General features: G+C 36.4%; 90 protein-coding genes and 1 tRNA gene (1 of these 91 running past the window's edge). 61 read left to right on the top strand and 30 right to left on the bottom strand.

Going from position 1 to position 115,343, the window contains the following annotated elements; all coding sequences use genetic code 11:
• From AC13DP_RS14375 to tsaB, 16 genes are all read left to right on the top strand, one after another.
• On the top strand, window positions 1-1,145 hold the 3' portion of the coding sequence (locus AC13DP_RS14375; RefSeq protein WP_273300180.1) for a gliding motility protein RemB. 973 nt of this gene lie to the left of the window's left edge; the window shows 1,145 of its 2,118 coding nt (coding positions 974-2,118); its start codon lies beyond the left edge, outside the window; it ends in the stop codon at window positions 1,143-1,145.
• Between the two features lie 88 nt (window positions 1,146-1,233).
• Complete coding sequence (cyoE, locus tag AC13DP_RS14370) at window positions 1,234-2,136, top strand: heme o synthase (protein WP_041578620.1); 903 nt, start codon at window positions 1,234-1,236, stop codon at window positions 2,134-2,136.
• Complete coding sequence (locus AC13DP_RS14365; RefSeq protein ID WP_013070106.1) at window positions 2,127-2,708, top strand: cytochrome c oxidase subunit 3; 582 nt, start codon at window positions 2,127-2,129, stop codon at window positions 2,706-2,708. Before cyoE ends, AC13DP_RS14365 begins: the two co-directional genes overlap by 10 nt.
• 48 nt (window positions 2,709-2,756) lie before the next feature.
• Window positions 2,757-3,737: a cytochrome c oxidase subunit 3 gene (locus AC13DP_RS14360; RefSeq protein WP_041579537.1), complete on the top strand. Its 981-nt coding sequence runs from the start codon at window positions 2,757-2,759 to the stop codon at window positions 3,735-3,737.
• Between the two features lie 19 nt (window positions 3,738-3,756).
• Entirely contained in the window at window positions 3,757-4,122 is a 366-nt protein-coding gene (locus tag AC13DP_RS14355; RefSeq protein WP_013070108.1) for a cytochrome C oxidase subunit IV family protein, read from the top strand.
• Between the two features lie 84 nt (window positions 4,123-4,206).
• A complete protein-coding gene (locus AC13DP_RS14350; protein ID WP_347406903.1) occupies window positions 4,207-4,851 on the top strand; it encodes a hypothetical protein in 645 nt (214 codons plus the stop codon).
• A 16-nt stretch (window positions 4,852-4,867) separates the two neighbouring features.
• On the top strand, window positions 4,868-5,608 hold the full coding sequence (locus AC13DP_RS14345) for an SCO family protein (protein WP_013070110.1): 741 nt from the start codon (window positions 4,868-4,870) through the stop codon (window positions 5,606-5,608).
• Entirely contained in the window at window positions 5,605-6,144 is a 540-nt protein-coding gene (locus AC13DP_RS14340) for a DUF420 domain-containing protein (protein WP_041578621.1), read from the top strand. The genes AC13DP_RS14345 and AC13DP_RS14340 overlap by 4 nt, the downstream gene beginning before the upstream one ends.
• A gap of 11 nt (window positions 6,145-6,155) precedes the next feature.
• Window positions 6,156-6,395, top strand: coding sequence for a hypothetical protein (locus tag AC13DP_RS14335; protein ID WP_272957010.1), 240 nt, complete (start codon window positions 6,156-6,158; stop codon window positions 6,393-6,395).
• A 101-nt stretch (window positions 6,396-6,496) separates the two neighbouring features.
• Complete coding sequence (locus tag AC13DP_RS14330) at window positions 6,497-7,198, top strand: ABC transporter ATP-binding protein (RefSeq protein ID WP_013070113.1); 702 nt, start codon at window positions 6,497-6,499, stop codon at window positions 7,196-7,198.
• A complete protein-coding gene (locus AC13DP_RS14325) occupies window positions 7,191-8,438 on the top strand; it encodes an ABC transporter permease (protein ID WP_013070114.1) in 1,248 nt (415 codons plus the stop codon). Before AC13DP_RS14330 ends, AC13DP_RS14325 begins: the two co-directional genes overlap by 8 nt.
• Window positions 8,439-8,450: 12 nt before the next feature.
• Window positions 8,451-9,716, top strand: coding sequence for an ABC transporter permease (locus tag AC13DP_RS14320; RefSeq protein ID WP_013070115.1), 1,266 nt, complete (start codon window positions 8,451-8,453; stop codon window positions 9,714-9,716).
• Window positions 9,717-9,749: 33 nt separating this feature from the next.
• On the top strand, window positions 9,750-10,868 hold the full coding sequence (locus AC13DP_RS14315) for an efflux RND transporter periplasmic adaptor subunit (RefSeq protein WP_013070116.1): 1,119 nt from the start codon (window positions 9,750-9,752) through the stop codon (window positions 10,866-10,868).
• A 61-nt stretch (window positions 10,869-10,929) separates the two neighbouring features.
• Window positions 10,930-12,372 (top strand): TolC family protein, encoded by a 1,443-nt coding sequence (locus tag AC13DP_RS14310; protein WP_272957011.1) that lies wholly within the window; start codon window positions 10,930-10,932, stop codon window positions 12,370-12,372.
• 79 nt (window positions 12,373-12,451) lie between these two features.
• On the top strand, window positions 12,452-13,732 hold the full coding sequence (locus AC13DP_RS14305; protein WP_272957012.1) for an efflux RND transporter periplasmic adaptor subunit: 1,281 nt from the start codon (window positions 12,452-12,454) through the stop codon (window positions 13,730-13,732).
• Between the two features lie 18 nt (window positions 13,733-13,750).
• Window positions 13,751-14,413: a tRNA (adenosine(37)-N6)-threonylcarbamoyltransferase complex dimerization subunit type 1 TsaB gene (gene tsaB, locus AC13DP_RS14300; RefSeq protein ID WP_272957013.1), complete on the top strand. Its 663-nt coding sequence runs from the start codon at window positions 13,751-13,753 to the stop codon at window positions 14,411-14,413.
• A 13-nt stretch (window positions 14,414-14,426) separates the two neighbouring features.
• On the opposite strand, the gene AC13DP_RS14295 is transcribed toward tsaB, so the two are convergent.
• Both AC13DP_RS14295 and AC13DP_RS14290 read right to left on the bottom strand, forming a co-directional pair.
• Entirely contained in the window at window positions 14,427-15,317 is an 891-nt protein-coding gene (locus tag AC13DP_RS14295; protein WP_013070120.1) for a mechanosensitive ion channel family protein, read from the bottom strand.
• Between the two features lie 71 nt (window positions 15,318-15,388).
• The gene (locus AC13DP_RS14290; protein WP_483067990.1) at window positions 15,389-17,425 is read right to left on the bottom strand and encodes a thioredoxin domain-containing protein; all 2,037 of its coding nucleotides are present in this window, start codon (window positions 17,423-17,425) and stop codon (window positions 15,389-15,391) included.
• A 371-nt stretch (window positions 17,426-17,796) separates the two neighbouring features.
• Between AC13DP_RS14290 and AC13DP_RS14285 the strand changes: the two genes are divergently transcribed.
• Window positions 17,797-20,061, top strand: coding sequence for an inorganic phosphate transporter (locus tag AC13DP_RS14285; RefSeq protein WP_041579538.1), 2,265 nt, complete (start codon window positions 17,797-17,799; stop codon window positions 20,059-20,061).
• Window positions 20,062-20,131: 70 nt separating this feature from the next.
• Here the strand turns inward: AC13DP_RS14285 and AC13DP_RS14280 are convergent, their stop codons facing one another.
• A complete protein-coding gene (locus tag AC13DP_RS14280) occupies window positions 20,132-21,061 on the bottom strand; it encodes a NifU family protein (protein WP_483067989.1) in 930 nt (309 codons plus the stop codon).
• Between the two features lie 109 nt (window positions 21,062-21,170).
• On the opposite strand from AC13DP_RS14280, the gene AC13DP_RS14275 reads away from it, so the two are divergent.
• The gene (locus AC13DP_RS14275) at window positions 21,171-22,193 is read left to right on the top strand and encodes a PorP/SprF family type IX secretion system membrane protein (RefSeq protein WP_483068038.1); all 1,023 of its coding nucleotides are present in this window, start codon (window positions 21,171-21,173) and stop codon (window positions 22,191-22,193) included.
• Here the strand turns inward: AC13DP_RS14275 and murI are convergent.
• From murI to AC13DP_RS14235, 8 genes are all read right to left on the bottom strand, one after another.
• Window positions 22,190-22,981: a glutamate racemase gene (murI, locus tag AC13DP_RS14270; protein WP_272957017.1), complete on the bottom strand. Its 792-nt coding sequence runs from the start codon at window positions 22,979-22,981 to the stop codon at window positions 22,190-22,192. The two genes, AC13DP_RS14275 and murI, sit on opposite strands and share 4 nt — an antisense overlap.
• A 69-nt stretch (window positions 22,982-23,050) precedes the next feature.
• Window positions 23,051-23,563 carry an OmpH/Skp family outer membrane protein gene (locus AC13DP_RS14265; RefSeq protein ID WP_013070126.1) on the bottom strand — a complete coding sequence of 171 codons (513 nt, stop codon included), beginning with the start codon at window positions 23,561-23,563 and terminating at the stop codon, window positions 23,051-23,053.
• Window positions 23,564-23,597: 34 nt separating this feature from the next.
• Window positions 23,598-24,413, bottom strand: coding sequence for an OmpH/Skp family outer membrane protein (locus AC13DP_RS14260; RefSeq protein WP_272957018.1), 816 nt, complete (start codon window positions 24,411-24,413; stop codon window positions 23,598-23,600).
• Window positions 24,414-24,443: 30 nt separating this feature from the next.
• Window positions 24,444-27,152: an outer membrane protein assembly factor BamA gene (gene bamA, locus AC13DP_RS14255; protein WP_272957019.1), complete on the bottom strand. Its 2,709-nt coding sequence runs from the start codon at window positions 27,150-27,152 to the stop codon at window positions 24,444-24,446.
• Entirely contained in the window at window positions 27,085-27,825 is a 741-nt protein-coding gene (locus AC13DP_RS14250; RefSeq protein WP_013070129.1) for an isoprenyl transferase, read from the bottom strand. The genes bamA and AC13DP_RS14250 overlap by 68 nt, the downstream gene beginning before the upstream one ends.
• 3 nt (window positions 27,826-27,828) lie before the next feature.
• A complete protein-coding gene (porG, locus tag AC13DP_RS14245; protein WP_041578626.1) occupies window positions 27,829-28,530 on the bottom strand; it encodes a type IX secretion system protein PorG in 702 nt (233 codons plus the stop codon).
• 97 nt (window positions 28,531-28,627) lie between these two features.
• A complete protein-coding gene (locus tag AC13DP_RS14240) occupies window positions 28,628-29,512 on the bottom strand; it encodes an NAD kinase (protein ID WP_013070131.1) in 885 nt (294 codons plus the stop codon).
• Window positions 29,513-29,779: 267 nt separating this feature from the next.
• Window positions 29,780-30,436, bottom strand: a complete 657-nt coding sequence (locus AC13DP_RS14235; RefSeq protein ID WP_013070132.1) for a CBS domain-containing protein — start codon at window positions 30,434-30,436, stop codon at window positions 29,780-29,782.
• A 193-nt stretch (window positions 30,437-30,629) separates the two neighbouring features.
• On the opposite strand from AC13DP_RS14235, the gene AC13DP_RS14230 reads away from it, so the two are divergent.
• From AC13DP_RS14230 to AC13DP_RS14170, 13 genes are all read left to right on the top strand, one after another.
• Window positions 30,630-31,346, top strand: a complete 717-nt coding sequence (locus AC13DP_RS14230) for a pyridoxine 5'-phosphate synthase (protein ID WP_272957020.1) — start codon at window positions 30,630-30,632, stop codon at window positions 31,344-31,346.
• Between the two features lie 42 nt (window positions 31,347-31,388).
• Entirely contained in the window at window positions 31,389-32,153 is a 765-nt protein-coding gene (locus tag AC13DP_RS14225) for an alpha/beta fold hydrolase (protein ID WP_272957021.1), read from the top strand.
• 121 nt (window positions 32,154-32,274) lie between these two features.
• Window positions 32,275-33,525, top strand: coding sequence for an OmpP1/FadL family transporter (locus tag AC13DP_RS14220; RefSeq protein ID WP_228249575.1), 1,251 nt, complete (start codon window positions 32,275-32,277; stop codon window positions 33,523-33,525).
• Window positions 33,526-33,539: 14 nt separating this feature from the next.
• Window positions 33,540-35,117, top strand: coding sequence for an SGNH/GDSL hydrolase family protein (locus AC13DP_RS14215; protein WP_272957022.1), 1,578 nt, complete (start codon window positions 33,540-33,542; stop codon window positions 35,115-35,117).
• Window positions 35,118-35,208: 91 nt separating this feature from the next.
• On the top strand, window positions 35,209-35,550 hold the full coding sequence (locus AC13DP_RS14210; RefSeq protein WP_041578627.1) for a phage holin family protein: 342 nt from the start codon (window positions 35,209-35,211) through the stop codon (window positions 35,548-35,550).
• Between the two features lie 87 nt (window positions 35,551-35,637).
• Entirely contained in the window at window positions 35,638-36,960 is a 1,323-nt protein-coding gene (gene tig, locus AC13DP_RS14205) for a trigger factor (RefSeq protein ID WP_013070138.1), read from the top strand.
• Window positions 36,961-37,138: 178 nt separating this feature from the next.
• Window positions 37,139-37,813 carry an ATP-dependent Clp endopeptidase proteolytic subunit ClpP gene (gene clpP, locus AC13DP_RS14200; RefSeq protein ID WP_013070139.1) on the top strand — a complete coding sequence of 225 codons (675 nt, stop codon included), beginning with the start codon at window positions 37,139-37,141 and terminating at the stop codon, window positions 37,811-37,813.
• Window positions 37,814-37,885: 72 nt separating this feature from the next.
• A complete protein-coding gene (clpX, locus tag AC13DP_RS14195; RefSeq protein WP_228249572.1) occupies window positions 37,886-39,118 on the top strand; it encodes an ATP-dependent Clp protease ATP-binding subunit ClpX in 1,233 nt (410 codons plus the stop codon).
• A 247-nt stretch (window positions 39,119-39,365) separates the two neighbouring features.
• Window positions 39,366-42,029 (top strand): pyruvate dehydrogenase (acetyl-transferring), homodimeric type, encoded by a 2,664-nt coding sequence (aceE, locus tag AC13DP_RS14190; RefSeq protein WP_273300147.1) that lies wholly within the window; start codon window positions 39,366-39,368, stop codon window positions 42,027-42,029.
• 18 nt (window positions 42,030-42,047) lie between these two features.
• Window positions 42,048-43,478 carry a 2-oxo acid dehydrogenase subunit E2 gene (locus AC13DP_RS14185; RefSeq protein WP_272957025.1) on the top strand — a complete coding sequence of 477 codons (1,431 nt, stop codon included), beginning with the start codon at window positions 42,048-42,050 and terminating at the stop codon, window positions 43,476-43,478.
• A gap of 101 nt (window positions 43,479-43,579) precedes the next feature.
• Window positions 43,580-44,995, top strand: a complete 1,416-nt coding sequence (gene lpdA, locus AC13DP_RS14180) for a dihydrolipoyl dehydrogenase (RefSeq protein WP_272957026.1) — start codon at window positions 43,580-43,582, stop codon at window positions 44,993-44,995.
• 135 nt (window positions 44,996-45,130) lie between these two features.
• Window positions 45,131-46,348, top strand: coding sequence for a DNA polymerase IV (gene dinB, locus AC13DP_RS14175; RefSeq protein ID WP_272957027.1), 1,218 nt, complete (start codon window positions 45,131-45,133; stop codon window positions 46,346-46,348).
• Between the two features lie 235 nt (window positions 46,349-46,583).
• Window positions 46,584-49,553, top strand: a complete 2,970-nt coding sequence (locus tag AC13DP_RS14170) for a DNA polymerase III subunit alpha (protein ID WP_272957028.1) — start codon at window positions 46,584-46,586, stop codon at window positions 49,551-49,553.
• A gap of 115 nt (window positions 49,554-49,668) precedes the next feature.
• On the opposite strand, the gene AC13DP_RS14165 is transcribed toward AC13DP_RS14170, so the two are convergent.
• Window positions 49,669-49,741: transfer RNA gene (locus AC13DP_RS14165), tRNA-Phe, on the bottom strand.
• Between the two features lie 105 nt (window positions 49,742-49,846).
• On the opposite strand from AC13DP_RS14165, the gene AC13DP_RS14160 reads away from it, so the two are divergent.
• The 7 genes from AC13DP_RS14160 (at window position 49,847) to AC13DP_RS14130 (ending at window position 57,457) form a co-directional block, all read left to right on the top strand.
• On the top strand, window positions 49,847-50,581 hold the full coding sequence (locus AC13DP_RS14160) for a type III pantothenate kinase (RefSeq protein WP_228249567.1): 735 nt from the start codon (window positions 49,847-49,849) through the stop codon (window positions 50,579-50,581).
• On the top strand, window positions 50,578-51,819 hold the full coding sequence (bamG, locus tag AC13DP_RS14155) for a BamG family beta-barrel-assembly machinery protein (protein ID WP_272956799.1): 1,242 nt from the start codon (window positions 50,578-50,580) through the stop codon (window positions 51,817-51,819). The genes AC13DP_RS14160 and bamG overlap by 4 nt, the downstream gene beginning before the upstream one ends.
• A 17-nt stretch (window positions 51,820-51,836) precedes the next feature.
• Complete coding sequence (locus tag AC13DP_RS14150; RefSeq protein WP_228249565.1) at window positions 51,837-53,198, top strand: hypothetical protein; 1,362 nt, start codon at window positions 51,837-51,839, stop codon at window positions 53,196-53,198.
• 1 nt (window position 53,199) lies between these two features.
• Entirely contained in the window at window positions 53,200-53,766 is a 567-nt protein-coding gene (gene lptC / locus AC13DP_RS14145) for an LPS export ABC transporter periplasmic protein LptC (RefSeq protein WP_041578628.1), read from the top strand.
• Window positions 53,763-53,963 carry a hypothetical protein gene (locus AC13DP_RS14140; RefSeq protein WP_041578629.1) on the top strand — a complete coding sequence of 67 codons (201 nt, stop codon included), beginning with the start codon at window positions 53,763-53,765 and terminating at the stop codon, window positions 53,961-53,963. The genes lptC and AC13DP_RS14140 overlap by 4 nt, the downstream gene beginning before the upstream one ends.
• A complete protein-coding gene (locus AC13DP_RS14135) occupies window positions 53,963-55,252 on the top strand; it encodes a hemolysin family protein (protein WP_228249564.1) in 1,290 nt (429 codons plus the stop codon). The genes AC13DP_RS14140 and AC13DP_RS14135 overlap by 1 nt, the downstream gene beginning before the upstream one ends.
• A gap of 96 nt (window positions 55,253-55,348) precedes the next feature.
• Window positions 55,349-57,457, top strand: coding sequence for a peptidylprolyl isomerase (locus AC13DP_RS14130; protein ID WP_483067988.1), 2,109 nt, complete (start codon window positions 55,349-55,351; stop codon window positions 57,455-57,457).
• Between the two features lie 157 nt (window positions 57,458-57,614).
• Here the strand turns inward: AC13DP_RS14130 and AC13DP_RS14125 are convergent, their stop codons facing one another.
• A complete protein-coding gene (locus tag AC13DP_RS14125) occupies window positions 57,615-58,538 on the bottom strand; it encodes a GYDIA family GHMP kinase (RefSeq protein ID WP_483067987.1) in 924 nt (307 codons plus the stop codon).
• Window positions 58,535-59,851: a hydroxymethylglutaryl-CoA reductase, degradative gene (locus AC13DP_RS14120; RefSeq protein WP_013070154.1), complete on the bottom strand. Its 1,317-nt coding sequence runs from the start codon at window positions 59,849-59,851 to the stop codon at window positions 58,535-58,537. The genes AC13DP_RS14125 and AC13DP_RS14120 overlap by 4 nt, the downstream gene beginning before the upstream one ends.
• A gap of 189 nt (window positions 59,852-60,040) precedes the next feature.
• Between AC13DP_RS14120 and AC13DP_RS14115 the strand changes: the two genes are divergently transcribed.
• From AC13DP_RS14115 to AC13DP_RS14105, 3 genes are all read left to right on the top strand, one after another.
• Window positions 60,041-62,212 (top strand): S9 family peptidase, encoded by a 2,172-nt coding sequence (locus tag AC13DP_RS14115; RefSeq protein ID WP_228249561.1) that lies wholly within the window; start codon window positions 60,041-60,043, stop codon window positions 62,210-62,212.
• Window positions 62,213-62,236: 24 nt separating this feature from the next.
• Entirely contained in the window at window positions 62,237-63,613 is a 1,377-nt protein-coding gene (locus AC13DP_RS14110; protein WP_013070156.1) for a peptide MFS transporter, read from the top strand.
• Window positions 63,614-63,689: 76 nt separating this feature from the next.
• Window positions 63,690-64,244 (top strand): thioredoxin family protein, encoded by a 555-nt coding sequence (locus AC13DP_RS14105; RefSeq protein WP_228249560.1) that lies wholly within the window; start codon window positions 63,690-63,692, stop codon window positions 64,242-64,244.
• 32 nt (window positions 64,245-64,276) lie between these two features.
• Here the strand turns inward: AC13DP_RS14105 and AC13DP_RS14100 are convergent, their stop codons facing one another.
• The 5 genes from AC13DP_RS14100 to surE all read right to left on the bottom strand — a co-directional run bounded on the left by AC13DP_RS14100 (window position 64,277) and on the right by surE (window position 69,525).
• Window positions 64,277-66,286: a ComEC/Rec2 family competence protein gene (locus AC13DP_RS14100; RefSeq protein ID WP_272956805.1), complete on the bottom strand. Its 2,010-nt coding sequence runs from the start codon at window positions 66,284-66,286 to the stop codon at window positions 64,277-64,279.
• 276 nt (window positions 66,287-66,562) lie between these two features.
• A complete protein-coding gene (locus AC13DP_RS14095; protein ID WP_272958958.1) occupies window positions 66,563-67,117 on the bottom strand; it encodes a C40 family peptidase in 555 nt (184 codons plus the stop codon).
• A 63-nt stretch (window positions 67,118-67,180) separates the two neighbouring features.
• Window positions 67,181-68,293, bottom strand: a complete 1,113-nt coding sequence (gene lpxB / locus AC13DP_RS14090; protein ID WP_272956807.1) for a lipid-A-disaccharide synthase — start codon at window positions 68,291-68,293, stop codon at window positions 67,181-67,183.
• 169 nt (window positions 68,294-68,462) lie between these two features.
• Window positions 68,463-68,750 (bottom strand): hypothetical protein, encoded by a 288-nt coding sequence (locus tag AC13DP_RS14085; RefSeq protein WP_272956808.1) that lies wholly within the window; start codon window positions 68,748-68,750, stop codon window positions 68,463-68,465.
• Entirely contained in the window at window positions 68,743-69,525 is a 783-nt protein-coding gene (gene surE, locus AC13DP_RS14080) for a 5'/3'-nucleotidase SurE (protein WP_013070163.1), read from the bottom strand. Before surE ends, AC13DP_RS14085 begins: the two co-directional genes overlap by 8 nt.
• Window positions 69,526-69,671: 146 nt before the next feature.
• Between surE and AC13DP_RS14075 the strand changes: the two genes are divergently transcribed.
• Complete coding sequence (locus tag AC13DP_RS14075; protein ID WP_272956809.1) at window positions 69,672-71,813, top strand: carboxy terminal-processing peptidase; 2,142 nt, start codon at window positions 69,672-69,674, stop codon at window positions 71,811-71,813.
• A gap of 698 nt (window positions 71,814-72,511) precedes the next feature.
• Here AC13DP_RS14075 and rodA read toward each other — a convergent pair.
• The 6 genes from rodA to purH are packed head-to-tail and all read right to left on the bottom strand — an operon-like array spanning window position 72,512 to window position 79,568.
• A complete protein-coding gene (gene rodA / locus AC13DP_RS14070; RefSeq protein ID WP_013070165.1) occupies window positions 72,512-73,762 on the bottom strand; it encodes a rod shape-determining protein RodA in 1,251 nt (416 codons plus the stop codon).
• Window positions 73,737-75,632, bottom strand: coding sequence for a penicillin-binding protein 2 (gene mrdA / locus AC13DP_RS14065; RefSeq protein ID WP_228249554.1), 1,896 nt, complete (start codon window positions 75,630-75,632; stop codon window positions 73,737-73,739). The genes rodA and mrdA overlap by 26 nt, the downstream gene beginning before the upstream one ends.
• Window positions 75,629-76,135, bottom strand: coding sequence for a rod shape-determining protein MreD (locus AC13DP_RS14060; protein ID WP_228249553.1), 507 nt, complete (start codon window positions 76,133-76,135; stop codon window positions 75,629-75,631). The genes mrdA and AC13DP_RS14060 overlap by 4 nt, the downstream gene beginning before the upstream one ends.
• Window positions 76,128-76,952, bottom strand: a complete 825-nt coding sequence (gene mreC / locus AC13DP_RS14055; protein ID WP_013070168.1) for a rod shape-determining protein MreC — start codon at window positions 76,950-76,952, stop codon at window positions 76,128-76,130. The genes AC13DP_RS14060 and mreC overlap by 8 nt, the downstream gene beginning before the upstream one ends.
• 15 nt (window positions 76,953-76,967) lie before the next feature.
• Entirely contained in the window at window positions 76,968-77,996 is a 1,029-nt protein-coding gene (locus AC13DP_RS14050; protein WP_013070169.1) for a rod shape-determining protein, read from the bottom strand.
• A 39-nt stretch (window positions 77,997-78,035) separates the two neighbouring features.
• A complete protein-coding gene (gene purH, locus AC13DP_RS14045) occupies window positions 78,036-79,568 on the bottom strand; it encodes a bifunctional phosphoribosylaminoimidazolecarboxamide formyltransferase/IMP cyclohydrolase (protein WP_483067986.1) in 1,533 nt (510 codons plus the stop codon).
• 146 nt (window positions 79,569-79,714) lie between these two features.
• Between purH and AC13DP_RS14040 the strand changes: the two genes are divergently transcribed.
• Window positions 79,715-80,968, top strand: coding sequence for an ABC transporter permease (locus tag AC13DP_RS14040; protein ID WP_483067985.1), 1,254 nt, complete (start codon window positions 79,715-79,717; stop codon window positions 80,966-80,968).
• Between the two features lie 231 nt (window positions 80,969-81,199).
• On the opposite strand, the gene AC13DP_RS14035 is transcribed toward AC13DP_RS14040, so the two are convergent.
• A complete protein-coding gene (locus tag AC13DP_RS14035; RefSeq protein ID WP_013070172.1) occupies window positions 81,200-81,658 on the bottom strand; it encodes a GAF domain-containing protein in 459 nt (152 codons plus the stop codon).
• Between the two features lie 82 nt (window positions 81,659-81,740).
• Here AC13DP_RS14035 and xrtF point away from each other — a divergent pair, with 82 nt between their 5' ends.
• The 11 genes from xrtF (at window position 81,741) to AC13DP_RS13980 (ending at window position 96,669) form a co-directional block, all read left to right on the top strand.
• Window positions 81,741-82,301, top strand: a complete 561-nt coding sequence (gene xrtF, locus AC13DP_RS14030) for an exosortase family protein XrtF (protein ID WP_272956815.1) — start codon at window positions 81,741-81,743, stop codon at window positions 82,299-82,301.
• Window positions 82,285-82,737, top strand: a complete 453-nt coding sequence (locus tag AC13DP_RS14025) for an exosortase F system-associated membrane protein (RefSeq protein WP_228249550.1) — start codon at window positions 82,285-82,287, stop codon at window positions 82,735-82,737. The genes xrtF and AC13DP_RS14025 overlap by 17 nt, the downstream gene beginning before the upstream one ends.
• 206 nt (window positions 82,738-82,943) lie before the next feature.
• The gene (locus AC13DP_RS14020) at window positions 82,944-83,357 is read left to right on the top strand and encodes an HYC_CC_PP family protein (RefSeq protein WP_483067984.1); all 414 of its coding nucleotides are present in this window, start codon (window positions 82,944-82,946) and stop codon (window positions 83,355-83,357) included.
• 104 nt (window positions 83,358-83,461) lie between these two features.
• The gene (locus tag AC13DP_RS14015) at window positions 83,462-87,196 is read left to right on the top strand and encodes an efflux RND transporter permease subunit (protein ID WP_483067983.1); all 3,735 of its coding nucleotides are present in this window, start codon (window positions 83,462-83,464) and stop codon (window positions 87,194-87,196) included.
• Between the two features lie 267 nt (window positions 87,197-87,463).
• Entirely contained in the window at window positions 87,464-88,750 is a 1,287-nt protein-coding gene (locus tag AC13DP_RS14010; RefSeq protein ID WP_483067982.1) for a TolC family protein, read from the top strand.
• A gap of 454 nt (window positions 88,751-89,204) precedes the next feature.
• Window positions 89,205-90,896, top strand: coding sequence for an efflux RND transporter periplasmic adaptor subunit (locus tag AC13DP_RS14005; RefSeq protein WP_483067981.1), 1,692 nt, complete (start codon window positions 89,205-89,207; stop codon window positions 90,894-90,896).
• A 119-nt stretch (window positions 90,897-91,015) separates the two neighbouring features.
• Window positions 91,016-91,570 carry a DUF3347 domain-containing protein gene (locus tag AC13DP_RS14000; protein ID WP_272957477.1) on the top strand — a complete coding sequence of 185 codons (555 nt, stop codon included), beginning with the start codon at window positions 91,016-91,018 and terminating at the stop codon, window positions 91,568-91,570.
• Window positions 91,571-91,628: 58 nt separating this feature from the next.
• Window positions 91,629-92,192 carry a helix-turn-helix domain-containing protein gene (locus tag AC13DP_RS13995; RefSeq protein ID WP_272957478.1) on the top strand — a complete coding sequence of 188 codons (564 nt, stop codon included), beginning with the start codon at window positions 91,629-91,631 and terminating at the stop codon, window positions 92,190-92,192.
• 90 nt (window positions 92,193-92,282) lie between these two features.
• Window positions 92,283-92,606, top strand: a complete 324-nt coding sequence (locus AC13DP_RS13990) for a four-helix bundle copper-binding protein (protein WP_337957959.1) — start codon at window positions 92,283-92,285, stop codon at window positions 92,604-92,606.
• A gap of 61 nt (window positions 92,607-92,667) precedes the next feature.
• Window positions 92,668-95,403: a heavy metal translocating P-type ATPase gene (locus AC13DP_RS13985; protein ID WP_483068037.1), complete on the top strand. Its 2,736-nt coding sequence runs from the start codon at window positions 92,668-92,670 to the stop codon at window positions 95,401-95,403.
• Between the two features lie 42 nt (window positions 95,404-95,445).
• Window positions 95,446-96,669 carry a permease gene (locus AC13DP_RS13980; protein ID WP_483067980.1) on the top strand — a complete coding sequence of 408 codons (1,224 nt, stop codon included), beginning with the start codon at window positions 95,446-95,448 and terminating at the stop codon, window positions 96,667-96,669.
• A 64-nt stretch (window positions 96,670-96,733) separates the two neighbouring features.
• On the opposite strand, the gene AC13DP_RS13975 is transcribed toward AC13DP_RS13980, so the two are convergent.
• The 3 genes from AC13DP_RS13975 to lysS all read right to left on the bottom strand — a co-directional run bounded on the left by AC13DP_RS13975 (window position 96,734) and on the right by lysS (window position 101,742).
• Window positions 96,734-97,198: a hypothetical protein gene (locus AC13DP_RS13975; RefSeq protein ID WP_483067979.1), complete on the bottom strand. Its 465-nt coding sequence runs from the start codon at window positions 97,196-97,198 to the stop codon at window positions 96,734-96,736.
• Window positions 97,199-97,354: 156 nt separating this feature from the next.
• Window positions 97,355-99,793 (bottom strand): zinc-dependent metalloprotease, encoded by a 2,439-nt coding sequence (locus tag AC13DP_RS13970; RefSeq protein WP_483068036.1) that lies wholly within the window; start codon window positions 99,791-99,793, stop codon window positions 97,355-97,357.
• 257 nt (window positions 99,794-100,050) lie between these two features.
• On the bottom strand, window positions 100,051-101,742 hold the full coding sequence (gene lysS, locus AC13DP_RS13965) for a lysine--tRNA ligase (RefSeq protein ID WP_483067978.1): 1,692 nt from the start codon (window positions 101,740-101,742) through the stop codon (window positions 100,051-100,053).
• Between the two features lie 151 nt (window positions 101,743-101,893).
• Between lysS and AC13DP_RS13960 the strand changes: the two genes are divergently transcribed.
• From AC13DP_RS13960 to AC13DP_RS13945, 4 genes are all read left to right on the top strand, one after another.
• Window positions 101,894-102,052 (top strand): YqaE/Pmp3 family membrane protein, encoded by a 159-nt coding sequence (locus AC13DP_RS13960; RefSeq protein ID WP_083759806.1) that lies wholly within the window; start codon window positions 101,894-101,896, stop codon window positions 102,050-102,052.
• Window positions 102,049-102,759, top strand: coding sequence for a lipoyl(octanoyl) transferase LipB (gene lipB / locus AC13DP_RS13955; RefSeq protein ID WP_013070188.1), 711 nt, complete (start codon window positions 102,049-102,051; stop codon window positions 102,757-102,759). Before AC13DP_RS13960 ends, lipB begins: the two co-directional genes overlap by 4 nt.
• Before the next feature lie 195 nt (window positions 102,760-102,954).
• A complete protein-coding gene (locus AC13DP_RS13950) occupies window positions 102,955-105,948 on the top strand; it encodes a SusC/RagA family TonB-linked outer membrane protein (RefSeq protein ID WP_347406928.1) in 2,994 nt (997 codons plus the stop codon).
• Between the two features lie 6 nt (window positions 105,949-105,954).
• Entirely contained in the window at window positions 105,955-107,310 is a 1,356-nt protein-coding gene (locus AC13DP_RS13945) for a RagB/SusD family nutrient uptake outer membrane protein (protein ID WP_347406929.1), read from the top strand.
• 46 nt (window positions 107,311-107,356) lie between these two features.
• Here the strand turns inward: AC13DP_RS13945 and AC13DP_RS13940 are convergent, their stop codons facing one another.
• Window positions 107,357-107,956, bottom strand: a complete 600-nt coding sequence (locus AC13DP_RS13940; RefSeq protein WP_483067977.1) for a ribonuclease HII — start codon at window positions 107,954-107,956, stop codon at window positions 107,357-107,359.
• Between the two features lie 298 nt (window positions 107,957-108,254).
• Between AC13DP_RS13940 and AC13DP_RS13935 the strand changes: the two genes are divergently transcribed.
• The 3 genes from AC13DP_RS13935 (at window position 108,255) to AC13DP_RS13925 (ending at window position 114,829) form a co-directional block, all read left to right on the top strand.
• Window positions 108,255-111,371, top strand: a complete 3,117-nt coding sequence (locus AC13DP_RS13935; protein ID WP_483067976.1) for a SusC/RagA family TonB-linked outer membrane protein — start codon at window positions 108,255-108,257, stop codon at window positions 111,369-111,371.
• Between the two features lie 11 nt (window positions 111,372-111,382).
• The gene (locus tag AC13DP_RS13930) at window positions 111,383-112,810 is read left to right on the top strand and encodes a RagB/SusD family nutrient uptake outer membrane protein (RefSeq protein WP_483067975.1); all 1,428 of its coding nucleotides are present in this window, start codon (window positions 111,383-111,385) and stop codon (window positions 112,808-112,810) included.
• Window positions 112,811-112,918: 108 nt separating this feature from the next.
• Window positions 112,919-114,829, top strand: coding sequence for a putative porin (locus AC13DP_RS13925; protein ID WP_483067974.1), 1,911 nt, complete (start codon window positions 112,919-112,921; stop codon window positions 114,827-114,829).
• Window positions 114,830-115,343: the final 514 nt, after the last annotated feature.

Below are 115,343 nucleotides of genomic sequence, written 5' to 3'. Positions count from 1 at the left end.
CAGATGGTGGAGACCCAGCTATTATTCCAGGACGAGGTATAGCCAAGCCATTTGGAGACGATGCCTACGATTACCCTGTGGCCGAGGGATATCTATCTTATAGTCCTTCAAAATATTTTAATGTTCAGTTTGGACATGGAAAGAACTTTATAGGGGATGGTTATCGTTCCTTATTGGTGAGTGATGTGACCTCGCCATATCCCTATTTTAAGCTAAATACTACATTTTGGAAATTAAAATATACCAATACCTGGATGTCTATGCGTGATGTGAGGCCTGCCGTCACACAAGATGGTAGTTATCGTACAAAGTATATGGCAAATCATTATTTAAGTTTAAATGTGACTAAACGACTTAATATAGGTCTTTTTGAATCTGTAATCTGGGAGAATGATAATAATAGAGGTTTTGATATTAATTATTTAAATCCGGTGATTTTTTACCGGGCCATCGAATTTTCAACGGGTGCACGTGGGGGAAATGCTCTAATTGGACTAAGTGGTAAGTATAAGTTGAGTAATTATTTAAACGCTTATACTCAGGTTATTATTGATGAGTTTTCATCGAGCGATATTTTTGGGGGTAAAAAAAGTTGGAAAAACAAATTAGGTTATCAATTAGGTTTAAAATATTTTGATGCTTTTAAAGTTCCCAATCTTTTCCTTCAGTTAGAATATAATCAGGTGCGTCCCTATACCTATTCTCATAATACAGAAGTATTGAATTATGGACATAATAACCAGTCCCTGGCACATTTATGGGGAGCAAATTTTAGAGAACTAATTGCTATTGCCAGATATAAAAAAGATCGCTGGTATGGGATGGCTAAAGTTATTTACGGAAAACGAGGTTTTGATTATGACAATGACTTCTATTCTTATGGAGGAGATATTTATCGTAATTATGAAGACCGACCGTTTGATAACGGCGTGAAAATAGGGCAGGGCAATACTGGGATCTCTTTCTTTGGGCAGTTAGAAACAGGTTATATTATAAATCCGGAAACTAATCTTAAGCTCTATGGTAGTTTTATTTATCGTAACATGAATACCGATATAAATACTAGGAATAATTTTGATATTTCCACCTCCTGGTTAAACTTTGGTATTCGTACAGATATTTTTAATTGGTACTACGATTACTAAGCATATACATAGATTTAAAATTAACAATTGTGCGGCCTTGCCAAAACCTAATTAAGGAGTATCTTTGCGCCAATTATAAAAAATAATTTTGAGTAGCGCGCGCGTACATAGTTCTTCACCTTCGTTATTATCAGATTTTAAGGAAATAACCAAGATGCGATTGGCCATAAGTGTGGTTTTTTCGTCTGTTGCAGGTTACTTTTTGGGAGCAGAAACCGTAGATTTTGTGGTTGTTCTTCTTTTGGCAATTGGAGGATATTTTATGGTAGGAGCGTCTAATGCCTACAATCAAATTATCGAAAAAGACTTGGATGCGCTGATGGATAGAACCAAAAACCGTCCCGTTCCATCAGGCAGAATGTCGGTCACCACAGCTTTTATTATTGCAAGTGTATTTACGATTTTAGGGTTAGTGGTGCTTTATATTATTAATCCCAAAACAGCAATGTTTGGGGCGATTAGTATTTTTCTTTACGTGAGTATCTATACTCCGTTAAAAACAAAAACTCCGTTATCTGTATTTGTAGGGGCTTTTCCAGGAGCTATTCCTTTTATGTTGGGGTGGGTAGCAGCATCAGGAGAATTTAGTATTGAGCCGGGAACCTTGTTTATGATCCAGTTCTTTTGGCAATTCCCTCATTTTTGGGCTATTGGTTGGTGGTTGTATGATGATTATAAGAAAGGAGGCTTTTTTATGTTGCCTACAGGGAAGAGAGATAAAGGAACAGCCATACAAATTGTATTATATGTGGTCTGGACAATATTAGTTTCTTTAATACCTGTATTTGGGGTTACGGGAAGATTGTTTTTAACTCCGGTTTCAGGAATCATTATCCTACTATTGGGCTTGGGAATGCTTTACTATGCGATCCGTCTTTTTAAGCTAAAAACAGCAGATGCAGCCAAAAAATTGATGTTAGCCAGTGTGTCATATATTACTTTATTACAAATAGTTTACGTATTGGATAAATTTATTAGAGAATGGATTTAACAAAAGGAAGCGAGCAGGAAAGAAGAAATCGAGCTAAAAAAATGATGCTCTGGTTTGCGATTATTAGTATGGGGATGATGTTTGCCGGTCTAACCAGTGCTTATGTGGTAAGTAAAACACGGCCCGACTGGCTTACTGAATTTGAATTACCACAATCATTTATGTGGAGTACTATAGTGATTTTTTGCAGTAGTATTACGATGTTCTTTGCAAAAAAGAATATTATATCTGGTAATAGAAAAAATGGTACTGCCTTTTTATTGGGGACTTTAATACTGGCACTTTTGTTTGTGCTTTTTCAATTTCAGGGATTTGCAGCTATTGTAAATGAGGGTTATTATTTTACAGGAAGTGAAAGTACAATTACTACAAGTTTCATTTATGTACTGGTTTTAACTCACTTAGCCCACCTGGCGGCGGGTTTGATAGTACTTTTAGTATTAATTTATAATCATTTTAAACAACGTTACTATAAGGGGCAAACACTTGGATTAGAGCTTGGTGCGACTTTTTGGCACTTCCTTGATGTACTGTGGGTTTACCTGTTTTTCTTTTTATATTTCTTTAGATAATAAAATTGCGTATTTTTGCGCTGCACTTTAAATTAAATGACTTCTTCTATGGACGCTACTGTTGTTAGAACAGGCACCGAAGGTAAAACTTGGGGCGGTGGTAACCAGCCACTTGGAGCCAGCTATGGTAAGTTGATGATGTGGTTTTTCATCCTTTCCGATGCACTTACATTTACAGGATTTTTATCAGCTTATGGATTTTCAAGGTTCAAATTTATGGATTCTTGGCCAATCGCTGATGAAGTTTTTAATCACTTTCCATTTCTTCATGGGGTAGACGCACCAATGTATTATGTAGCATTGATGACGTTTATTCTTATTTTCTCTTCCGTTACAATGGTATTGGCTGTTGATGCCGGTCACCAGATGAAGCAGGGGAAAGTAACTACTTATATGTTTTTAACGATTATTGGTGGTTTGATTTTCTTAGGTTCTCAGGCCTGGGAGTGGAGTAACTTTATCTCTGGGGAGTACGGTGCATTAAAAACAAAAGGAGGAAACATTCTTCAGTTTGTAGATGGTGAGGGTCATCGGGTAGCCCTAAAAGATATCGCTATTACAGAGGGGACTGAACGTACTACGCATACAGAAAACACAGGTATTTGGTTTGAAAGCGGCTCGACAGTATCAGAATATACCTTAGAAGGTATTAAACAAGGATTTGCGGCAAACGATGATCTTTTTATAAGAACATTAGATTTTGATGAAGTAGGAGCTAAAAAAATACTTTCTAGAGAGGAATCACAAAAATGGTTGGACAATAATGCTATTGGCGTAGTAGAAGGAGCAAACCTTACTGAGAATGAATATGGGCCACCACTATTTGCAGATTTCTTTTTCTTTATTACCGGTTTCCACGGTTTCCACGTTTTTTCGGGAATTCTAATTAATATTATTATTTTCTTCAACGTTATTTTAGGAACCTATGAGAGAAGAGGAAGCTATGAAATGGTTGAAAAAGTTGGTTTATACTGGCACTTTGTAGATTTAGTTTGGGTATTTGTATTTACCTTCTTTTACCTTGTTTAAATTTTGAATCGAAGAAATTATGGCACACGATAGTACAGCACATCACCACGAATCAAATACAAAAAGAATCTGGCAGGTTTTTGCAATTCTTTCTGTAGTTACCATTGTAGAAGTAGTTTTAGGAATTATAAGACCTACTTTTCTTACAAATACTTCTTTGGTAGGAATGCACCTGTTAAACTGGATATTTATAATTCTTACCTTATATAAAGCATATTATATTGCATGGGCATTTATGCACATGGAGCAGGAAACAAAAGGACTTCGAAGAGCAGTCGTATGGTCTGGAGTTTTTCTTGCAATTTATCTAATCTTCATCTTATTAACAGAAGGAGATTATATTTATGAGGTTTATAAAAATGGCTATATCGCCTGGGATTTTTAAATCTTACAAAAGTTAAAACATTAAGAAAAGGCGGTTTTGTTAAACCGTCTTTTTATTTTTGTACTCCTTTTCTGAAACGGTGTTATGAAGAAATTTTTTGTGCTCACAGTACTATTTGCATTGCCGATCGTTGCTTACCTTTTTTTTGCATCGGGGAAAAATAATTTCGCCAGGCTACCAATTTTAACAGAAGATGTTTCTGAAATTTCTGGTCTTACCACTTATAAAGACGAACCTGTATTTCTTGAGGATCATATTAGTGTAGTCGCTTTTTTTGGAGAGAAAATAGAAGATTTAAAGGGAAATACTTTTAATCTCGATAAAAAAATTCTTGAAAAATATTATGCATTTGATGATTTTCAGTTTGTTATTATTCTTCCTGAAAATGCCAAAGCGAGCGCTGCTGATTTTATAAAAGAGTTTGAAGGGATTACCAATGCTCAAGAATGGAAATTCATATTTGGCTCTCCAGAACAAATTCAAAAGGTATTTAATAGTTTTAGTAGTCCCTATCAGCTTTCAGAAGATAGTTACTCTCCGTATGTTTTTATAGTGGATAAGTCCCGAAACCTTCGAGGTAGGGATGATGACGATGAAGGTAGTCTTTATGGGTATGATTCCAGAGATATAGCAGAATTGACCAATAAGATGAACGATGACGTAAAAGTTATATTGGCTGAATATCGCCTGGCTTTGAAAAAGAATAATGCTGAAAGAAAAAATAATTGATTAGAAATTCATAATAATGAAGAAGAAATATTCATATATAGGTCTAGCTATTATCATCCTTATTTTTGGAATTATTGTAATTCCGAAAATTGTAGATAAAATGAATAATGGAGAAATAGTAGAAGGAGATCGTCTAAATAAAGAAGGCACAAAGCGTCCTACTAAGGAATCTCCGGAAGTTGGTTATCTTGAATTTAATGGTGAAAAAAGAAAAGCACCAAGTTTCGAATTTATAGATCAACATGGGGATACTATTAGTAATGAAGATTATCTGGGTAAGGTGTATGTGGTAGAATTCTTTTTCACTACTTGTCCGACAATTTGCCCTGTAATGAGTGAAAACTTGGTTGAAGTTCAGGACGAATTAAAGGATTACGAAAATGAATTTGGCGTGGCTTCTTTTTCTATTGATCCAGAGCACGATACTCCACAGGTGCTTTCAGAATATGCCGACCAATACGGCATAACAAATCCTAACTGGCATTTGCTAACCGGAGAAAAGGAAAAAATTTATCAATTGGCAAATGCAGGATTTCAAACGTACGCAGGAGAAGACCCTGATGTGAAGGGCGGTTTTGTTCATTCTGGTATGTTTGCTTTAATTGATAAGGAGGGATATATTCGTTCACGAAAGGATAATTTCGGAAATCCATTGATTTACTATAGAGGGTTTGTAAAAAGAAATGCATCGATAGCTGAGGGAGAAGAGGAGCCGCAAATTGATATGTTGATTGAGGATATTAAAACATTGTTGTGAAAAAAACATTGACAAAAACAGACAAAATCGCCATTCCGGTGATTATAGCGCTTTCGGTATTAGTACCGATTGTAGTTTTAATTTTAATGAATTTACCAGAACGCTACAATCTATTAGGAGCAGAAGCGGGTACTTTTCCTTTATTCCATGCTGTGCTTAATGGTTCTACAGCGGTGTTGCTTTTAATGGGATTTTTCTTTATGAGAATAAAGGAATATAAATTACATAGAAATGTAATGATTACGGCTTTTGTGCTTTCTTCAATATTTTTAGTAAGCTATGTAATTTCAAAAATAAGTAATGAGCCAGTACATTATGAAGGTATAGGATTGCTTAAATATGTTTACTTTTTTATTTTAATCTCACATATCGCCCTTTCAGCAATCATCATTCCATTAGTCTTATTTACGATGTATCGTGGGTTAACTGGTGAGTATGCGAAACATGCTAAAGTGGCCAGATGGACTTTTCCAATATGGTTGTACGTGGCGATAACTGGGGTTTTGGTGTATATTTTTATGTATCCTTATTATTAAAATTGAATAAAATGAAGAGGATTTTTAATGCAAAAACCATATTGGTTATTTTGGTATTTCTTTTTATACCCTTGTTTGCAGACGCTCAATGTGCCATGTGTAGAGCCGTTTTAGAAAGTGAATCTTCGCAAAACGCTGCTGAAGGTATTAATGATGGAATTCTTTATTTAATGATTTTTCCCTACCTGCTTGTAGGAGGTCTTGGATATTATATTTACCGTTCTTACCGTAAAAAGAAATACGAGGCTTAGAATTTTTTAAGTATTTTTTAATTTTTTTGTAACATTTTAAGTTTTTGGAAGTCTTATGGATATGAGCACATTGTTTGCTTTTAACCATCAGTCAAAATGTTATGATTACAATTAAAGATTTACACAAATCTTACAAAACAGGGAATAATTCACTTCATGTTTTAAAAGGAATAAACTTTAATGTTGCTGAAGGTGAACTTGTCTCCATAATGGGATCTTCAGGTTCAGGTAAATCTACGCTTCTTAACATTTTAGGGATGTTGGACGAAGCTGATACGGGCTCTTATACCCTGGATGGCGTAGCAATAAAGAATCTTAATGAAAAAATAGCTGCCCGTTACCGCAACAAATTTCTTGGCTTCATATTTCAATCTTTTAATCTTATTAATTATAAAACGGCACTCGATAATGTAGCCCTGCCTTTATATTATCAGGGGATGAAACGCAGCGAACGTATGGATAGGGCTCAGGCTTATCTAGAAAAAGTAGGTCTTGCGCAGTGGATGGATCATTTACCAAACCAGCTTTCAGGAGGGCAAAAACAGCGGGTAGCCATAGCCAGGGCTTTAGCTTCAGACCCAAAAGTATTACTTGCCGATGAACCCACCGGGGCATTAGATACTAAAACCTCATACGAAGTAATGGACTTAATTCAACAAATTAACGATGAGGGTAGGACCATACTCATTGTTACGCATGAGCATGATATTGCACAAATGACCAAGCGAATAGTAAACCTTAAAGATGGTTTAATTATCGACGATACTCAAGTTAATCAGGTAAGAGCACTACAACATGTTTGATCTTGAACGTTGGCAGGAAATTTTTGAGACCATTAGCAAAAATAAACTGCGTACTTTTTTAACAGGACTTTCAGTGGCATCCGGCATCTTTATCCTCGTCATTCTTCTTGGAATAGGTGAAGGTATGAAACATGGGATTGAAAGAGAATTTCAGGGAGATGCAGCAAATATCATTTATGTTTTTCCCGGAGTAACTTCGAAAGAATACAAAGGCTTAAATCCAGGCCGAATGATTCAGATGAAAAATGAAGATTATCAATTTACCACTTTAGAAAATAAAGAGGATCTAGAATATAAATCTTCGGTATATAGAATTTGGGGCGGTATGGTAAGCTTCGGGAAGGAATCTGGCTCCTATAGGGTAGAAGGTGTGTATCCAGATTATCAATTTCTTGAAAATAGCAGCATGCTTTTAGGTCGTTTTATAAATTATAATGATGTAGAAGCGTCTGGAAAAGTCGTAATTATAGGAAATCGCGTAAAAAATGATCTATTTAAAGACCAAGAAAACATTTTAGGAGAGTACGTAGAAATTTCGGGAATTAAGTTTAAGGTAGTTGGAGTATATACAGATCCCGGAGGAGAACGTGAGGAAACTAGGGTTTTTGTTCCTATTACTACGGCTCAAAAAGTTTTTGGTGGAGGTAATGATATTAACTACATGTCTTACACATTACAACCCGAAGATACTTATGAAGAAGCTTTGGCATCAGCTAACGCTTTTACTAATAAAGTAGAAACCTATTTAAAAGGGAAGCACACTATTGCTCCAGATGATAATAGCGCAATTAGGGTGAACAATATGCTGGAAAACACCAAGCGATTTTATGATCTAATGGCCATGATAAAGATGTTTTTTTGGGGAGTAGGGATTTGTACTATTATAGCAGGTGTTGTTGGGGTTAGTAATATTATGCTAATTATAGTAAAAGAACGAACCAGAGAAATTGGAGTACGTAAAGCCCTTGGTGCAGAGCCGCTTTCCATTATTGGGATGGTGCTTCACGAGTCAATTTTTGTGACTTCGTTTGCTGGATTTACAGGTTTGATTTCTGGGTTGATTTTGCTGGATGTAGTTGCCCCTATGATACAGACTGATTTTATCTATAACCCTACAGTAAATTTTAATGTGGCTTTGTCTACTGTATTTATACTGATAATAGCAGGAGCGGTCGCTGGATTTTTTCCGGCTTACCGGGCGGCAAAGATAAAACCAATCGTAGCATTAAGGGACGAGTAAAAATTTTAAATCATGTTTAGTAGAGATCGCTGGGACGAAATTATAGAAGCGTTAACCGCAAACTGGTTTAGAACGCTCTTAACTGCTTTTGGAGTGTTGTGGGGAATATTTATACTGGTTATCCTTTTGGCTGCCGGTAAAGGATTAGAGAACGGTGTTAAGCAAGGATTTAGTGGGATGGCTACAAATTCTATGTTTATGTGGTCCCAAACGGTGTCTAAACCCTATAAAGGTTTGCCCAAAGGCCGAAATTATAATTTTAAATTAGGTGATGTTCAAGCTATAAAACAAACGGTAACCGGTTTAGAGATTGTTTCTCCCCGTAATCAATTAGGAGGTTTTGGTGGAGCTAACAATGTAGTGCGCGGTTTAAATAGTGGGGCTTATAACGTATATGGCGATTATCCTGAAATTATAAGACAGCAGCCTATGGATATTACTTCCGGCCGATTTATAAATTATTCGGATATTAAAGATAACCGAAAAGTTGCGGTAATTGGTGAAGGGGTAAGGGCTGGTTTGTATGATATTAACGAAGAAGCTTTGGGAACCTATATTAAAATTAACGGCGTTAGTTTTATGGTGATAGGAACTTATAAGAAAAAAGGTAGCGGTGGTGGAAATGTAGAAGAAATGCAAAAAGAGATTTTTGTGCCTTTTACAGCATTTTCGCAAGCTTTTAATATGGGAAATGTGGTAGGCTGGATGGCGATCACGGCAGATGATGATCATTCGATAACCAATCTTAAAAATAGTGTGTTTGATGTTATCAAGTCCCGTCACAGTATAGCTCCAGATGATGATCGGGCCGTAGGAAATTTTGACTTGTATGAAGAATACAGTCGTATTAACGGTTTATTTATTGCACTGCGCCTGGTGGCTTATTTTGTAGGGACACTTGTTTTGTTATCAGGAATTATAGGGATAAGTAATATTATGCTTATCGTGGTGAAAGAGCGTACGAACGAAATAGGAATTAGGCGTGCTTTGGGAGCAAGTCCCTGGAACATTAGAGGGCAAATACTTTTAGAGTCGATATTTCTTACCATCATTTCAGGCATGGCAGGAATCATTCTCTCTACCTTCGTCATCTTTATAATTAATATGATTTTAGATGGAATGGATACCTCAGAAATGATGTTTATTAATCCATCTGTTAATATTGGGGTTGTTTTAATCGCACTGGCGATCCTGGTGATATCAGGACTACTGGCAGGGTTAATTCCTGCACAAAATGCGATAAAGATCAAGCCTGTAGATGCGTTAAGAACAGAATAACAATTTTAGAAAATAGAATAAACACAATCAAAAATGAAAAGAACAGTTACCATCGTTATTTTAGCCGTAATCTTTATTGGCTTTTTGGGTTCGCTGTATTATTACTTTCAAAAGGGACAGCAAGATCCGGTGGTTTATCAAACCGAACAGGCTTCTGTGCAAACCATCACTAAAAATACAGTAGCAACCGGGAATATTGTTCCTTTAGAAGAGATTCTAATTAAACCTAATATTAGTGGAATTATAGATGAAATTTATGTGGAAGCCGGTGAGTCTGTAGCGGCAGGAGATCTAATCGCAAGAATTCGGGTTATTCCCAATGTTAACTCGCTTCAGAGTGCGAAAGATGCTGTGGCTACGGCTAAAATCAATCTTGATAATCAAAAGAAAATATTTGAGCGTCAAAAATCTTTATTCGATAAGGGAGTTATTTCTGCTAATGATTATGATAATGCTGAAGTAGCTTATCAAAGAGCAGAACAGAATTATAAATCGGCCGAGCAAAATTTTGAGATCGTAAAAACCGGAACAACCAGAGGAATTGGTAGCGCAGCAAATACATTAATTAGAAGTACCGTTACCGGAATGGTGCTAGATGTACCTGTAAAAACCGGTAATCAGGTGATCGAATCCAATAACTTTAACGACGGAACTACCCTGGCTACGCTTGCCGATGTGAATAAGATGATTTTTGAAGGTAAAGTAGACGAAAGCGAAGTAGGCAAGATTAAAGAAGGTTTGCCACTAGAAGTCACTGTGGGTGCTATAGAAAATAAAACTTTCGATGCGGTTTTGGATTATATCGCACCAAAGGGAGTGGAAGAAAACGGAGCGATTCAATTTGAAATTAAAGGAACTTTAGATAAAGCAGATACCACTTTTATTAGAGCTGGGTTAAGTGCGAATGCTTCTATAATCTTAGCAAAAGCTGAGGATGTCCTGGCCATTAAAGAAGCATTGGTTCAATTTGATAATGATACGCAACAGCCTTTTGTAGAAATTGAAACCGGAAATCAACAATTTGAGCGTAAAGACGTGGAGCTTGGGGTGAGTGATGGTATTAATGTGGAAATTAAAAGCGGAGTCGGTAAAGACGATAAAATTAAAGTGTGGAACCAACTAAAACCAGCTCAAAATTTTGCTGCAAATTAATTTTATGCATTTTTTGTAACAACTCAACTTTTTGTTAGACCTATCTTTTACAATATACATTATGAAGAAATTTAGACTTTTTACCATTTTACTTTTCATTGGGTTCATCGCCAATGCGCAGGAGAAAAAATGGACCTTGCAGGAATGTGTGGAGTATGCTTTAGAGCATAACATCTCTGTAAAACAATCTGAACTTGATGTAGAAGCAGCTGAAATCGATAAACTTGATGCCATAGGTAATTTATTGCCTGGTTTAAATGGTAATGCCAGCAATTCCTGGAATACAGGTTTAACCCAAAATGTAACTACCGGGGTGCTACAAAATCAAACTACCAGAAACTTTTCTGCAGGAGTAACGGCTAGTATTACGTTATTCGACGGTCTGAGGAATTACAAGCAGCTACAAAGAGCCAAGATGTCTAAACTTGCTGCCCAGTATTCTCTAGATAAGATGGAAGATGATATTACATTATCGGTAGCGAACTCTTATTTGCAAGTATTGTTTGCTAAGCAGGACCTTGAAGTTTTAAAATCTCAAAATGAAGTAACCCTAGAGCAGTTAGATCGTACCAAACAACTGGTAGATGCCGGTTCTTTGCCAAGGGGCGATCTCTTGGAAATACAGGCTACAAATGCCGATGAAAAACAACGAATTATAATCGCACAAAACAATATCAGGATTTCATTGATTAGTCTGGCCCAGACTTTACTGATCAAGGATTATGAAAATTTTGATATCGTAGAGGATGACTATGATATCTTTGGTACCGAAATTTTAGATAATTCAGTATATGATATTATCGAGCGAGCTAAAGAAGAACGTTCAGAAATTAGAATTGCGGAAGCCAACAAGGAAATCGCTGAGCAAAATGTTGAAATAGCCCGTGGGGCCTATTTACCTACATTAGGTGCTTTTGTTAACTATAATACCAGGGAGACCGGTGCAAACAGGATAGATTATATTAATCCACCGGGCACTACAATTACTGAAATTGGTTATGTAGAGTCCACAGGGGAAACAGTAGTGACCGAATCTCAGAACCCTGCCGTTCCCATTTCGTTACCTCCTAGGCCATTTATAGACCAGTTATGGTTAAATGATGGTATTTCTTATGGGTTTCAACTAAGCGTTCCGATTTTTAACGGTTTTGCGACCAGGAATCAAGTTAAAAGAAGCAAAGTAAACGTACGTAGGGCTGAATATCAGTTAGAACAGGCAGAATTGGATCTTGAGGCAAATGTTTATCAGGCTTATGTAGATGCAACCGGGGCTTTTGAAGCTTATGAGGCCGCTTTGGTGGCAGAAGAATCTCAGGAACAGGCTTACGAATACGCGACAGAGCGTTTTGATGTTGGGTTAACTAATGCTTTTGATTTTAGTCAGTCTAAAGTGCGTTACGAAAATGCGCAGCGAGAAGTGATTCGTACCAAGTATGATTACATCTTTAAACTAAAAGTGCTGGAATTATATTTTGGGGTTCCGGTGGCTAATTTAAGATTCTAAATTTCTTGTAAATGCTGATTAATATTCTGCTTTTTATCAAAACAGGATATTTAAAGTATAGCTTTTAAAAATTTTATAAATGAAGAAGAAAACTCTTTTTATCATTCTGGGAATTGTTGTGGTTTTAGCCATATTACTCGTTGTGGGTAAAAAGTCTGGAATGTTTGGTAAAAGCGGTAATTTTAAACAAGTAGAAATTACTGAAATTAAACCATTGGATATCGTTGAAACCGTATCGGCAACCGGAAAAATTCAACCTGAAGTAGAAGTGAAGTTATCTTCCGAGGTTTCTGGAGAGATTATCGAACTTCCGATCATTGAAGGGCAGCAGGTAGAAAAAGGAGACTTATTAGTGAGGATTAACCCCGATATTTATCAGTCTAGTGTACAACGTTCAAAGGCCAGTATGGAGAATGCCCGTGCCAATTATACGCAATCTCAGGCTAGTTTAAAACAAGCGAAGGCAAATTATGAACGTAATAAAACACTTTTTGAGAAAGGAGTGATTTCTAAAGCAGAATGGGATGGTATCGTTTCTAATTACGAAGTTGCTGAAGCTAATAAAGAATCGGCTTATTATAGCATGCAAAGTGCGGCTGCAACGGTAACTGAAGCTCAGGATAATCTTGGAAGAACAAATATTTATGCTCCTATGAGCGGTACCATTTCTAAACTGGATGCTGAATTAGGGGAGCGAGTAGTGGGAACGCAACAAATGGCGGGGACCGAAATTTTACGGGTCGCTAATCTCTCTAATATGGAAGTAGAAGTAGATGTAAATGAAAATGATATTGTAAAAGTTGAAGTTGGAGATTCTACTGTTGTTGAGGTCGATGCTTATCTAAGAAAAGAATTTAAAGGTGTAGTGACTGAAATATCTAACTCTGCCGACAGTGAATTAACTACAGATCAGGTTACCAATTTTAAAGTGAAAGTTCGCATTTTAGAGGATTCTTATAAAGATCTTTTAGAAGGGAAACCAGAAAATTACTCACCGTTTAGACCGGGAATGACGGCTACCGTAGATATCATTACTAATAAAAAGACGGCAGTTATTGGTGTGCCTATTAGTGCGATCGTTGTAAAATCTGATACTACTACGGCAGCGATAGGAACTGCACCTGCCGTGAATGTAGAGACCGATCCTTCTAAACTTTTTGAATGTGTCTTTGTTAAGAACGGGGAAGAAGCTAAATTGCGCGTTGTAAAAACCGGAATACAGGATGATTCTAATATTCAGATTACAGAAGGTCTGAAGGAAGGGGAAACTGTAATTATCGGTCCTTATAATGTAGTAACAAAAACTCTAAAATCCGGAGATAAAGTTGAGGTAGCCGGGAGTACCAACAGCGAAGGATAGAGTCTAAAATTATATAAATTGGCAGTAATTCTTTGTTTGGAAACAGCAACCACCAATTGCTCGGTTGCTTTGAGTAAAGATGGTGATGTAATCGCATTGAAAGAAGATAATAGTAAAGGTTATTCTCATGCTGAAAAGTTGCATGTTTTTATCGATGAAATTTTAAAAGAAAACAATTTTAAAATCGATGACCTTGATGCTGTTGCGATTAGCAAGGGACCGGGTTCTTATACCGGTCTTAGGATAGGTGTTTCTGCCGCAAAAGGATTATGTTTTGCTAAGGATATTCCGCTTATTTCAGTACCAACATTAACCGCTTTAGCAAAGCAAGTAACTCCTAATAAAGGAGATCAAATTATCCCTATGCTCGATGCCAGAAGGATGGAAGTTTATTCCGCAGTATTTGATTCAGCATTTAATCAAATAAGAGAAACTAAAGCTCAAGTACTTTCCGAAGATTCTTTTCAGGAGGAATTGGCAAAAGGAAAGGTTTATTTTATTGGGAATGGAGTAGAAAAGTTTAGAGAAATTTGCTCGCAGCAAAATGCCGAGTTTATAGAAGGACGATTGCCATCAGCAAAAGAAATGGGACAAATCGCTTATGATAAATACAAAATAAGCGACATAGAGGATGTCGCTTATTTTGAACCTTATTATTTAAAGGATTTTGTAGCAGGTTAATCTATCTGCTATTTTATTCAGTTTTATCTGTACTGTCTTTCTCTTTTTTAGACTCCTTTAAAACCGTACCACTCATTTTAGTTTGATCATAAAGATAAACATCACGTTGTGGGTAAGGAATCGTCATTCCAGCTTCTTCTAGCCTTATTTTTCCTTCTTCCAGCATAAACCAGTGGATATCCCAAAAAACTGGATTTTTTGCAAAGTATCTTACGTAAAAGTTAACCGAGTTGTCACCTAATTCACCAACTAGTACTTGTGGCGCTGGTTCAGCTTCAATACCTTCCTGCTCTTTTATAAGATTCATAAGCACCTCTTTTGCTTTCTTAATATCATCATCATAAGAAATTCCAAAGGTCATATTTTCACGACGTACCCCATTTACAGTATAGTTTATAATATTATCGTTAGCTAAACTTCCGTTAGGAATAACGGCTTCCTGATTTCCAAAGGTATCTAGTTTAGTATAAAATAAGCTTACACTTTTCACACTACCAGAAACACCCTGTGCTTCAATCCAGTCACCAACTTTAAATGGTTTTAAAACAATAATTAAAACACCACCGGCAAAATTGGCCAGAGATCCCTGTAATGCCAAACCTATGGCTAAACCTGCCGCACCTAGAATAGCAACTAAAGATGTGGTTTCTATACCCACCTGGGAGATGGCAACAATAATTACTAATATTTTTAAGGCCCAGCTTACCAGTGTGGTTAAAAAGCCTTTTAATGCAACATCGTAATCTCTTTTGTCTAGAGCCTTTTGCATAAATTTTACCGCGCGTTTTGCAATCCAAAAGCCTATGATTAGAATTAAAATTGCCGCAATTAAGTCCGGTAAAAAGTCAATAAGTTTTTTAGCATATTCCTGTGCTAACTCAGAAAAGTCGTTGAATTTATCCATAGTTTCAAGTAGTTTTTCACAAAGAGAATAATTTTTTGTACTAAATGCGAGAAATTCTCGTTTAAGTTTTGTTAAACAAGAGCGATATTCTTTAAAACATGCGTTAATTCTTCTTTAGGAAGTTGACATTTTCCCTGTTCACACAAATAGTAGCGTGTTTTTCCTTTTACAAAACGACCTTTAAGAATGGATAATTCACTTTCGGTATTACTACCGGAAATAATAAGATTTGGGAGGTATTTTTTCTGAATTTCTTTTTGTTCTCTATCTATCTGTTCTCCAAGGATTGCCAATTCGTAAAAAGGATTACTGATGTTGAGGTACAAATGAAGCCAATTGGAATGTCCCATGGGATGAGAACCTATTTTTCCTGAAATTACCTGAAGCATTTTTTCTGACACTTCTAAATATCTAGATGTTCCCGTTAAACGACCTAATCTGAATAGATTATTGGCCATTACCGAGTTGGAGGCAGGGATCACATTATCGGTAAGCTCAATGGGAGTACTAATTAAAGCATCGTCTTTTTTAGAGGTAAAATTAAAAAGTGTATTTTCCTGATTATAAAAATTCTCAAAACAATACTCGGTAAGATGAGAAGAAATATCAATCCATTTTTTATCAAAGGTCACCTCGTATAATTTTAGAAAAGCTTCGATCGTGAAGGCATAATCTTCAAGATAAGCATTGATTTTACTTTGCTTGTTTTTATAAGAATGGAAAAGGCTGTAATCGGGGTTTAGTTGATTTTGAATAATAAATTCGGCATTTTTAAGTGCAATATTCAGGTAATGATTTTTTCCTGTGGCCGTATAAGCTTCAGCAAAACCGGTAAGGCTAAGGGCGTTCCATGAAGTAAGTGTTTTATCATCCAAACCTGGTTTTTTTCTTTTTTTTCTCGCTTCACTAAGAATTTTAGTCCAATTTGACTTTCTTTGATAAAGTTCTTCTAAAGAGATATTATGCTTTTTAGTAAAATCATCGTCTTTTTCAGTTTTATAAAGGATATAGTTTCCATTTTCCCAATACCCCCTGGCGTTGATATTAAAATAGGCTGAAAAAAGATCAAATTCTGATGCCAATAGTTCCTCCAGTTCTTCTTTTTTCCAGGTATAAAAAGCACCTTCTTCCTGATTGCCTTTTGCATTCTCAGAATCTGCATCCAATGCGGAATAAAAAGCACCAGTGCTATCGGTAAGTTCAGTTTCGATAAAATGGGCTGTTTTTTCAATAACTTCTTTATACCAGTGGTACTGAGTGAGTTTATAAGCTTTACTATATAAACTTAAAAGTTGGGCGTTGTCATAAAGCATTTTCTCAAAGTGTGGTACGTGCCAGCGATCATCTACAGAGTATCTTGCAAATCCACCGCCAATATGGTCAAAAGTGCCGCCAAAAGATATTTTATCTAAGCTATGGAGTACGTATTCCTGTAGTTTTTTGTCTTTAAACTGATAAGCGTAACGTAATAAGAAATCCAGATTGGTTGGCATCATAAATTTAGGAGCATTTTTAGTTCCTCCCAGCTTCATATCTAAATAGGGTTTCCAGATTTCTATAAACTCACCAAGTCTTTTTTGTGAAAATTCGTATGAATTATTGCCAATGTCGATTAGATTAAGTTGTTGTAAGCCTTCTTCTAGCTTATTAGCATAGTTGGTAAGTTGTGTAGGTTCTTTTTTATAAATCTGCTGGATTTGTAATAAAGCGCTTTTCCATTGTTCCTTTCTAAAATAAGTCCCTCCCCAGACCGGGCGGCCATCAGGTAAAGCTACGATATTCATAGGCCAGCCGCCACTACCGGTCATTAGTTGTACTGCCTGCATATACACCTGGTCAATATCGGGGCGTTCTTCACGATCTACTTTTATAGAAATATAATGGGCATTCATTATATCGGCCACTTCCGGATCTTCAAAACTCTCATGTTCCATTACATGGCACCAGTGACAAGCCGAATATCCTACACTAATCAATAATAATTTATTAGTTTTTTTTGCGTCTTCTAAAACAGTTTTATGCCATGCTTTCCAATCTACCGGGTTGTGAGCATGCTGTAAAAGGTAAGGGCTGGTTTCATAAATAAGATCGTTGGTAGCGCTTTTCATAAAAATCTATGGTTTGGGATAAGTTGATCATACTTTTTTACTCGACAATCGATATTAAATGCCTTGAAATAAAAATAATTTTCTAACTACTACCTCATGGTTTTGTTGAGGTAATTTAATCAAAAGTAATTATAGGGTTTAATAACCTAATTATAATAGAAGGTAGGAAAATTTAAAAATTTTGCAACAATGATATGTAGATTACTTTATCTTCTGATAGATGATGCAAACTTAAGATTAGTATATTTGTGTCTCAAAATCAGCATGAAGACAGTGATTTAAAAGCTAAATAACTTAAAGTTTTCATAACCTTAGACCGCTTTAATTTTCAAAAAAAAGAAAGACTTTTGCTGGTTGAAAATATTGGATTTATGGAAGATGTTTACATTGTAATGCTTGTCGCCCTTTTGGCACTTGCGATTACAGATTTGGTGGTAGGAGTAAGTAATGATGCCATCAATTTTTTAAATTCGGCTATAGGGTCTAAGGCGGTCTCGATGCGAACCATCTTAATTGTAGCGAGTATTGGTGTGGCTATTGGTGCGATTTTTTCCAGTGGTTTGATGGAAGTGGCCCGAAAAGGAATTTTTCTTCCGCAGCAATTCTATTTTGAAGAGATCATGATCATTTTTATGGCTGTCATGATTACAGATGTTTTACTTCTGGATTTCTTCAATTCTATTGGTTTGCCCACCTCTACTACGGTATCTATAGTTTTTGAATTACTGGGAGCTGCAGTAAGTATTGCAGTTATTAAAATTTATAAAGACGGAAATGATTTAAGTCTTTTGGCCAGTTATATTAATACCAGTAAAGCTACAGAGATTATTATAGGTATTCTTATGGCAGTGGTCATTGCTTTTATTGTGGGATTAGTGGTGCAATATATCTCCAGATTAATTTTTTCCTTTCAGTTTGAAAGGAAAATGAAATATGTTGGAAGTATTTTTGGAGGAGCTTCACTAACCGCAATCCTTTATTTTATTTTGATAAAAGGTCTTAAAAGTGTTCCTTATCTTTCTGAAGATACCCTAACGTATATTAACGAAAATACCCTTATTATTATTCTTATTGGCTTTGTTTTCTTTTCTATCATAAGCCAGTTACTAATGAGTATGTTTAAATTAAACATTTTAAGAGTAATTATTGTTATAGGAACCTTTGCCCTGGCATTAGCCTTTGCCGGGAATGATCTGGTAAACTTTATAGGGGTGCCTATTGCTGCCTGGCAATCATATAATTTATGGGAAACTGCTTATCAATCATCTGGGACTTTACCTTCTGAAATGTTAATGAGTGGATTAAGCGGAAGTGTACCTACGCCAGAATTCTTATTGATTATTGCCGGTGGTGTAATGGTAGTAACACTTTGGTTTAGTAGTAAAGCTAAGGCTGTGGTAGAAACCGGGGTGAATCTGGCCAGGCAGGGTGATGGTGTAGAACGTTTTGAACCCAATTGGCTTTCCAGAAGCATTGTGCGTTATTCTGTAATGTTTAGTGGTGCAGTTTCTACAGTTATGCCAAAAGCTATAAAAAATAAGATTGATAAGAAGTTTGAAAAACCAGAGCATCATACTCGTAGTAAACGCCTGGACGCTCCTGCCTTCGATATGGTTAGGGCTTCTGTAAATCTTGTTGTGGCCAGTATTTTAATATCTATTGGTACGAACTTAAAATTACCATTATCAACCACATATGTTACTTTTATGGTAGCTATGGGTTCTTCGTTAGCAGATAGGGCTTGGGACCGTGAAAGTGCGGTATATCGTGTGGCTGGCGTATTAAATGTAATTGGTGGTTGGTTTGTAACTGCTTTGGTTGCTTTTACGGCCGCTGCAATTTTTGCCTGTATCATTTATTACGGCGGGACTATTGCTTTGGCAATACTTATTATTCTGGCTGTAGTTTTAGTGGTGCGTAGCGGTATTATACATAGTAGAAAGTCCAAAGAAGAAAAGAAAAATAAGCGTTATAATCGTACAGATATCATTACGATTAATGAGATAACGACGGAAACTTCAGAAAATATTTCAAGTGTAATTCATGGAATTAATCGAATGTATACCAAGACTGTCGATAATCTTGGTTACCATGATCTTGGTAAATTGAAGAAGAATAATAAAGCGATAGGGAAACTTGAAGAAGAGGTTGATGAACTTAAGGGGAACATCTTCTATTTTATTAAATCCCTGGATGATGATTCGGTTGAAGCGAGTAAATTTTATATTTTGATTCTTGATTACCTTCAGGATATGACGCAGTCTATCGCATTTATTACACGTAATAGCTATAATCACGTACACAATAACCATAAGAATCTTAAGTTTAATCAGATTCGTGATTTAAAAAAGGTAGATGAAAGAATGCAGGTGCTTTTTGATGATATTGAATATGCTTTTAATAACCATGAATTTGCAAAAATAGACCAGATATTAAAAGACAAGCAGGAATTACTAGATTACGTTTCAGATTTAATTCAGAAGCAAATTAACCGTATTCGAACTTCAGAAACGAGTCCGCGTAACACCAAGCTTTACTTTGGATTGCTTTTGGAAACAAGGGATTTGATCACCTCTACCATGAGTTTACTGCAGTTGTTCCAGGAATTTTACAGAGAAGCAAAAAGTACTTTTTAAGCTGAGTGAAATAAAAATTAGATAGGAAATAAAAAGCCGCTTATTTAAAGCGGCTTTTTAATTTTGTAATTTATCCGTTAACGGCTTCTACGTAATCTACTTTTCCTTTTAGCATATCACGAAGCATGGTTTCGATACCGCTTTTTAAAGTCATGGTAGAAGAGGGACAGCCACTGCAAGCGCCCTGTAAGATCACTTTTACCGTCCTGCTTTCTTCATTGTAAGAATCGAATAAAATATTACCTCCATCACTGGCTACGGCAGGCTTAATATATTCCTCTAAAATGGCCACCACCTGTTGTGAAGTATCATCTAGTTCATCAATATTAATTTGTGGTTTAGGTGCAGTTTTAGAAGTTTCAGATCCACTTTGCCCTTCTGGTGCTACGGTAATGGCATCATTATTTAATACTGAATTTCCTTCCTGAATAAAATTACGGATAAATTCACGTAATTCCATAGTGATCTCATCCCAGGAAGCAACGTCGTATTTATTGATGCTTACATAATTCTCGTCAATAAAGACTTCCTTTACAAAAGGAAAATGAAATAACTTTTGAGCTAGCGGTGATTCTGCCGCGTCATCAATATTTTTAAATTCCGCAGCATGAAGTACCAGTTTTCGGTTTGCCACAAACTTCATAACCTTTGGGTTAGGCGTACTTTCGGCATAAACGGTAACAGGAATATTTTTTTGCTGCTCATCGGTTTTGATAACAATCCCACCCTTATTCAAATAATTTTGAATCTGCTCAGCAACTTCATTTTCCACTTCTGGCCAGGCTACGATATCATATTTTTCGATAGCTATAAAATTCTGGGAAATGTAAACTGTTTTTACAAATGGAAGGTAGAATAGTTGTTGTGCGATGGGAGATTTCGCAGCCTCATCGATATTTTTGAATTCAAAATTCTCGTGTTTGGTCAAGAATTTATTCGCTTCAAATTTAACAATCTCAGGCTGTGTAGTGTGTTGTATATTAATGGTATAATTTTCCATTTCTTAAAATTTTGAGCAAAAATACTAAACAAAAGTTAGCTTATGTATATATTTACCCCACTTATATTAATTAGTATTCTTTAATTTGATAAAATTTTACTTCGATTTTATGTGCCCTGACCGTTTTCAACGAATCCTGGTTTTAATAATTTTTTGCCCCCTTCTTTTATTTTCAACTAGTAGGGTAGCGGCACAGGAGGTGATCCCAACATACTCTGATTATTTAATGGATAACTTATATTTACTATATCCATCAATGGCAGGGGCCTCAAACTATAATCAAATTCGGCTTACGGCCAGGCAGCAATGGTTTGACGTAGACGATGCTCCTAACTTACAAACTTTAAGTGTGAATGGTAGATTAGGTGACAAAATTGGTGTAGGAACGATATTTTTTAGAGATGAAAATGGTTATTTCTCTAAGTTAGGTGCTTATGGAACCTTTGCCTACCATCTTATGTTTTCCAAGGATAATGTAAATCTTAATCAATTGTCATTTGGACTTAGTGGTGGTATTATCCAACATCGGCTGGATCAATCTGAATTTAATGTTTATGATCCTATTATTGGAAATAATGATACTACTGCAGATTTCTTTGCCAATATGGATGTTGGGATGTCGTATTATTATATGGATTTTTATGCGCATGTTGCTGTAAAGAATATTATTTCTATAGAACGTGACTTATTTTATTCCGACGCAGTTCCTAGTAATCAGCGTAAATATCTGGCTTCGGCAGGATATGTTTTTGATTTTGTTCCTAATGATTGGGGATTGGAGCCTTCATTTTTATTTCAGTTAAGAGAACTGAATTCTCAGGCTAGCATAGATGTTAATATAAAAGCCTACAAAGATTTTGATTTTGGCCAGGGCTGGATAGGGATGTCTTATCGGCAGGCTTTTGACGGAGTAGAATATAACAGGACTGGTGAAGAAATACAGCGACAAAACTTACGATATATCACTCCATTTTTAGGTTTGGAGTATAAGCGATTTATTTTTGGTTATACCTTCAGTTATCAGATGAATACAATAGTTTTAAGTAATAATGGTTTTCATCAACTTACTTTAGGATATAATTTTGGAGAAAGCAGGAAGCGTTACGATTGCCGGTGCCCTGCCATTAATTAAAAGTCCAGGCGTTTCACTTGAAAATCTTCATTGTCGCGTTTGATGATATGTTTAAGTACGTAGGGGTCGTAGTTTGTGTAAAAGGTGCATGTCCCTTTTTGCTGAAAATCGGTATTTAATAAGTTTTCTTTTTCAAGAATGGCTTTAGTTTGTCTTGCTACGGCTTCTCCCGAGTCGATAATGCTTAATGCCGGATTGAATTTTTCTTTTAATCTAGGGATTAAATAGGGATAATGGCTGCAGCCTAAAACCAAATAATCAATAGGTTGGGATATTAAGGGAGCGAGAAGTTGATCCAATAACATATCCATTTCTGTAGAATAGATTTTTCCGGCTTCAATAAGTTCTACAAGACCATTTCCTTCAACTTCAATCACTTTTAATCCATGAGTATATAAATCTGAAGTTTTTGTAAATAAACTGCTGCTAAGCGTTCCTTTCGTTGCGAGGATCCCAATGTTTTTAGTTCGGGACTGCAATGCGGCTGGCTTAATGGCCGGCTCAATGCCGATAAAAGAAACATCGAATTCGTTCCTTAATTCGTTTATTGCATTGGTGGTGGCTGTATTGCAGGCTACGACTATTATTTTAGCACCAAGTTCTAAAAGTTTAATAGTGTTCTTTCTACTAAGTTCAATGATTTCCTCTCTGGTCTTAATACCATAAGGTGCATTAAAGCTATCGGCTAGATAAACGGTATCTTCAAAAGGTAAAAGTTCATGAATTTCTCTCCATATGGAAGTTCCGCCAATACCAGAATCGAATATGCCGATACTATTTTTGTTCATAGGTTCAAAAATAAAAACTGCGCAGATATCTGCGCAGTTTTTATCATAAATTATAGGATAGAATCTTTATTAGATTCCTAATTTAGTTTTTACGTCTGGCATTAAATCATATCCATCTGCCATGATTACACCAGCTCCAGTTGTAGAATCTAAAACGTAATCAAATCCTTTAGCTCTTGCTACTTCCTGGATGGCATTACGTGCTTTTTCTAAAATTGGTCGTACAAGATCTTGTTGTTTCTTTTGAAGATCCTGAGAAGCTTTTTGGCTACGCTCACGGATTCGTTGCTCAGCACTTTGTAATTCCATAGAACGTTTTTGGTTTTCTTCCTCAGTTACTGTTTCTGCTTCAGCTTCATAGCGTTGTAGGGTCTTTTGTGCTTCACTCATCATATCCTTAATTTCTGCATCATAAGTGTTTCTCAACTTATCAAGCTGAGTCATGGCATCCTTATAAGCAGGCATAGACTCTATAAGCTCTTGGGTTGCGATGTGTGCAACTTTAGAGTTCTGAGCATTTACAAATGTCGTAGCTCCCAGGGTTAATGCTAAGGCTATAAAAAATGTTCTAAATTGTTTCATTTTAATTATTATTAAGTGTTAAAGTAATTATTTGTTAATTGATTGTATCCTTTGTTTGTTTTGCAGCTTCCCGCGCAGCTTGTATACTGTCTTGAGCTGCTTTACGCTCTTTTAATATTCTTTCTCTTCTTGCTTCAAATTCAGCTTTTTTTGCTGCCCTAAGCGAATCACGTTCTCTTCGGCGCTGTTCAATATAAAGCTCTCTTTCGGTTTTAGCATTTTCAGAAGCCTGAGCTCTGGCCTGAACAACAGAATCCTGTGCTACAGTTCTGTTTTCTGCCTGTCGTAATTCTCTACGATCCTGACGCGTTTCGATTTGTTCGCGATTAGCCGCTCTGGTAATAATTCTTAAAACCTGATCACTCATATCATAATTGGACTTGGCATAAATCATACCAATTTCTGAAGTGCGGTCAAAAATAAAATCAAAATTTCTTCGATCTGCAATCTCCTGTACAGCGGTAAATACCTGATCTTGTATAGGTTTGATTAGTTGTTTCTTCTGAAGAATAAAATCACCTCCAGGGCCAAATCTTTTTTGTTGATACTCTGTTAACTGATCTTGTAAATATTTGATATCTTCTTCTCGTTCTTCTAATAGCTCTTTAGTTAGTAGTGCTCTTTCATTTTCAAGCTGGGTCTGGATTTCAGAAATTTCACGTCTCTTGGCATCAATTTCATTTTTCCATTCTTGTACCCGATTGTCAAGTTGGGATGAGGCTTCCTGGTATTCGGGGATATTTTGTAAAATATAGTCCATGTCAATATACCCAATATTAAGACCGCGCTGAGCAAATGTTGCCAGAGGAACAAGTATCGTAATGATGAGTAGTAGACTTAATTTTTTCATACGCCCGAAGATAGAAAATATCATGCCATTTTAAAATTGTTGACCTATGATAAAGTGTGTTTCCCATCCATTGGCTCCAGATTGTCCTGGTATTGGATCGAACCCGTAACCAAAATCAATTCCTAGTAAACCAAATGCAGGCATAAAGATTCTAAGACCGGCACCGGCAGATCTGTTTAACTGGAAGGGGTTAAAATCCCTAAAGTTATCGTAAGAGGCACCACCTTCCAGGAAGGTTAATGCATATATCGAAGCCGATGGTTTTAACGTAATAGGGAAGCGAAGCTCTAAAGAGTATTTATTGTATATAGTGGCGCCATCTTCATTGGAAGCCTGGCTTAAAGAAGTTCTATCTAATGGAATTAAAGATTGGTTAGGATATCCTCTTAAACGAATGGTTTCACGCCCATCAAGACTGTAGGATCCTAAACCGTCACCTCCAAGATAAAAACGTTCGAAAGGAGGAACACCGCGATCCTGGTTGTAAGCTCCTAAGAAACCATATTCAACATTAGTTCTTAACACTAAATTTTTGTTCTCACCAAAGTTGGCTAAAGTAGTATACCAGTCTCCCTTAAACTTCACTTTGTAAAATTCTAACCATTTGTATTTTTCCTGATCGATTTTAGATTGATCTCCTACGGCGTTTTCAGGTAATACGCGGTTCCCGCTGTTATCAATAAAGTTGCCATTATCATCTTTTAGCTGAAATTCACTTTGGTTCTGAAGGTCATTGTAATCTACGCCATTCCAAAGTGAATAAGGAGGGGTAAATTTAGCGGTTATGCTAAAAACAGATCCACCAATAGGAAAGATAGGATTGTATCTTGTATTGTCCCTGGTAATTCCCAATGTATAGGTTAAGTTGTTAGAGAAACCATCCCCATAGGTGAATAATCCGGTATTATAGTTATTAAGATCATAACGCTGGAAACCTACAGCATGCGAGATCTGTAAATATGGGTCGGGCTCAGTAAGACGTTTACCAAATCCTACGCTAACACCCAAAATATCGAAACTACGATTTCTGTCTGCTTTTCTTGAACGATAGTCATATAAAAACTGTCTTGTGTAAGAAAAGGAAGTAGAAAGCTGTACCGGTTTTCTGCCTCCTAGCCATGGCTCTACAAAAGATAGGCTATAGGTTTGGTAGAAGGTACTTGCCTGTGCTCTTAAAGAAAGGCTTTGCCCATCTCCCATTGGTACCGGCTTGTAAGCATCTTTATCAAATATCCCTGCAATAGAGAAGTTATTGAAGGAAAGGCCTAAAGTACCTATAAAACCGCCACCGCCGTAACCACCTTGTAGTTCGATTTGGCTGGCCCCGGCTTCAACAACATTGTATTCCAGTGATAATGTTCCTGTTTGTGGATCGGGATCTATAAATTCAGGGCTAAGTTGCTCTGCATCAAAAAATCCTAAAGAACCTAATTCCCTTACGGTAGATACCACATCCTGTTGATTATATTTTTGGCCTGGTTTTGTTAATAGGTTTCTGTAAATAACGTGATCTTTGGTTTTGTTGTTACCCACCACCCGGATTTCGTCAAAATAAGCTTCTTTTCCTTCAGTGATTCGTAATTCGAAATCTATAGTATCATTATATACGTTTGTTTCTACTAAGTTAAAACTGGAGAATAGATAACCATTATTTCTGTAAATGGTAGAGATATTGGTGGCATTGGGATCTTCAGGATCTTCAATCCTTTCGTTCATAAGAACACCATTGTAAGTATCTCCTTTTTTAATTCCTAGAGCACGGTGCAAGAAATCATCAGTATAAACCGTATTACCCACAAAATCAATATTCCCAATATAATATTTATTACCTTCTTCAACTTTTATGTCTAAAGCAATATTATTTTCATCAACAGTGATAAGACTATCTGAGATAATTCGGGCATCTCTAAAGCCATTTTCTTTCAGTTTGTTTACAAGATTTTGCTTATCTTTTTGGTAATCTTCCCTGTTAAATTTTGAGCGCTTCCAAAAACGATAAAATCGTTTTTGTTTCGTGTTTTTCATGGCTCTTTTTAATTTAGCATCAGAGATTTGCTTATTCCCGATAATATCGATATTGGAAATTTTTACCTTATCTCCTGTATCGATATTAACAACCATGTTCACCAGGTTGTTATTGGTAGTATCTTTAACTTCAACCGTATTGATGGCTACTTTAGCGTTAAAATATCCATCTTTTTTATACTTGTTTTCGATGTAATTTTTAGTATTAGTAATGAGGTTTTCAGTAACATTTACACCGGTTCTTAGTTTATTTTCCTCAATAAGTTCTTCTTTATCTTTCTTCTTTTTAATCCCCTGTATCCTAACTTCAGAAAGTTTTGGAATATCGGTGATAACCAACTCAAGATCTGCAACCCCATCCTTTACATTAGTAATGTAAAATTCAATGTCGCTAAACATATCAAGGTCCCATAATTTCTTGATTACATTACTTAGGCGTTGACCAGGGATATAGATTTCTTCGCCTTTTTTAAGTCGTGTAAACGAGACTACTGTGCTTTCGTTATATCTTGTAGAGCCGGTAACTTTTATTTCGCCTAAAGTGTATTTTTTACCGTTCCCTATAGGGAGATCCTGCGCATTTGCAGCGATGCTAAAAGTAAAACAAACTAATACGAATGCTAATATTCTTTTCGTCATAAATACACTAACTAAGTTGCTCACTTGTTTTTCCAAATCTTCGTTCTCTGTTTTGATAATTGTAAATGGCTTCATAAAGATTATCTTTTCTAAAGTCTGGCCATAAAATACTTGTAAAATACAACTCGGCATAAGCCATTTGCCAAAGCAAAAAGTTGCTGATCCTTTGCTCGCCACTTGTTCTAATCATCAAGTCGACGTCGGGAATATCTTTGGTATATAGACTTTCAGATATTAAAGAATCATTTATTTTATCTGGTTCTAACGTTCCTTCTTTTACTTTATTGGCTAAAGCTTTGACTGCAGAGGTTATTTCTTCTCTGGAACCATAGCTTAAAGCCAAAATTAAAGTCATTTTAGCGTTATGTTTTGTCTTTTCAATAACGTCTAAAAGTTCCCTTTTTGCTTTTTTAGGCAGATTATCAATATTGCCTATTGCGGTTAGTTTAATGTTGTTGTCCTGAAGCGTCTTGATTTCCTTCTTCAAGGAAGACACCAAAATCTTCATTAATGTATCAACTTCCAGTTTGGGGCGATTCCAATTTTCAGTAGAAAAAGCATATAAGGTTAAAAATTTTATTCCAATCTGGGCGCCACCTTCTACAATATCTCTTACAGATTTTACTCCTTCATTATGGCCAACAGCTCTTAAAAAGCCTTGTTTTTTTGCCCAACGGCCGTTGCCGTCCATTATAACGGCAATATGCGAGGGTAATTTTGTTAAGTTGAGATTTTCTTTAAAATTCATTTCCTAAAAGCTCGAATAACATGGTTTTCTACCAAATGTTACGGTGAATGTAATTCCGGTAAAAACATACCAATCGTTAGTATTTTGATTACCAAAAGTAAGTATAGGATCCGGTTCCCCAAGTAATTCTTCAGGATTACTTCCATCCAAATTATCAGTGAAGGTATACCGCGCACCAATTTCTATGGCACCAACCAAATGCTGGCTAAGTGTTGTTTTGTAACCAACAACCATAGGAATGGCAAATTCCCAGTTAGTACTTTCATTAACTAAAGGAGCTCCGCGAGAGCCATCCAATATTACATGGTCTGCACTAAAATAGGTGAGCCCGGTGTAAAGATAAGGTGCGCTTTGCGATGTTCCTTTATGTAAATCAAAATCCCAAAAATTAAATTCTAAACCCAAAGAAGCTTCAGTTATGGTATTACTAAACGAATATCCTCTTTGCTGTCTGCGAGTATCATTGCTTTCTGCATCATCTGCTTCTATATTTCCCATGATTAGAGAAAATCTAAACGAATGACGCGGGCTTCTATTCCATTTTAGGATGCCGCCAGCTGCAAGACCACTAGGATTAACGTAAAATGTGTTTCCTACATCTCCAATATAATTTGCGCCTCCCAAAAAGGCACCCACCTCATAGGTTTGAGATTGCAAATTAACTGAAGTGATCAACATAAAAACAAAAGCTATTAGATACCGCATAGGTTCTTAAAAGTTTGCAAATATAACAATTATGTTTGCTCTGCAATAATTTGAGCTCATTAGTATTACATTAACAGTTTTTGAAAAAAAATATTGTTTAGTTGCGTTTATCTTCTCCCCATAATAGCTTTTTTCGTAAAGTTTGAAGAAAGCTATCATCATTTAGCTCTACCAAATTAATGGCATATGGAGCTTTTTGAATAATAATTTCGGTATCATTTTCAAGACTCGCCAATCGGGAATCCATAGACAGTAAGTGAGAATCTTCCCTGCCACTAACTTTTAAAGTGATTTTGGTGTCATCTTTAATAATTAGGGGTCTGGCGTTTAAATTATGCGGAGCAATAGGAGTAATGACTATAGAATCTGCATCTGGAGTGATTACCGGGCCACCACAACTAAGCGAATATCCGGTAGAGCCTGTTGGTGTGGCAATAATTAAACCATCAGCCCAGTAAGAGGTAAGGTACTGGTTGTTTAACCAGGTGTCTACCGTAATCATAGAAGTGGTGTTTTTTCGGCTAACCGCTATTTCATTTAACGCTACATTATTAAACACTTCATCATCAGATTTGGGATTGGTTTCAATTTGTAATACGGCTCTTGGGGAAATGCTAAAATCTTTTTTTAAAATGGTGTGAATCGTTTCTCCTATCTGTTCTTTCTGGATCGTGGATAAAAATCCAAGTCGGCCCGTATTGATGCCAACAATGGGAATATCCAGATTTTTGATATAGTTAATAGATTTAAGGATGGTACCGTCACCGCCAATGGTAAAGAAAAGGTCGTAGCTGGCATCCAGAATATCGAAGGTTTTATAATCGCTATATTCGCCGGTAACGCTTTTGTTCTTATTGATAAGATCCAAAAAGTTACGTTCAATAATCACTTCAACTTTTTCTTCCTGAAGAAGTTCTAAAAGCTGATTAATATAAGTGCCGGCGTTTTCATGGTAAAACTGGCCGTAAATGCCTATTTTCATTTATGTATAATTTTTTCGATAATCAGGATTTTTGCAATCAAGCTTAGAAACATCCTAATTAAATTTTAAAACTACCTGCTCTGTTATTTTGGATATTTTTTCAAGCATTTTTTACGCTGCTAAAGAAATATTGCTCATTGTTTTTTAATGACCCAGCCAAAGGGTATAACATTTTAAGACCTGCCTCTAAATTTAAAAATGGTTTTGTCATGCCTTATGGCTTTGCTCAAGAGGTTCTTTAAATGAACAAAAATTGTTCTTCTTTATTTATATGTTTAGGTATTTATCCAGGTATTTAGATCGATCGCGCAAATTTTTATCGAACGCATCTTCCTGATGTTGTGAAATAATATTATAACCATAACGTCGTAAAGATTGTATCACTTCATTAATTCCGCTAGGATTAATTTTTATGGTGATTTGCGCCAGGTCATTCTCGATCTTAGAAACAAATAAGCCCAGTAAGTGAACATTACTGGATTCTATAATCTGGCTAATTTCACTTAACGAATAATCTTTAAAACCTTTTTCAACTACAATAATATTTCCGGCTTCATTTAAAAAGGGCGTTTCGTTAAAAATACCCATAATTTCATTTAACTCTACATATCCTAAATATTCATTATCACTATCCAGTACTGGTAAAATATTGGAATTGTTTTGTGCAAAGGATTCTAAAATGTCGAGCCAGTAATCGGTACTTCGAACAAAAAATCCTTCCAGGGCATACTGGTAATCTTCGATCGATTTTTCAGCTTCAAAACATCGAATGTCATTTTCAGAAATACACCCCATATAAATACCATTATTCTCAACAGGTAAATGAGAGTAGGTAAGTTGGTTAAAATCATTCTGTAAATCACCAATCTTATCTGAAAAATGCCGAATGGCAACATCATTTAATATATATTCTTCAATATCCATAATCCTAGCGTCGTTTAACGCAAATTAATTAAAATAATATTCATTAAGCCATCCTCAACTTTGTATTTTTGTTAAAACAGAAAGTTTTAGGATAAGCTTTAGAAGTTCTCAGGACGATCTGCTTTATTATTGTGGCAGGTCGTTTTAATTTATATCAAATTTGAAACCAGATTCAAAAGGCAAAGCCAGAAATATGACAAAATTAAGCGTAAATATCAATAAGATTGCCACCTTAAGAAATGCGAGAGGGGGGGATATCCCTAATGTGGTACAATGTGCATTAGATATCGAAAAATTTGGAGCGGAAGGTATTACCGTCCATCCAAGACCAGATGAAAGACATATCAGATATCAGGATACACGAGATTTAAAACCCGTTTTAAAAACCGAATTTAATATTGAAGGAAATCCGGTAACTAAATTCATTAATCTGGTTTTAGAAGTAAAACCGGCGCAGGTAACTTTGGTGCCAGATGCAGAAGATGCTATTACCAGTAATGCTGGTTGGAATACTGTAAAAAATAAAGAATACCTTATCGAGGTCATTTCTGAATTTAAAAAACACGGCATCAGGACGTCTATTTTTGTGGATGCAGATGAAAAAATGATTGAAGGTGCTGCTGCTACGGGGACAGATCGTATCGAATTATATACAGAAAGTTTTGCCGAAAAATTTGCCGATGGAGATAAAAAAGAAGCTGTAAAACCTTATGCTAGATGTGCAGAACTGGCCCATCAATTGGGATTGGGAGTTAATGCGGGGCACGATTTATCGTTAGATAATATAGAATTTTTTAAAAATGAGGTGCCTTTTGTAGATGAGGTATCCATAGGCCATGCTTTAATCGCTGAAGCGCTTTATCTTGGTTTGGAAGAAACGATCTCACGATATTTAAAAAAATTACAGTAAACTTAAAATGATCATTTTTGGTTATTTTTTTAAAAAATTGCAATGAAGTTACACACTAACATTATAGGAGAAGGGAAGCCTTTTATTATTTTACATGGATTTCTAGGAATGGGTGATAATTGGAAGACATTAGGGAAGATGTTTTCTGAAAAAGGATATGAAGTTCACCTGGTGGATCAGCGAAATCATGGTAAAAGTCCACATAGCGATGATTTTTCCTATGAAATATTAGCAGAGGATTTAAAGGAGTATATTAAAGAGCATCATTTGGAGGAAATAGTGCTGATGGGGCATTCTATGGGTGGTAAAACGGCTATGTTCTTTGCAGTAACTTATCCAGATTTGCTAGAAAAACTCATTATAGTGGATATTGCCCCTAAATATTATAAGCCACATCATCAGGATATTTTAGCTGGATTAACCCTGTTGGACGAGTCTGATGTATCCTCCCGTCAGGAAGCAGCTAAAATAATTTCTGAATACGTTCCTGATAAACCTACCCAACTTTTTCTTTTAAAAAATTTAGACCGTGAAGGTAAAGATAAGTATGTATTAAAAGTTAACCTGAAAACTCTAAAGGCTAAAATTGAAAATATCGGGGCTGCCTTAGAAGAAGGAAAGATTTATGAAGGGAAAACCTTGTTTATAAAAGGAGAAAAATCTCGTTATATCAAATTGCCTGAAGATGAAGATTTGCTTCATAATCATTTTCCAAATGCTGAAATTGAAGTAATTAGCGATGCGGGTCATTGGGTGCATGCGGAAAATCAAGAAGATTTTTATAGTACTGTAATTAGATTTCTTTAAAAAACCCCTCTAAATATTATGCATACATAATATTTTTACCTATTTTGTTGTGGTATTTGTATTTTGTGCTAAATTCATTACACGATTTACAAATAGAGACAAACTTAATTCTACTAATATTATGAAGAAACTTTTATTCCTGACCCTTTTTGGGTTAGCGACTGCAATGACTTATGCCGGGGGATACAGGGTAGGGCTTCAGGGACAGCGCAGGCTGGCCATGGGGCATACTGGTGTGGCTGTAGTTGATAATGCAGAATTGGCTTTTTTTAACCCGGCAGGGTTAGTGTATTTAGAGGACCGCATAAATGTAGCCGTTGGGGCCAGTGCGGTATTCTCTGACGTGGTATGGCAAAATGATGAATATGGGCAAATGGCAAGAACAGATAGTCCTGTGGGGACGCCTTTTTATGCCTATATTTCTTATAGAGCTTCAGATTGGTTAACCTTAGGGCTTGCAGCTTATACGCCTTACGGTAGTTCTGTAGAATGGCCTACAGATTGGTCTGGGTCTCATTTGGTAAATAATATAGATCTTCAGGCTATATATATTCAGGCTTTAGCTTCTGTGAAAATTTCAGATAAACTTAGTGTTGGTGGAGGGCCTATATATGTAAACGGATCGGTAAACTTCAACAGAAATTTAAACAGGACCCTTAGCGATATCGATGGAAACAGAGCAAATGTAACTGTAGATGCTTCTGGAGTACATGCCTGGGGTTGGTCTTTAGGAGCCATGTATAACCCTACTGATAAACTTAGGATAGGGGCGAATTATCGTTCAGAAATTATTGTTGAAGCAGAAAATGGTGATGCAGATTTTAATAATATTCCTAATTCGCCTCTCACGCCGTTTAAAGATACCAGGTTTGATGCCTCGTTACCGTTGCCGGCAGAGCTTTCGATTGGAGCTTCTTATGAGATTTCAGAAAAATGGTTGGTTGCTTTTGATTATAACCGGGCTTTTTGGGACGTATATAAATCTTTAGATATCGATTTTCAGGATCCGGCAATTCCAGATTCCAAAAATCCTAGAAATTATAAGGATGCTAATACCTACAGATTTGGGGCACAATACATCGCAAACGAAATGTTTACCCTAAGAGCCGGATACTATTTTGATGAATCTCCTGTACAATCAGGCTACTTTGCACCAGAAACCCCAAGAAATGATGCGCATGGTTTCACGGCCGGATTATCTGTAAATATTACAGATAATCTATCGATAGACGCCTCTTTCCTTTATAACCGATTTAAAGAAGTAGAGGAATCCTATGATTATTATATGGAAAATGGCCAAAATGTACCTTTTGAAGGTTCGTACAAAACAGTGGCATTTGTGCCTGGGCTTGGGGTGACATTCAAAATTTAAACTTACAGGAAAAGATGAAAAACTATAGATTTTTAGCAGTAGGCTTATTGGCTTTGGGAATAGTTTCTTGTGAGCCAGATTTAGACAATCCAATAGATGAAGAAGGAAATGTATATAGCAATGGGGAGGCGAATTTTACGCATTATGTTGCTTTAGGAAATTCATTAACGGCAGGTTATGCAGATAATGCACTTTATATTACCGGGCAAACCAATTCGTATCCTAATATTTTGGCAGGACAGTTTGCTTTAACGCAGGAAACAGATGAGTTTACTATTCCTTATATGAATGATAATGCGGGTGGACTTTTACTATCCGGACAACAATTGCCAGGATTTAATAACCGTTTGGTGTTAGCTTCAGATGGGGAAGGAAATAATAGTCCTTCAGTTTATACCGGAATGGCTGCAACTACAGATATCACTAATGTCTTAGAAGGTCCTTTTAGTAATATGGGAGTGCCGGGAGCTAAATCTTATCATTTAGGAGTAGAAGGTTATGGTAATGTAGCAGGAGTACAGGCCGGTCTTTCAAATCCTTATTTTGTAAGATTTGCGTCTTCCCCTCAGACGAGTGTGATAGCTGATGCATTGGCTCAAAATCCTACATTCTTTTCTTTATGGATAGGTAATAATGATGTATTAGGTTATGCTACTTCAGGAGGTACGGGGGTTAATCAAACAGGGAATTTAAATCCAGCTACCTATGGATCTAATGATATTACAGATCCGCAGGTATTTGCTCAGGTGTATTCAGGTTTGGTTGAAAGTTTAACTGCCAGTGGCGCCGGCGGAGTGTTAATTAATATTCCAGATGTGACTTCAATAGCATTTTTCAATACTGTGCCTAATAATGCTTTGCAACTAGATGCCCAGACAGCCGCAAGTTTAACCTCTTATTTTGGAGCGGTTTCTCAGGTTTTTGCAGGAGGTCTAATGGCGCAGGGAGTTCCGCAGGAACAGGCAATGGCTTTAGCTGCTCAATATGCAATAACTTTTAATGAAGGGCCAAATAGATTTATAATCGATGTGCCAGTTACTCAAGCTAATCCCCTTGGGTTTAGACAGATGACTGCAGATGAGTTAATTCAATTGCAGGTAGATCAATCGGCTTTGGCTAGTGGGTACGGTTCTGTTAATTTAACGGCAGAAGTGCAACAGGTTCTAGGGCTACTAATGTCTGGGGGTACACCAACTGCAGCACAAGCGAATATCCTATTTGGTGGTGTGAATGGCTTGGACGATGCTGATGTTTTAGATAGTACAGAAATTTCAGAAATCCAAACGGCTACGACGGCATTTAATCAAACCATAGCCGCAGTGGCAAATGCAAAAGGGCTGGCCATGGTAGATGCTAATGCATTATTAAACGATCTGGCTAATGGCGGCGTGGCTTATGATGCTGGTACTGTAACCGCAACCTATGCAACAGGTGGAGCTTTTTCTTTAGACGGGGTGCATTTAACACCACGAGGATACGCTATTGTGGCTAACGAGATTATCGAGCAGATTAACACCACATATGGGGCTACGGTTCCAAAAGTAAATATTGGACAATACGGTACCATTACCCTTAGTAATGATGTGCAGTAATGATAAACTTATATTAAAATATGAGGAAGTCGGCAGATAGCCGACTTTTTTTTTCGCAATTTTGAACTATCAATCAAACCCTTATAATAAAATGAGACTTTTATTAAAACTCCTTTTGTCTGCGCTAGTAGTGGTAGGTCTAGCCAAGGTTTTACCTGGTGTTACCGTAAATAGCTATTTTACGGCATTTATTGTAGCCATAGTTTTAGCATTGCTCAATATTATTGTTAAACCTGTTTTGGTAATATTAACTTTACCGGTAACCATATTAACACTGGGCTTGTTTTTACTGATCATTAATGCCATAATCATCTTTTTAGCAGACGGTTTTGTGCCTGGTTTTAGTGTAGATGGCTGGTTTATGGCGATAATATTTAGTTTGCTTTTCTCGTTATTTCAGTCCATATTATATTCTCTTCTTGATAAGGATTAGAAGCTTGCTGAAATTCAATAATTTGAAACTTTGCAGGCTAGTGAAAAAAGCTTAATTTTGCACACCAATTTTTTATAATAAGTCAAGATGAATATTACCAGAGAGAATATTGATGAATTGAATGCGGTAGTAAAAGTAGATATCGCAAAAGACGACTATGCTCCTAAAGTAGAGAAAATCCTTAAGGATTACCGTAAAAATGCCAATGTTCCTGGCTTTAGAAAAGGTCACGTTCCTATGGGGATGGTAAAAAAGCAATACGGGCAGGCTGTATTGGTAGATGAAGTAAATAAATTACTACAGGAAAACCTTAATAAATATCTTACTGAAGAAAAATTAGACGTTCTTGGAAATCCAATTCCTAAAGAGCAGGAAAATTTTGACTGGAATAAAGATAACTACACTTTTGAGTTTGAGGTTGGTCTTGCTCCAGAATTTGAAGTAAGTCTTGATTTAGAAAAACCTGTAACAAAATATAATATCGTTGCTGATGATACAATGATCGATAAACAAATCGAAAATATCCAAAAACAGTACGGTAAATTAGTTTCTAAAGATGAGGTTGAAGAAGGAGATATCGTTGCCGGAACTTTCAAAAATGAAGAAGAAGGTATCGAAAATGAAACTTCAATCGAACTGGAGAAAATCAAAGGAAAAAGAAACCTTAATAAGTTTGTAGGAGCTAAAGTTGGTGATACGATTGCTTTAAAGACGAAAAGTCTTTTTGAGGACGATCACGATTTAATCCAACATTTAAAGATTGAGCATGATAAAGCTCACGATCTTGATATCGAAGTAGAATTCACTATTTCGGAAATCAATAAAAGAGAACTTGCTGATTTAGACCAGGAATTATTTGATAAGCTTTTTGGTGAAGGTAAAGTGACTACTGTTACTGAGCTTAAAGAGAAAATCAAAGAGGATGCTGAAAAGCAATTTGTTCAGCAAAGCGATCAGCAGTTAATGAATGATGTTACTGAAGCGTTGATCGAAAAGACTGAATTTGATCTTCCTAAAGAGTTTCTTCAAAAATGGATCAGAACAGTAGGTGAAAAGCCATTAACTGAAGAAGAAGCAAAAGAAGAATATCAGAACAGCGAAAAAGGGCTTCGTTACCAGTTAATCGAAGGGAAAATCGTTAAAGAGAACGATATTCAGGTAGATTTTGAAGCTTTAAAAGCCTTTGCTAAAGATAAAATTAAAGAGCAAATGGCTCAGTTTGGCCAGATGGATCCTTCAGATAAAGAATTAGATGATATCGCAGCAAGAATCTTATCTAATCAGGACGAAGTTAAGCGTTTATCTGAGCAATTAGTTAACGAAAAATTGTTAAATTTCTATAAAGACAATATGAAATTTGACGAAAAGGAAGTTACTTACGATGAGTTTGTAAAAGAAATTTATGAGTAAAAAAACTGTTGGTAATTCGGCAGATAAATTTTACTTCAGGGTAAAACCCTAAAAATCAAATCTCGATTATCGGGTAAGCCTTTTTTATAATTTATACCTATCTTTAAGGCGTTAACCATAATGGTATAACGCCTTTTTTGGCTTTATAGATTACTTGTGTAATTAAATAAAAAAATTGATGGACTACGGAAAAGAATTCGAGAAGTACGCAACTAAACACCACGGGATAAATAGCAATTATTATGATAAAATAGTAAGTAGTATGACTCCGGTGGGCATGACTCCTAATATTATCGAAGAGCGCCAGATGAATGCTGTTGCTATGGATGTATTTTCACGATTAATGATGGACAGGATTATCTTTATGGGGACTGGTATTAATGATCAGGTAGCTAATATTATCCAGGCACAATTGTTGTTTTTAGAAAGTACAGATTCTTCTAAAGATATTCAGATTTATATCAACTCTCCTGGCGGTAGCGTTTATGCCGGTTTAGGAATCTACGATACCATGCAGTTTATTAAACCAGATGTTGCAACAATTTGTACAGGGATGGCAGCTTCTATGGGTGCGGTATTGCTTTGTGCAGGAGCAGAAGGAAAGCGAAGCGGTTTACCACATTCCAGGGTAATGATTCATCAGCCACTTGGTGGAGCACAGGGACAGGCTAGTGATATCGAGATCACGGCCAGAGAAATCATTACATTGAAAGAAGAATTGTATAAAATCATTTCTAAACATTCAGGACAGAGTTACGAGAAAGTGTATGAAGACAGTGACCGTGATTACTGGATGAAAGCCGATAGAGCTAAGGAATATGGAATGATAGACGAAATCCTGACCAGAGATTAGGATCAACATTAGATAAATTATAAGAGATTTTCAGGATACTTTATTCTGAAATTGAACAGGAAATATAACAAGATGGCGAAAGAGGAATTAGAATGCTCCTTCTGCGGAAGAAAAAAACCTGAAACAAATTTATTGATTGCAGGTTTAGATGCCCATATTTGTGACCGATGTATCGAGCAGGCGCATGGGATTGTTCTCGAAGAATCTAAGCAAGGAGAAGCAAACGAGTTATCTTCAGAATTAATGCTGAGTAAGCCCAAATCGATAAAGGCATTCTTAGATGAATATATTATTGGGCAGGAAGCCACAAAAAAAGTGATGTCTGTTGCCGTTTATAATCATTATAAACGATTATTACAACCTGATAGCGATGATGATATCGAGATTCAAAAAAGTAATATCGTAATGGTTGGAGAAACCGGTACCGGTAAAACTTTAATGGCCAAAACGATTGCTAAGATGCTCAATGTGCCTTTAGCAATTGTGGATGCTACGGTATTAACTGAAGCTGGTTATGTGGGTGAAGATGTAGAAGGAATCCTAACACGATTGCTTCAGGCAGCAGATTATAATGTAGATAAAGCACAGCGAGGTATTGTTTTTATTGATGAGATCGATAAAATTGCGCGTAAAAGCGATAATCCTTCAATTACCAGGGATGTTTCCGGGGAAGGCGTTCAGCAGGCACTATTAAAACTTCTGGAAGGAACTACAGTAAATGTTCCGCCAAAAGGAGGAAGAAAGCACCCCGATCAAAAATTTATCGAGGTAGATACAGAGAATATTCTTTTTATTGCCGGCGGGGCTTTTGATGGGATCGAGAAAAATATCAGCAAGCGTTTAAACATGCAGGCCGTTGGATTTAGCGCTTCCAAAAGTGATGATAATATTGAAAGAACCAATCTTTTAAAATATATCATCCCGAAGGATTTAAAAGATTTTGGACTGATACCTGAGATTATCGGGCGTTTGCCTGCTTTAACATACATGAATCCGCTAGATCAAGAAACCCTTCGGTCTATTTTAACCGAGCCTAAAAACGCCATAATAAAGCAGTACACAAAACTGTTTGAGATGGACGAGATCGAATTTAATGCTACAGATGAGGCTTTAGATTTTATTGTAGAAAAGGCGGTAGAATATAAATTGGGGGCTCGTGGATTACGTTCGCTATGTGAAGCGATTTTAACCGATGCGATGTTTGATCTTCCTGAAAGCGATGTAACTGAATTTACGCTTACTCGTGAATATGCCGAAGAGAAATTAAATAAATCGACCATGAATGCGCTAAAAGCAGCTTCATAGTTTAAAAATTGATATTAGATAAAAAGCCTCATTAATTATTAAAATTATTGAGGCTTTTTTAGTTTCCGAAATTCGATGCTTTTCTAATATGATTTTTTCGTCTTAAAATTCAGTAAGTTTTGCTTTCCGATTTTTGAAAGATTTAGCATAGGACTATAATCTTGTGTTAATCATTTGAAGTCGGTTTTATTAATTGGTAATTTCAAGGAGAGAGACCACTCTATTACCAACTAATAAATCTCAAAAGATGGCAGAGGAAAAAGAAGCAGCAGCCGAAATTGAAAACCAGGAATGGCTGGATTCCCTTAGGTGGGTTTTGCAAAACGAGTCTAAAGAACGAGTAGAAGAAATTCTGAAATTATTACGAGCAGAAGCTCAAAAGCACGGTGTAAAATCAGACTTACCTTTAACGACACCTTACATTAATACCATTAGTCCCGAGGATGAAGAACAATATCCCGGAGATATTGAAATCGAAGAAAAAATACTGGCTTATATCCGTTGGAATGCCATGGCAATGGTGGTAAGAGCCAATAATAAAAGTAAAGGAATTGGTGGACACATTTCTACGTATTCTTCAATCGCTCACTTATGGGAAGTTGGTTTTAACCACTTTTTTAAAATGGATCGAAGTGCGGGGTCAGACTTAGTATATTTTCAGGGGCACGCTTCCCCGGGCGTTTATTCCAGGGGATTTCTAGAAGGTCGGTTTACAGAAGAGCATTTAGAAAACTTCCGTAGAGAAGTAAAGTCAGATAAAGGATTAACCTCGTATCCGCATCCGCACCTAATGCCCGATTTTTGGAATTTCCCAACAGTTTCTATGGGATTAGGTCCTATAAGTGCAATCTATCAGGCACGTTTTAATAAGTATCTTGAAAAACGAGGAATTATAGAAAAGAACGATCAGCAAATTTGGGCGTATTTAGGAGATGGAGAGATGGATGAACCTGAAGCCCGTGGAGCCATTAGTGTTGCTGCCAGAGATAAACTGGATAACTTAACCTTTGTTGTCGATTGTAACTTGCAACGATTAGATGGTCCTGTTCGTGGTAGTGGTAAGATCATCCAGGAGTTGGAGGGATTATTTCAGGGAGCAGGATGGAATGTTATCAAACTGATCTGGGGAAAAGATTGGGATCCTATATTTGAAAAAGATACTGAAGGGAAACTGGTGAGCTTACTCAACGAAATCCCCGATGGGCAACTTCAGAAATATGCATTTTCTGAAGGAGCGTTTATTCGTGAAGATCTCTTTGGGAAAGATAAGAATCTTGCTAAAATCGTAAAAAATCTATCTGATGATGAATTAAAACGTCTAAAGCGAGGCGGACATGATTATCAAAAGATATACAACGCTTACAAGCAGGCCACCGAGCATAAAGGTCAGCCTACAATTATTCTTGCGCAAACCATCAAAGGTTATGGACAGGGAAAAGCTGGTGAAGCCAGTAATGTATCGCATAAAACCAAAAGCTTTAAAGAAGAAGAGTTGAAGGCATTTAGAGATTTTTTCAGTCTTCCGATTTCAGATAAAGAGCTAAAAGATATTCCGTTTTTAAAGCCTGAAGAAGATAGTGAAGAGCTTAAATATCTACACGAAAAGCGGGAAAAATTAGGTGGTTTTCTTCCGCAGCGAAAAGACAATAGCGAAGCGCTAAAAGAGCCCGATAAAAAAGTTTTTAAAAGTTTTCTGGAAGGCTCTGGAGATGATGAGGCTGCGACGACCATGGTGATGATCCAAACCTTGAGCAGGTTGTTTAAAGATAAAGAACTGGGGAAATATATTGTGCCCATAATTCCTGACGAAAGCAGGACTTTTGGAATGGAGTCATTATTTAGACAAGTTGGAATTTATGCCCCTGGGGGACAGTTATACGAGCCGGTAGATAAAGAAAGTCTGTTGTTCTTTAAAGAATCTGAAAATGGGGCCATCATGGAAGAAGGAATAACTGAATCGGGTTGTATGGCCGAGTTTATAGCTGCAGGTACTGCTTATCTTAATCAGGCAAAACCAATGATCCCATTTTATTTTTTCTACTCGATGTTTGGTTTTCAACGAACAGGTGATTTAATGTGGGCCGCAGCCGATGCCGGCGCCAAAGGCTTTTTGATTGGAGGTATTTCAGGGAGAACAAGTTTGCCAGGTGAAGGATTGCAGCATCAGGACGGGAACAGCCATTTATATGCTCTGGCTTTTCCTACTTTAAAAGCTTACGATCCTGCTTTTGCCTATGAACTGGCAACGATAGTAGAAGCTGGGATTAAAGAAATGTATATCGATAAAAAGCATTATTTCTACTATATCACTTTAGGGAATGCAACTTATAAAATGCCTAAAATGCCAAAAGATAGTGAAGAGGGTATTTTAAAAGGATTGTATAAATTTCAGAAAAGCAGAAAACGCAAAACTGATAAAAAAGCACATCTTTTTGGTAGCGGTTCTATTATGGCCGAAGTATTGGAGGCTGCTAATATTTTAGAAAAAGAATATGATGTCGCTGTAGATATTTGGAGTATTACCAGTTATAAAGCGCTTTATGACGATGCCATAGATACCGAGCGTAACAATCGTTTAAAAACGCAATTAAATAAAGATAAAAATTATATCCAGGAATGTCTGGAAGACGAAAAAGGGATTTTTGTAGCAGCTTCAGATTACGTGAAAGCATTGCCTGAATCGATTGCAAAATGGTTTCCGACTAATCTTGCAGTTTTGGGTACCGATGGTTTTGGGCGTAGTGACGCAAGACCAGAATTACGCGAATTTTTTGAAGTAAACGCAGCGCATATTGTTTTTGCTGCGCTTTATGAATTAGCAAATGAAGGTAAGATTAAAGCAAAGCAGCTTAAAGAAGCGGCGAAGAAATTTGATATCGACGCTAAAAAACCAAATCCAAGAACGTCTTAACCAATAAAAGAAAAGAAAATGGCTAAAGAAATTAAAGTTCCGCAAATAGGTGACGGAGTAGAATCTGCAACAGTTTCTGAGGTATTAGTTGCTGAAGGTGATAAAATCGAAAAAGATCAGAGTGTTATTGCTGTAGAAAGTGATAAAGCTTCAGTAGAAGTTCCAAGTTCGGCCGCGGGGACTATAAAAGAAATAAAGATCAGTGAAGGTGATGAGGTTGAAGTTGGTCAAGTCATCATTCTTTTGGAAGAATCTGATGATGATGAAACTGATGAAGATAACGGGGAAGCTTCAGAAGAAGAGAAGGAAAAAGAAAATACTTCCGAAGAAGAAAATGAAGAGGAAGATGAAGATTCTGAAGAAAAACAGTCTGGAAAGAAAAAGAAAAAAATAAAAGAAGAAAATCCGGAAGATAACGACGAAGAGCCTGAGGAAGATGATGCGGATGAAAATCAGGATGACAAAAAATCATCTAAAAAGGATGAACCTGAGGCTGGCAAAACTTCTGAAGAAAAAGAAAATAAGAAGTCTGGAAAATCTTCTTCAGGAGAGTCATCTACCGGAGCCGGAATTCAAGCTTCGCCAGGTACTCGTCGCTTAGCAAGAGAACTCGGTGTAGATCTTACTGAACTGGCAGAAGAGATTTCGGGGAGAGTTTCAGAAAAAGACGTCAAAGAATTTGCTAAAAAAGATAGTCCGAAATCAACAAGATCAGCCAGTATTTCTTTACCTGATTTTGAAAAATGGGGCAGTGTGGAGCGTAAGCCATTAAATAATATTCGAAAAGCGACGGCCAAAAATGTGACTGCTTCCTGGCAATCGGTTCCGCATGTTTTCCAGTTTGATGAAGCCGATATTACTGATATTCAGCAATATTTAGAGACGAATCAGGATAAAGCCGAAAAAGCCGGTGGGAAATTAACGATTACCGCCTTATTGACTAAAATCGTTGCGAGTGCATTAGTTCGATTTCCAAAGTTTAACGCCAGTATAGATATGGAAAACGAAGAGATGATTCTGAAGAATTATGTGAATATCGGGATTGCAGTAGCTACAGAAAAAGGACTTTTAGTGCCAGTTATTAAAGATGCCGATAAGAAAAGTATTATAGAAATTGCTACGGAATTAACCAATATCGCTGAAAAAGCCAGGGATGGAAAATTAAGCAAGGAAGATATGGAAGGGGCTAATTTCTCTATTTCTAATCTTGGCGGGATTGGAGGTACTAATTTTACACCGATCGTTCCTGCATCCCAAGTGGCTATTTTGGGAATTTCACGTTCGGCTAAAAAACCGGTGTATGTCGATGATGAATTTAAGCCAAGAGAAATCTTACCATTAAGCTTATCCTACGATCATCGTTTAATCGATGGCGCCGATGGCGCCGCGTTTATAAATTGGATCACACAGGCGCTGGAAGATCCTTACAAAGCTTTGCTTGGGGCGTAATTAGCTCTTTATGAGCTAAGCTTAACAGTTTAGAAAAGTAATTTTATTTTCTAAATAACCTTTGCAATATTTAAATCTCGATTATCGAGTAAAAAGAAATTATGGCAAATAGCAAGAAAGAGAAAAAAGAATTGGTTATAATCGGTGCAGGTCCGGGCGGTTATGCAGCGGCTTTTAGAGCAGCTGATTTGGGAATCAAAACCACTTTAATCGATCCGGAAGCTAATCCTGGTGGTGTTTGTTTATATCGCGGTTGTATTCCTTCTAAAGCCTTGTTACATGTGGCGAAGGTGAAAAAGGAGGCATTAGAATTAGCGAATTTTGGAGTACGTTTTGGCGAACCTGAAATCGATGTCAAGAAAATTGGTGAATGGAAAGATGAGGTTGTAAAAAAACTAACCAGCGGTTTAGGGCAGCTTAGTAAAGCCAGAAAAGTGGAGTTTATCCAGGGGAAAGCTTTTTTTAAAGATGAACAAACTTTGGAGATTAAAAAGAATTCAGGAGATTCATACGAACTGGAGTTCGAAAATGTGATTATTGCTACCGGATCCACGCCAACCGAGTTGCCAAATATCGAGGTAGATCATCAATTGATCTGGAATTCTAAAGATGCACTGGATATTAAAGAAATCCCTAAAAAGTTACTGGTGATTGGTGGTGGCTATATTGGTTTGGAACTTGGTAGTGTGTATGCTAATTTAGGGAGTGAAGTTTCTGTTGCTGAAATGACCTCTGGATTTTTGCCAGGTGCTGATCGTGATCTGGTAAAGGTTTTTGAAAAAGAACACCCGTTTAAAAACCTGTATTTTGATACTAAAGTCGAAAAAGTAAACGCTAAAAAGAAGAAAGTAGAAGTAGTATTGAAGTCGGGCGACAAAGAGCAGAAAAAGAAATTCGATAAAGTATTGGTGGCTATCGGGCGAAAACCAAATGTTAAAGCTAGTAAACCGCAAAATGCCGGAGTAGAAATCGGGCAAGACGGTTTTATAAAAGTCTTTAGCAATCGTAAAACTTCAGCAAATAATATCTACGCTATTGGTGATATAACGGGACAGCCCATGCTTGCGCATAAAGCCTCGCATGAAGGTCGAGTTGCAGCAGAAGTGATTAAAGGAGAGAAAGGATCTGCTTACGACGCAAAAGTAATTCCTGCCATTGTATTTACCGATCCAGAAATTGCCTGGTGTGGCCTTACAGAAGAAGAACTAAAGTCATCTAATATCGATGCGAAAGTGGTAAAATTTCCATGGTCGGCGTCAGGAAGAGCTAAGGCGTTGGGTACCGATAATGGGCTTACAAAATTAATTGTAGATAAAGAATCTGAAATTATTCTGGGAGGTGGTGTTGCCGGTAAAAATGCCGGAAGTTTGATTCCTGAAATTGCCTTAGCAATAGAAATGGGGACCACGGCAAGGGACTTGTCGCTTACCATACATCCACATCCAACGCTTTCTGAAACTATTATGGAAAGTGCCGAATTATTTTACGGTAGTCCAACCCATATTGTTGATAAATAAATTTAATTGAAAAGGTCGCTATTCATAGACACTTATAGAAAATGAATGATCTAAAGCGGGATTTTAACGTTCTCGCTTTATTTATTTTTATAATTTTGGAATAAATCCATTAAATAGGATTAAATCCAAAATTATATGATTTTGAAGTCAGTGTTACATCTTGATTTGGATTCTTTTTTTGTTTCGGTAGAACGAAAGCATCATTCAGAATTAAAGAATAAACCGGTGATTGTTGGGGGAATGGGGGATCGTGGCGTGGTAGCTTCGTGTAGTTATGAAACCCGAAAATTTGGTGTTCGATCGGGAATGCCAATGAAAATTGCCAGAAGGCTTTGCCCGCATGCAGTTTATATAAAAGGGAATGCCAGTATTTATACCAAAGAATCACACCTGGTAACCGAGATTATTAAAAATCAGGTGCCGTTATTTGAGAAAGCTAGCGTGGACGAGTTTTATGCTGATCTTACCGGAATGGATCGTTTTTTTGGGATCGAACGATTTGCTAAAGAGCTTAGGGAAGGTATCATCAAAGAGAGTGGTTTACCAATTTCTGTAGGGTTATCGCAAAATAAAGTAGTTTCTAAAATCGCCACGGGCGAAGTGAAACCCGATGCGATGAGTGTTATTAGGCTTGGAGAAGAAAAACAATTTTTGGCGCCACTTGATGTAAATAAAATTCCGATGATTGGCAATAAAACCTTTCAACTACTTATGGGGCTTGGGGTGTATAAGGTGAAAACACTACAGGAAATGCCAGTGGAAGTTTTAGAAGGGGTGTTGGGTAAAAACGGACGTACCATTTGGAAACGGGCTCAGGGTATTGATCATACTCCTATTATTCCGTTTCATGATCGTAAATCGATTTCGAATGAACGCACTTTTCATCGGGATACTACAGATGTTACCCGCTTGCATGCCACTTTGGTGGCAATGACCGAGAGTTTAGCGTTTCAGTTACGAAGAGGGAATAAACTAACCTCGAATATCAGTGTAAAAATAAGATACTCAGATTTTCAAACCAGTACCCTTCAGGTAAAAATTCCTTATACCAGTGCCGATCATATTTTAATACCAAAGGCAGAAGAACTTTTTAAAAAGCTATATAATCGACGGGTTTTGATTCGGCTTATCGGAGTGAAGCTAAGCGGACTTGTAGGTGGGCATTACCAAATTAATTTGTTTGATGATAGTGAAAAGATGCTGAGCCTATATCATTCTTTAGACCGAATTAAAGACAAATATGGCGAGCGTAGTGTGGTAAGGGCAGTGAGTATGGGTGCAAAAACTATTGGAAGAATGCGTAATCCTTTTGATGGAGAGCCTCCAATCGTCCTGGCACATCGAAATCAATAAATAGCTCCCAGCGGTGGAGTTTATATCGAAAATTAAAAATAACTGCAATAAGCTTTGATATAGATATCAATAATGAATTCGAGAAGTATTCCTTCAACTAGAGAATAGAGTTTAGTTGAAGAGGGAGTTATTCGAAAAACTAAAAAGGTATTATTAGCTCAATCTTTAATCAAAGCAAGTTGAAAGTGGTTAGCTAAAAGCTAAAAAAATAAACTGGAATATAGAAGGGAGGATTATGTATTTAAATTGTCATTCTTATTTTTCGCTGAGGTATGGCACTTTTTCTGAAAATGAGTTGCTGAAATTAGCAGAGTCGAATAAAGCTACCTATGTGGCTCTTACCGATATTAATAATACTTCGGCTTGTTTAAGTTTTTTAAAACAGGCAAAGAATTTCTCCATAAAACCGTTGGTGGGCATAGATTTTCGTAATGGTGTGGAGCAGCAGTATGTGGTGATTGCTAAAAACAGAAACGGATTTAGGGAGATGAATCAGCATCTCTCTAGTCATTTACATGCTAAAATAAATTTTGATAAAAATGCACCAATATTAGAAGGTTGCTATATAATTTATCCTTTTAAAAAAGTACTGGAAACTAACAAAACTGAATTCATGGAAAATGAATTTATAGGAGTTTCAGTGCGAGATTTAAATAAACTGAAATTTTCAGGCTACAAAAATTATACTTCAAAATTAGTGGTTCTACAATCGGTTTCTTTCCGAAGTAAAAGAGACTTTAACGCACATAGATTATTGCGGGCCATTGATAATAATACATTGTTGAGTAAACTTGCGGTAGAAGAACAAGGGAATCCTGAAGATAAAATGCTTTCTAAAGAAGAGGTAAGCGAAGTTTTTAAAGAATTTCCTGAAATTTTATCGAACACTAAAGCGCTTGCTGATGGTTGTGAAGTAGAATTCACTTTTAGTAAAAAACAAAACAACAATTTATCGAGCATCGATGAGGCGAAAGCAGATGAGCTTAAGTTGCGAAAAATGTGTTATGATAATATTGAAAATCGATATCCGGAAGCCGATGAAGAAGTGTATGCCAGATTAGATAAAGAGCTTACAGCTATTATAAAACTGGGCTTTGTTTCTTACTTTTTGATTAATCATGAAATTGTACAATACGCCCGTAGTAAAGATTATCCTGTTATTGGGCGTGGTAGTGGTGCGAATTCTATTGTAGCTTATATCATTGGGATTACTAATGTGGATCCTATAGAGTTGGATCTTTATTTTGAACGTTTTATTAATGAAAATAGAAGTTCTCCGCCAGATTTTGATATCGATTTTTCCTGGAGAGATCGTGAGGATGTAACTCGTTTTATTTTTAATCGCTTTGATCATGTAGCCTTAATGGGGACCTATGTAACTTTTAAACGTCGTGCCGTAATTAGGGAATTAGGGAAGGTTTTTGGACTTCCTAAGGCTGAAATTGATAAACTTTCATTAGGGCGATTCGAACGCTCGAGCTTAGATAAAATGGAACTTTTAGTACTAAATTATGGGAATTTAATTGCGGGATTTCCTAACTATTTAAGTGTACACTCAGGGGGTATTTTGATCCTTAATGATGATATTTTTAATTACGGTGCTACTTTTTTACCGCCTAAAAACTTTCAGACGATCCAAATCGACATGAATATTGCAGAAGAAGTTGGGATTCATAAATTCGATATTCTGGCGCAGCGGGGACTATCTAAAATAACAGATACTTTAGAGTTGATTCGGCAAAATCAACCTGATGCTTTTATTGAAGATATCGATAATATTCCAAAATTTAAAAAAGATCCGGCAATCAACAATCTGCTTAAAATGGGTGATTGTATGGGAGTTTTTTATGTAGAGTCGCCGGCAATGCGTGGTTTGCTTACCAAGTTGCAGACAGATAATTATATGAATCTTGTAGCTGCGAGCTCTATTATAAGGCCCGGGATTTCCAGCGGTGGGATGAAAGAGGAATATATTAAGCGACATCGGGATCCTAAACGACGAGATCAGGGACATCCGGTAATGTTGGAAATTATGGGCGATACCTATGGGATTATGGTATATCAGGAAGATGTGATGAAGGTAGCACATCATTTTGCCGGACTTAGTTTTGATGATGCCGATGTGTTGCGAAGGGGGATGAGTGGAAAGAAAACTTCAAAAGGGCAGATGGAAAAAATTGAAGCGCAATTTCGTAGTAATTGTAAAGAAAGAGGGTATACACAACAAATCACCGATGAGGTTTGGGAACAAATCTCATCGTTTGCCGGCTATGCATTTCCAAAAGGGCATTCGGCCTCTTATGCCGTAGAAAGTTACCAGAGTTTATATCTTAAAAAATACTTTCCTTTAGAGTTTATGGTAGCAGTGCTTAATAACGGGGGCGGATTTTATTCGGTTGAAACTTATATTCAGGAAATAAAAAAATGTGGTGGTAATGTGCTGGCACCCTGTATTAATCATAGCGATCATCCTAATACGATACTAGGGAAAAATATCTACCTGGGTTTTGGATACATCAAAGAGCTAGAAACAAAAACCATACAGCAGATTTTAGAAAATCGCCAGTTTTTTGGATACTATAAAAGCCTGGACGATTTTATTGATAGGGTGGAAATTTCTATAGAACAACTTCGAATATTACTGAAGGTGGGGGCGTTTCGATTTACTGGAAAAGATAAACATCAGTTATTATGGGAAGCTTATTTCAGAAAAATAAAATCAAAGAAAAACAGCAATCAGCCGGGACTGTTTAAGATTCAGCACAAAGAATATGTATTGCCAGAATTTCAATATTCAGCTTTGATAGACGCTTACGATCAGATAGAGCTTTTAGGCTTTCCTCTTTGCAATTATTTTGAGTTGTTGCAGGATCCTGTATATGATTATACAAGAGTAGATGAGCTTAAGAATTTCGTAGGGAAAAAAGTAAGCATCTACGGGAAGTTAATTTGTACAAAAAAAACAACAACTTCTGGAGGTAAAGAAATGTGTTTTGCTACATTTTATGATATAGACTACAATATTTTTGATACGGTTCAATTCCCAGACAAGGTAGCTAAATATCCATTGTATAATAAGGGGATTTATCGATGTGTAGGGAAAGTTGTTAATGAATTCAATTATATTTCTATTGAGGCTGAAGCTATAGAGTTTCAAAAAATTAAGGTGGATCCCAGATTTATAACAACCCCATTTAAGGTATAAAAGGATCAATGGATCAATCTTAAAAGGGATCATTTAGGCTTGATCCCAACTTATTTCAGGACGGGACATTTTTTAAAAAGAAAAAGCCCACTAAAATTAGCGGGCTTTTTAAAGGTGGTGCCTCCAGGAATCGAACCAGGGACACAAGGATTTTCAGTCCTTTGCTCTACCAACTGAGCTAAGGCACCAGTTGCTTTTTGAAAGCGGTTGCAAATATAAATTCAATTTTAGGAACTCACAAGCCTTTTTTTAAAAAAATGCTTTTGTAACTTCGCATTTTATAAAATCAGGCTATGAATCTTGTTATTGATCTTGGGAATACTTTTGCGAAAATTGCTGTTTTTCAAAATCATAGGGTTTTGGAAAGCTTTAAATTTCTGAAGTCGGAAAAAAATAAAAAAATTGAAAAAATTTTTCAAAAATATCCCCACATTGAGTTCTCGATACTTTCCAGTGTGTTGAAAGATGATAATTCATTAAAAAAAATACTTCAAAAGCATTCTGTTTTATATTATTTAGATCATCAAATAAAACTGCCTTTTGAAAATAAATACAGTTCTCCCGAGACATTGGGTAAAGATCGGATAGCCCTTGCAGCGGCAGCAGTATATGCCTATCCAAAGCAAAATTGCCTAGTGATCGACGCAGGAACCTGTGTGACTTATGATATTGTTAATAGTGAATCTGAATATTTAGGAGGAGGGATTTCTCCTGGTTTGCAAATGAGATTTCAGGCCGTACATAAGTTTACCGAAAAATTACCGTTAATACAATCAGATAGTAACCATCTAAAATTGATAGGGAACTCTACAAAAGAAAGTTTAAGAAGTGGTATTTATTTTGGTTTTGCCGCAGAAATTGATGGAATGATTAGCCGTTATTATTCAGAATTTAAAGATTTAACAGTTATTTTGACGGGTGGTGATCTTCTATTTTTGTCAAAGCGACTAAAAAATAGCATATTTGCGAACTCAAATTTTCTTTTAGAGGGTTTAAACTACATTTTAGAATATAATAAAACTCAATGATTAAACGATTTATAGTAATCGTAGCTTTATTTTCTGCGTTTTGGGCGAAAGCTCAGGAAAACACTTCTTCGCCGTATTCTTATTACGGCGTAGGGATCACCAATTTTAAAGGAACTGTGGAAAACAGGTCCATGGGAGGTCTTAGTACATTTTCGGATAGTATTCATATGAACCTTACAAATCCTGCAGGATATGGTAAGCTGGCCAGGACCACTTATGCCGTAGGGGCAAGTGTAGAGTCTACAAAGCAAGAAACTCAGGGAGCAGAAGATCGAACCAAAAATGTTTCTTTAGATTATTTAGGATTAGGTGTTCCTGTTGGGCGTTTTGGTTTTGGTGTGGGATTAATCCCATATTCTTCAGTTGGATATCGAATTTATGATATTGAAGAAAATGGAGCCAGCAGGTTAAGAGGCCGTGGAGGAATGAATAAAGTATTTCTTTCTGCAGCATACGCCATAAGCAGGGATTTAAGTGTTGGAGTAAATGCAGATTACAATTTTGGAAATATTCAGCATAGAAGAACGGTTGTAAGAGAAGGTATACAATATGGTACCCGGGATATAGATCGCTCTGATATATCAGGTTTCAATTTCAATTTTGGATTAGACTATCAAACAAAATTGAAAAATGGATTAAAATTACATGCTTCTGCTGTTTATACACCTGAGGCTGATATAACATCAGAGAGTTATAGAGAGATTGGGAATGTACTATTTACCGCAAATGGGGAAAACATATTTAATGTGAAGACTTTTGATATGGAGTCTCAAGATATAACATTACCATCAAAAGCAACATTTGGTTTAGGGATTGGTAGACCAAATAAATGGTTTTTAGGAGGAGAATATTCCGCATTTGGAAGTATACCGGAAATCTCGGTTTTTAATACTCCGGTGAATGACGTAGAATATAATGATGGTAACGCATATCGATTGGGAGGTTATATTGTACCAGAATATAGCTCACTTACAAGTTATTTTAAACGTGTTGTTTATCGCTTTGGAGGACGTTTCGAAGAAACTGGGTTGCAGCTTAATGGAGAGTCTATTGATGAGTTTGGCATATCTTTTGGATTAGGATTACCGATTGGAGGAGATTTCTCTAATCTTAATCTGGGTCTGGAGTATGGACAGCGCGGTACAACTAACTCAGGTTTAATACAAGAGAATTTTTTTAAATTATCAATTGGTTTATCTTTGAATGACCAATGGTTTGTAAAGAGAAAGTTTAATTAACCATAATAAACAACAAGATGAAAGCGAGATTTATAGTTTTATTATCGGCGGTAATGCTAGGTTCTGGAGCATTTGCACAGGATTGTACGACTACTGCTGCTTTAGCTTATGACGATGCTAAGGCGAAGAATTATGATGCGGCATACGAGCCGTTAATGAAAGTAAAAGAAGAATGCCCAGATTATAGTTTGGCTACCTTCCAGTATTTAGCTATGGTGCTTAATTATAAAATAGACAAAGCTACTGGAGATGAAAAAGCAAAATATATCGATGAGTTAATCGATGTGTATATGGGAAGATTAGAGCACTACCCAGAAAAAACTAAGAAGGGTGACATTTATAGTGATATAGCATTATTAAAGTTCGACAATAAAGTTGGAACTACAGAAGATAGATTCAACGCATTTGATAAGGCTTACACTGAAGATAAAGATAATTTTACCAGCCCTAAAGGTCTTTATGCATACTTCGACTTAATGGTGAATATGCAGGATGCCGGGGATCGTGAGTTACAGGATGTTTTCGATATCTATGATCGAGTAATGGCGAAAATAGAAGAAGAAGAAATTAGCGAAGCAGATCGTCTTCAACCACTTATTGAAAAACAGGATGCTGGTGAAGATTTAACTTCTAAAGAAGCAAAAACTGCAAAAATTGCTGAGCAAAGATTAACCAATTTTAATGCGGTGAAAAATGCATTAAATGCAAAATTAGGTGCCCGTGCAGATTGTGATAATCTTGTGCCACTTTATGAAAAAGACTTTGAAGCTAAAAAAGGAGATGTTTCATGGTTAAGAAATGCGAATGCGCGTCTATCTGCTAAAGATTGTGAAGATCCATTATTCTTTAAAATTTCTGAAGCGCTTCACCAATTAGAGCCTTCAGCAGCTTCTGCCTATTCTTTGGGACAGTTAGCTGAAGCTGATGGGGATAGATCTAAAGCTTTAGAGTATTATAATGAGGCTGCAGAACTTGAAGAAGATCCTGCAGATAAAGCTAAGATCTATTATAGAATTGCTCAGAACTATAAGTCTTCAGGAAGTTTTTCTCAGGCAAGAAGTTTCTACAAAAAAGCAATTCAGGCTAAGCCATCTTACGGTAGAGCGTATTTGAATATTGCAGATATGTATGCTGATAGTGCTAATAACTGTGGAGAAACTGCTTTCGATAAAAGAGCGGTGTACTGGTTAGCTGCAGAGTATGTAGCAAAAGCGGGTAGAGTAGACCCATCTCTTTCTAATCATGCTAATGCAACAGTTGCGGCTTATAATGGTCGTGCCCCACAAAAAGCTGATGTATTCCAGGAAGGGAAAAAAGCAGGAGATGCTATCCAAATTGGTTGTTGGATAGGCGAAACTGTGCGTATCCCTCAATTATAATATGAAAATCACATATCGTGAAATAATACAAGGCATTGTCACGCTTATTGGCGTGACAATGCTTTTTTCATGTGAGGGTAATTTAAATGAAGTAAGGGCCCTTCAAAATCCTGCAGATGCACCGGCAGGAATTGCTAATGGTATCCTTTTAAAATATACAGATTCTGGTCGTGTAGTGGCGACCCTGCAAAGTGAGAAAATGTTCGATTTTACAAATAAAGATTTTCCTTTTCGGGAATTTCCAGAAGGGGTCTATATCGAGTTTTTTGATGAAGATGATCAAAAGAGTACGGTCACAGCAGATTACGGGATTGTATATGATGGTACCGGTTTAGTAGATCTGCGTGGTAACGTAGTGATCTTTACTGCAGATAGTACCCGGTTAGAAGGCGATCAGCTTTATTGGGATCAAAATCAAAGTTGGGTGTTTACCGATCGTGAAAATCAAATTAAGTTTCCCGATGGTTCTTTTAATGAAGGAATGGGTTTTGATTCCAATCAAAATTTCGATAAATTCAACTTTAGAACCAATAGTGGGATTCAAAACATAGAGGAGTCAGAAAAATGACAAAATATTTCAGGTATTTCGAGTATGCATATTTAATCATGGGAGGTTTCTTTATTTTTGAAACTTTTGCCATTTGGGATACCGAGCGCAATAGAGCGTATATTTTTATATTCCTGGCCGCAATGGCCATTTTTATGTTTTTCTTCAAAAGAAATTTTAGGAGAAAGCTTGAAAAGAGACAAAAAAATAAGAAATAATGAGTGCAGAGGCCATCATCATTATTTTTTCATTACTACTTTCCGCATTTTTTTCGGGTATGGAGATTGCCTATGTCTCCTCGAATAAAATCTATATTGAAATAGAGAAGCTTCAGAATGATTTTTTGGCTAAAGTTTTAAAGCGCCTTACTAAAAAGCCCTCCAAGTTTATCGCTGCCATGCTTGTAGGAAATAATATCGCCCTTGTGGTGTATGGTTTTTATATGGGCGATTTAATTATGGCCTGGCTTAATGAAATTCAGCCTTTACATAGCGCCATTTTAAATTATCTGGTGACCGATTTAAGTTTGTTTACCCAAACAGTATTATCTACACTGCTTATTCTGGTTACGGCAGAATTTCTTCCGAAGGTCTTTTTTCAGATTTATGCCAATACCATGTTGAAGTTTTTTGCAGTACCGGCATATCTTTTTTATCTGTTGTTCAGCTTTATTTCTTCATTTGTGATCTGGATATCAGATATGATCTTAAAACGTTTCTTTAAAACCGATGGAGATGAAGTCCAACTTGCATTTAGCAAAATAGAACTGGGGAATTTTATTAGTGAACAGATGGAAACGGTAGAAGAGGAGGATGAAGTGGATTCTGAAATTCAGATTTTTCAAAATGCATTGCAGTTTTCGGATATCAAGGCCCGTGAGGTTATGATTCCCCGAACCGAAATCATTGCGGTAAATCAGGATCAGGAACCGGGAGATTTGGTAAAAACCTTTACGGAAACCGGTCTTTCAAAAATTTTAATCTATAACGATACCATTGATGATATTATAGGTTATGTGCATTCTTTTGAGCTGTTTAAAAAACCGGCATCTGTAAATTCAATCCTGTTACCTGTAATTTTTGTTCCAGAAACGATGTGGGTAAAAGATGTACTTAATGTTTTAATTAAGAAACGTAAAAGTATTGCAGTGGTTATTGATGAATATGGAGGTACCAGTGGTATGATGACCATAGAAGATATCGTGGAAGAACTTTTTGGCGAAATAGAAGATGAGCACGATTCACCCATTTTGGTGGATGAGAAGATAAGTGACGAACATTTTAAATTTTCGGCACGTGTTGAAGTAGATTATATCAATGAAACCTATCGTTTAAATATTCCTACCGGCGAAAACTATGAAACTTTGGGAGGTTTTATCGTGAATCATACCGAGGAAATTCCCCACCAAAACGAAGTGGTTCGTATAGATCAATTCGAGTTTACTATCCTGGATGTTTCTAATACAAAAATCGATCTTGTAGAGCTTAAAATCAAGTCTGAAGATTAAAGCGTTAAAAAGTTAATATTTTGCTAATCATAAGTTTTATTATTAGCCTAAAAACACTATTTTCGCCCACTATATTTTGATAAATTATATCCAAAAATGGCAGTATTAAATAAAATCAGACAACGTTCTGTTTTCTTAATTTTAATTATTGCATTGGCATTATTTTCGTTTGTTCTTGCCGATGTGATTAGAAGTGGTGGTTTTAGTGGTAAAGATAACTCTATAGCTACCGTGAATGGAGAGGAAATTAGTAGGGAAGAATTTGCCCGTCAGGTAGAAGCATATCAACAAAATATGCGTGGCAACATATCTACCACACAGGCTGTAAATCGTGTTTGGGATCAGGAATTAAACCAAATTATTGTTGAAGAGCAGGTAGAAAAGCTTGGGATAAGAGCCGAGCAAGCTCAGGTTAGACAAATGATGAGAGCCCAAATGTCTCAAAATCCCCAATTTACTAATGAAGCCGGGATGTTCGATGAAAATCGAGTAAAAGAATATGTGGCGAGTTTAAAACAAACTTCACCGCAGATGTATCAGCAATGGTTAAGCTATGAAGAAGGACTTGCAGAATCTGCTGCCCAGAATATTTATGCCAATATGATTCGTGCTGGTGTTGGGGCAACGTTAACCGAAGGTAAACAAGCATACCAATTGCAAAATAATACCATGGATCTTCGTTATGTTCAGATTCCTTTTTCTTCAATTCCGGATGACGAAGTTGAAGTTTCTAAGTCTGAAATTAAAGAGTACGTAGATAATCATAAAGCTAAATTTGAAACTGAGGCAGCTCGTAATATTCAATATGTTATTTTTAATGAAGAGCCTTCAGTAGAAGATAAAGAAGAATCTAAAAATTTTTTGAGTGCTCTTTTAGAAGATAGAGTAGAGTATAACTCGGTTTCTAAAACGAATGATACTATTGCAGGATTTAATACGACTTCAGACGATCAGGAGTTTGTAAACTCTAATTCAGATTTACAACAACCGGTAACCTTCAAATTTAAAAATCAACTGCCAAAAGAATTTGCCGATGATTTATTTAATCTTGAAAAAGGCGAAGTTTATGGCCCATACGAAGAAAACGGATACTGGAAGTTAAGTAAGTTGGTAGAGACGAAAGAGATTCCAGATTCTATAAAGGCAAGCCATATTTTGTTAGGATTCCAGGGAGCTCAGGCTGGTGGTACCCGAACAGAATCTGCGGCGAAGCAATTAGCAGATAGTTTAGCCGGAGTGATAAAAGCAGACAAATCGAAAATGGCCGCATTGGCAACCGAATTTTCAGATGATCCTTCTGCTGCGCAAAATTCTGGTGATCTTGGTTATTTTAGACCGGGAATGATGGTACCTACTTTTGATGATTTTGTTTTAAATAACAATGAAGGAACGGTAGGGGTCGTAGAAACCGATTTTGGTTACCACGTAATTTATATCGAAGAACAAACCGATAGAGAGAAAGCAGTTAAAATCGCTACGGTAGCCAGAGAGATTGACGCTACTGAAGGAACAAGAAATAAACTTTTTAACGAGGTTACTAAATTTGAAATAGCTGCAGGTGAAGGTGATTTTACCGAAGAGGCTAAAGCTGCAGATTATAGAATCCGTACCGTACGTGATGTGAAAGCTCTAGACGAAAATATTCCCGGGGTAGGTCAGCAGCGTAGAGTGGTACAGTGGGCTTTTGAGGATGATGCGAAAGTAGGAGATGTAAAACGTTTTGAAACTCCAACAGGATATATTATAGCGCAAATAACTGCTAAGAAGAATAAAGGGCTAATGAGTCCTGAAGATGCTTCAGCCGAAGTTATTCCAATTCTTACAAAGCAGAAAAAAGCTGAAATTATTAAAGAAAAGATATCTGGAACTACCGTAGATCAGGTTGCAGAAAATCAAAATAAGATTGTTCAAACTGCAAACGCAGTAAACTTAAGTTCTCCAACACTTGCCGGAGCCGGTAGCGAACCAGAAGTTGTAGGAGCTGTTTACGCATTGGGAGTTGGTGAAACAAGTAAACCAATCGTAGGTGATAAAGGGGTTTATGTGGTGGAATTAGTAAGTAAGAGTGAAGCTCCAGAGTTGGATTCTTATAAGCCATTTGCACAGCAGGAAACTAGCAGTCGTCGCCAAATGGCAAATAGCAGAGCTTTTGAGGCTTTAAAAGCTAAAGCCGAAATTGAAGATAAAAGAGCTAAATTCTACTAGGATTTAGTATAGTCATAAAAAAAGCCACTCAAACGAGTGGCTTTTTTTATGACTATACTTTCTAGATAATCGCGATTAAATTTTCTGGTGGCTATAGTGATTGTGATACTTCGAAATGAAAAATTATTTTAAAAAAAAATGAAGTAAGCTAACTTGATTACAAAATCATTTCCCGGTAAGGGATCACCACTTCAAATCCTTTTTCTTTAAAATAAGGAGTGGGGTCTTTTTTACCGGTTACCATTATAAAATCACCGCCCCATGCACCAAGACTTTTAATGCTTCCATTATAATCAGGAAAAGTTTTGGTTTTTACTTTAGGTAGGTTTAATGCTTTCGAAATTACGTTTTCGTGGATGTTTATCAATAATTCAAATTCAGCTAATTGATCACATTTAATGAGCTGTTGAGTTATATTGGATACTTTTTCAATTAAAATTTGTCGGTCATCCACGGCATTTGTTCTGTAGTGCGCTATACCTTCTCTACTGTTTTGTTTCTGGTTTAGATAAACAAAGTAAATATGATCTGAAAAAACCGGATCAAAACCTGCTTTTAAGGATACTTGAGTATCGTTTTTACGTTCGTAGGTTATAGGACTATGGGCTTGGGCACAAGCAATATCGTAACCACTTCCTCCAAAAGTTTTATTCAATAAAATATAAGGGTTAATTTTTAGCCACTGTGAGATGTTATTGATTAAAGTGGAAGAAGTGCCTAATCCCCATTTCCGCTTAAATTCTAAGGCTGTTTGGATATTAAAACCCTTAGCAAAGAGGTCTTGCCCTGATAATTGTTCAGCAGCATTTAAAATTTGAATACAGCGTTTTGATATTGTAGCATCGTCAGCTGAATTTTTATGATGGAAAGTCGACTTTATTCCTGTAGAATCTTTCTTAAATTGATCCTGAAACCAGACTTCACCATGTTCATCTTTACTGATCCAGTTGATGATTCCCAGATTATTTTCTTCAACATTCAAAGACTGCCCTTTTTTTGTGGGAAGACATAAGGCCTGTGCGCCATCTAAAACGGCATATTCTGCTGTAATTAAAAGTTTGCCGGGACTGTAAAATCTCATTGTCTAAGTTTTTCAAGTTGCACAGCAACATCGCTATGCGACACAATATTGGTTTTATAATATTCGATTAATTTTTCTTTTTCATCCAAAGTTGCATGATGCTGATTAAGAATATTCATTAAATGCATTTTCATATGCCCTTTTTGGATACCGGTGGTGATCAGTGATTTTATGGCTGCGAAATTTTGAGCTAATCCGGCAACGGCCACAATTTCCATTAATTTTCTGGCATTAGGATGGCCAAGCACTTCTATGGCCAGTTTTACTAATGGATGAAGGCTGGTTAGGCCGCCAACAGTACCCAGAGCTAAAGGAACTTCTATCCAAAATTTAAAAATTCCGTTCTCAACTCTGGCGTGCGTTAAGCTGGAGTATTGTCCATCTTTCGCCGCATAGGCATGCACGCCCGCCTCTATGGCTCTAAAATCATTTCCTGTAGCAAGCACGACAGCGTCTATTCCATTCATGATTCCCTTATTATGGGTAACAGCTCTAAAAGGTTCGGTTTCGGCAATTTTAACCGCTCTTAAAAATTTTTGAGCGAATTGTTCGCCGCTTAAATTGGGTTCATCAGAGAGATCATCAAGTGGGCAGCAAACTTCAGCTCTAACCACACACTCAGGAACATAATTAGATAGAATACTCATAACAACTTCTATATGACGCTCTTTCTCATTAAAGCCTTCCCAAACCGCGACTTCCTTTTCAAGAACTTCGGCAAACTTTTCAAGGCAACTATTTATAAAATTAGCGCCCATGCTATCTACGGTTTCGAAACTACAATGTAATTGATAGTAATTGTCTATTTCAGTAGTACGGTCCCTCAGTTCGATACTTTTAATTCCGCCGCCACGCTTTTCCATATTTTTGGTAATAGGTATAGCCGCGGCTCTAAGTTTAGGTTCTAAATGATTAAAAAACAGTTCTAATTTTTCTTCGCTTCCCTCGTAAATAAAGTGTACCTGTCCAACTTTTACGGTGTCGATAACCTCAGTCTTAAATCCACCTCGGCTTCTCCAAAATTTAGCCGCTTTGCTGGCTGCGGCGATAACAGAGCTTTCTTCAATAGCCATTGGAATCGCAAAAAGCTCGTCGTTGATTAAAAAATTAGGTGCTATACCAAAAGGTAAATAGTAATTAGATATCGTATTTTCGGTAAATTCCTCGTGTAATTGTTGTAGCTTTTCGTTTTTGTTCCAATACTGTTTTAAAATATCTACAGCTTTAGGATCGTCATTCAGATAGGTTTTTGTTAACCAGTTAATCTTTTCTTCCTTTGTTAGCTTTGAAAAGCCAGAAATTGGTTCCTTCATGAAATTTTATAAATAGTTTCAATGCAAAGATACGATTGTTATTGAGTTGCGCTAAGACATTAAATTTAAAGCCAAGTTTGGTTTGTTTGAAAACATCATTAACAAATTGTTAGTATTTAACACGGCGTGGGCCTGCTTTTTCATCAAAATTTAGTAAACTTGGCCTGCAATAAAATTTTTAAAAATTTAATGAGGTTCTCAAAAATTTTAGTTCTGCTTATGATGATGGCAGCTTCTGTTGCGACTTCCCAGAAAAAGAATATCACGCTTGAAGAAATATGGAGCGGAAAATTTAGTCAGCAACACTTACAATCCCTACAATCCCTTAATAATGGCGTCGAATATGTGGTGTTAGATCACGATCCGGATTCCGGGAATTCCAGTGTCGATGTTTATAGTTATAAAACAGGTAAGAAAACCAGAACCTTGGTAGATACTAAAAACCTGGAAGGATTAAAGAGTTTCCAGAATTTCAGTTTAAGCCAGGATGAGAGCAAAATGCTATTGGCTACGGATCCACAACCTATTTATCGAAGATCTTCGAAGTCGATCTTCTATATTTTCGATATAAATTCTAAAAAACTTACAAAACTTAGTGATAAGAAAATTCAGGAGCCCACATTTTCTCCTGATAATTCTAAGATTGCTTACGTTTTTAATAACAATATCTATGTTTATGATGTTGTAGAGAATAGTGAGAAGCAAATTACCAAAGATGGTAAAATCAATAGTATTATTAATGGCGTAACCGATTGGGTTTATGAAGAAGAACTTGGTTTTGTAAAAGCATTTGAGTGGAATAATAAAGGAGATAGAATCGCTTTTTTAAGGTTTGATGAATCTAAAGTTCCGGAGTTTTCTATGGATATCTTTGGAAGTGACTTATATCCAAACCACCAGGTTTTTAAATATCCAAAGGCCGGTGAAGCAAACTCTGATGTTTCCCTGCATATGTATGATGTAGCAACTGAAGCCACGCAGGAAATTGATCTTGGTGATTATTCCGATTTTTATATTCCAAGAATTAAATGGACCAATAAAGATTACATCTTGAGTGCCCAGGTGCTAAACAGGCACCAGGATCAATTAGATTTGATTTTTGTAAATGCGGAGGATCATAGTACTAAAGTTGTGCTTACTGAAAAAGACGAGGCTTATGTAGATGTGACTGATAATCTAACCTTTTTGGAGGACAACAGTTTTATCTGGACAAGCGAACGTGACGGTTATAATCATATCTATTTATATGCTGAAAACGGAAAACTTAAAAATCAGGTAACCAAGGGAAATTGGGAAGTCACTAATTACTATGGTTATGATAAAAAAAGCAATCGCTTATTCTATCAAAGCACAGAAAACGGAAGTGTAAACCGTGATGTCTATTCGATAAAAACAAATGGAAAAGGCAAGAAACGGCTGACCGAAAAAACGGGAACAAATAATGCCGATTTCAGTACGGATTTTACTTATTTTATAAATGCGTTTACCAATGTAGAAACCCCGATGCAGTATACCTTGCATTTAGCTAAAAACGGAAAACTGGTACGGGAAATTAAGAATAATGATGAGCTATTGGAACTTGAAAAACCTTATCATTTCTCGCCTAAAGAATTATCTACACTTCCGGTAAATGGCAACGAGTTGAATATGTGGATCATCAAGCCTTCGGATTTTGATGAATCTAAAAAATATCCGCTATTGATGTTTCAATATTCCGGCCCGGGATCACAATCGGTTTCTAATTCTTATTTCAATACAAATGATTATTGGTATCAATTACTAGCCAATCAGGGATACATTATTGCTTGCGTCGACGGTAGAGGAACTGGTTTTAAAGGAGCCGAATTTAAAAAAGTAACTCAAAATGAACTTGGTAAATATGAGTTAGAAGATCAAATAGCGGCAGCAAAAAAACTTGGCGAACTTGATTATATAGACGCTGACCGGATCGGGATTTGGGGGTGGAGCTTTGGAGGTTTTATGGCCTCTAATGCAATTTTAAAGGGTAATGACATTTTTACTATGGCCATTGCCGTAGCCCCGGTAACAAGTTGGAGGTTCTATGATACGATATATACCGAGCGTTTTATGACCACACCGCAGGAGAATGCTTCTGGTTATGATGAAAACTCGCCAATTAATCATGTAGATAAATTAAAAGGTGATTTTTTAATTGTACATGGCGGAGGGGATGATAATGTGCACCTGCAAAATACCATGCGAATGGTAGAGGCCCTTATCCAGGCTAATAAACAATTTGATTGGGCAATTTATCCCGATAAAAATCATGGTATCTTTGGCGGAAATACTAGATTACACCTGTATACCAAAATGACAAACTTTATTAAAGAACATCTTTAAAAATCTATCAACAAACTTAAAATTATGGCAAATACCGCACCTCCAGTTAATCAAAAAGAGATTTTTGGACATCCTGCAGGATTATACATTCTTTTTTTTACAGAATTATGGGAGCGCTTCTCTTACTACGGCATGCGTGCCTTGTTCACGCTATACCTTGTTGCTGAAACAACCTCAGATAATCCCGGTTTTGGGTGGACCAACACAGAGGCTTTAGAGCTTTACGGATGGTATACCATGCTTGTTTACGTTTCGTCTATTCCAGGTGGATGGGTGGCTGATAAACTTTTAGGACAAAAGAAAACTGTTTTGATTGGCGGTATACTCCTATGTATTGGTCACGGTATATTATCATTTGAATCTGAAACTTCTTTCTATATTGGTTGTTTATTTATCATCCTTGGAGTAGGCGGTTTAAAACCAAATATCTCTTCTATGGTAGGTGGATTGTATAAGCAAGGTGATGAACGTAGAGATCTTGGATTCTATATTTTTTATATGGGAATTAATATTGGTGGATTTTTAGCGCCAATTGCCTGTGGGTTTTTAGCTGAATACTATGGATGGCACTGGGGATTTGGCCTTGCAGCGATAGGGATGTTATTAGGACAAGTTGTGTATATGTTAGGGCAAAAGCACCTATCACATGTTGGAAACCTGATTTCCAGAAAAAATGAGACTGATCGTGCAATTTTGGATAAACCTTTAACCTCTATAGAAAAAGACAGGGTAAAGGTATTATTAATTTCGTTTTTATTAATCATTCTATTTTGGGCCGCTTTTGAACAAGCCGGAGGATTAATGAACCTTTATGCATCAGAGAAAGTAGATAGAAATCTTCTGGGGATTGAAATTCCGGCTTCGGTATTTCAATCGGTAAATTCATTTTTCATTATCACATTAGCGACTTTAGTTGGAAGTTTTTGGTATAAATGGAAGAAAAAGGGAAAAGAATCTTCGTCTATATTTAAAATGGCCATAGGTTTAATCATTATGGCATTAGGTTTTGGTTTTATGAGTGCTGCTTCTATACAGTATCAAGAAACAGGGTCTTCAGGAATGTACTGGCTTATTTTAGCTTATTTGTTTCATACTATTGGAGAACTTTGTGCCTCACCGGTATCTCTTTCTTTTATTACCAAATTAGCACCGCTAAAATATGCTTCAATTATTATGGGGATGTACTGGGCAGCAACAGGTTTAGGAAATAAAGTAGCCGGACTTATTGGTCAGTTTGCGCAAGACCTTGGAGAATTTGAAATATTTACCGGGATATTGGTTATTTGGACGATAATTGGCCTACTCGTTATTGCAATGCTGAAACCTTTAAAACGTCTAACTCACGGGGCAGAAGATGCTAAAATGGAAGAGGGCATCCCACAGGAAACAACAATAGAATAATAAGGATTTTGATATTAGCGTAAAAACGTTCTGTAAAAGGAACGTTTTTTGTTATTTACAGTAAATAAAGAATACTATGAGAACATTACTTTTTATAGCGTTGATGATAGTTGGTGCTGGCGTACAGGCGCAGGAAACCGAAAGTAAGATTAACTGGATGACGATGAACGAGGCCCTGGAAGCTCAAAAAGAAACGCCAAAGAATATTATAATGGATGCCTATACCGATTGGTGCGGGCCTTGCAAAATGATTGATAAAAACACTTTTGGTCATCCAAAGGTGGCCGAATTTATTAATGAAAATTATTACCCGGTAAAATTTAATGCAGAAGGGCAGGAAGAAATTAAATACAAAGATGAAGTTTTTGCTAATCCGCAATATAAAGCTGAACTAAAAGGAAAAAGAAACAGTCCGCATGAATTTGCCCGGGCTTTACAAATTTCAGGATATCCAAGTATTGTATTTTTCGATGAAAAAGGCGAATTGATTGCACCATTAACCGGCTATAGAACTCCGGCGCAGATCGAAATTTTCCTGAAAATATTCGCAAAAGATGAGTATAAAAAATTAACTACTGAAAAAGCATGGAATGAATACAATGAAAACTTCGAACCTACGTTTAGTAAGTAAGTGTTAGTTGTATCATAAACAATAGTTTGTGGTTAGTAGTTAAAAGCTCCCTTTTTACCCGTTTGGTAGAAAGGGACTTTTTTATGGATACAGGTTTGTTTCCATAATTTAATAAAATTAGGGTAGTTACTGGCGTCAGCGATAATAATACCTGGCTTTAAAATCTTAATTGCGCGCTCTAAATTTATTTTTGGAGAATTAGAAAGTAATACTATATCAGGCTTAAATTCAGGAAAATTAAAAAGCCCGGCACTGTCGATTACCAAAATTCTTTTGTTCTTTAACTCATAGAAATTGTCAAGTTCTTTAAACCTGATATTCGATATTTTTTCGGCAATTTTAAAATCATCGATGTAACTCCAGCTGCTATCTTTTAGATGATTGCTATAAAGATTTAATCTTCTGCCTTTCTTTTCAGCAATGATACTGTTTCTCGATTTATTCAGAATAAAAATTTCATGGGAAGCATGTTGATATTGGTCAGTTAACAGACTTATCTGGAATACGATTATTGCCGTTAACACTAAAAACACATGTTTTTTCTGTTTTTGTTGAAGTAAAAAGAACAGGCTAATAATGACCCCGAATAAAAGTAATGCTGAAAAGGCACTAAGATGAATGTCTTTAATAATAAAGTTTTCCTGGCTGGCTACCCACTTAATGAATTCATTAAGCTTTTCAACCAAAAAAGAGTAGAAGTCGATCAGGATTTCAGGGCGTATACCCAAAATACCTAAAATTAGAATTGAAATGCCTGAAACAAGCAAAACCCCGAGTACCGGAAGTATCACGATGTTGGTTAGTAAAAATAGGCCCGGGAATTGATGAAAATAGAATAAACTTAAGGGTAAAACCCCTATCTGCGCACAGAGACTTACCGTAATTATTTGATAAAAAAATCGTACAATCCTTTGTTTAGGATACCAAAGTTTATGGAATCTGGGGAGAAATAATGCAATACTAAATACGGCTGCAAAACTTAGTTGAAATCCTACCTGAAATATGTATAACGGATTAATTATTATGAGAATAAAAAAGGCAGAAAAAACAGTATTGAGTAAATTGATTTTACGGTTGATCTGAAGCCCAAAAGCTACAAAGCTAAACATTAGTGATGCGCGAACTACCGAAGCCGAAAAACCAGTTAGCACGGCGAAACTCCAAATTCCGATTACAGTAATTGTGAGTTTTAACCATTTGGATTGTTGCAGTGGTTTTAGAAGAAAATTAATGAGTAATAAAATGATACCAACATGTAATCCTGAAACGGCCAAAATATGAATGGCCCCAGCGGCAGCATAGCTTTGATATAATTCATCTGAAATATCATTGCGCTCTCCTAAAATTAAAGCTTTAATTACGGCAAGTTCATCTTTTTTGAAACCGGTATCCTGCAAAGCTTGGAGCAGTGATACTCTTAATTTAGTACGTAGAGGTGGGGCAGGGTTTTGATGGATTAAAATTTGGTGCTCTGAAAGCTGAATTTGATAGAATACCCCTTGAAATTTCATGTATTCTGCATAGTTGAATTGATGCGGATTTAATGCTGGACTGATGTTTGTTATTTGTGCCGGAACCGTAATTTTCTGCCCAACTTCTAAATTGGATTTTAAAGGAATGCCCACTAAAATTTTGCCAGAAGTAGGCATTGATTTTGTCGAATCTTGCGAAAGGGTAACTCGATGTACTTCAGCAATAAAACGTTTTTGAAAATTAGGTTTTAGTACTTCCGTTAGTTTCAGTTGTAAAAAATCTTCATTAGACTGAACCAGATTTGAAAAATATTGAGAGCGATTTTCAGGTGATTTAAGCGCGTAGGAAATGCTTCCTAACAAAAATAGAATGAGATAACAGGAAATACCAAAATAAGCTTGTTGATAGAGCTGAATATGGGCTCTAAAGAAGAAGAATATGAAAATGGGAAAGATGATTCCGCTAGAAATAAAGATAAGCACTAACGGAATTTCAAAAAAATGCACCGCTAAGATTCCGCATAAAAATGCAATAGAAAATTTAAGAATTTTACTATTTATAAACCCCATATTCTTGTTGCCAGTTATAAAGTAGGGTCAGTTTAAAATTAATAATTTTCACTCAATATTTCAGGGTTCAAATGGTATTAAGAACTTTATGATTTTCTGACTAAAGACTAATAAATTTTAAAAGAAGTAATGATCGTTGGATAATACTACTGAAATCGTAGGCTTTCATTTTCCGATTTCAATACTATATGAATTTTTTGGAAAATCAATTTGAAGGATGCCATCTATCGTCTATTGAAGAATGATTTTTTATGGCTTCTATATTCTGGAACTGTATTAAATTATCCTCCTTGCCATCACGAAGGTGTTGTTCCAGTAATTTTCAGAAAGTTTGCTAATTATTACGCCCTGTGAGGTGGTAGAGTGGATAAAAAGAATATCACCCTGCGAAATATCGACCACGAGCCCAACGTGATTAATTACTTTTCGGTTTTTATCAGTTTCAAAAAACAAAAGGTCACCAACCGTGACGTCTTTTAAATAAAGGCGCTCGCCCTGTAATGACATTGCACGGGACGTCCTGGGTAAGGAAATATCGTTCTCCTGAAATGAAATATACATTAGGCCAGAACAGTCCATGCCACGTTTTGTAGTGCCGCCGTATTTGTATTTAGTGCCCTCAAAACTTATCGCATAATTTACAATATCGTAAACACGATCATCTTTAGGTTTTATGATCTCCTTATTTTTGGTGATTTTAGGATCATAATGTTTTGTTTTTTTGGTAGTTTTTTCGGTTTTGGTGGTAACTACCTTAGGTTTAGAAGCGCCGCAAGAACTTAAAAATATAGCGGTTAAAATCATTATGCCCAGTCTTAGGCTCTGCTTCATTATCATACTTCTTTCTATATTCTTCATCTCGCTTAAGATCGATATTGTACTATTTTTGGGTATTTATTTTATAGAATTATAAATAAGTTTAGCCGTCTCCAAACTGGCGCCGGTTCCTCCCAGCTTTTGTTCTAACTCATAATAATCTTTAAAAATTCGCTCTCTATTTTTCGGTTCCAGGATCTTATTTAATTCGATTTTAAGGGAATCTGAATTAAATTCTCCCTGAATCAATTCTTTTACCACTTCACGATCCATGATTAGGTTGACCAGCGAGATATAGTCTAAATTAATAATTCTTTTTGCAATATGGTATGAAATATAGCTGCCTTTATAGCAAACAACCTCTGGAACCTTAAAAAGAGCTGTTTCTAAAGTTGCAGTGCCAGAGGTGACCAGAGCGGCATGCGCACAACTTAAAATATCGTAAGTTTTATTCATTACCAGGTTAATATTGTTTTTTTTAAGGTAAGGTGCATAAAACTCCTTTTCCTGGCTTGGTGCCCCGGCGATAACAAACTGATAATCCTTATAGTCCTGTGTGATGCTTAGCATTACTTCCAGCATTTTAGAGATTTCTTGTTTACGGCTGCCGGGCAATAAAGCAATTATTGGTCGTTCGTCCAGGTTGTTTTCAGCTTTAAATTTTGCTATATCCGTATTTTTGCGGTTAGAAATAGCATCAATCAAAGGGTGGCCAACAAAATTTACCGGATAATGATGCTTGTTTTCATAAAAATCCTTTTCGAAGGGGAGGATCACATACATATGATCGATATCGCGTTTTATGGCTTTAATCCTGTTTTCTTTCCATGCCCATATCTGTGGTGAAATATAAAAGTGGGTGTCGTAGCCTGCTGCTTTTGCCCATTTGGCGATACGTAAATTAAAACCTGGATAGTCTATAAAGATTAATGCATCTGGTTTGTAAGCAGTGATATCTTTTTTACAAAATGAAATATTCCCTAAGATGGTTCGCAGATTCATAAGCACTTCAGAAAACCCCATAAAAGCAAGTTCCCGGTAATTTTTCACCATAGTTCCACCCTGCGCCTGCATAAGATCACCGCCCCAAAACCGAAATTCGGCAGTTGGATCTATTTTCTTTAGAGACCTCATAAGATTGGAAGCATGTAGATCGCCCGAGGCTTCTCCTGCAATGATATAATATTTCACACGGATATTTTTAGGTTAAACATAGTATTTTAAAATTTCAAAACCTTAAAAAGAAACTGCCTGTTTTTAGAACTTCGAGTATATCCTTTACTTATCGATATAAACATCTGGTTTGCTGCTTTAACGTTCTTAGTAAGACATGGATGCAATATGTTTTAATTTTGAATAACTAAAAGTTTCGAATTTTTACCACAGCAATGGCAATCGCAACCACCAGGCATGCCAGCAAAATTCCGCGAGCATGATAAATTTGTTTCTTTCGTATAAAAACGAAAAAGGGTAAAAAATTGAGTATAGCGCCAATGGCTATTAATTTTCCGAAGTAATCGTTGTGGATAGAATCACGAAGGCTTACTTCAAAACTATAGTCAGAGAAAAATATAGTAAACAAAAAAACTCCGCCTATAGTGGTAGAAATACCAATTAAAAAACCTATAGCAATATTGCTTTTACTCATCCAGTTTCCAATCGTTTAATTGGTTGATAAAATGGTGGGCTGTAAGATCAAACTGTACAGGAACTAAAGAAACATATCCGTTTTGCAGGGCCCATTCATCGGTATCCTGGCCTTCATCGTTATTTACAAACTTTCCGCTTAGCCAGTAATAATCGCGGCCTTGAGGATTGGTTCTTTTATCAAATTCTTCCTCCCAATGCGCATTGGCCTGGCGACAAACTTTAATGCCTTTAATTTTCTCTGCAGGTAATTTGGGGAAATTCACGTTTAACACAACCCCTTTGGGGAGTCCGTTTTTAAGAACGTTTTTAGTAATGGCTTTTACATATTTTTTACAAGGTTCAAAATCTGCATTAAGGGAATAATCCAGTAGCGAGAACCCAATAGCAGGAATTCCTTCTACGCCAGCCTCTACAGCAGCACTCATGGTTCCGGAATAAATAACATTTATCGAAGAATTAGAGCCGTGGTTAATCCCACTTACACAAAGATCTGGCTTACGATGTAGGATTTCCTGCGTAGCAATTTTCACACAATCGGCAGGTGTGCCAGAGCAACTATATTCTTTATGATTATAATTTTCCTTTAGTGTAACCGAATCACAAAATAGGGTATCACTAATCGTTATGGCGTGTCCCATACCACTTTGCGGGCTATCGGGAGCCACAACTACTACATCGCCAATCTCTTTCATTACCTGTAAAAGGCTCCTGATTCCGGGAGCTGTAATCCCATCATCATTAGTGACCAGAATTAGCGGTTTTTCTTTACTCATAGCTTAAATTTTATAGTTGCTAAATTAGTAATTTCCTACGGAAAGACTATTTTAGTAGTTTAACAAATTATTAGACGCTGTTCTTATGAATGGCACAGTTTTTAATGTATTTTGTACAGAATTTAATGACGAAATCTATGCGATATATGAAAAGGAATTTAAAAATCCTGGTTTTAGCTGTTTTGATGGCAGCTACTTCATGCAGCTTCACCACAAAAAAGTTTGATGACCCTAACAAAGACAAGCTTTTAATCGACCTTATTACTTATGTTCTTAGCCAGGGACATTATGATGCTAAAGAGATAAATGATGATTTTTCTGAAAAAGTTTACAAGCATTATATAGCGAGTTTAGATCCTTCCAAGCGCTTTTTTTATAAAGAGGATATTGAGGAATTTGAAAAATATAAGCTGCTAATTGATGACGAAATCAACAATAAGGAACTTAATTTTTTCGATTTAACCTATTCTAAGTTAGAAAAGCGTAACGAAGAGGCAAAACGCTTATATACTGAAATCCTGGCTGAACCTTTTGACTTTTCTAAAGAAGAAGATTTTGTAGCTGATGGGGATGACCTGGATTATGTAACTTCTAAATCCGAATTGAAGGAACGTTGGAGAAAGCAACTTAAATTTTCTACCCTTATTAACTATTATGATCTTAAGGAAGACGAGAAAAATAAAAAAGAAAACGATCCTGATTACACTATGAAATCTGATGAGGAGCTGGAGAAAAAAGCTCGCGAAACTACCAGGAATAGTTTATCTGAATATTTTGATTTAACCGATGATCTGGAAAGAAAGGATTATTTCTCTGTTTTTATCAATGCAGTAGTAGAGGAGTTTGATCCTCATACTTATTATTTTGCACCACGTGATAAAGATCGCTTTGATATCCAAATGTCTGGTAAAATAGAAGGGATAGGCGCAAGATTGCAAAAAAAGAATGATGATATTACCATTATGGATGTAATATCTGGCGGTCCTGCCTGGAAAAGCGAAGAGTTGGATGCAGGCGATGTAATTCTTAAAGTGAAGCAAGAAAATGAAAATGAGCCTGTAAATATCTCAGGTATGCGTCTGGATGATGCGGTAGATTTAATTAAAGGACCAAAAGGATCTAAAGTTACCTTAACCGTTCGTAAAAAGTTGCTTGGTAATATAGAGCAGGTTACTCTAACCAGAGATCTTGTTGAGTTGGAAGAGACCTATGCAAAGACGGCTATGGTAGATAAAGATGGAAAACATTACGGGATAATTAACCTTCCAAAATTCTATTTTGATATGGAGGATTATAATAGTCGTAATGCAGCTTCAGATATGCGTAAGGATATTATAGAACTCAAGGAGCAAGGCATGGATGGGCTTGTGGTAGATCTTAGAAATAATGGTGGAGGTTCTTTAAAAACCGTAGTGGATATCGCAGGACTGTTTATTGAAAAAGGACCTATTGTACAGGTGAAATCTAACGGAGAACGTAAAGAAGTGCTAAATGATGAAGATTCTGAGATTGTTTGGGATGGTCCTCTTGTAATTCTGGTAAATGAACTTTCAGCTTCTGCATCAGAGATTTTGGCAGCTGCTATGCAAGATTATAAAAGAGCCGTTATTATTGGAAGCAAGCAAACCTATGGAAAAGGAACCGTACAAAATGTGGTAGACCTTAATCGTTGGTTAAGAAATAATGATTATGGTGATATGGGAGCATTAAAAATTACGACCCAGAAATTCTATAGAGTAAACGGAGGCTCTACCCAGTTAGAAGGAGTGAAGAGTGATGTGGTTGTTCCAGATCGCTACAGTTACGTAGATATAGGAGAGAAAGATCAGGAAAATCCATTGCCATGGGATAAAATAGATCCGGCAGACTATAACATTTGGGATGGTTATGTGGGTTATGAAGAAGCTATTGAGAACAGTAAGCAACGTATGGCAAAAAGTGAACAAATTAAGCTTATCGAGCAAAATGCACAGTGGATTAAAGAACAAAGTGAAGATGATACCTATTCTTTAAATTTTGATCGTTATGCCGCAGATGCTGAAAAAAATAGAGAAGTGGCGAAGCAGTATGATGCTCTAAAAGATTATAAAACCAATCTTTCTTTTACTTCTTTACCTTACGAAAAACAGCTATTTAAAGCAGATTCTACCTTACAGGAAAAGAGAGAAAGATGGCACAAGGATTTAAGTCGTGATGTTTATGTTGAAGAGGCTATTAATGTACTTTCTGATATTAAAAGAAATAACATAAAACATAAAGTAGCAGATTCAGATAAGTTAAAAGACTAATTTCTTTGCTGAACTAATAATTTTAAAATGCCCAAAGTTTTTAACTTTGGGCATTTTAAATTGGTAAATAAATGTAATGAAACGAAAAATCGTTTATCCTTTGTTAATTCTAATCGTTGCGGCCGCTCTTTTAATAGTGGATCGTTGTTCGATGTAATTATTCTTTTGCTGAATGAGTAATATGTCTTACCACTTTCAGCATATCGCATTAAAATTTGCTTCTTTTCTTCTTTGTTGAAAGGGAATTTTTAGATCTCTTCAGAGATAAAATTAACATTCAACCTAAAATCCTAATTTAGATTTGTAAATAGCATATCGGTAATACTTGTTTCTTAGGTAATAACCTTAAAATGCAGTTAGTGTTTGAAGTGTTTTAAAAATAAATTTGTATTTGATAGACAGGCTAAATTCAAGGATTTTATAGATGGATTTTTGAGTAACCCAGTAATGTAGGGTTGAAATGTAAAGACTGATAATTTTCCCTGAAATAGATTTTTTAGTTAGTTTTTTCTTTGTAAATAATATATGTATACTTCTGGAAAGCTAAAAAGACTAACCTAGATTCAGTATTAACTTCTGTAGTGATTTTAGAGTTTGCACAAATAGCTATAATAGCACAAGACTACTGTACTATAGTAAATATGTTTTTAGGTTTAAATTATACTTGGGGGATTGCCCAGAGTTATGGAATTTTGATATTAGAAAGAAAGCCTGTCAGAATCTAGTCTTATAAAGATGAACAATAAAATGGTAAATCCCCATAAACCAGAACCGCCATAACTAAAAAACGGTAAGGGGATACCCACTGTTGGGAAAATTCCTATTACCATTCCGATATTTACCATAAAGTGAAGAAAGATAATTCCAACTACACTATAACCATAAATACGGTTAAATTGTGATTTCTGCCGTTCTGCCAGAAATATAAGCCTTAGTAATAAACCTATAAATAACAATACGACTAAACCGCTCCCTACAAAGCCCCATTCTTCGCCAACGGTACTAAAAATATAATCGGTGTGTTGCTCTGGTACAAAGTGACCTTTGGTTTGTGTACCTTCTGTCCAGCCTTTACCTGTCCATCCGCCACTACCAATAGCAATTTCACTTTGGTTAGTGTTATAACCTATTCCACGGCTATCTACCTCTTTACCAAGAACGATATTAAAGCGATCCCGATGCCGTTGTTCAAAAATATTATTGAAAATATAGTTTACCGAGAAGGATAAGCCTATACAGGTGGCTACAATAAATAGTAATAGGGGTATCCCCGGTCGCTTTTTCTTCTTTAGTAAGAAGCTTAGTGATGCCAAGGTAATTACAGCCGCTGTAACCCAAATAGGGCCTATTAACAAAGTTCCTACGAATATAAGGACTCCAGATAAGGCAAGTACCAGATAAAGAGCGGAAATGCCTTCTCTGTACAATGGAAAAAAGAATGCGGCATATACCATAGCACTCCCTGGATCTGGTTGAGGTACGATTAGTAACGCGGGTAAAGCTATAATGATAAAAGCTTTAAACTGGTGCGAAAAAAGCTTGATATTGGTTTGAATATCGCTTACGTATTTAGCCAGTGCAAGTGCGGTAGCAATTTTAGCAAATTCTGAAGGTTGTAATCTAAAAGAACCTATGGCATACCAGGATGTAGCACCTGAAATTGTTTTACCAAAAACAAAAAGCCCTGCCAGCAGGACGAGAGCGGTAATATAAATCACACTGGAAAAACGCTGATAGAATTTAACCTCGATAGCCAGGATTATAACGATCAGAAAAATACTAAGACCAATCCATAGGGCTTGTTTTCCGTATACCTCATCAAGATCGAAGTAGCTTCCAGCAGGGCCAGAGCCCAGTGAGGCTGAATAAATATTAGCCCAACCAAAACATACCAGTAAAAAATAAATTAAAATCGTTAGCCAATCAAAGCCAGCCGTTTTTCTTGCCATCATTGATTAAGAAAGGTTCTCCACTATAGGGTTTTTCGTATTCGTCTTCTAAACTATTCTTAGGATCCATTATAAAATCTTCCAGATCTGTACGGGTGATTTTTCCTTTTAAATATTTTTCGATCATTAAGCTGGCAATTTTACCGCCGTAACGTCCGCCCCAATATCCGTTTTCTACAAAAACTGCAATGGCAATTTTAGGGTTATCGACTGGCGCAAAGGCTACGAAAATGGAGTGATCGGTAAGTTGCATTCTTTTACCGTTAACTCGAACAAAATTCTCTGCCGTTCCAGTTTTTCCGGCAATTTCAATGCCTTCAATCTGTAAAGAGCTCGCAGTACCGTTTTTATAAACCTGATGCATGCCTTCTACCACTGGTTCAAAATTTTCAGGATCAATAGTGGTATGATGTTTTTTAATAAATCTTTTGTCTTTTATGGGCTTGCCATCGATTTCTTTAATCATATGCGGAGTATAGTACCAGCCTCTATTCGCAATTGTAGCCGTCATGTTAGCAAGCTGAATAGGGGTTAATAATACTTCACCCTGGCCTATGGCATTAGATAATGTAGCGGTGGCATACCATCGGTAGGTTGGATAATCATATATTTTATTATAATATTCTGCAGTTGGAATTTTACCAGGTCGGCCTGTACTCAAATCGTTACCTAAATAATCGCCTAATCCAAAACTGCTTACATGTTTATTCCAGGCGTCCATGCCTTCTTGTGGAGTTGGATATTTCTCAATAATCTTTCGATATACCTGGGCAAAATAGGAATTGCAAGATTGGGCGATTCCCTGAGTCATGGCAAGCGGACTTGCATGAGAGTGGCAACCCATTTTGCGACCACGACCATAGCTATATCCATGATGACAGGAAAAAGTATCATCGGTATCTACAACGCCTTCCTGCAAGGCAATTAATGCATTCATGGTTTTAAATGGCGATCCTGGTGGATATTGGGCAAGGATACTACGATCGTAAAGTGGTCTGGCCGTAGAATCTAACCACATTTTACTAAAATTTGGCGATCTCTTTCTACCTACTAAATCCGCAGGATCGTAAGTAGGAGCGGTAACCATCGATAGGATTTCGCCTGATGAAGGTTCTATGGCGATAATACCGCCACGCTTGTTGGTCATCAGATATTCACCGTATGCCTGTAAATCTGAATCAACTGAAATAGTGATATCCTTACCACGTTCTGGAAGGGTATCATAAATTCCGTCTTTGTAAGGTCCAATATCACGATTCAGTTTATCTTTCTGGATATATTTTACTCCTTTTATTCCACGTAGGGTATCTTCATAAACGCTTTCCACTCCTTTTCTGCCAATAAGGTCACCACTGGTATAGTAAGGATTGTTTTTAATTGTGGCAGGGCTAACTTCAGCAATAAAACCTAAAACATTGGCGCTATGATCTACATGATAATCTCTTAAAGATCGTTTTTGAATATAAAAACCTTCGTAATTACGCATTTTTTCCTGTAAAAACGCATATTCACTTTTGGTAAGCTGGGGAACAATTACTGAAGGTAAAAATGGAGAGTAAATTTTTGCCTTATCCAATCTGCGCTCTAATTCTTTACGCTCTATACTTACAATTTCGCAAAGTTCTGTAGTGTCGAATGGTTTGAGATTACGGGGAATAACCATAACATCATAAGAGGGTTGGTTAGAAACCATAAGTTCACCATCACGATCGTAAATATATCCCCGCTGTGGATAATCATAAATCACCTTTACCGCATTATCATTTGATCTAACGGCAAAACTATCGTCTACAATTTGTAGGTAAAAAAGCCTGCCCAAAAAAATGAACCCGGTGGTAAGGATAATAATGTATAACAGAATTCTTCTCATCTATATTTTTTGCTGAAAAGTGCGATGCTTAATAAAATAACAATTACCGTAAATATACCTGAAAATAACGTCTTCTTAAGCACTAGTATTATATGACTAAAGCTAAACATTTCCAAAGAAAATAACACCAAATGATGAATGGCCACCATCAGCACTACATAACTAATCCTCGCACCCAGAGGTGTAGCGGCTAAACGTAAGGTTTGATGGTCGTAACTTATTCCAAAAGAGAATCGAAGCAAATTGGGACGTACAAAGGCGGCAACTAAGCAGGCAGCAGCATGAATTCCCCCGCTATCTTCAAAAATATCTACAGATAAGCCTAACAGAAAAGCCAATAATAAAAATAAGCTCTGGTTAGTGTTAAAGGGATAAAGCAGTAAAAATAAAACATAAAGATAGGGGTTTACATACCCCATAAAGTTGATGTTATTGAGTACCAGTACCTGAATCAATATCAGGCCTATAAAACGCAGAATATTAGATATAAGATTGCTATTCATCTTCCTCCTCTTTTTCTAAAGAAAGAATTTCTTCCTTATTTTTATTTTCAATAACATATACATAACCAATATTGGTCATGTCATTGAATAGCTTTACGTTAATTGTGAAATAACTCTCTGTATTATCCAGTTTAAAATCCTGTATTGTACCTATTAGTAATCCTTTTGGGAAAATTAAACTCTTACCACCGGTAATGATAGTGTCGCCTTTCGCAACGGGTGCCTGCTTAGGAACATCGGTAAGTTGCATAAGATTAGGATCTTTACCATTCCAGGTTAAACTACCAAAATGATTCGACTTTTTAAGCTGCGCATTGATTTTGGACTGTGAATTTAAAATTGATATTGCCCGCGAGTAATTTGTATTCGTCCTGTCGATAATCCCAATAATGCCTTTACTGGTAACAACGCCATTTTCAGCCGCGATACCTTCGTTCTCCCCTTTATCCAAAGTGATGTAGTTATCTCTTTTAGAGAAATTATTATTAATGACATCAGCACTTCTAAATGTATAATCAGAAGTGAATGTAGTATCGGTATAATTCGGGATCGTATCTTTTCCGCTTAATTGCCTTATGATATTGCGAAGATTTTTATTTTCTTCTACCAAACGCTGGTTGTATTCATCTAAATAAAAGTAATCCTGAATGTTATTATTCCAGGAATAAATCCCCCCGGTTACCCAATTGGCCGAGCTTATAAATTTACTTTTATGAAATGAATGAGTTTGTATCGTAAGGAAAATAGAAAACGCAAGCAATGCCAAGAACAGAATATTATTCTTGTTCCGAATCAGAAAATTGAATATTTGCTGCATAAGCTATTGCGTCTCCTACTTTATCAATATTCCTTTGTATCTATTTAGCGTTTTTAAAGTAATCCCCGTTCCTCTTACTACCGCTCTTAAAGGATCTTCAGCAATATAAACAGGAAGGTCTGTTTTAGTGGATAATCGTTTATCTAAACCTCTTAACATCGATCCTCCACCGGCAAGATAAATACCGGTATTATAAATATCAGCTGCCAGTTCTGGAGGGGTTTGTGATAAAGTTTCCATTACCGCATCTTCAATTCGAAGAATAGATTTATCTAGAGCTTTTGCAATTTCACGATAGGAAATATTTACCTGCTTTGGCTTCCCTGTTAAAAGGTCACGCCCCTGTACGCTCATTTCGTCTGGTGGGACTTCTAAATCTTCGGTAGCCGCACCAATCTGAATTTTGATTTTTTCTGCTGTACGTTCTCCAACATACAGGTTATGTTGTGTACGCATATAATATACGATGTCGTTGGTAAACACATCTCCAGCGATTTTAATCGATTTGTCACAAACAATTCCGCCAAGAGCGATTACCGCAATCTCGGTAGTACCACCACCTATATCTACAATCATGTTCCCTTTAGGCTGCATGATGTCTACACCAATACCAATAGCAGCAGCCATAGGCTCGTGAATAAGGTATACTTCTTTACCGTTAACACGCTCGGCACTTTCTTTTACCGCTCGCATTTCTACTTCTGTAATTCCAGAAGGGATGCAAATTACCATTCTTAAGGCCGGCGTAAACATTTTACGTTTAAGCGCGGGAATTTCTTTAATAAACATGGTAAGCATCTTTTCACTGGCATCAAAATCGGCAATTACACCGTCTTTTAAAGGCCGAATGGTTTTGATATTCTCATGTGTCTTTCCCTGCATCATTGCCGCTTCTTTTCCTACAGCCGTAATCTTACCAGAGGTACGATCGCGGGCTACAATCGAAGGGCTATCTACCACCACCTTATCATTATGAATAATAAGGGTGTTGGCAGTTCCTAAATCTATCGCTATTTCTTCAATGAGAAAATCAAAAAATCCCATAGGTTATTTTATGTATTGGTATATTGGTAAAGTATTCTATTAATGTTTAAAATGGCGGGTTCCTGTCATTACCATTGCAATATCATGATCATTACAATAATCGATACTTAACTGATCTTTTATAGAACCACCTGGCTGGATTACTGCCGTTATTCCTGCATTTCCTGCAATCTCTACGCAATCTGGAAATGGAAAAAAGGCATCACTTGCCATTACTGCTCCTTTAAGATCGAATTTAAAAGAACCTGCTTTTTCAATGCTCTGTCTTAAAGCGTCTACACGGGAGGTTTGTCCCGTTCCGCTAGAACAAAGTTGTTTGTTTTTTGCCAGAACAATAGTATTGGATTTTGTATGCTTACAAATTTTTGAAGCAAATAAAAGATCTTCAATTTCCTGTTCTGTAGGTTTATTAGTTGTTGCGTAAGATAAATCGTCTAAAACATCTGTTTTATTGTCTTTACCCTGAACTAAAACTCCATTTAGGCAGGTGCGAACCTGATTTTCCGGAAGTTTCGTTTCCTTTTGGATTAAAATGATCCGGTTTTTCTTTCCCTTTAGAATTTCTAAAGCTTCATCAGAAAAAGAAGGAGCGATTACTACTTCACAAAATAAAGAATGAATTTCCTCCGCAGTAGCGTTATCAATCTCTGTGTTGGCAATTAAAATTCCGCCGAAAGCTGAAACAGGATCTCCTGCTAAAGCATCTACATATGCCTGTTTTATGGTCTCACGCTGTGCAAGTCCGCAGGCATTATTATGCTTTAAAATCGCAAAAGTAGGAGCTTCTCCTTTAAATTCATTCATTAGGTTAACGGCGGCATCAACATCTAAAAGATTGTTGTAAGATAACTCTTTTCCGTGGAGCTTATCAAACATGGCGTCAAAATCTCCAAAAAATGTTCCTTTTTGATGCGGATTCTCACCATATCGTAAAGTTTTGCCTGCCTGAATGCTTTGTTTGAATGCAGGAATTTCCTCTGAAGTATTAAAATAATTGAAAATCGCAGTATCGTAGTGCGAAGAGATATTAAATGATTTTGCTGCGAAATTTTTACGTTGCGCTAAGTTTGTTTCTCCATTTCCTTCGTTTAGGATATTTAAGAACTCGGCATAATCGTTTACAGAAGATACACAAAGTACATCTTTAAAATTTTTAGCGGCGGCCCTTATTAGAGAAATGCCGCCAATATCGATCTTTTCAATAATATCCTGCTCTGATGCGCCAGAGGCGACTGTTTTTTCAAAAGGATATAAATCTACGATAACAATGTCAATTTGCGGGATTTCATATTGAGCAATTTCTTGAACGTCACTATCGTTATCCTGGCGATTTAAAATTCCGCCAAAAACTTTTGGATGTAATGTTTTTACACGACCACCTAAAATAGAAGGATAAGAAGTTACGTCTTCTACAGGAACAACATCGATTCCCAGATCTTTAATAAATTGTTCTGTTCCTCCGGTAGAATAAATTGTGATTCCCAGTTCGTTAAGCTTTTTAACGATGGGCGCCAAACCATCTTTACTGAATACTGAAATTAAGGCAGATTTGGCTTGTTTTAAATTGCTCATTATGTTGTGTTTGTTAAGGAAGCAAAAGTAAGTATTTAAGGGAAAAACTTAAAAGTGTTTTTGCTTATTTATAAATAAAATTTGTAACGAAATTTTAAGCTGTGCGTCATATAAACAATTCTGTGTAAAAAAGCAGCTGTTTTATTATGCTTATATTTCTAAGAGTCCTTGGTGAGAGCTTTAATTTTGCGATTAATGCACTAAAAAATAATCTTTTACGTACTTTTTTATCCCTGCTTGGGGTAACTATAGGTATTTTCTCTATAATCGGGGTACTGGCGGCTGTAGATTCATTAAAGAATGAAATCTCTGGTTCTTTAAGTAGTCTGGATAATAGTACCACTATCGTAATGCGCTTTAATTTTGGGCCAACAGATATTCCACGGTGGAAATGGCAACAGTTTCCAGATGTTACTTACGACGAATATCAATTTTTAAAACGTAATCTACCAGATGCCAAAGCAGTTACTTTTACTCAAAATGTACCTGCGGAAACTATAAAATATCAAGATGCCAGTAGTCTTGGTGTTAGTGTACAAGCTGTTGGAAGCGAATATTATGATATCGAAGCTATCAATATTGAAGAGGGACGTTTTTTTAACGAATCTGAAGCTGCCAGCGGTTCACCTGTGATCGTAATGGGAAGCGAGATCGCCGAAAATCTTTTTGGAAACATAGATCCGTTGGGCAAACAAGTGCGAATGTACGGTAGCAAATTTACCGTTATAGGATTACTTAAAAAAGAAGGCTCTTCTATGTTTGGCCCCAGTAAAGACGGTCAGGTTTTTATTCCGGTGAATGTCACCAGACGTATTTATGGTGAAAATAACAGAAATATTTTTCCTCAAATCTTATTAAAACCAGAAACTGACGTTGATAATGCCGAATTTCTAGCGGTGTTAGAACAGCGGTTAAGAAGTTTTCGTGGAATAAAACCGGGCGAAGTAAGCACCTTTTTTGTCAATCAGCTTAAAGGATTCACAGATATGATCGATAATATTACAGGTACTCTAAATATGATCGGACTTGTAATTAGTGGGTTTTCTTTGCTTGTGGGTGGATTTGGGATTGCTAACATTATGTTCGTGAGTGTAAAAGAACGGACAAATCTTATCGGAATTCAAAAATCATTGGGTGCCAAGAATAAATTTATTCTCTTTCAATTTCTATTCGAAGCCATTATTCTGGCCATAATTGGTGGAGCCGCAGGTTTATTTTTTGTATGGATAGCTACCATTATTGCGTCAAACTTTACCGGTGATTTTGATTTTATTCTTTCTTTCGGAAATATCATTTTAGGTACAACGGTCTCTGCATTGATCGGATTGATCTCTGGGATAATTCCAGCAATTTCAGCTTCACGCCTGGATCCTGTTGAAGCGATTAGAACTGGGATGTAAAAACCGTAGAAATTTAAAAGTTTTTAAAGTTTAGAAAGTAAAGTTTCGGTAGGATGCTTTGTTTTTAGAGACAAGAGACAAGAGAAATAAGACTGTTCTAGTTTGTTATTTTATTTTGTTGCAATTATAAAAAAACCTCATAATCCAGATAATGATATCGGATTATGAGGTTTTTTTATTCATGTATTTTACTGCCTACTGCGACTGCCAACTGCGCACTGCCAACTGGACTTACTCCAGTATTTCAGCAACTTTTTCATTTACAAATTCAAGAAAACGCTCGTCTTCTTTAGAGAAAGGATCTGGTGTATGAGAGTCAATATCAATCTGACCAATATTTTCACCATTTACAAATAGTGGGACTACAATTTCAGCTTTTACATGGATGCTACAGGCAATATAATTGTTCTGTGCTTTCACATCGGGAACTACAAAATTCTCATTAGAAATGGCTACCTGTCCGCAAATTCCTTTTCCAAAAGGAATAATGTCATGATCGGTAGGTTCACCGGCAAAAGAACGAAGTTTTAATTCCTCTTTATCGCCATTTTTAAAATAAAATCCAACCCAATCGTAGTAAGGGATTGTTTCCATTAATAATTCGCAAACCTGTGTTAATCGATGATCTACCGATAATTCTTTGGTATTTAGAATGTCTTCAACCTGTGGTCTTAATTTATCAAATGGCATAACATATAATTTTTGGGCAAAAGTATTTAAAATCTAAGTGCTGTTACAGGCTTTTGTCTAAATTTGTTGAAACTCTTTACAATTGTTTCAGCTTTTTAAAAAATATAGCGTTGTTATTCGGTTTGTTGCCGTATTTCTGGGAAGTTATTTTTTGCTTTCTGTGCTTTATAATGCCTATTTAATTTTTTCTGAGACACGAACTAAATTTTATCCCGATTTTTTTACCAATATCGTGAGTAGGCAAAGTGCTGCAATAATGGAATTTTTTGGATATTCTATAAAATTGCAAGCTCATGAAACCCAAAATGCCGTACAGGTTTTTATTGAAGACACCTTATTGGTTCGAGTGGTTGAAGGCTGTAACAGTATTAGTGTGATTATTCTTTTTACTTCTTTTATACTGTCTTTTTTCGCAAAGAAGCGAACCACTTTTTTTTATATTTTGGCAGGAAGCGTATTTATTTATGCGATGAACTTAATTCGTATAGCCTTGATTACCATTGCGATATATAAATATCCTGAATATACCTCTTTAATGCATGATATTGTTTTTCCATTAATAATTTATGGGGCGGTAATAATTTTATGGGTCTTTTGGGTTCGAGTGTATGCAAATTCAGAAAAGAATGAAAGCCAGGTATAGAATTGTATTCATTGGGATGCTCGTGATCGTGCTTGCAGTTATTCGGTTTTATGAAAGGAGCCTTTTTTACGATCCTCTCATCAATTTTTTTAAATCTTCAGATTATCTAAATGATAAAATCCCAGCCTTTAAAGCTGGATTATTGATCCTGAATACCATTTTTAGATATACCTTAAATAGTATAATTTCAATTGGCATTATAGCCATAGCCTTTATAGATCGTAATATTGTAAAGTTTTCAGCAGTATTATTTTTTATCCTATTAATTCTTGCTGGCAGCGTTTTTACTTATCTTATTTTTACTATAGAAAATGAACATTTTCTTGCCCTGTTTTATGTAAGACGCTTTTTAATTCATCCCATATTTATTTTGGTGCTTTTACCGGCCTTTTATTATTACCGAATAAATAATCAAAATATAAAAAATAGAAATTGAAAGATTTTCCCTGAATTTTGAAATTCTAATTCTCTATTTCCTATTATTTTTGATCGATAATCGAGTCTAAATATTCTAAGGCGTTCCTGATAGCTGTTAGGATATCTGTATGTTCGAATTAAAACAAGTGGTTATTGCGCTTGTGCTAAGGTAGTTTACTTATTATATTGTTGTTAATTATATATTATCAACTATTTTTGTAATTCATGAAAAAGGTTTTTTGTAAAATAGTTGCTTCCATTTTAGCCGTGTTAGTGCTTTTTTCTACCTTATCTTTTACGGTAGATCAGCATTTCTGCGGAAGTTTTCTTGTAGATAGCGCTGTTTTTACAAAAGCTGAAACTTGCGGAATGGAGATGAGCTCTGCGGCTTCTACTGAAGCTTCCATTACCAAAGAATCTTGTTGTACCAATAAAAAACTGGAAGTAAAAGGCCAGGATGAACTGAAACAAAGTTTCAATAATCTCGAATTTCAGCAGCAAGTATTTATTACTGGTTTGGTATATGCTTACCTAAAGTTATTTGAGGTTTCAGAACCAGATTTTATTCCTTTTAAAGATTACTCTCCGCCAAAGCTTGTCTGTGATATTCAGTTACAGGATCAGGTTTTCCTTATTTGATCAAAACATATTTTCAATTTAGAAGCATTCGCCCGTTATGGTGGTTTTGCTATGCCTTTTTTAGGCTAAGATGATGTGTTTTTTAAGATCAAATAAATATTTTTATGCTGAACAAGAGCATTAAATTTTTAATAGAAAATAAGCTGGTTGCCGTTATCCTACTTTTGGTTTTTGTGGGATGGGGTGTGGTTAATGCACCATTTAACTGGGAGAAGGCTCGAATAGCTAGAGGAATACCAAGAAATCCGGTAGCGGTAGATGCTATTCCCGATATTGGTGAAAATCAACAGATTGTTTTTTCAAAATGGGAAGGTCGTTCCCCACAGGATATTGAGGATCAGATCACCTATCCTTTAACGACTTCTTTGTTGGGTATTCCTGGAGTAAAAACGATTCGAAGTGCTTCGATGTTTGGCTTTTCAAGCATCTATATCATTTTTGAAGAAGATGTAGAATTCTATTGGAGCCGAAGCCGGATACTGGAAAAATTGAACTCTCTCCCAGCTGGACTATTACCTGAAGGAGTAAACCCTTCTTTAGGACCCGATGCGACCGCTTTGGGGCAAATTTACTGGTATACTTTAGAAGGTCGTGATAAAGAAGGTAATGTTACGGGTGGCTGGGATCTTCAGGAATTACGAAGTATTCAGGATTTTTATGTGAAATATGCACTGTCTAGTGGTGGAGGTGTTTCAGAAGTGGCTTCTATTGGCGGTTATGTTCAGGAGTATCAAATTGATGTAAACCCTGAAAAAATGCGTCAATATAATGTGAGCCTTCAGGATGTGGTTAAAGGGGTTAAAGAAAGTAATCGTGAGATTGGTGCACAGACTTTAGAAATCAATCAGGCTGAATATTTAGTTCGTGGCCTGGGTTATGTGAAGTCTATTGATGATATCGAAAATGCAGTGGTTTCTTCTAAGGATTTTTCAGCATTAAAAGTCAGTGATGTCGCTAATGTTTCAATAGGTCCTGCAGCACGACGCGGAATTTTAGATAAAGAGGGCGCAGAGGTTGTTGGAGGAGTTGTCGTGGCTCGTAATGGAGCCAATCCTATGGAGGTTATTCAAAATGTAAAAGATAAAATCGCTTCAATTAGTGGAGGTTTACCTTCTAAGGAACTGACCGATGGCACCACTTCGCAACTTACGATTGTACCTTTCTACGATCGATCTGAACTAATCCAGGAAACTTTAGGGACTTTAAACGAAGCACTGAGTTTGGAGATTTTGATTACCATTTTTGTGATCGTGATTATGGTGTTTAATCTTCGAGCTTCTATTCTTATTTCAGGATTACTTCCGGTAGCGGTATTGATGGTGTTCATCGCGATGAAAATTTTTAATGTTGATGCCAATATCGTAGCGCTTTCAGGAATTGCAATTGCTATTGGAACAATGGTCGATGTTGGTGTAATCCTTTCAGAAAATATTGTTCGGCATTTAGAAGAAAACGAAGCAGAACTACCAACAAACACCGTGGTTTATAATGCCACTACAGAAGTTTCAGGGGCGATCATCACCGCTGTATTGACCACTATTATTAGTTTTATTCCGGTATTTACGATGGTAGGGGCTGAAGGAAAATTATTCCGCCCACTTGCCTTTACCAAAACTATGGCACTTACCGCTTCGATTATAGTAGCACTATTCTTAATTCCGCCGTTTGCAGCCAGTATATTCAAAAAAAGAGAAACACGAAAAAACTTCAATTTAGCCATTCAGACACTATTGATATTGGCCGGAATTGCAATGATTTTTTATGGATTTTGGATAGGCCTTATTCTAATTGGTTTAGGGGCAGCCGGGATTCTAAAAGCGCAAAACATCACTTCAGAAAAGCAACATAACTGGTTGGTTGTAGGTGTTATCGCGACCGCTATTGTGTTTATGCTGGCTGTATTTTGGCGCCCACTTGGTTTAGATGCTTCAATATTTTGGAATGTGATCATGGTGGCGATCATTTGTTTTGGTTTATTGTTTGTCTTCAATCTTTTTAAAAGCAATTACACCCGCATCTTACACTGGGCATTAGCCAATAAAATATTATTTCTTGTTTTTCCATTGGCGATCATCATTGCCGGGTTTACAATAATGCGAAACACGGGAGAAGAATTTATGCCTTCACTTAATGAAGGTTCGTTTTTACTGATGCCAACCTCGATGCCACATGCCGGAGTTGCCGAAAATAAACGGATTTTACAACAATTAGATATGGCCGTAGCCAGTATTCCTGAAGTGAAAACCGTGGTTGGAAAAGCAGGTAGGACCGAGTCGGCATTAGATCCCGCACCACTTAACATGTACGAAAATATTATTCAGTATAAACCGGAATACGCATTAAATGCGAACGGAGAGAAACAACGTTTTAAAGTTAACGAAGATGGATATTTTGTATTAAAGGATGGAAGTGTATGTGCAAATTCAAACCTAAAAACCGAACAGACTTCAAAGGTCTCCAAAACCTGTAAGGTTTCCCAGTTAATCCCAGATGAAAATGGGGAATACTATAGAAATTGGCGACCGCATATAAAATCCCCTAATGATATCTGGAACGAAATTTCAGCAGCTACAAAATTACCGGGAATTACCTCAGCGCCTAAATTACAACCTATCGAAACCCGACTGGTAATGTTGCAAACCGGGATGCGCGCACCTATGGGAATTAAAGTGCGGGGTCAGGATTTAAGGCAAATTGAAGCTTTCGGGATGAAGCTCGAAGAAATCCTAAAAGAAGCTGAAGGCGTTAAAGATGAGGCTGTTTTTGCCGATCGTATTGTTGGGAAGCCATATTTATTGATGGATATTAAGCGCGATAGATTAGCGCGTTATGGAATTTCAGTTAGTGACGTTCAGGATGTTTTGGAAGTGGCTGTTGGTGGAAAAATGTTAAGTCAGACGGTTGAAGGTCGCGAGCGTTATTCAGTGAGAGTACGCTATCCAAGAGAGCTTCGGGATTCGCCAGAAGATTTAAAAGATATTTATGTTCCGGTAGAGAACGGGCAGCCGGTTCCATTAAATGAACTCGTAGAAATTCGCTATGAAAAAGGGCCGCAGGTGATAAAAAGTGAAGATACATTTTTAATAGGCTATGTGCTTTTTGATAAAATGGAGGGCTTTGCTGAGGTGGATGTCGTGGAGAATGCGCAAAAAACCATTCAGCAGAAAATAGAGGCTGGGGAGTTAAACGTGCCGAAGGGAATTAATTATGAATTTACAGGGAATTATGAGAATCAGCTTCGCGCCTCCAAAACATTGTCGATCGTAGTGCCGCTTGCATTGTTGATCATTTTTATGATCCTGTATTTTCAATTTAAATCGGTGACCACTTCATTTATTGTGTTTACCGGAATTGCTGTTGCCTTTGGAGGCGGATTTATTATGATCTGGTTGTATGGGCAGAATTGGTTTTTAAATTTCAGCTTGTTTGGTGAAAATCTTCGGGATCTATTCCAAATGCATACCATTAATTTGAGTGTTGCAGTTTGGATTGGCTTTATTGCGCTGTTTGGTATTGCAACTGACGACGGTGTGGTTATGGCCACTTATCTCACACAAACTTTTAGTAAAAATGAACCGGATACTATCAAATCAATTCGTGCTTCAATTGTGGAAGCCGGAGAAAAAAGAATTCGTCCTTGTTTAATGACTACCGCCACAACAATTTTAGCGCTATTGCCGGTTTTAACAAGTACTGGACGTGGTAGTGATATTATGATTCCCATGGCAATACCAAGTTTTGGCGGGATGGTGTTCGCTTTAATCACGCTTTTTGTCGTACCGGTATTGTTTTGCTGGAAAAAAGAATTGAAGTTGAAAAATAAAGTAGTGAGTAGTTAGAATTGAGACCGCTTCGCTGTTAGAAAATAGAGAATAGAAACAAGAGCCAAGAACCAGGAATTATTCTGAATGCAAAATGTTGAATTTTGAATGAAATTTTTTAGTCATTTCGACCCTGCCAGCCGGCAGGCGGGTGAAGCGGAGCGTAATGGAGAAATCTTTAGTTTCAGTTCTTATTGAAAATAGATTTCTCGACTCGTGCCTCGCTCGAAATGACGACAGGTTTTAGATAAGTAATTTTGATTGGAACATGAAACAAAACTTTAAATGAAAAAGGAAAATAAACTGATGGCTAAAAGCTGGCAGCTAAAAGCTGAAAAAGCATATAAGATTTTCCCAATTTGGATACTGTTGCTTTCTTTTGCAACCGAAGCGCAACAATTAGAAACTTACGTGATGGAAGCGCAGGATAATAGTCCGGCAATTGATGCTTTACGGGCAAAATACGATATCTCCAGGGAACAAATCAATGCAGTAAATACTTTGCCAAATACCGAATTTGCAGCAGGTTATTTTGTAAGTGAACCTGAAACCAGAACCGGGCCACAGCAGGCTAAATTTTCGGTGAAGCAAATGTTTCCGTGGTTTGGGACGATTTCAGCGCGACAGAATTATGCCAGCGCATTAGCCGAAGAAGATAATATTGAAGTGGGTATCGCTTTAGGGAAGCTAAGATTATTGGTTTCTAAGGCCTATTTTCAGTTGTATGAACTTCAAGAAAAAATTAAAGTAGTTAAAGAGAATATTGAGTTGCTGAAAGTTTATGAAGAGTTGGCACTAAAAGGAATTGAAGTGGATAAAGCCAGTGCTGTAGATGTGCTGCAGTTAAAAATGCGACAAAATAAGCTAGAAGATCAGCAATTGAGTCTTCAAAATCAACTAACGTCGGGAAAAGTGGCGTTTAATCGATTGCTAAATAAAGAGAATGATGCTTTGGTAGAAATATCGGATACCTTGGAATTACCTTCAGAAGATATTCAGGTTTCGGCAATAAAAGTTCATCCTGAATTGTCCAAATTTGATGAAAACCTAGAAAGTATTGATTTTGCTGAAACGATCAATAAAAAAGAATCGGCTCCGCAGTTCGGTTTAGGTATTGATTATATCAATGTAGGAACACGCACTGATATGGCAATTCCCAGTTCTGATAGCTATCGGAATGGGAAAGATATTGTGATGCCCATGCTTTCGTTTTCGATCCCGATTTTCAACAATAAATATTCATCGGTTACGGCACAAAATGAATTGCGTAAAAAGCAAATTTCAGCAAATAAAACTCAGCGATTAAATGAACTGGAAAGTAGCTTGTCAAATGCAGTATCAATGCGTAATTCAGCTCGAAATTCCGTGGAAATTCAACTTCGCAATATTGCCTTGACAAAAGATGCGGAGGATATTTTGATGCGCAGTTACGAAAGTGAAAGTTTGGATTTTAGGGATGTGTTGGATATTCAGGAAATGCAGTTGGATTACCAGATGAAATTAATAGAATCCTTGAGCAATTATTTTCAGCAAGCGGCGATGATTCAGTATTTAGTGATTAGTAATGAGTAGTTAGAATTGAGTATTGAGCAGAGTAAATTTGACAATGTGGTAATTTGAAAATGTGATGATTGAGAAGAGAGAAAAAAAAATAGAATAGAGATTATAGATTTTGAATGTTAAATTTTGAATGAATAAAGGCCTACCGAAAATTGCTTGTAAAATTGCAAGTGAGAAAAGCGTAAAATTTTAGGCTGCCTGCCAGCCGGCAGGCTGGTTTGAGCGTAGCGAGTTCCTAAAATTTAGGTTCCGAACAAACAATTTAGAGCAAAGTTCGTAAGCCTAGACTTTCCTGCCCGTCCGGCAGGCGGGTTTGTTTCTTTTTTCGGCAATGGAAAAAAGAAAGAATGTGAATTGAAGTAGATATTTTATTTATTCAGACTATTAATAAGAATTTAGAAAACAGATTTTGATTTTTTTAAGCTAATGGCTGAAAGCTGATAGCTAAAAGCTACAAAAAACGATTATGAAAAAAATAATTATATACACAGGTTTGGCTTTGATCACTGGCCTTTTTGTTGGCTATTTGGTTTTTAGCAAAGGTGAAAATAAAACCGAAGAGGCGCATGCTGAACATAATGCTTCAGAAGATACCATGTGGACCTGTTCTATGCATCCGCAGATTATGCAGCCAGAGCCTGGAGATTGCCCGATTTGTGGTATGGAACTCATCCCGGCAGATCAAAGTGATGCAACTATTGCAGGTTTTACGATGACTGAAAATGCGATGAAACTGGCAAATATCCAAACGACGATTGTTGGAACTTCTAACACAGACAAATCGGTTACTCTATCTGGAACCTTAGAGACTAATGAAGAATTAAATGCAGTGCAATCCTCGTATTTTGCCGGGAGAATTGAACATCTTTTTATTAATACCACTGGTGAGCAGGTGAAGATTGGTCAAATTCTGGCAACAATTTATTCGCCTGATCTTGTTGCTGCTCAGCAGGAGTTGTTAACTGCGGTAAAGTTAAAAGGATCGCAACCCAAATTATACCAGGCGGTAAGAAATAAGTTAAAGAACTGGAAACTGAGCGATTCGCAAATCAATTCGATAGAAGAAGGCGGAAGAGTAAAAGAGAATTTTCCTGTTTTTGCCTCAAATTATGGTACGGTGACAGAAAAAATGGTAAACGAAGGGGATTACATAGAGCGTGGGCAACCACTATATAAAGTAGCGAATCTTTCTGAGGTATGGGCGGAGTTTGATGCTTACGAGCAGCAATTATCGAACCTAAAAGAGGGCCAAAAACTTTATATTTCGGTAAATGCCTTTGTAGATAAAACTTTTAGCGGAACCATTGATTTTATAGATCCTATTTTGGACAATTCTTCCAGGACGACAAAGGTTCGGGTAGTTTTAGATAATCGCGATGGAAAACTAAAACCGGGAATGTTCGCAGAAGCGACAATAAATATGGAACCTACAGAAATTGAGCAGATTAGTATTCCAAAATCGGCAGTAATGTGGACGGGAGAACGATCTATTGTGTATATAAAGACCAATCCAAATTTACCACAATTTGAAATGAAAGAAGTAACATTAGGGAGTGAAGTTGGCGATTTTTATCAAATTTTAGACGGGTTACAAAAAGGTGATGAAGTAGTAACTAACGGGACATTTACCGTGGATGCTGCGGCACAACTTCAAGGTGAAAAATCAATGATGAACCAGAATTCGACTGATGAAGATGTAGCAATACAAATGAACTTACCTAAAAAATTTCAGTTGACGTTCAAACCGATGCTTCAGGATTATTTAAATCTAAAAGATGCATTAGTGGCTAGTGATACCACTTTGGCAAAACAGACGGCGAAAAAAGCTTCAGCAAAAATCAACAATACTGATACAGCAGAACTGAATCAAATGTTGGTATCTCATTTTAAAGTTATTCAGAATAAATTTAAAGCGATAAGTGCTTCCAACGACATTGCCGCGCAACGAGAAGAGTTTATTATACTTTCACAAAATATGATCGCGCTGGTATCGAATTTCGATGAGATAGAAGAGATGTATATTCAACGCTGCCCAATGGCAAATAACAACAAAGGCGCAACATGGTTAAGTAAAAATAAAGATATTAAGAATCCATATTTTGGAGAGCAGATGCTAGGTTGCGGCGAAACAATAGATCGCTTACCATATAAGAATTAAAATAAACTTTAAAGAAAAGAAAACTAAAAGCAGCTGTATTTTGCAAAAAAAAGAGCTCTAGAAAAATATAAATACAACCTTGAAAAATACCAAACTTTATAAACTTTAAACTAAATTCTATGAAACGTATACACAGAAATCTATTTTTTATTGCCTTTTCGGTAGGGATTATAAGCTTTACTAGCTGTAAGGAAAACAAGGAAACCTCTACAGAAACTTCGGATAAGGAAATGAAAATGTCTCATGATGAAATAATGGATAACGAGACGCCAATGGAAATGAGCGGAGCTGAATTTAATGATGAAAAAGTTGCGAGAAATTACCAGTCTTATATAGACTTGAAAAATGCTTTGGTCGCTAGCGATGCTGAGGCAGCCCAAGTGGCAGCTAAAAAACTATCTGAAAATGGAGAAGATGATATTATAGAAGCAGCGACTAAAATTTCACATACATTGGATATACAAACACAGCGTAAAGCTTTTTCAGAATTAACGCATAATATGGAGCCTGTGTTAGAAAATGCAATTGTTTCTGGTGCGATTTACAAACAATTTTGTCCAATGGCTTTTGAAGGAAAAGGAGATTACTGGTTTGCTAGTTCTAAAGACATTAATAATCCGTATTTTGGGGATAAAATGTTGCATTGCGGAAGGGTAGAAAAAATCATTCAATAAAAGGTATATGATTCTCTCTTCCATAATTTGGGCGAGAGAATCATTTAAAATTAAAGTTTTGACAGAGAATATTGTTCATATAAAAAATGTGGTTTGTGGCCGATGTATCGCGACGGTAGAAGGTATTCTGTCTAAACTGAATATTCCGTATAAAAATGTGAGTTTAGGGGAGGCAACGCTACTAAAAGATCTTTCTACAGAGGAATATACCGCCTTTAAGTTGGAATTGGAAAAGGTAGGTTTCGCGCTTATAGAAGCTAAAAATAAACGTATCGTAAATCATATAAAATCGATATTAATTGATGAGGTTTCTAATAGCACCGATCAGAAAAAACTCTCTGAAATTTTAAGTGCTGAATTGCATTACGAATATAGCCACATCACCAACCTGTTTACTGCGGAAGAGGGACATAGCATTCAGTCGTATTTTAATAAACTGAAGATCGAAAAAGCCAAAGAGCTTTTAGAGTATGATGAACTTAGTATTGCTGAAATAGCTTATCAACTTGGTTTTTCAACAGCGGCTTATTTATCGACATCCTTTAAAAAGCAAACTGGGATCACACCTTCAGAATATAAAAAAATGCAAATAAAAGATCGTAAAGGTTTGGATCATGTTTAAGCTTTTATAAAACTGAAATAACTTACCATAATTTTAAAAGTACTTCTGCTGTTTCTCGGTTAATTTTGATTATGAACCAAAAAATCAAAAATGATGAGAAGTGAGAAATTAGTGAATGCCCTGGCAAATTGCGTTAATCATTGTAATTATTGTGCAGATGCCTGCTTATCGACAGATAATATTGTTATGATGCAGGACTGTATAAGGACTGATAGAGTGTGTGCCGAAGTTTGTAATGCTTTAGCTAATGTAGCAGTTATTGAGGGCGCCAATATTACCGATTTTGTCAAATATTGTATTATGATTTGCCAGCAATGTGCAGATGAATGTAAAAAACACGATCACAAACATTGCCAGGACTGTGCGACCGCATGTGAAACCTGTATAGAAGCCTGTAATTCTTACTTAGCTTAAAAATGAATTAAATATCATACCGAAAACCTAAAATTGCAGGTTTTCGGTTTCTTTTCTTATGATGAAGCATAAATACCATGTAAGCGGAATGAGTTGCCAGGGTTGCAAATCTCATGTAACGAAAGCTCTTGAAAATATTCCTGAAGTAGAACAAGTTGAGGTAGATCTTGAAAAAGGAACCGCTGAAATTTCTATGAGTAAACATATCAAGATTGAAGAATTTCAGCAGGCCTTAAAAAATGCTGGTGGAAATTATCAAATCTCAATGCCTTCGGAAACAAATTCTCCTGAAGATAGTTTGATGACGCACACTTATCATGTAAGCGGAATGTCTTGCAATGGTTGTCGCTCTCATGTAGAAAAAACCTTAAATGAAGTTGACGGTGTAGCAAAGGCTGAAGTGAATCTTGAAAAGGCCGAAGTAAGAATCAGTATGCATCATCATATTGAAATTGAAAAGTTTCAGAAGGCCTTAAAGGACGACGGAGGTGGATATGAAATTCATCTGGTAGGTCATCATCATCATTCAGATAAAAGAAAAAAGAAAAAGAAGCCTAAGGCTAAAGGCAATGGCAAATGGTATTGCCCAATGCATTGCGAAGGGGATAAGATGTATGACGCGCCGGGAGATTGTCCGGTATGCGGAATGGATTTGGTGCAGGAGCAAAGTTTAAGCGCTTCCAGTAACATCTACACCTGCCCAATGCATCCGGAGATTGAAGAAGATGAGCCCGGGGATTGTCCAATTTGCGGGATGGATCTGGTGCCTAAGGAACCCGAGCCAGATGCGCAAAATTCTACCTACCTGAAATTGCGTAAAAAGTTCTGGCTTTCTGTAGCCTTTACCTTGCCGGTTTTCTTAATAGCCATGTCTGATATGCTGAATAACAATCCGCTTTATCAGATGATGGACTTGCAATATTGGAACTGGGTACAATTTGGGTTATCAATCCCGGTAGTTTTTTATACGGCATGGATGTTCTTTGAGCGTGCCTGGAAATCTGTGGTAAACTGGAATTTGAATATGTTTACGCTAATTGGTATTGGTGCCGGCGTAGCGTGGGTTTTCAGTGTTTTGGGGTTGCTTTTTCCAGGGTTATTTCCCGATCAATTTAAAACCGAAGCAGGAACAGTACATGTTTATTTTGAAGCTGCTACAGTAATATTAACCCTAGTGTTGCTTGGACAAATGTTAGAGGCCAGAGCCCACGATCGCACCAATTCGGCTATCAAAGAATTACTGAAGCTGGCACCCAATAAAGCTACTCGAGTTAAAAATGGGAAGGAAGAAGTCGTTGGCATCGATGAGATCGAAGAAGGCGATATTTTAAAGGTGAAACCCGGAGAAAAAATCCCGGTAGACGGCATAATCAAAGAAGGGAAATCATCAATCGATGAAAGTATGATTACAGGAGAGCCTGTTCCGGTAGAGAAATCGGCTGAAGATAAAGTAACTTCAGGAACTATAAACGGAAATTCTTCTTTTACCTTGATTGCCCGGCAAGTTGGAGATGAAACTTTGCTCTCGCAAATTATCCAGATGGTAAATGATGCCAGTAGATCTCAGGCCCCAATTCAGCGTTTAGCCGATAAAATTTCTGGCTATTTTGTGCCGATTGTGGTGCTTATTTCTGTCATCACTTTTGTGGTTTGGGCTATTTTTGGTCCGTCGCCATCTTATGTTTATGCTTTTGTAAATGCTATCGCAGTACTGATTATAGCTTGTCCCTGTGCACTTGGCTTGGCTACCCCAATGTCGGTAATGGTTGGTGTCGGGAAAGGTGCTCAAAATGGAGTTTTGATTAAAAATGCGCAGGCTTTGGAGTTAATGAATCAGATAGACACCTTAATCATCGATAAAACGGGAACCATTACTGAAGGAAAACCTTCTGTGGAAAAGATTGTAAGTGTTGGAAGATACAGTGAAAGTGATATTGCAGGATTTATCGCAGCTTTAAATACACATAGTGAACATCCACTGGCTACCGCGACAATAAAGTACGCGAAGGAGTACGAAATAGAGATTAAAGAAGCTTCAGGTTTTGACTCGGTTACCGGGAAAGGTGTTGTGGGAGAACTTCAGCAGAAAAAATTAGCGCTGGGAAATAAGGCGCTTTTAGATGAAAAAGGGATTAATTCTTCAGAAAAGATTGATCACAAAATTGAACAATTTCAGCAACAAGGAAAAACCGTTTCTTATTTAAGTGTAGCTGGTAAGGTTGAAGGTTTTGTTGTGATTTCAGATCCTGTGAAGAAAACCAGCAAAGAGGCGCTTACCAAGTTGATAGAAGATGGTGTTGAGGTAATTATGCTTACCGGTGATAACGAGCGAACTGCTAAAGCTGTTGCAGATGAAATGGGAATTGCTTTTAAAGCAGGAATGTTACCGCAAGATAAAATGCTTGAGGTAGAAAAGCTTCAGCAACAAGGTAGAAAAGTAGCCGCAGCCGGAGACGGAATTAACGATGCGCCGGCATTGGCCAAAGCTGATATTGGGATCGCTATGGGGACAGGAACCGATGTTGCCATTGAAAGTGCTGAAATTACACTGGTAACAGGGGATTTAAAAGCGGTACTAAAAGCAAGAAAACTAAGTGATAAAGTGATGGCTAATATTAAACAAAATCTGTTTTTTGCTTTGATCTATAATAATATTGGGGTGCCAATTGCAGCGGGTGTTTTATATCCTTTTTTCGGAATTTTATTATCACCAATGATTGCGGCTTTGGCAATGAGTTTCAGTTCGGTTTCTGTGATTGCCAATGCATTAAGGTTGCGGGCAGCAAGACTTTCTTAAACCTCTTTTTGATGCTAAATATATTGACTAAAACCAAGATTTATGAATGATTTTTTAAATAAATGGGGGGAAGCCGCAAATACCAGTCTGGGGTTTTTCTGGATGGCTTTGTGGGCCTTTGCTTTGGGATATGTGATAAGTAGTTGCATTCAGGTTTTTGTGACAGAAAAGCGAATGCAAAAAACAATGGGTAAAAACGAATCTAAAGGGGTGTTACTTGGAACATTCTTTGGCTTTATTAGTAGCTCTTGTAGTTTCGCGGCATTGGCTTCTACCAAAAGTTTGTTTAAAAAAGGAGCAAGCTTTGTTGCCAGTATTGCGTTTTTACTGGCTTCAACCAATTTGGTAATTGAACTTGGGATAATCATTTCTATATTTTTAGGCTGGCAATTTGTAGTAGGAGAATATTTAGGCGGAATTTTGCTGATCTTGATTAGTTGGTTGCTTATTAGGTTATTTCATCCAAAAGGACTTATTAAAAAAGCCAGGGAACGTCTTAAGGATAATAAAGATGATGATGCGAACAACCAGAAATCCTGGAAGGAAAGAATTAAAACCGAAAAGAGCTGGGCAAAAGTTTCCCAGCAATACGGGATGGAATGGAAAATGGTTTGGAAAGACGTTACACTTGGTTTTACCATCGCAGGAATTGTAGCTGCTTTTATTCCAGATTCCTTTTTCCAGACGTTGTTCATTAATAGCGGCCAAGGTAATACTGATTTTTCATTTTTTACGATTTTAGAACATATTATCATTGGACCGGTAGTGGCATTTATCACATTTATTGGATCGATGGGAAATATACCTTTGGCAGCTTTATTATTTGGTAAAGGCGTAAGTTTTGCCGGTGTCATCGCTTTTATTTTTAGCGATTTGGTGGTTTTTCCGGTACTTCGAATCAATGCTAAATATTATGGTTGGAAAATGGCGTTTTTCATCCTTATGCTTTTATTCATTTCTTTGGTAGGGGCCTCTTTATTATTGCATTATGGATTTTTGAGTTTGGATTTGATACCTGATCCATCTAGTGTTAAGGTTCAGGATCAAAGCTTCTTTAAAATAGATTATACCTTTTTTTTAAATATCGCTTTTCTGTTAGGTTCAGGATATTTGATTTATTTAGGGTTTTTTAAAAGAACCGATGTGATGCAGATGAAAGAAATGGCTCCAAAAAGTAAATTGATGGAAAAAGGCCTGAAGTATATTGCCTTTGTATGCTATGTTTGGCTTGCTGGGGGGATGATCGTTAAATATTTTATGCAGTGATAAAAATAAAAAGAGAAGCTTTTGGCTTCTCTTTTCTTGCAATTGAACAATTATTAATTGAAATTTATTTGGGGTTTTTATTTTTGCTTCTAAAATCTTTGAGGTGACCTTTAAAGGCCATCATTCGATTTCTTTTTTCAGCTCTTTGCGCATTTTTCCAAAGCTTGTATTGTTCTGGGCTTAGTACTTTCTGGATAGATTGCTGAAAGGCAATTTCTTTATCTAAACGAGTATTCATTCTCTCGAAAGCTTCTTCTTTTAGTTTACCATCTTCCGCAGCATCTTTCATTTTCTCTCGCATTTTCATTCTGTCTTCAGCACGATCTACATATAATTTCTGAAATTCTTCTTGTTGTTTTTCAGTAAGATCTAAGGCTAAAGTTAATTGCTTCGATTTTAGAATAGCTTTTTCTTCAGCAGTCATATTCATTCCTGCACGTTCCTTCATTAGCTTTTTATGATCTTCTTTTTGCTGAGCAAAAGAAGATACTCCAATAAGCACCATTATAATAATACATAAATTTTTCATAAGGACGAAATTTAAAGTGAATTCTATAATAGGACTGTTAAAAACAAGAAAGGTTTAAAGTTTTATTTATAATAATCAATTAAAAATAAAAAACCTGCCTCGTGGGGGAGGCAGGTTCTCAAATTAATAAATCAAATTAGGTCTATTGGGATAGACTTAGTCGTTAGGATTAAGAATTTGATCTATTCTTTCTAATGCATCCTGAAGGTGGTATCTTGTTAAAGTGTCTCCTGAGCGATACATAGAATTTCTTATTTGTCGTTGTAAGGTTTGCAATTCTCCTCTTACGATTGGGCGAATATCACTTTGTGCGACATTTACATTGGTTCTACTAATCCAACGGCGGTAAGCACTAGGAATTGCAGTTTGATCTTCTGTCATTAAATATGCCATACGATCGATATAGGCTCTTTGAAGGTTTCTGCGGTATCTGTCAATTTTTTGACCTGAATTTAGTTCGCTCCATATGCCTTTACGTAACTCGTCCATCATATCCAGAAGCGTATAGGCCTCTTTTCCATTAATTTCTTCATTCTCAAGTAAACGTTGCATCCTTCCAAAATCAAGAATATTCGAAAGCGCACTGCTTTGCATGCTTCGAATTCTTTCGATATTTCCGTCGAATTCGATTTTATTAAAGATATCCTGGTTAATTAACCAATCAGGAGTTTCAAACAATTGTTTCTGTAAAAAGTCCATGGCTCTTTCCTGTTTTTCTTTATCAACATGAGTATAAACGGCGCCTTCCTGATCATAGGTTTTAGAGTTTTCATATACTCCACCAATATTAGCAGCAACATGCCCCATATAGCGGTTAAGCTGTGCAAGCACCTGGCCGTAAAGATCGTCAAGATCTTCGTAGTTTTTACCGTCTTCAGCGGTCCATTCGATTAATTTAGGAACAATACGCTTTAGGTTTTTGATTCCGTATTCACTGGCGAGCATAGCATCGTCACCAAGATCTTCAGTTTGTGACGAAGGGTCGATTACACCGCCACTTTGCTGACTTCCGAAGCGATATAAAGGATCACCGGAGTGTTCTAAAATCCATTTGTCTAAAACGGGTTTTTCTTCTTTTCCTTCTTTTCCAGGAATTGGTTTATAGCCCCACATGATGGCATATTTATCATATGGCCCTATGTTTGGCATTAAAGCTACATCCCCATCGCCCGGTTGCGCTACATAATTAAAACGAGCGTAATCCATAATTGATGGAGCGGTACCGTATTTAGCAGTAAATTCGGGGTCGCGCAAGTCTTCTACTGCGTAAGCCGGGCTACTACCCATATTGTGAGGAAGACCCAAGGTATGACCAACTTCGTGAGAAGAAACAAAACGTATTAAACGTCCCATGATCTCATCTTTAAATGCTACACCACGTGCGTCTTCATTAATTGCAGCTGTTTGCACAAAATACCAGTTTCTAAGTAAAGTCATCACATTATGATACCAGTTAATATCTGACTCTAAGATTTCTCCTGAACGAGGATCACTTACGTGAGGCCCGTTTGCATTGGGGATTGGGGAAGCCAGGTAACGAACAGTAGAATAGCGTACATCTTCTGGACTCCAATCTGGATCTTCTTCTGGAGTTGGCGCTTCCTTAGCGATAATGGCATTTTTGAAACCTGCAGCTTCAAAAGCTACCTGCCAATCTTCGATTCCTTGCTTGATGTAAGGCACCCATTTTTTAGGGGTAGCACGGTCTATATAATAAACGATTTGTTTTTTTGGTTCTACCAATTCACCGTTTTTAAATTTTTCCATGTCTTCATCCTTCACTTCTAATCTCCAACGGTCAAGATACTCGACAGTTTTACTTTTCTGAGCATCCAAGCCATAATCGGTCTGACTAGTTGTAAACCATCCTACTCGCTCATCAAAATAGCGACGCTCCATGGGTTCTTTAGGTAAAAGAATCATAGAGTTGCTAAATTCTAAAGAGATAGACCCGGTAGTTGAATTAGAAGGTGGGTCGCCGGCGTTATAGGTCTTTATGTGTCTAACTTCAATATTTTCAGGGTAACTTCTAATAGTATCAATAAAAGAACGGCTATCGTCTAATCTGGATACTTTGTATTGTTTGCGATAACGATCGCCTAATCCCAGCGCCTGAACATCTTTTTTATAAAGATCTGTCACCTCTATAACCGTTGATTTGTTGATAGAATCTTTACCAACCGTTTCTATATCGAAAGAACTTAAAATAGGCTCGAAGTTAGAATTTACCACTGCCTCGTGAACAGGAAGCGAATCGGCAGCATAAATATCGTAAGATACTACCCGTAGTAATACCTGATCGCCTTTCTTTTGCCAGCGATGAACCTGAGTGTTTTGTTTACCGCCCCCAAAGCCAATGCCTGAAGCTGTTTTGGCAATTCTGGTTACGGTAAGCATTTCACGATTAAAAAGGCTATCCGGAATTTCGTAATAATACTTGTTTTTTACTTTGTGAACGGTAAAAAGACCTTCATCTGATTTTGCATCTTTGGTGATGACTTTAGCATAAGGTTTTAAACCGTCCTTTGATTCTTCTTTTTGAGCATTGGTGGGTTGAGCTTTTTTATTTTTCTGAAAAACGGCACAAGAAGCCATTAGCAAAGAAAGCCCTACTGCACAAATTCTAATTGGTAGTTTGTTTGTCATAAGGTTTATTTAATTTTTTAGCTGAATTTGGATTTTATTTTTTAAAAACTGCGTTATCCAAAATCATTTATTTGACTATAAAATCTTAAAAAGGTTTAAGGGAAGTTAATAAAAATCTAAATTTTAAGAGGCTTACCAAGCTTATACAATCAAAAAAGGTCACTTTTGATAGTGACCTTTTAAAAATATTAACTTTAAATGATTGTTTAAGCAACGCTTATTTTCATATCATTCCCTTCTTTAAAAACATCTATCATTTTATGTTTTCTTAATGATTTTAAAGCTTTATCCCATTTTTTATTACTTAAACCAGATTTCTCCTTAATAAGGTTCATATCATGGTTTTGATCATCTTTAAGTAATTGGTACACCGCTTTTTCTTCTTCGGTAAGCTCTACCTGTTTTTTCTCTGGTTTCATTTGCGGGAAGAATAATACTTCCTGAATAGATTGATTATTGGTTAGGAACATAATTAAACGATCCATTCCAATTCCTAATCCAGATGTAGGAGGCATACCATACTCCAAAGCTCGCAGAAAATCCTGATCGATAAACTCGGTCGCTTCATCATCTCCTTTTTCAGCCAATCGTAATTGTTCTTCAAATCTTTCGCGCTGATCGATAGGATCGTTAAGCTCTGAGTATGCGTTGGCAATTTCTTTACCACAAACCATCAGCTCGAAACGCTCGGTTAATTCCGGGTTTTCACGATGTGTTTTACAAAGCGGACTCATCTCTTTTGGATAATCGGTAATAAATGTGGGTTGGATATAATTACCTTCACATTTTTCACCAAAGATCTCATCGATAAGTTTTCCTTTACCCATGGTTTCATCAACTTCAATACCCATGCCTTTTGCAGCCTCAAATAATTCTGCTTCAGATTTACCGGTAATATCGAATCCCGTAAATTCGATAATCGCATCTGTCATGGTTACCCGTTTATACGGTGCTTTAAAATCTACTTGATGCTTTCCGAAGGTGGCTTCTGTAGTGCCATTAACCGCCATGGCGCAATGTTCCAACAGTTTTTCAGTAAAATCCATCATCCAGTTGTAGTCTTTGTAGGCCACATAAATTTCCATAGCGGTAAATTCTGGATTGTGAGTTCTATCCATTCCTTCATTTCTGAAGTTTTTAGAGAATTCGTAGACTCCGTCAAAACCACCAACAATCAATCGCTTTAGGTAAAGTTCGTTAGCAATTCTTAAGTATAATGGAATGTCAAGGGCATTGTGATGTGTTATGAAAGGGCGTGCAGCTGCTCCCCCGGGTATAGATTGAAGAATTGGAGTTTCAACTTCAAAATATCCCGCTTCGTTAAAGAAATTACGCATAGCACTAAAGAGTTTAGTGCGCTTTACAAAAATTTCTTTCACTTTTGGATTAACGGCAAGATCGGCATAACGTTGACGGTAACGATGCTCGGGATCGGTAAAACCGTCGTAAGTATTTCCTTCTTTATCGGTTTTTGGTAATGGTAATGGGCGGATAGATTTACTTAGAAGTTCAAAATCCTTGACCATCACGGTCATTTCACCTACCTGTGTTTTAAATAATTCTCCCTGGATACCAATAAAATCTCCAATATCCAGCAGCTTTTTATATACATCATTGTACTTGCCTTTATCTTCGCCGGTACAAATTTCGTCACGGTTAAAGTAAACCTGAATTTTACCTTTAGAATCCTGTAATTCGGCAAAAGAAGCTTTACCCTGAATTCTTCGGGACATAAGGCGTCCCGCGATAACTACTTTTTTACCTTCTTCGAAATTTGTCTTAATATCGGCAGAAGTGTGATCTAATGGAAATAAGTCGGCTGGATAAGGATTAATACCTTTTTCTCTTAATGTAGCCAGTTTTTCTCTCCGTATAACTTCCTGTTCAGATAGCTGCATGATGTAATTTTAAATTTTAGCCTCTTCTTTTTTAGAAGAACTGCAAATATAATGACAATCAGAGTACCAACCAATGTTCTATTATAAGTTTAGCTATGAATCTGAAACAGAAATTCTATCTTTGTTTTTTGTTTTAGATAATATTAAAATTATGAGTATATGGCGAGTTATTTTATCAATTTTTTTTCCGCCTTTAGCCGTATTCGATAAAGGATGTGGATCTATATTAATCGTGTTTCTTTTAACTCTACTCGGCTGGATCCCGGGCGTAATTGCCGCACTTATAATTTTAAATAATCCTAATAAATGATGCTAAAGGTGCAAAATAAGAAAATAGAAGTAAGAGATTTAGGACTAAAAGACTATAAAGAAACCTGGGACGAGCAGGAACGGCTTTTCAAAGAGATTCTTGATTTGAAAGTAAAGAACAGGAGAGAAAATACTAAAAGAGAAACTCCCAATTATCTACTTTCAGTAGAGCATCCACATGTATATACTTTGGGTAAAAGTGGTGATATATCTAACCTTTTGATTAATGAAAAGCAGCTAGAGGAAAAGGGTGCTTCTTTTTACAAAATCAATAGAGGGGGGGATATAACCTATCACGGGCCTGGTCAAATGGTAATTTATCCAATTTTAGACTTGGATAATTTTTTTACCGATATTCATAAATATTTAAGGCTTTTAGAAGAGGCTGTCATCCTGGTATTGCAAGACTTTGGAATCAAGGCTGGACGTAGTGAAGGGGAGACTGGAGTTTGGTTGGATGTAGGAACTCCGTTTGCCAGAAAAATCTGTGCCATGGGTGTTCGCGCTAGCCGGTGGGTAACTATGCATGGTTTGGCTTTAAATGTAAATGCAGATTTAGGGTACTTTGATAATATTGTTCCTTGCGGAATTAAAGAAAAAGCGGTTACTTCTTTAAATGTGGAGTTGGGTAAGACCACAGTTGATATAGAAGAGGTGAAGAAGAGGTTTTTAGAGCATTTTAAAATTTTGTTTAATATTGATTATTAGGTGTTTAAGTGTATCAGGGAAGTTGTTATTAAAAAATATTGAAAAAGAGTAGTTTTAAATTTTATATTTTTAAAATAATTGCTCTTTTTTTTGTATATCATGAATTCTGATGTCAATTTCAGTAATTTAAGATTTCAAGTTTTTTTATTGAGTTTTCAATGTTGATTTTTGGAAACTTAACTCAATAATTATAACATGAAGAAAAATTTACAGGTTGTCTTGATGTTCTTTTTTGCTTTAGCAACTCAATTTGCTTTTGCACAGGAAAGAATGATAAATGGGACTATTGTTGATGATCAAGGAATGCCTCTTCCAGGGGTAAATGTTATTGTACAAAACACAAATCGTGGTGTACAAACAGATTTTGATGGTCATTTTAGTATTGCTGCCAGTACTGGTGAGGTATTAGAGTTTAGTTATGTGGGATTTACTTCACAAACTGTAACAATTGGTCCAGATATGCAAGATCTATCAATCATTTTAGGTGAAGATGCCGCTCAGTTAGATGAGGTGGTTGTGGTTGGTTATGGTACGCAAAGTAAGCGTCAATTGACTGATAATGTTGCAAAGTTAACTTCAGAAGACATTGCGGAGGTTCCAACTCCAAGTCTTCAAAGCTCCTTATCTGGTAAAGCTGCCGGGGTACAGGTTACTCAAACCAACGGTAAAGTAGAAGGTGGAATTAATATTCGTATTCGTGGTATTGCAAGTGTGGGAGCAGGATCAGAGCCATTATATGTTTTGGATGGTGTGCCACTGATTAATAACAACGAGTCTAATAACGGAGCTCCTACAAACCCATTACTTACGTTAAGTTCTAACGAGATCGAGTCTATAGATATTCTTAAAGATGCCTCAGCTGCTGCGGTATACGGATCTCGAGGGGCGAATGGTGTTGTTATAATTACCACTAAAAAAGGAGGTAATAACAAAGGTACTTTTGCTGTTAATTATTCTTATGGAATTAGTGAAACTGCAAATAGAAGAGATTGGTTAAATGCAGATCAATATATCGAGTTATTTACTGAAGCTGCCATTAATAGCTATGGAGAGGCTGATGGTTTAGCTGAAGCTGAAGGAACTTTTGATTATTTAGCTCAGGGTACAGATTGGAGAAATCGTGAGATAGATACTGATTGGCAGGACGAAATATTTAGAACAGGTTATACTCAAAACGCTGATTTTTCTGCGTCTGGAGGAGATGAAAGAACCTCTTATTTCTTTTCTGGAGCTTATAATGATACAGAAGGTATTATTAGAGGAAATAACTTAGACAGGATTACTGCACGTGCAAATGTTTCACACCAGTTTTCAGATAAGTTTAATGCAGGTATGAATGTTAGTTTTTCTAGAACTAATATCGATCGTATTGCAAATGATAATGCATTTGTAAACCCTGTACAAGGTGTTGCACAAAGTCCGCTTTCACCAGCATATTTAGAAAATGGAGAGCCAAACCCAAATACTTTATACGCTAACTTTCTTTTACAGGATAAACACGCATTTTACAATACTGTAATTAGACGTGTTACCGGTAGAGCTTTTGCTGAATATAAGTTCTTACCTTCTTTAAAATTTAATACCGATTTTGGTTACGATTTATTCTACCAGACTGAGGATAGTTTTACAGGAAGTTTAGCTCCGTTTCAATCAACAAATGGGGAGGCTTATGCTTCTAGTGTAGGAACCGAGTCCTATGTTAGTAGTAACTATTTTACATTCTCTCAGGTTTTTGACGAAATTCATGACGTTGAAGTTGTAGCTGGTATGGAATACAACAATACGCACAGAAGATTCCAGAGTGTAACTGGTATTCAGTTTCCAACAGATGATTTCCAAACCATAAACAGTGCTGCTGAAATCTCAGCAGGTAATGGAATTACTAATGGTAACCGATTTCTTTCATATTTTGCAAGAGGTACTTATGCATTAGATGGTAAATATTTGTTTAAAGCGAGTGTTCGTAGGGATGGATCGTCTAGATTTGGTAGGGATACCCAATTTGGTACTTTTTCTGCGATATCAGGTGGATGGATTCTAAGTGAAGAGAATTTTTTAAGCGAGGCAGACTGGTTATCATTCCTTAAATTAAGAGCGAGCTGGGGACAAACGGGTAATGCGCAAATCGGTGATTACGCTGCTTTAGGACTTTACGGAGGAACTTCGTATAATCAAAGACCAGGAATTTATCCCGATCAACCAGCAAACTTTCTATTGTCATGGGAAAGTGTAAATCAAACAGATATTGGTGTAGAGTATGGGTTTTTAAATAATAGAATCTCAGGAGAAATTGATTATTATTCAAAGGTTTCTAAAGATCTTTTATTTGATAATCCTTTACCTGGGACTTCCGGATTTTCTAGTATTCAAAGAAATATTGGTGAAATGGAAAATAGTGGGGTAGAGTTTGTATTGAATACAAAAATAATTCAGAAAGCAGATTTTACTCTTTCTACTAGCTTCAATATAGCTAAGAATAAAAATGAAGTAAAGCGACTACCGAACGATGGGGCTGATATAATTTCGGGACAGAATATCCAGAGGGAAGGCGAGTCTTTAAATTCATTTTACCTTGTTGAATATGCTGGAGTAGATCCAGAAAATGGAGATGCGTTATATTATTTAAATGGAAAAGGGTCTGAAACTACGACCAATTTCAATGAGGCTAATCGAGTAGTTGCTGGTGCACCTTATGCGGAATGGATTGGTGGTCTAACTAGTAATTTATATTTTCATGGAATAGATTTTAGTTTTACTTTTCAAGGGGAATGGGGAGCCAGCCTTTATAACGGTGGAGGTGTTTATCAGTCAGCGAATGGAGATTATTTTGATAACCAAACCGCAGACCAAATGAATAGATGGCAACAACCAGGAGATATCACAGATGTTCCACAGGCTAGACTATATGCAGGAAATGGTGTTGCTAATTCTACAAGATATTTAGAAGATGCTGATTTTATAAGATTACGTAATTTAACTTTAGGATATACTTTCCCTGAAAGTATTGCCGATAAGTTATCGATGAACAATCTTCGTGTTTACTTTTCTGGTTTAAACCTTCTTACTGTTACTGATTATGAAGGATATGACCCTGAGTCTAGAAGCGATGCAGGTCAAGGGCCTGGTACAACTTTTTATTCTGCGCCAGCGGCAAGAACATTTTCTCTAGGTGTAAATCTTAAATTCTAAAAAATTATGAAACGATATAAATTAATCTTATCAATGCTAGGTTTAGGAATATCTTTAACTAGTTGTGAGGATAAACTGGACTTAGAGCCTACTCAGTTTATTTCAACGGATGTGGCTTTGTCTACTGGCGAAAATGTTGAAAATCTACTAATCGGGGCTTATGCCGAAGCGGGTCAATCTGCTTCTTATGGAGGAAATATTCAAATGTTGTCAGATCTCTACGGCGCAACAAATCAGGTTTCATGGAATGGTACATTTCAACCAATCCGTCAGGTTTATACTAAGAATATTTTAGTCGATAATTCTTATGTTAGGGATACGTGGTTAAATGGTTATGATGTAATAAATCAAACAAATTTAGTTTTAGATAATATCGACTTGGTAGATGAAGAAAATCAGTCGAATATTGAGGGACAGGCGAGATTTTTAAGAGGTTTAACTTATTTTGATTTAACAAGATTGTTTGGGCAACAGTACATGTCTGGTCAGTCAAATAATCAATTAGGTGTGCCTTTAGAGTTAGAAGGCATTGAGGATTATTCTGGTAATTTAAAAATTGCTAGATCTACAGTAGAAGAGAATTATACTCAGGTAATTACAGATTTGCAGGCTGCTTATGATTTGCTTCCTGAGGATAATGAGGAATTTGCTGAGAGATATGCAGCTCAGGCACTATTAGCCAGAGTTTATTTGCAGCAAGGTGATTATTCCTCTGCTTTAGCATCTGCAAATGATGTGATTGAAAATAGCAGCTATAGTTTGGCAGGTACATATGCAGATATTTTTAATAATGATACAGATGGTTCTGAAACTATTTTTGCTTTTCAGGTAACAACTCAAGATGGTTCTAATAACCTGATTACACATTACGCAGATCAGGCAAATGGAGGACGTGGAAATGATATTAGTATTAATGATGGATATGTTGCGATGTTTGATTCTGAAGATGACGTTCGTAGTGAGTTTTTCTATGCTAGTGCTCAAAGTGAAGATCGCTTAACTGCTAAGTATACAAACCAATTTGGAAATGTAATGCTTCTTAGGTTAGCAGAAATGTATTTGATAAGAGCTGAGGCAAACTTGCGTTTAGGAAGTGCTGTTGGAGCGACTCCGGTGGAGGATATTAATAGGATTAGAGAACGTTCTAATGCAGATGTTTTAACTTCTGTTAGTTTGGATGATATTATGTTAGAGAGACAACTGGAATTAGCATTTGAAGGATTTCTAATTCACGATCTAAAACGAACTATGGAAGATGTTGGAGATATTCCATATGATGACAATTCATTATTATTTCCTATTCCACAAAGAGAAATGGATGTAAATTCATTGTTAACTCAAAACCCTGGTTATGGGTCTTAGGTTATAGATAATTATAAAAAAGGAGATGTTTTTTACATCTCCTTTTTTATAATTCTAATTCCATTTGCTCTGGTAAAAGTTTAAAACTTTTCCGGTGGTATTTTGTAATTCCGTATTTTCTGATGGCTTCCCGATGTTCTTTTGTAGGGTAACCCTTATTCTTTTTCCAATTATACATGGGGTACTCCTCATGAATACTCTCCATATATTCATCCCGATAGGTTTTGGCTAAAATCGAAGCAGCAGCTATACTCAAATATTTATCATCACCTTTTACAATACATTCATAAGCTATATTTTTAAATGGTTTGAACCTGTTACCATCTACTATAATATGTTCGGGTTCTGGTGAAAGCTTCTCTATAGATTTATGCATCGCCATGATAGATGAGTTTAGGATATTAATTTCATCGATAGTTTCCATGAATATGTGGGTAACGCCATAAGAAGCGCAGTCATTCTCAATAATTTTCTTTAGTAGTAACCGTTTTTGATGCGTAAGTTTCTTTGAATCCCTTAAGAACTCATTTTCAAAATGTTTAGGTAAAATTACTGCAGCAGCTGTTACAGGGCCAGCAATGCATCCACGTCCTGCTTCATCTGTTCCGCATTCATGATCACAATCTTTTAGGTTTCTTAACAGCATAAATTAATAGATTATGGAAAAAGTGTTCTTTTTTTTATAATTAACTTTCCTTAAGTAAATTTACTTATAAAATGTGATATTAGTAATTAAGTCTTTTGTTTTTAGTATTAGATCAATATCAACTTACAATTAATAACAATATCTGTGTATTTTGTAAAAAAAAATAATATCTCAGCAATAGGTAAAACGTTTTATCAATTAAAAGTGTTAATTCTCTAAGAAAAATTAATTAGAAAAATTTTGTTTATTAAGTTATTATTATGATTTTTGGCTCAGGCTAATTCAAATTAACGAAATAATGAAAAAAACATTACATGGATTGCTGACACTTTTTATGGTGTTAGTAGTGCAATTAAGTTTTGCACAAGAAAAAACAATTACCGGTACTGTGGTTGATGAAGATGGACTTCCTTTACCTGGAGTAAATGTAATTGAGAAAGGTACTAATAATGGAGTTCAAACTGATTTTGAAGGGGAATTTTCTATATCTGTTTCGCAGAGTGGAACTTTAGTTTTTAGTTATGTAGGCTTTGCAAGTCAAGAAATTAAAGTTGGATCTTCCAACACTTTAAATGTAACCATGGCTGTAGATGCTGCTGCATTAGACGAAGTATTGGTGGTGGCTTATGGGGCGCAAAGAGAAAAAGCAATTGTTGGTTCTGTCGCTTCATTAGATTCGGAAGTGATTCAAAAACAACAATTAACAAGTGTTACTCAGGCAATTCAGGGAAATGTTCCAGGAGTTAACATTCTTACCTCAGGAGGTCAGCCCGGAGAAAATCCTACTATAAGAATTAGAGGTATCTCCTCAATTAATGCTAGTGCTGATCCTTTAATTGTAGTTGACGGAGCACCATACAATGGTAATATTAACTCTATCAGTCCAGATCAAATTGAATCTATGAACGTGTTAAAAGATGCTTCATCAACTGCATTGTATGGGTCAAGAGGAGCTAATGGAGTGATTGTGATAACTACTAAGAGAGGTGGGTACAATACGGCACCATTAATTAATATAACGAGCATAGGTGGGTTATCATCTCCCGCTGTAGATTTACATGAAACCATAGGGACTAATGATTATATGCGTTATTCCTGGGAAGCTGAAAGAAACTCTTTAGTTTATGTTGATGGAGTAGCAGCTAACGAAGCCGGAGCGCTAGCCGCGCAGTCAATAATTCCCAATTTAGCATATAATCCCTACAACGTAAAACAACCAGTTGATGCTAACGGCAATATTGTAGATGGAGCAAGATTATTATGGGAAACAGATTGGCAAAATGAAATGCTTAGAGAGACCTCATTAAGGCAGGAATACGGAATGAATATTTCTGGTGGTGGAGAAAGTAGTAGATATTTTTTATCTGCAAATTATTTAGATCAGGAAGGTTCTGTTAAGGAGTCAAATTTCGAAAGAATAACAACGCGTTTGAACCTAGAAAGTCAATTAACAGACTGGTTGCAAGTCGGTTTAAATTCTTCTTTAACTGTTTCTGAGCAGGACTATCCTGAGCAATCAGGTTCTTCTTACCAAAGTTCAATTCAATGGATTTATAGCGTGTCTTCTGTTTATCCACTTTATAGAAGAGACGTTGATGGGGGGTTAGTTCTAGATAATGGAGTACCCATTTATGATTATGGTAGTACAGCAGGCCAGGCTTTAAACGGTACAAGGCCATTATTAGCTAATGAAAATGCTGTAGGTTCACTCTACAATTATGACAATCTTAATAAAAGAACAAGTGCAACTGCAAATGCTTTTGCGAAAGTGGATTTTACAGATTATTTGTCTTTTAGATCAAATCTTTCGTATGAAAATTATCTTTATGATTCTAATGTTTATGCTGCATATAACGTTGGTTATGCAGCTAATGTTGGGGGTAGGGTTACACAAAATAGAGATATTACTACAACATTAAACTTTATTAATTCTTTGAATTTTAATAAATCGTTTGGGAAACATAATTTTCGGGCAGATGCAATTTTTGAAAGTTATAAATATAAAGCAGATTATTTAAATGCACAGGGCACTGGATATTTACCAGGTGTTAAAGTTCTAAATGGTAGTACAACACCAGAAAGTGTAGGAGGTTATATAAATGAGGAGCGTTTAGTGAGTTATTTAGGTAGAGCTGCATATAGTTATGATGATAAATATTTTATAGAAGGGTCTTTTAGACGTGATGGGTCATCTAGATTTTCTAAAGATACCAGATGGGGGAATTTCTTTTCTGTAGGAGGTTCTTGGATAATTTCAGACGAAAACTTTTTAAATAATAATAGTACAATTAGCTTTTTAAAGCTAAAAGCTTCGTATGGAGAGTTGGGAAATAATAGGGGTATAGGATATTTTCCTTATCTACAATTATTTGATACAGGTTGGAACCAATTGGATGCAACAGGAGTTATTTTAGGAGGGGTTACAGATCCTCTGCTAACCTGGGAAAAAACAGCTTCTTTCAATGTTGGTCTAGATTTTGGATTATTTAATGATAGATTAACAGGTTTAGTTGAATATTATGAAAAGGAATCTGTAGATTTAATTTATGACCAACCGCTTCCTATTTCTACTGGTAATTCAAGTATCACTACAAATGTTGGTGCTGTAAAAAATTATGGATTAGAGGTTACTTTAAATGGTAAAATTATCAATAATAAAAACTTCTCTTGGTCCGCAGGTCTTAACTTTTCTTTAGATAGAAATGAAATTACTGAACTTACGCAGGAATCATTTATAAACGGTACAAAGCGTTGGGAAGAAGGAAGATCTCTTTTCGAATTCTATATGCAGGATTGGGCTGGTGTAGATCCAGCAGATGGTTATGGAATGTGGTATAAGGATATTCTGGATGATAATGGAAACCCAACAGGAGAGAGAACAACTACTAAAGAATATTCTGAAGCAACTCGATATTATAACGGCTCCTCTTTACCAGACGTAATTGGAGGGTTTAATACAGACTTAACTTGGGGTAATTTTGATTTTAATATGTTATTTAATTTCTCTTTCGGTTCTCAAGTGTATGATAGTTCTTATGCGTCTTTAATGAGAGGATTTTCAACACCTGGTTATCAAGCGCACGAAGATATCGCTGCTCGTTGGCAGCAACCTGGCGATATAACCGATGTTCCGTTACTTCTCAATTCTCAAAATGATTTCAACTCTCAATCGACCAGATTTTTATTTGATAATGATTATATAAGATTAAGAGCAGTAACTCTTGGTTATACTTTACCTAATAACATTACTGAAAGTTTGAAAATGAATAATCTTCGAATATACCTTCGAGGGGATAATTTATTTACTTATCATAGCCATTTTGGTATAGATCCTGAGCAAAGTATAGCTGGTACTACTAACAATAGGTCTTATATCTTAAAGACTGTTTCAGTAGGATTAAACCTTAAATTTTAATTTTAGTAAAAATGAAAAGACAAAATATAATATATAAAAGCCTTCTACTATTATTTGCTGTTACTACGTTGATAGGCTGTTCAGAAGATTATTTGGAAGAACCGGCTCCTACACAGTCGGTTTCAGAAGATGTAATTTTTGATTCTCGGGAAGCAGTAGAGGCTTTTTTTGCTGGTATTTATAGACGCTCAAGAAGTCAATTTACCAGTTACGATTCTGGTGGAATTTATTCTATGTATATGGCAAGAAGTGTTAAAGGAAATGATCTTATTAATACTCCTAGTTGGTTCTCTTTTGACTATGATAACGATAATCGCGAACCGACATACCGAAGAACCGTTTTTAGTTGGGAATATCCTTATTATATGATTAATCAATTAAATGCGCTAATTAATGGGGTAGAGAGTTCAGAGGGACTTTCAGATAATGATAGGGCAGAATTAATTGCTGAAGCTAGAGTTTTAAGAGCGTTTAATTATTTTCAGTTAGCAATGGAGTTTCAGCATACTTATTCTTTTGACCCTTCATTACCTGCTCCTCCTATTTATACAGAGTTGTCTTTAGAGGGAAAACCAATGATTACCTTACAAGAGTTATATGATTTTATTCTTGAAGATTTAGAAAGTTCTGTGGAGGTATTAGGTGATAATAGAATTAATAAATCTTATGTGAATAGATCTGTAGCTTATGGTATTCTAGCAAGAGTTTATCAGGTTATGGGTAAATGGAGTAATGCTGAAATGGCGGCTGTAGAGGCTTACGGGGGCGATGCTTCTGCTGTTTTAGATCCACAATCGTATGCGAATGGTTTTGATGATATTAATAATGCTGAATGGTTATGGGGTCTACCTCAAAGAAGTGATCAGACAAATTATTATTATGGCGCGCCTTCAGCTTTTACAGATCATTATGGTCAAGCTTATTCGTCGGTTTACGTAAATCCCAATTTTGTTGATGAATTTAGTGGGACAGATGTAAGAAATACTTTCGAGAACGCATACGGACTTGAGCCCGGTGATTACCGTGAGTATGTTACTAATAAATTCACCTTTGCTTTTGATTCTGATATAGTGCTAATGCGAACACCTGAAATGATTTTGATAGAGGCGGAAGCAATGTATCATCAAGGTAGAGAAAATGAAGCTCACGATTTATTATTCAAATTGCAATCAAATAGAGATTCACAGGCCGTTAAATCTAACAATACAGGAAACGATCTTTTTGAAGAGATTTTATTAGAAAGGAGAAAGGAATTATATGCTGAGATTGGAGTAGAGTGGTTTGATGCTAAAAGACTTCGTCGAGGAATAGTTCGTGATCCTATTCATCGCACAGTATTAACATTAGAGCCAGATGATAAAAGGTTCTTCTTGAAAATTCCTCAAAGGGAAATAGATGCTAATGATGAAATAGATGAATCGGTTAATTCTTCTAGGTAGTTTAATATTTTATATTTAAGAAACCACCCAACTTGGGTGGTTTTTTTGTTTTATACCAATTCTCTCCTACTTGCGTTATTTTTATACTTTTGTTACATAATTTTTAAAATGAAGAAAGCACTATTTCTAATCTCGTTTGTAATTATTGGTTATCATTGTAATGCTCAAGAACAAAGGTCGCCTGGAAGAGTGGGCGAGGAGAAATCTAAAGATTCTGTGGCAGAGCCTACAATAGATCTTTTTAAGATAATAACTATAGAGAATGATACGACTCATGTTGATACTTCTCTAACGATTCAAAAAGATTATAAATTTAATTATTTGCGCAAAGATCTATTCGGACTTTTGCCGTTTGCAAATACGGGACAAACCTATAATAAGCTTACCGAATTTCGAGATTTTAGTACTATAATGCCCAAATTTGGGGCTAGAGCTCGTCATTATAATTTTATGGAGGCAGAGGATATTAACTATTATTATGTTCCTACACCACTTACAGAATTGTATTTTAAAACCGTACCGGAACAAGGACAACAATTAGACGCATTTTTCACGGTTAATACTTCAGAACGTTTAAATTTTAGCATTGCTTATAAAGGAGTGCGTGCCCTTGGGCGCTATCGCCATATTCTTACCAGTACAGGAAATTTTAGAGCAACGTTAAATTATCAGACTAAAAATAGAAAATATAGAGCGAAAGCTCATTTTGTAAGTCAGGATTTGCTGAATGAAGAAAATGGCGGATTAACAGATGAGGCGCTAGCTTCATATATCAGCAAGGAGCCCGAATTTGATGATCGTTCAGTTTTAGATGTTAATTTCGAAAATGCGGAGAGTACATTATATGGTAAAGGTTTCTTTTTAGACCATCAATACTATTTGTCGGGGGCGCAGGATACATTTCAAAATAAGTTTTATTTAAGTCACAGACTGGATTATTCGTATAAAAAATTTCAATATCTTCAATCGGCTGCTGCTACTGCCATTTTAGGGGAGGCTTTTCAGAGCACTAATCTTAATGATGAAACTAGATATCGCAATATGGATAATACGGTTGCAGTAAATTTTGATAATCCTGTTCTAGGAAAGATATCGGCAAAAGCCGGCTATTCCTTTTTCGATTATTGGTATGATTCTGTATTTATAGGAGAAAATGGAGTTGTGGGAGATAGGTTAGATGGGAGGCTTATAAATGTTGGTGGGAGTTATGATAATTATTTAGCGGGGTTCAATCTTCATGCTGACGTATCATTTAATTTCGGAGATGATTTTTCAGGAAATCATATTCTAGCATCAGCAGGTTACAGTCTGGATGATAATAATTTTTTAAACTTTGGGATAAAACAAACCAGTAGGGCTCCAAATTTAAATTTTTTACTGTATCAAAGTGATTACATAAACTATAACTGGCAAAATAATTTTGACAATGAAAATGCACAAAGCCTTTTCTTTGAATTATCAGCTAAGATGATTGCTAACTTTAGTGGAGAGATAACTCAAATTCAGAATTACACCTATTTTTCACTTAATAACGATGGCGCCGTTAAACCATTTCAATTTGGCGGTGATGTACGATATTATAAATTGAAAGCCCAAAGGGAATTTACTTTTGGAAAGTTTGCTTTAGATAATACCATACTTTATCAAAATATTTCTGACGGCAAAGATGTTCTCAATTTACCAGAATTAGTAACTCGGAATACCTTTTATTATAAGGACTTTTGGTTTGATAAGGCTTTGTATTTACAAACGGGTTTAAGTCTTCGCTATTTTTCTTCTTATCAAATGGACGCTTACGATCCAGTTTTGGCTGAATTTTATGTGCAAAACGAAACTGAATTTGGTAATTATCCAGTGGTAGATTTCTTTTTTAATGGAAAAGTAGATCAGGCAAGAATATTTTTTAAGCTTGAAAATTTAAATTTCTTAATTGATGGAAATAATAATTTCTCTGCACCAAGATATCCACACAACGATTTTATGGTGCGATTTGGTTTAGTTTGGAACTTTTTTCTTTAATTTTTACTGGTGTCTTGGTACGATATTAGGAATGATTTATCATTTCTTTAGTGTTAATTTAATGTTAAGTCGTTTTTTAGATGTTTAATTGATAGTGTTGGATTGAATTCCGTGTAGTTTTCGTAAAAATCAAACAATTTTTTAAAAGTCTTGTGTAATTAAAAAACGGCTGTATATTTGCACCCGCTTAGCCGCTGAGGTGGTATTTAGTAAGCGGATGTTCATTGAGAGGTATACTGAAAAAAGGTTCTAAAAAAAACTTAAAAAAGTTTTGCAGGAAAGAAATAAAAGGCTGTATATTTGCAGCCGCTTAACGCCGGAGTAGAAAAGGTGTTATGGCGGATGTTCATTGGGATAGCGTGATATTTTAGATTGAAAAAAAACTTAAAAAAAGTTTTGGTGGTTAAAGAAAAAGAGTTGTATATTTGCAGCCGCTTTAACGGCGAGGTTCTTTGGAAGGGTTGAGGGTTTAAAATTAAGAAAAAATAAATTTTAATTTTTTCTTGTGAGTTTA

Source organism: Zunongwangia sp. L-65, assembly GCF_056859415.1.
Note: the sequence above shows the minus strand (reverse complement) of the source record. Positions and strands in the feature narration are given on the sequence as shown.

Coding starts and splice junctions, on each gene's coding strand:
- AC13DP_RS14050 (WP_013070169.1), bottom strand. CDS start 77,996: ATGGGATTTTTTGATTTTCTCATTGAAGAAATAGCGATAGATTTAGGA.
- murI (WP_272957017.1), bottom strand. CDS start 22,981: ATGAACAAAAATAGTATCGGCATATTCGATTCTGGTATTGGCGGAACT.
- AC13DP_RS14185 (WP_272957025.1), top strand. CDS start 42,048: ATGGCTAAAGAAATTAAAGTTCCGCAAATAGGTGACGGAGTAGAATCT.
- AC13DP_RS14135 (WP_228249564.1), top strand. CDS start 53,963: ATGAGTGCAGAGGCCATCATCATTATTTTTTCATTACTACTTTCCGCA.
- AC13DP_RS13945 (WP_347406929.1), top strand. CDS start 105,955: ATGAAACGATATAAATTAATCTTATCAATGCTAGGTTTAGGAATATCT.
- AC13DP_RS14365 (WP_013070106.1), top strand. CDS start 2,127: ATGGATTTAACAAAAGGAAGCGAGCAGGAAAGAAGAAATCGAGCTAAA.
- bamG (WP_272956799.1), top strand. CDS start 50,578: ATGATTAAACGATTTATAGTAATCGTAGCTTTATTTTCTGCGTTTTGG.
- AC13DP_RS14110 (WP_013070156.1), top strand. CDS start 62,237: ATGGCAAATACCGCACCTCCAGTTAATCAAAAAGAGATTTTTGGACAT.
- AC13DP_RS14120 (WP_013070154.1), bottom strand. CDS start 59,851: ATGAAGGAACCAATTTCTGGCTTTTCAAAGCTAACAAAGGAAGAAAAG.
- aceE (WP_273300147.1), top strand. CDS start 39,366: ATGGCAGAGGAAAAAGAAGCAGCAGCCGAAATTGAAAACCAGGAATGG.
- AC13DP_RS14020 (WP_483067984.1), top strand. CDS start 82,944: ATGAAAAAGGTTTTTTGTAAAATAGTTGCTTCCATTTTAGCCGTGTTA.
- AC13DP_RS14360 (WP_041579537.1), top strand. CDS start 2,757: ATGGACGCTACTGTTGTTAGAACAGGCACCGAAGGTAAAACTTGGGGC.
- AC13DP_RS14235 (WP_013070132.1), bottom strand. CDS start 30,436: ATGGATATTGAAGAATATATATTAAATGATGTTGCCATTCGGCATTTT.
- AC13DP_RS14285 (WP_041579538.1), top strand. CDS start 17,797: ATGGAAGATGTTTACATTGTAATGCTTGTCGCCCTTTTGGCACTTGCG.
- purH (WP_483067986.1), bottom strand. CDS start 79,568: ATGAGCAATTTAAAACAAGCCAAATCTGCCTTAATTTCAGTATTCAGT.
- AC13DP_RS14295 (WP_013070120.1), bottom strand. CDS start 15,317: ATGGATAAATTCAACGACTTTTCTGAGTTAGCACAGGAATATGCTAAA.
- AC13DP_RS13980 (WP_483067980.1), top strand. CDS start 95,446: ATGAATGATTTTTTAAATAAATGGGGGGAAGCCGCAAATACCAGTCTG.
- AC13DP_RS14345 (WP_013070110.1), top strand. CDS start 4,868: ATGAAGAAGAAATATTCATATATAGGTCTAGCTATTATCATCCTTATT.
- AC13DP_RS13930 (WP_483067975.1), top strand. CDS start 111,383: ATGAAAAGACAAAATATAATATATAAAAGCCTTCTACTATTATTTGCT.
- AC13DP_RS14290 (WP_483067990.1), bottom strand. CDS start 17,425: ATGAAAAGCGCTACCAACGATCTTATTTATGAAACCAGCCCTTACCTT.
- AC13DP_RS14240 (WP_013070131.1), bottom strand. CDS start 29,512: ATGAAAATAGGCATTTACGGCCAGTTTTACCATGAAAACGCCGGCACT.
- bamA (WP_272957019.1), bottom strand. CDS start 27,152: ATGAAGCCATTTACAATTATCAAAACAGAGAACGAAGATTTGGAAAAA.
- AC13DP_RS14170 (WP_272957028.1), top strand. CDS start 46,584: ATGTATTTAAATTGTCATTCTTATTTTTCGCTGAGGTATGGCACTTTT.
- AC13DP_RS14220 (WP_228249575.1), top strand. CDS start 32,275: ATGAAGAAACTTTTATTCCTGACCCTTTTTGGGTTAGCGACTGCAATG.
- AC13DP_RS14015 (WP_483067983.1), top strand. CDS start 83,462: ATGCTGAACAAGAGCATTAAATTTTTAATAGAAAATAAGCTGGTTGCC.
- AC13DP_RS14125 (WP_483067987.1), bottom strand. CDS start 58,538: ATGAGATTTTACAGTCCCGGCAAACTTTTAATTACAGCAGAATATGCC.
- AC13DP_RS14085 (WP_272956808.1), bottom strand. CDS start 68,750: ATGAGTAAAAGCAATATTGCTATAGGTTTTTTAATTGGTATTTCTACC.
- AC13DP_RS14230 (WP_272957020.1), top strand. CDS start 30,630: ATGACAAAATTAAGCGTAAATATCAATAAGATTGCCACCTTAAGAAAT.
- AC13DP_RS13935 (WP_483067976.1), top strand. CDS start 108,255: ATGAAAAAAACATTACATGGATTGCTGACACTTTTTATGGTGTTAGTA.
- AC13DP_RS13950 (WP_347406928.1), top strand. CDS start 102,955: ATGAAGAAAAATTTACAGGTTGTCTTGATGTTCTTTTTTGCTTTAGCA.
- AC13DP_RS14330 (WP_013070113.1), top strand. CDS start 6,497: ATGATTACAATTAAAGATTTACACAAATCTTACAAAACAGGGAATAAT.
- AC13DP_RS14350 (WP_347406903.1), top strand. CDS start 4,207: ATGAAGAAATTTTTTGTGCTCACAGTACTATTTGCATTGCCGATCGTT.
- lpdA (WP_272957026.1), top strand. CDS start 43,580: ATGGCAAATAGCAAGAAAGAGAAAAAAGAATTGGTTATAATCGGTGCA.
- lptC (WP_041578628.1), top strand. CDS start 53,200: ATGAAAATCACATATCGTGAAATAATACAAGGCATTGTCACGCTTATT.
- clpX (WP_228249572.1), top strand. CDS start 37,886: ATGGCGAAAGAGGAATTAGAATGCTCCTTCTGCGGAAGAAAAAAACCT.
- AC13DP_RS14225 (WP_272957021.1), top strand. CDS start 31,389: ATGAAGTTACACACTAACATTATAGGAGAAGGGAAGCCTTTTATTATT.
- AC13DP_RS14095 (WP_272958958.1), bottom strand. CDS start 67,117: ATGAAGCAGAGCCTAAGACTGGGCATAATGATTTTAACCGCTATATTT.
- AC13DP_RS14355 (WP_013070108.1), top strand. CDS start 3,757: ATGGCACACGATAGTACAGCACATCACCACGAATCAAATACAAAAAGA.
- AC13DP_RS14325 (WP_013070114.1), top strand. CDS start 7,191: ATGTTTGATCTTGAACGTTGGCAGGAAATTTTTGAGACCATTAGCAAA.
- AC13DP_RS14060 (WP_228249553.1), bottom strand. CDS start 76,135: ATGAATAGCAATCTTATATCTAATATTCTGCGTTTTATAGGCCTGATA.
- dinB (WP_272957027.1), top strand. CDS start 45,131: ATGATTTTGAAGTCAGTGTTACATCTTGATTTGGATTCTTTTTTTGTT.
- rodA (WP_013070165.1), bottom strand. CDS start 73,762: ATGGCAAGAAAAACGGCTGGCTTTGATTGGCTAACGATTTTAATTTAT.
- AC13DP_RS14075 (WP_272956809.1), top strand. CDS start 69,672: ATGAAAAGGAATTTAAAAATCCTGGTTTTAGCTGTTTTGATGGCAGCT.
- AC13DP_RS14315 (WP_013070116.1), top strand. CDS start 9,750: ATGAAAAGAACAGTTACCATCGTTATTTTAGCCGTAATCTTTATTGGC.
- AC13DP_RS14005 (WP_483067981.1), top strand. CDS start 89,205: ATGAAAAAAATAATTATATACACAGGTTTGGCTTTGATCACTGGCCTT.
- clpP (WP_013070139.1), top strand. CDS start 37,139: ATGGACTACGGAAAAGAATTCGAGAAGTACGCAACTAAACACCACGGG.
- mreC (WP_013070168.1), bottom strand. CDS start 76,952: ATGCAGCAAATATTCAATTTTCTGATTCGGAACAAGAATAATATTCTG.
- AC13DP_RS13960 (WP_083759806.1), top strand. CDS start 101,894: ATGAGTATATGGCGAGTTATTTTATCAATTTTTTTTCCGCCTTTAGCC.
- AC13DP_RS13975 (WP_483067979.1), bottom strand. CDS start 97,198: ATGAAAAATTTATGTATTATTATAATGGTGCTTATTGGAGTATCTTCT.
- AC13DP_RS14025 (WP_228249550.1), top strand. CDS start 82,285: ATGAAAGCCAGGTATAGAATTGTATTCATTGGGATGCTCGTGATCGTG.
- AC13DP_RS14320 (WP_013070115.1), top strand. CDS start 8,451: ATGTTTAGTAGAGATCGCTGGGACGAAATTATAGAAGCGTTAACCGCA.
- porG (WP_041578626.1), bottom strand. CDS start 28,530: ATGCGGTATCTAATAGCTTTTGTTTTTATGTTGATCACTTCAGTTAAT.
- lipB (WP_013070188.1), top strand. CDS start 102,049: ATGATGCTAAAGGTGCAAAATAAGAAAATAGAAGTAAGAGATTTAGGA.
- AC13DP_RS14260 (WP_272957018.1), bottom strand. CDS start 24,413: ATGAAAAAATTAAGTCTACTACTCATCATTACGATACTTGTTCCTCTG.
- AC13DP_RS14040 (WP_483067985.1), top strand. CDS start 79,715: ATGCTTATATTTCTAAGAGTCCTTGGTGAGAGCTTTAATTTTGCGATT.
- AC13DP_RS14310 (WP_272957011.1), top strand. CDS start 10,930: ATGAAGAAATTTAGACTTTTTACCATTTTACTTTTCATTGGGTTCATC.
- AC13DP_RS14160 (WP_228249567.1), top strand. CDS start 49,847: ATGAATCTTGTTATTGATCTTGGGAATACTTTTGCGAAAATTGCTGTT.
- AC13DP_RS13940 (WP_483067977.1), bottom strand. CDS start 107,956: ATGCTGTTAAGAAACCTAAAAGATTGTGATCATGAATGCGGAACAGAT.
- AC13DP_RS14215 (WP_272957022.1), top strand. CDS start 33,540: ATGAAAAACTATAGATTTTTAGCAGTAGGCTTATTGGCTTTGGGAATA.
- AC13DP_RS14115 (WP_228249561.1), top strand. CDS start 60,041: ATGAGGTTCTCAAAAATTTTAGTTCTGCTTATGATGATGGCAGCTTCT.
- AC13DP_RS14105 (WP_228249560.1), top strand. CDS start 63,690: ATGAGAACATTACTTTTTATAGCGTTGATGATAGTTGGTGCTGGCGTA.
- AC13DP_RS14150 (WP_228249565.1), top strand. CDS start 51,837: ATGAAAGCGAGATTTATAGTTTTATTATCGGCGGTAATGCTAGGTTCT.
- AC13DP_RS14250 (WP_013070129.1), bottom strand. CDS start 27,825: ATGAATTTTAAAGAAAATCTCAACTTAACAAAATTACCCTCGCATATT.
- AC13DP_RS14010 (WP_483067982.1), top strand. CDS start 87,464: ATGAAAAAGGAAAATAAACTGATGGCTAAAAGCTGGCAGCTAAAAGCT.
- AC13DP_RS14130 (WP_483067988.1), top strand. CDS start 55,349: ATGGCAGTATTAAATAAAATCAGACAACGTTCTGTTTTCTTAATTTTA.
- AC13DP_RS14265 (WP_013070126.1), bottom strand. CDS start 23,563: ATGAAACAATTTAGAACATTTTTTATAGCCTTAGCATTAACCCTGGGA.
- AC13DP_RS14335 (WP_272957010.1), top strand. CDS start 6,156: ATGAAGAGGATTTTTAATGCAAAAACCATATTGGTTATTTTGGTATTT.
- AC13DP_RS14210 (WP_041578627.1), top strand. CDS start 35,209: ATGAGACTTTTATTAAAACTCCTTTTGTCTGCGCTAGTAGTGGTAGGT.
- AC13DP_RS13925 (WP_483067974.1), top strand. CDS start 112,919: ATGAAGAAAGCACTATTTCTAATCTCGTTTGTAATTATTGGTTATCAT.
- lysS (WP_483067978.1), bottom strand. CDS start 101,742: ATGCAGCTATCTGAACAGGAAGTTATACGGAGAGAAAAACTGGCTACA.
- AC13DP_RS14280 (WP_483067989.1), bottom strand. CDS start 21,061: ATGGAAAATTATACCATTAATATACAACACACTACACAGCCTGAGATT.
- AC13DP_RS14100 (WP_272956805.1), bottom strand. CDS start 66,286: ATGGGGTTTATAAATAGTAAAATTCTTAAATTTTCTATTGCATTTTTA.
- AC13DP_RS14305 (WP_272957012.1), top strand. CDS start 12,452: ATGAAGAAGAAAACTCTTTTTATCATTCTGGGAATTGTTGTGGTTTTA.
- AC13DP_RS13970 (WP_483068036.1), bottom strand. CDS start 99,793: ATGGCTTCTTGTGCCGTTTTTCAGAAAAATAAAAAAGCTCAACCCACC.
- surE (WP_013070163.1), bottom strand. CDS start 69,525: ATGAGTAAAGAAAAACCGCTAATTCTGGTCACTAATGATGATGGGATT.
- mrdA (WP_228249554.1), bottom strand. CDS start 75,632: ATGAGAAGAATTCTGTTATACATTATTATCCTTACCACCGGGTTCATT.
- AC13DP_RS14275 (WP_483068038.1), top strand. CDS start 21,171: ATGTGCCCTGACCGTTTTCAACGAATCCTGGTTTTAATAATTTTTTGC.
- AC13DP_RS14000 (WP_272957477.1), top strand. CDS start 91,016: ATGAAACGTATACACAGAAATCTATTTTTTATTGCCTTTTCGGTAGGG.
- tig (WP_013070138.1), top strand. CDS start 35,638: ATGAATATTACCAGAGAGAATATTGATGAATTGAATGCGGTAGTAAAA.
- AC13DP_RS14035 (WP_013070172.1), bottom strand. CDS start 81,658: ATGCCATTTGATAAATTAAGACCACAGGTTGAAGACATTCTAAATACC.
- AC13DP_RS13985 (WP_483068037.1), top strand. CDS start 92,668: ATGAAGCATAAATACCATGTAAGCGGAATGAGTTGCCAGGGTTGCAAA.
- AC13DP_RS14140 (WP_041578629.1), top strand. CDS start 53,763: ATGACAAAATATTTCAGGTATTTCGAGTATGCATATTTAATCATGGGA.
- AC13DP_RS13990 (WP_337957959.1), top strand. CDS start 92,283: ATGATGAGAAGTGAGAAATTAGTGAATGCCCTGGCAAATTGCGTTAAT.